This window comes from Streptomyces sp. NPDC055966, from assembly GCF_042269865.1.
In the GTDB taxonomy this organism is placed as follows: Bacteria; Actinomycetota; Actinomycetes; order Streptomycetales; family Streptomycetaceae; genus Streptomyces.
The window spans coordinates 230,686-344,755 of the sequence record NZ_JBHJYK010000007.1 but is presented as its reverse complement, the minus strand read 5'-3'; the positions used below and the strand labels follow the sequence as shown (position 1 = coordinate 344,755).

Annotated in this window: 97 protein-coding genes, 1 tRNA gene and 9 pseudogenes (1 of these 107 cut by a window edge); 62 read left to right on the top strand and 45 right to left on the bottom strand. The window is 70.2% G+C overall.

Going from position 1 to position 114,070, the window contains the following annotated elements; translation table 11 throughout:
- Both ACFC8N_RS17895 and ACFC8N_RS17890 read left to right on the top strand, forming a co-directional pair.
- On the top strand, positions 1–238 hold the final stretch of the coding sequence (locus ACFC8N_RS17895) for a GNAT family N-acetyltransferase (RefSeq protein ID WP_376288728.1). 332 nt of this gene lie to the left of the window's left edge; the window shows 238 of its 570 coding nt (coding positions 333–570); its start codon lies beyond the left edge, outside the window; the stop codon is at positions 236–238.
- Positions 239–523: 285 nt separating this feature from the next.
- The gene (locus ACFC8N_RS17890; protein ID WP_376288727.1) at positions 524–2,533 is read left to right on the top strand and encodes a DUF5107 domain-containing protein; all 2,010 of its coding nucleotides are present in this window, start codon (positions 524–526) and stop codon (positions 2,531–2,533) included.
- 9 nt (positions 2,534–2,542) lie between these two features.
- On the opposite strand, the gene ACFC8N_RS17885 is transcribed toward ACFC8N_RS17890, so the two are convergent.
- The gene (locus ACFC8N_RS17885; RefSeq protein WP_356030499.1) at positions 2,543–2,893 is read right to left on the bottom strand and encodes a VOC family protein; all 351 of its coding nucleotides are present in this window, start codon (positions 2,891–2,893) and stop codon (positions 2,543–2,545) included.
- Positions 2,894–3,055: 162 nt separating this feature from the next.
- Here ACFC8N_RS17885 and ACFC8N_RS17880 point away from each other — a divergent pair, with 162 nt between their 5' ends.
- Entirely contained in the window at positions 3,056–4,912 is a 1,857-nt protein-coding gene (locus ACFC8N_RS17880; protein ID WP_356030498.1) for a transketolase, read from the top strand.
- Positions 4,913–5,012: 100 nt separating this feature from the next.
- Positions 5,013–5,774, top strand: coding sequence for a GvpL/GvpF family gas vesicle protein (locus ACFC8N_RS17875; protein ID WP_376288726.1), 762 nt, complete (start codon positions 5,013–5,015; stop codon positions 5,772–5,774).
- 3 nt (positions 5,775–5,777) lie between these two features.
- Here the strand turns inward: ACFC8N_RS17875 and ACFC8N_RS17870 are convergent, their stop codons facing one another.
- On the bottom strand, positions 5,778–6,599 hold the full coding sequence (locus ACFC8N_RS17870; RefSeq protein WP_376288725.1) for a class I SAM-dependent methyltransferase: 822 nt from the start codon (positions 6,597–6,599) through the stop codon (positions 5,778–5,780).
- Between the two features lie 271 nt (positions 6,600–6,870).
- Here ACFC8N_RS17870 and ACFC8N_RS17865 point away from each other — a divergent pair, with 271 nt between their 5' ends.
- The 6 genes from ACFC8N_RS17865 to ACFC8N_RS17840 all read left to right on the top strand — a co-directional run bounded on the left by ACFC8N_RS17865 (position 6,871) and on the right by ACFC8N_RS17840 (position 13,789).
- Positions 6,871–7,527, top strand: coding sequence for a histidine phosphatase family protein (locus ACFC8N_RS17865; RefSeq protein ID WP_376288724.1), 657 nt, complete (start codon positions 6,871–6,873; stop codon positions 7,525–7,527).
- A 71-nt stretch (positions 7,528–7,598) separates the two neighbouring features.
- The gene (locus ACFC8N_RS17860; protein ID WP_376288723.1) at positions 7,599–9,218 is read left to right on the top strand and encodes an ABC-F family ATP-binding cassette domain-containing protein; all 1,620 of its coding nucleotides are present in this window, start codon (positions 7,599–7,601) and stop codon (positions 9,216–9,218) included.
- Positions 9,219–9,364: 146 nt separating this feature from the next.
- Positions 9,365–9,622: a DUF6158 family protein gene (locus ACFC8N_RS17855; protein ID WP_376288722.1), complete on the top strand. Its 258-nt coding sequence runs from the start codon at positions 9,365–9,367 to the stop codon at positions 9,620–9,622.
- Positions 9,623–10,136: 514 nt separating this feature from the next.
- Complete coding sequence (locus tag ACFC8N_RS17850) at positions 10,137–11,189, top strand: hypothetical protein (RefSeq protein ID WP_376288721.1); 1,053 nt, start codon at positions 10,137–10,139, stop codon at positions 11,187–11,189.
- Positions 11,190–11,357: 168 nt separating this feature from the next.
- Entirely contained in the window at positions 11,358–12,614 is a 1,257-nt protein-coding gene (locus ACFC8N_RS17845; RefSeq protein WP_376288720.1) for an aminotransferase class I/II-fold pyridoxal phosphate-dependent enzyme, read from the top strand.
- Positions 12,611–13,789 carry an MBL fold metallo-hydrolase gene (locus ACFC8N_RS17840; RefSeq protein ID WP_376288719.1) on the top strand — a complete coding sequence of 393 codons (1,179 nt, stop codon included), beginning with the start codon at positions 12,611–12,613 and terminating at the stop codon, positions 13,787–13,789. Before ACFC8N_RS17845 ends, ACFC8N_RS17840 begins: the two co-directional genes overlap by 4 nt.
- A 27-nt stretch (positions 13,790–13,816) precedes the next feature.
- Here the strand turns inward: ACFC8N_RS17840 and ACFC8N_RS17835 are convergent, their stop codons facing one another.
- Complete coding sequence (locus ACFC8N_RS17835) at positions 13,817–14,452, bottom strand: DedA family protein (RefSeq protein ID WP_376288787.1); 636 nt, start codon at positions 14,450–14,452, stop codon at positions 13,817–13,819.
- Positions 14,453–14,454: 2 nt separating this feature from the next.
- A complete protein-coding gene (locus tag ACFC8N_RS17830) occupies positions 14,455–15,228 on the bottom strand; it encodes an MBL fold metallo-hydrolase (protein ID WP_376288718.1) in 774 nt (257 codons plus the stop codon).
- Between the two features lie 86 nt (positions 15,229–15,314).
- Between ACFC8N_RS17830 and ACFC8N_RS17825 the strand changes: the two genes are divergently transcribed.
- The 4 genes from ACFC8N_RS17825 to dnaK all read left to right on the top strand — a co-directional run bounded on the left by ACFC8N_RS17825 (position 15,315) and on the right by dnaK (position 20,865).
- Complete coding sequence (locus ACFC8N_RS17825) at positions 15,315–15,746, top strand: hypothetical protein (protein WP_356030488.1); 432 nt, start codon at positions 15,315–15,317, stop codon at positions 15,744–15,746.
- A gap of 192 nt (positions 15,747–15,938) precedes the next feature.
- Positions 15,939–18,239, top strand: a complete 2,301-nt coding sequence (locus ACFC8N_RS17820; protein ID WP_376288786.1) for an alkaline phosphatase family protein — start codon at positions 15,939–15,941, stop codon at positions 18,237–18,239.
- A 157-nt stretch (positions 18,240–18,396) separates the two neighbouring features.
- Positions 18,397–18,822: an OsmC family protein gene (locus ACFC8N_RS17815; RefSeq protein WP_356030487.1), complete on the top strand. Its 426-nt coding sequence runs from the start codon at positions 18,397–18,399 to the stop codon at positions 18,820–18,822.
- Between the two features lie 174 nt (positions 18,823–18,996).
- The gene (gene dnaK, locus ACFC8N_RS17810) at positions 18,997–20,865 is read left to right on the top strand and encodes a molecular chaperone DnaK (RefSeq protein ID WP_376288717.1); all 1,869 of its coding nucleotides are present in this window, start codon (positions 18,997–18,999) and stop codon (positions 20,863–20,865) included.
- 186 nt (positions 20,866–21,051) lie between these two features.
- Here the strand turns inward: dnaK and ACFC8N_RS17805 are convergent, their stop codons facing one another.
- Together ACFC8N_RS17805 and ACFC8N_RS17800 are read right to left on the bottom strand one after the other, a co-directional pair.
- On the bottom strand, positions 21,052–21,915 hold the full coding sequence (locus ACFC8N_RS17805; protein ID WP_376288716.1) for a helix-turn-helix domain-containing protein: 864 nt from the start codon (positions 21,913–21,915) through the stop codon (positions 21,052–21,054).
- A gap of 150 nt (positions 21,916–22,065) precedes the next feature.
- Positions 22,066–22,932 (bottom strand): helix-turn-helix domain-containing protein, encoded by an 867-nt coding sequence (locus tag ACFC8N_RS17800; protein WP_376288715.1) that lies wholly within the window; start codon positions 22,930–22,932, stop codon positions 22,066–22,068.
- A gap of 31 nt (positions 22,933–22,963) precedes the next feature.
- Between ACFC8N_RS17800 and ACFC8N_RS17795 the strand changes: the two genes are divergently transcribed.
- The 3 genes from ACFC8N_RS17795 to ACFC8N_RS17785 are packed head-to-tail and all read left to right on the top strand — an operon-like array spanning position 22,964 to position 25,205.
- Positions 22,964–24,076, top strand: coding sequence for an ADP-ribosylglycohydrolase family protein (locus ACFC8N_RS17795; protein WP_376288714.1), 1,113 nt, complete (start codon positions 22,964–22,966; stop codon positions 24,074–24,076).
- A 47-nt stretch (positions 24,077–24,123) separates the two neighbouring features.
- Positions 24,124–24,429 carry a 4a-hydroxytetrahydrobiopterin dehydratase gene (locus ACFC8N_RS17790; RefSeq protein WP_376288713.1) on the top strand — a complete coding sequence of 102 codons (306 nt, stop codon included), beginning with the start codon at positions 24,124–24,126 and terminating at the stop codon, positions 24,427–24,429.
- A gap of 5 nt (positions 24,430–24,434) precedes the next feature.
- Positions 24,435–25,205, top strand: a complete 771-nt coding sequence (locus ACFC8N_RS17785) for a class I SAM-dependent methyltransferase (RefSeq protein ID WP_376288712.1) — start codon at positions 24,435–24,437, stop codon at positions 25,203–25,205.
- A gap of 98 nt (positions 25,206–25,303) precedes the next feature.
- Here the strand turns inward: ACFC8N_RS17785 and ACFC8N_RS17780 are convergent, their stop codons facing one another.
- Positions 25,304–28,234, bottom strand: a complete 2,931-nt coding sequence (locus ACFC8N_RS17780; protein WP_376288711.1) for a glycoside hydrolase family 48 protein — start codon at positions 28,232–28,234, stop codon at positions 25,304–25,306.
- A 276-nt stretch (positions 28,235–28,510) separates the two neighbouring features.
- On the opposite strand from ACFC8N_RS17780, the gene ACFC8N_RS17775 reads away from it, so the two are divergent.
- The 4 genes from ACFC8N_RS17775 (at position 28,511) to ACFC8N_RS17760 (ending at position 33,865) form a co-directional block, all read left to right on the top strand.
- Positions 28,511–29,974 carry a cellulase family glycosylhydrolase gene (locus tag ACFC8N_RS17775; protein ID WP_376288710.1) on the top strand — a complete coding sequence of 488 codons (1,464 nt, stop codon included), beginning with the start codon at positions 28,511–28,513 and terminating at the stop codon, positions 29,972–29,974.
- A gap of 30 nt (positions 29,975–30,004) precedes the next feature.
- A complete protein-coding gene (locus ACFC8N_RS17770) occupies positions 30,005–31,729 on the top strand; it encodes a glycoside hydrolase family 6 protein (RefSeq protein WP_376288709.1) in 1,725 nt (574 codons plus the stop codon).
- 358 nt (positions 31,730–32,087) lie between these two features.
- Positions 32,088–33,053 carry a class I SAM-dependent methyltransferase gene (locus tag ACFC8N_RS17765; RefSeq protein ID WP_376288708.1) on the top strand — a complete coding sequence of 322 codons (966 nt, stop codon included), beginning with the start codon at positions 32,088–32,090 and terminating at the stop codon, positions 33,051–33,053.
- A gap of 110 nt (positions 33,054–33,163) precedes the next feature.
- A complete protein-coding gene (locus ACFC8N_RS17760) occupies positions 33,164–33,865 on the top strand; it encodes an SDR family oxidoreductase (protein ID WP_362820460.1) in 702 nt (233 codons plus the stop codon).
- A gap of 13 nt (positions 33,866–33,878) precedes the next feature.
- Here the strand turns inward: ACFC8N_RS17760 and ACFC8N_RS17755 are convergent, their stop codons facing one another.
- Positions 33,879–34,586: a glycoside hydrolase family 75 protein gene (locus ACFC8N_RS17755; RefSeq protein ID WP_376288707.1), complete on the bottom strand. Its 708-nt coding sequence runs from the start codon at positions 34,584–34,586 to the stop codon at positions 33,879–33,881.
- 213 nt (positions 34,587–34,799) lie between these two features.
- Here ACFC8N_RS17755 and ACFC8N_RS17750 point away from each other — a divergent pair, with 213 nt between their 5' ends.
- Positions 34,800–35,414, top strand: coding sequence for a hypothetical protein (locus ACFC8N_RS17750; protein ID WP_356030474.1), 615 nt, complete (start codon positions 34,800–34,802; stop codon positions 35,412–35,414).
- Between the two features lie 219 nt (positions 35,415–35,633).
- Here ACFC8N_RS17750 and ACFC8N_RS17745 read toward each other — a convergent pair whose 3' ends face one another.
- Positions 35,634–36,473: an aldo/keto reductase gene (locus tag ACFC8N_RS17745; protein ID WP_362820458.1), complete on the bottom strand. Its 840-nt coding sequence runs from the start codon at positions 36,471–36,473 to the stop codon at positions 35,634–35,636.
- A gap of 326 nt (positions 36,474–36,799) precedes the next feature.
- On the opposite strand from ACFC8N_RS17745, the gene pqqA reads away from it, so the two are divergent.
- From pqqA to ACFC8N_RS17700, 9 genes are read left to right on the top strand one after another with little or no spacing between them, the layout of a single operon-like run.
- Complete coding sequence (pqqA, locus tag ACFC8N_RS17740) at positions 36,800–36,967, top strand: pyrroloquinoline quinone precursor peptide PqqA (protein ID WP_362820457.1); 168 nt, start codon at positions 36,800–36,802, stop codon at positions 36,965–36,967.
- On the top strand, positions 36,964–37,734 hold the full coding sequence (pqqC, locus tag ACFC8N_RS17735; protein WP_376288706.1) for a pyrroloquinoline-quinone synthase PqqC: 771 nt from the start codon (positions 36,964–36,966) through the stop codon (positions 37,732–37,734). Before pqqA ends, pqqC (ACFC8N_RS17735) begins: the two co-directional genes overlap by 4 nt.
- Entirely contained in the window at positions 37,731–38,042 is a 312-nt protein-coding gene (pqqD, locus tag ACFC8N_RS17730; protein WP_356030470.1) for a pyrroloquinoline quinone biosynthesis peptide chaperone PqqD, read from the top strand. Before pqqC (ACFC8N_RS17735) ends, pqqD begins: the two co-directional genes overlap by 4 nt.
- Positions 38,039–39,121: a pyrroloquinoline quinone biosynthesis protein PqqE gene (pqqE, locus tag ACFC8N_RS17725; RefSeq protein ID WP_376288705.1), complete on the top strand. Its 1,083-nt coding sequence runs from the start codon at positions 38,039–38,041 to the stop codon at positions 39,119–39,121. The genes pqqD and pqqE (ACFC8N_RS17725) overlap by 4 nt, the downstream gene beginning before the upstream one ends.
- Entirely contained in the window at positions 39,118–40,347 is a 1,230-nt protein-coding gene (locus ACFC8N_RS17720) for a glycoside hydrolase family 105 protein (RefSeq protein ID WP_376288704.1), read from the top strand. Before pqqE (ACFC8N_RS17725) ends, ACFC8N_RS17720 begins: the two co-directional genes overlap by 4 nt.
- Positions 40,344–41,141, top strand: coding sequence for a Tat pathway signal sequence domain protein (locus ACFC8N_RS17715; RefSeq protein ID WP_376288703.1), 798 nt, complete (start codon positions 40,344–40,346; stop codon positions 41,139–41,141). Before ACFC8N_RS17720 ends, ACFC8N_RS17715 begins: the two co-directional genes overlap by 4 nt.
- 12 nt (positions 41,142–41,153) lie before the next feature.
- A complete protein-coding gene (locus ACFC8N_RS17710; protein ID WP_376288702.1) occupies positions 41,154–44,414 on the top strand; it encodes a glycosyl hydrolase family 28 protein in 3,261 nt (1,086 codons plus the stop codon).
- The gene (locus ACFC8N_RS17705) at positions 44,411–46,666 is read left to right on the top strand and encodes an alpha-galactosidase (RefSeq protein WP_376288701.1); all 2,256 of its coding nucleotides are present in this window, start codon (positions 44,411–44,413) and stop codon (positions 46,664–46,666) included. Before ACFC8N_RS17710 ends, ACFC8N_RS17705 begins: the two co-directional genes overlap by 4 nt.
- A 23-nt stretch (positions 46,667–46,689) precedes the next feature.
- The gene (locus ACFC8N_RS17700; protein ID WP_376288700.1) at positions 46,690–48,720 is read left to right on the top strand and encodes a PQQ-dependent sugar dehydrogenase; all 2,031 of its coding nucleotides are present in this window, start codon (positions 46,690–46,692) and stop codon (positions 48,718–48,720) included.
- A gap of 27 nt (positions 48,721–48,747) precedes the next feature.
- Here the strand turns inward: ACFC8N_RS17700 and ACFC8N_RS17695 are convergent, their stop codons facing one another.
- Both ACFC8N_RS17695 and ACFC8N_RS17690 read right to left on the bottom strand, forming a co-directional pair.
- Complete coding sequence (locus ACFC8N_RS17695; RefSeq protein ID WP_356030456.1) at positions 48,748–50,574, bottom strand: AMP-dependent synthetase/ligase; 1,827 nt, start codon at positions 50,572–50,574, stop codon at positions 48,748–48,750.
- A gap of 479 nt (positions 50,575–51,053) precedes the next feature.
- Positions 51,054–52,541: an MFS transporter gene (locus ACFC8N_RS17690; RefSeq protein ID WP_376288699.1), complete on the bottom strand. Its 1,488-nt coding sequence runs from the start codon at positions 52,539–52,541 to the stop codon at positions 51,054–51,056.
- Between the two features lie 123 nt (positions 52,542–52,664).
- Between ACFC8N_RS17690 and ACFC8N_RS17685 the strand changes: the two genes are divergently transcribed.
- Positions 52,665–53,666 (top strand): Lrp/AsnC family transcriptional regulator, encoded by a 1,002-nt coding sequence (locus tag ACFC8N_RS17685; protein ID WP_376288698.1) that lies wholly within the window; start codon positions 52,665–52,667, stop codon positions 53,664–53,666.
- A gap of 64 nt (positions 53,667–53,730) precedes the next feature.
- On the opposite strand, the gene ACFC8N_RS17680 is transcribed toward ACFC8N_RS17685, so the two are convergent.
- Positions 53,731–54,600, bottom strand: coding sequence for a LysR substrate-binding domain-containing protein (locus ACFC8N_RS17680; protein WP_376288697.1), 870 nt, complete (start codon positions 54,598–54,600; stop codon positions 53,731–53,733).
- Between the two features lie 222 nt (positions 54,601–54,822).
- Here ACFC8N_RS17680 and ACFC8N_RS17675 point away from each other — a divergent pair, with 222 nt between their 5' ends.
- Complete coding sequence (locus ACFC8N_RS17675; RefSeq protein WP_376288785.1) at positions 54,823–55,842, top strand: bile acid:sodium symporter family protein; 1,020 nt, start codon at positions 54,823–54,825, stop codon at positions 55,840–55,842.
- Here ACFC8N_RS17675 and ACFC8N_RS17670 read toward each other — a convergent pair.
- Both ACFC8N_RS17670 and ACFC8N_RS17665 read right to left on the bottom strand, forming a co-directional pair.
- On the bottom strand, positions 55,792–57,669 hold the full coding sequence (locus ACFC8N_RS17670) for an exo-alpha-sialidase (RefSeq protein ID WP_376288696.1): 1,878 nt from the start codon (positions 57,667–57,669) through the stop codon (positions 55,792–55,794). The genes ACFC8N_RS17675 and ACFC8N_RS17670 overlap by 51 nt on opposite strands.
- Positions 57,670–57,820: 151 nt before the next feature.
- Entirely contained in the window at positions 57,821–58,738 is a 918-nt protein-coding gene (locus ACFC8N_RS17665) for a zinc-binding dehydrogenase (RefSeq protein ID WP_362820442.1), read from the bottom strand.
- 125 nt (positions 58,739–58,863) lie between these two features.
- Here ACFC8N_RS17665 and ACFC8N_RS17660 point away from each other — a divergent pair, with 125 nt between their 5' ends.
- The gene (locus ACFC8N_RS17660) at positions 58,864–59,301 is read left to right on the top strand and encodes a MarR family transcriptional regulator (RefSeq protein WP_356030450.1); all 438 of its coding nucleotides are present in this window, start codon (positions 58,864–58,866) and stop codon (positions 59,299–59,301) included.
- Between the two features lie 19 nt (positions 59,302–59,320).
- The gene (locus ACFC8N_RS17655) at positions 59,321–59,848 is read left to right on the top strand and encodes an isochorismatase family protein (RefSeq protein ID WP_362820441.1); all 528 of its coding nucleotides are present in this window, start codon (positions 59,321–59,323) and stop codon (positions 59,846–59,848) included.
- 18 nt (positions 59,849–59,866) lie between these two features.
- On the opposite strand, the gene ACFC8N_RS17650 is transcribed toward ACFC8N_RS17655, so the two are convergent.
- Complete coding sequence (locus ACFC8N_RS17650; RefSeq protein ID WP_376288695.1) at positions 59,867–60,586, bottom strand: SDR family oxidoreductase; 720 nt, start codon at positions 60,584–60,586, stop codon at positions 59,867–59,869.
- Positions 60,587–60,738: 152 nt separating this feature from the next.
- Between ACFC8N_RS17650 and ACFC8N_RS17645 the strand changes: the two genes are divergently transcribed.
- Entirely contained in the window at positions 60,739–61,560 is an 822-nt protein-coding gene (locus ACFC8N_RS17645) for a LysR family transcriptional regulator (RefSeq protein WP_376288694.1), read from the top strand.
- Between the two features lie 159 nt (positions 61,561–61,719).
- Here the strand turns inward: ACFC8N_RS17645 and ACFC8N_RS17640 are convergent, their stop codons facing one another.
- Positions 61,720–62,502 carry a TIGR03084 family metal-binding protein gene (locus ACFC8N_RS17640; protein ID WP_376288693.1) on the bottom strand — a complete coding sequence of 261 codons (783 nt, stop codon included), beginning with the start codon at positions 62,500–62,502 and terminating at the stop codon, positions 61,720–61,722.
- Between the two features lie 52 nt (positions 62,503–62,554).
- Between ACFC8N_RS17640 and ACFC8N_RS17635 the strand changes: the two genes are divergently transcribed.
- The gene (locus ACFC8N_RS17635; RefSeq protein WP_362820438.1) at positions 62,555–62,680 is read left to right on the top strand and encodes a hypothetical protein; all 126 of its coding nucleotides are present in this window, start codon (positions 62,555–62,557) and stop codon (positions 62,678–62,680) included.
- Positions 62,681–62,777: 97 nt separating this feature from the next.
- On the opposite strand, the gene fdhD is transcribed toward ACFC8N_RS17635, so the two are convergent.
- Positions 62,778–63,626: a formate dehydrogenase accessory sulfurtransferase FdhD gene (gene fdhD / locus ACFC8N_RS17630; protein ID WP_376288692.1), complete on the bottom strand. Its 849-nt coding sequence runs from the start codon at positions 63,624–63,626 to the stop codon at positions 62,778–62,780.
- 7 nt (positions 63,627–63,633) lie between these two features.
- Positions 63,634–64,026, bottom strand: a pseudogene (locus tag ACFC8N_RS17625) (4Fe-4S binding protein); the annotation flags it as partial.
- A gap of 306 nt (positions 64,027–64,332) precedes the next feature.
- On the opposite strand from ACFC8N_RS17625, the gene ACFC8N_RS17620 reads away from it, so the two are divergent.
- The 4 genes from ACFC8N_RS17620 (at position 64,333) to ACFC8N_RS17605 (ending at position 68,245) form a co-directional block, all read left to right on the top strand.
- Positions 64,333–66,450 (top strand): WD40 repeat domain-containing serine/threonine protein kinase, encoded by a 2,118-nt coding sequence (locus ACFC8N_RS17620; protein WP_376288691.1) that lies wholly within the window; start codon positions 64,333–64,335, stop codon positions 66,448–66,450.
- Between the two features lie 297 nt (positions 66,451–66,747).
- Complete coding sequence (locus ACFC8N_RS17615; RefSeq protein ID WP_376288690.1) at positions 66,748–67,443, top strand: hypothetical protein; 696 nt, start codon at positions 66,748–66,750, stop codon at positions 67,441–67,443.
- A gap of 59 nt (positions 67,444–67,502) precedes the next feature.
- Entirely contained in the window at positions 67,503–67,982 is a 480-nt protein-coding gene (gene haaN, locus ACFC8N_RS17610; protein WP_376288689.1) for a cyclophane-containing RiPP N-acetyltransferase HaaN, read from the top strand.
- The gene (locus ACFC8N_RS17605; protein WP_376288688.1) at positions 67,874–68,245 is read left to right on the top strand and encodes a DUF397 domain-containing protein; all 372 of its coding nucleotides are present in this window, start codon (positions 67,874–67,876) and stop codon (positions 68,243–68,245) included. Before haaN ends, ACFC8N_RS17605 begins: the two co-directional genes overlap by 109 nt.
- A gap of 140 nt (positions 68,246–68,385) precedes the next feature.
- Here the strand turns inward: ACFC8N_RS17605 and ACFC8N_RS17600 are convergent, their stop codons facing one another.
- From ACFC8N_RS17600 to ACFC8N_RS17590, 3 genes and pseudogenes are all read right to left on the bottom strand, one after another.
- A complete protein-coding gene (locus tag ACFC8N_RS17600; RefSeq protein WP_376288687.1) occupies positions 68,386–68,853 on the bottom strand; it encodes a hypothetical protein in 468 nt (155 codons plus the stop codon).
- A complete protein-coding gene (locus ACFC8N_RS17595; protein WP_376288792.1) occupies positions 68,853–69,290 on the bottom strand; it encodes a hypothetical protein in 438 nt (145 codons plus the stop codon). The genes ACFC8N_RS17600 and ACFC8N_RS17595 overlap by 1 nt, the downstream gene beginning before the upstream one ends.
- 80 nt (positions 69,291–69,370) lie before the next feature.
- A pseudogene (locus ACFC8N_RS17590) lies at positions 69,371–69,925 on the bottom strand (RHS repeat protein); the annotation flags it as partial.
- 243 nt (positions 69,926–70,168) lie between these two features.
- Between ACFC8N_RS17590 and ACFC8N_RS17585 the strand changes: the two are divergent.
- The 7 genes and pseudogenes from ACFC8N_RS17585 to ACFC8N_RS17555 form a co-directional block, all read left to right on the top strand.
- Positions 70,169–70,772, top strand: a pseudogene (locus ACFC8N_RS17585) (IS110 family transposase); the annotation flags it as partial.
- A gap of 665 nt (positions 70,773–71,437) precedes the next feature.
- Positions 71,438–73,180, top strand: coding sequence for a group II intron reverse transcriptase/maturase (gene ltrA / locus ACFC8N_RS17580; RefSeq protein ID WP_376288686.1), 1,743 nt, complete (start codon positions 71,438–71,440; stop codon positions 73,178–73,180).
- Between the two features lie 117 nt (positions 73,181–73,297).
- Positions 73,298–73,480, top strand: a pseudogene (locus tag ACFC8N_RS17575) (IS110 family transposase); the annotation flags it as partial.
- A gap of 197 nt (positions 73,481–73,677) precedes the next feature.
- Entirely contained in the window at positions 73,678–75,015 is a 1,338-nt protein-coding gene (locus tag ACFC8N_RS17570; RefSeq protein WP_376288685.1) for an OFA family MFS transporter, read from the top strand.
- Positions 74,990–75,118, top strand: a complete 129-nt coding sequence (locus ACFC8N_RS17565; RefSeq protein ID WP_256255804.1) for a hypothetical protein — start codon at positions 74,990–74,992, stop codon at positions 75,116–75,118. The genes ACFC8N_RS17570 and ACFC8N_RS17565 overlap by 26 nt, the downstream gene beginning before the upstream one ends.
- A gap of 153 nt (positions 75,119–75,271) precedes the next feature.
- Positions 75,272–76,219 carry a beta-ketoacyl-ACP synthase III gene (locus tag ACFC8N_RS17560; RefSeq protein ID WP_376288684.1) on the top strand — a complete coding sequence of 316 codons (948 nt, stop codon included), beginning with the start codon at positions 75,272–75,274 and terminating at the stop codon, positions 76,217–76,219.
- A 216-nt stretch (positions 76,220–76,435) separates the two neighbouring features.
- Positions 76,436–77,113, top strand: coding sequence for a GntR family transcriptional regulator (locus ACFC8N_RS17555; protein WP_376288784.1), 678 nt, complete (start codon positions 76,436–76,438; stop codon positions 77,111–77,113).
- 90 nt (positions 77,114–77,203) lie between these two features.
- On the opposite strand, the gene ACFC8N_RS17550 is transcribed toward ACFC8N_RS17555, so the two are convergent.
- The 3 genes and pseudogenes from ACFC8N_RS17550 to ACFC8N_RS17540 all read right to left on the bottom strand — a co-directional run.
- Positions 77,204–77,437 carry a hypothetical protein gene (locus tag ACFC8N_RS17550; protein WP_376288683.1) on the bottom strand — a complete coding sequence of 78 codons (234 nt, stop codon included), beginning with the start codon at positions 77,435–77,437 and terminating at the stop codon, positions 77,204–77,206.
- Positions 77,438–77,518: 81 nt separating this feature from the next.
- The gene (locus ACFC8N_RS17545) at positions 77,519–78,793 is read right to left on the bottom strand and encodes a low temperature requirement protein A (protein WP_376288682.1); all 1,275 of its coding nucleotides are present in this window, start codon (positions 78,791–78,793) and stop codon (positions 77,519–77,521) included.
- A 326-nt stretch (positions 78,794–79,119) separates the two neighbouring features.
- Positions 79,120–79,320, bottom strand: a pseudogene (locus tag ACFC8N_RS17540) (transposase); the annotation flags it as partial.
- A 425-nt stretch (positions 79,321–79,745) separates the two neighbouring features.
- On the opposite strand from ACFC8N_RS17540, the gene ACFC8N_RS17535 reads away from it, so the two are divergent.
- On the top strand, positions 79,746–81,476 hold the full coding sequence (locus tag ACFC8N_RS17535) for a PQQ-binding-like beta-propeller repeat protein (RefSeq protein ID WP_376288681.1): 1,731 nt from the start codon (positions 79,746–79,748) through the stop codon (positions 81,474–81,476).
- 60 nt (positions 81,477–81,536) lie between these two features.
- Here ACFC8N_RS17535 and pqqE (ACFC8N_RS17530) read toward each other — a convergent pair whose 3' ends face one another.
- Genes pqqE (ACFC8N_RS17530) through ACFC8N_RS17520 form a run of 3 tightly spaced genes read right to left on the bottom strand, consistent with a single transcriptional unit; the run spans position 81,537 to position 83,751 of the window.
- Complete coding sequence (pqqE, locus tag ACFC8N_RS17530) at positions 81,537–82,922, bottom strand: pyrroloquinoline quinone biosynthesis protein PqqE (RefSeq protein ID WP_376288680.1); 1,386 nt, start codon at positions 82,920–82,922, stop codon at positions 81,537–81,539.
- Positions 82,919–83,608 carry a pyrroloquinoline-quinone synthase PqqC gene (gene pqqC / locus ACFC8N_RS17525; protein ID WP_376288679.1) on the bottom strand — a complete coding sequence of 230 codons (690 nt, stop codon included), beginning with the start codon at positions 83,606–83,608 and terminating at the stop codon, positions 82,919–82,921. The genes pqqE (ACFC8N_RS17530) and pqqC (ACFC8N_RS17525) overlap by 4 nt, the downstream gene beginning before the upstream one ends.
- Positions 83,593–83,751, bottom strand: a complete 159-nt coding sequence (locus ACFC8N_RS17520) for a hypothetical protein (RefSeq protein WP_376288678.1) — start codon at positions 83,749–83,751, stop codon at positions 83,593–83,595. The genes pqqC (ACFC8N_RS17525) and ACFC8N_RS17520 overlap by 16 nt, the downstream gene beginning before the upstream one ends.
- Positions 83,752–83,959: 208 nt before the next feature.
- Between ACFC8N_RS17520 and ACFC8N_RS17515 the strand changes: the two are divergent.
- From ACFC8N_RS17515 to ACFC8N_RS17505, 3 genes and pseudogenes are all read left to right on the top strand, one after another.
- Positions 83,960–84,208, top strand: a pseudogene (locus ACFC8N_RS17515) (IS5/IS1182 family transposase); the annotation flags it as partial.
- Positions 84,209–85,175, top strand: a pseudogene (locus tag ACFC8N_RS17510) (aldehyde dehydrogenase family protein); the annotation flags it as partial.
- 177 nt (positions 85,176–85,352) lie between these two features.
- Positions 85,353–85,437, top strand: a tRNA-Leu gene (locus ACFC8N_RS17505).
- A gap of 505 nt (positions 85,438–85,942) precedes the next feature.
- Here ACFC8N_RS17505 and ACFC8N_RS17500 read toward each other — a convergent pair.
- The 6 genes from ACFC8N_RS17500 to ACFC8N_RS17475 all read right to left on the bottom strand — a co-directional run bounded on the left by ACFC8N_RS17500 (position 85,943) and on the right by ACFC8N_RS17475 (position 91,175).
- Positions 85,943–86,374, bottom strand: a complete 432-nt coding sequence (locus tag ACFC8N_RS17500; RefSeq protein ID WP_376288677.1) for an acyltransferase family protein — start codon at positions 86,372–86,374, stop codon at positions 85,943–85,945.
- A gap of 342 nt (positions 86,375–86,716) precedes the next feature.
- On the bottom strand, positions 86,717–87,514 hold the full coding sequence (locus ACFC8N_RS17495) for a class II aldolase/adducin family protein (RefSeq protein ID WP_376288783.1): 798 nt from the start codon (positions 87,512–87,514) through the stop codon (positions 86,717–86,719).
- Positions 87,515–87,618: 104 nt separating this feature from the next.
- Positions 87,619–88,497, bottom strand: coding sequence for an alpha/beta fold hydrolase (locus ACFC8N_RS17490; protein ID WP_376288676.1), 879 nt, complete (start codon positions 88,495–88,497; stop codon positions 87,619–87,621).
- Positions 88,494–89,096 (bottom strand): TetR/AcrR family transcriptional regulator, encoded by a 603-nt coding sequence (locus ACFC8N_RS17485; RefSeq protein WP_376288675.1) that lies wholly within the window; start codon positions 89,094–89,096, stop codon positions 88,494–88,496. Before ACFC8N_RS17485 ends, ACFC8N_RS17490 begins: the two co-directional genes overlap by 4 nt.
- A gap of 681 nt (positions 89,097–89,777) precedes the next feature.
- Positions 89,778–90,104, bottom strand: a complete 327-nt coding sequence (locus ACFC8N_RS17480) for a winged helix-turn-helix transcriptional regulator (RefSeq protein ID WP_376288674.1) — start codon at positions 90,102–90,104, stop codon at positions 89,778–89,780.
- A 240-nt stretch (positions 90,105–90,344) separates the two neighbouring features.
- Positions 90,345–91,175: an enoyl-CoA hydratase/isomerase family protein gene (locus ACFC8N_RS17475; protein WP_376288673.1), complete on the bottom strand. Its 831-nt coding sequence runs from the start codon at positions 91,173–91,175 to the stop codon at positions 90,345–90,347.
- A gap of 433 nt (positions 91,176–91,608) precedes the next feature.
- Here ACFC8N_RS17475 and ACFC8N_RS17470 point away from each other — a divergent pair, with 433 nt between their 5' ends.
- Positions 91,609–92,316: a maleylpyruvate isomerase family mycothiol-dependent enzyme gene (locus tag ACFC8N_RS17470; RefSeq protein ID WP_376288672.1), complete on the top strand. Its 708-nt coding sequence runs from the start codon at positions 91,609–91,611 to the stop codon at positions 92,314–92,316.
- 286 nt (positions 92,317–92,602) lie between these two features.
- On the top strand, positions 92,603–93,688 hold the full coding sequence (locus tag ACFC8N_RS17465; RefSeq protein WP_376288671.1) for an alpha/beta fold hydrolase: 1,086 nt from the start codon (positions 92,603–92,605) through the stop codon (positions 93,686–93,688).
- A 489-nt stretch (positions 93,689–94,177) separates the two neighbouring features.
- Here ACFC8N_RS17465 and ACFC8N_RS17460 read toward each other — a convergent pair whose 3' ends face one another.
- The 3 genes and pseudogenes from ACFC8N_RS17460 to ACFC8N_RS17450 form a co-directional block, all read right to left on the bottom strand.
- The gene (locus ACFC8N_RS17460; protein WP_362820423.1) at positions 94,178–94,495 is read right to left on the bottom strand and encodes a hypothetical protein; all 318 of its coding nucleotides are present in this window, start codon (positions 94,493–94,495) and stop codon (positions 94,178–94,180) included.
- A gap of 417 nt (positions 94,496–94,912) precedes the next feature.
- Positions 94,913–96,291: pseudogene (locus ACFC8N_RS17455) on the bottom strand (IS1380 family transposase).
- Complete coding sequence (locus ACFC8N_RS17450; protein ID WP_362820421.1) at positions 96,278–96,400, bottom strand: hypothetical protein; 123 nt, start codon at positions 96,398–96,400, stop codon at positions 96,278–96,280. Before ACFC8N_RS17450 ends, ACFC8N_RS17455 begins: the two are co-directional and overlap by 14 nt.
- A gap of 110 nt (positions 96,401–96,510) precedes the next feature.
- Between ACFC8N_RS17450 and ACFC8N_RS17445 the strand changes: the two genes are divergently transcribed.
- The 3 genes and pseudogenes from ACFC8N_RS17445 to ACFC8N_RS17435 all read left to right on the top strand — a co-directional run.
- Positions 96,511–97,353 carry an NmrA family NAD(P)-binding protein gene (locus ACFC8N_RS17445; protein ID WP_376288670.1) on the top strand — a complete coding sequence of 281 codons (843 nt, stop codon included), beginning with the start codon at positions 96,511–96,513 and terminating at the stop codon, positions 97,351–97,353.
- Positions 97,354–97,431: 78 nt separating this feature from the next.
- The gene (locus ACFC8N_RS17440) at positions 97,432–97,854 is read left to right on the top strand and encodes a VOC family protein (RefSeq protein ID WP_362820419.1); all 423 of its coding nucleotides are present in this window, start codon (positions 97,432–97,434) and stop codon (positions 97,852–97,854) included.
- 367 nt (positions 97,855–98,221) lie between these two features.
- Positions 98,222–98,687 (top strand): annotated as a pseudogene (locus tag ACFC8N_RS17435) (NAD(P)-dependent oxidoreductase); the annotation flags it as partial.
- A gap of 137 nt (positions 98,688–98,824) precedes the next feature.
- On the opposite strand, the gene ACFC8N_RS17430 reads toward ACFC8N_RS17435, so the two are convergent.
- The 4 genes from ACFC8N_RS17430 to ACFC8N_RS17415 form a co-directional block, all read right to left on the bottom strand.
- Positions 98,825–99,133: a putative quinol monooxygenase gene (locus tag ACFC8N_RS17430; RefSeq protein WP_362820418.1), complete on the bottom strand. Its 309-nt coding sequence runs from the start codon at positions 99,131–99,133 to the stop codon at positions 98,825–98,827.
- 178 nt (positions 99,134–99,311) lie between these two features.
- Positions 99,312–100,007 carry an SDR family oxidoreductase gene (locus ACFC8N_RS17425; RefSeq protein ID WP_362820417.1) on the bottom strand — a complete coding sequence of 232 codons (696 nt, stop codon included), beginning with the start codon at positions 100,005–100,007 and terminating at the stop codon, positions 99,312–99,314.
- 151 nt (positions 100,008–100,158) lie between these two features.
- Complete coding sequence (locus ACFC8N_RS17420; protein WP_376288669.1) at positions 100,159–101,082, bottom strand: MFS transporter; 924 nt, start codon at positions 101,080–101,082, stop codon at positions 100,159–100,161.
- A gap of 426 nt (positions 101,083–101,508) precedes the next feature.
- Positions 101,509–102,138, bottom strand: coding sequence for an isochorismatase family cysteine hydrolase (locus ACFC8N_RS17415; protein WP_376288668.1), 630 nt, complete (start codon positions 102,136–102,138; stop codon positions 101,509–101,511).
- A 166-nt stretch (positions 102,139–102,304) separates the two neighbouring features.
- Between ACFC8N_RS17415 and ACFC8N_RS17410 the strand changes: the two genes are divergently transcribed.
- On the top strand, positions 102,305–102,895 hold the full coding sequence (locus ACFC8N_RS17410) for a TetR/AcrR family transcriptional regulator (protein WP_362820413.1): 591 nt from the start codon (positions 102,305–102,307) through the stop codon (positions 102,893–102,895).
- A 364-nt stretch (positions 102,896–103,259) separates the two neighbouring features.
- A complete protein-coding gene (locus tag ACFC8N_RS17405) occupies positions 103,260–103,718 on the top strand; it encodes a helix-turn-helix domain-containing protein (protein ID WP_362820412.1) in 459 nt (152 codons plus the stop codon).
- A gap of 363 nt (positions 103,719–104,081) precedes the next feature.
- On the opposite strand, the gene ACFC8N_RS17400 is transcribed toward ACFC8N_RS17405, so the two are convergent.
- Genes ACFC8N_RS17400 through ACFC8N_RS17390 form a run of 3 tightly spaced genes read right to left on the bottom strand, consistent with a single transcriptional unit; the run spans position 104,082 to position 106,951 of the window.
- Positions 104,082–104,978, bottom strand: a complete 897-nt coding sequence (locus tag ACFC8N_RS17400; protein WP_376288667.1) for a bile acid:sodium symporter family protein — start codon at positions 104,976–104,978, stop codon at positions 104,082–104,084.
- Between the two features lie 15 nt (positions 104,979–104,993).
- Positions 104,994–105,758, bottom strand: a complete 765-nt coding sequence (locus ACFC8N_RS17395) for an enoyl-CoA hydratase/isomerase family protein (protein WP_376288666.1) — start codon at positions 105,756–105,758, stop codon at positions 104,994–104,996.
- Positions 105,755–106,951: a CaiB/BaiF CoA transferase family protein gene (locus tag ACFC8N_RS17390; RefSeq protein WP_376288665.1), complete on the bottom strand. Its 1,197-nt coding sequence runs from the start codon at positions 106,949–106,951 to the stop codon at positions 105,755–105,757. The genes ACFC8N_RS17395 and ACFC8N_RS17390 overlap by 4 nt, the downstream gene beginning before the upstream one ends.
- 100 nt (positions 106,952–107,051) lie before the next feature.
- On the opposite strand from ACFC8N_RS17390, the gene ACFC8N_RS17385 reads away from it, so the two are divergent.
- Positions 107,052–107,828 carry an IclR family transcriptional regulator gene (locus ACFC8N_RS17385; protein ID WP_376288664.1) on the top strand — a complete coding sequence of 259 codons (777 nt, stop codon included), beginning with the start codon at positions 107,052–107,054 and terminating at the stop codon, positions 107,826–107,828.
- 42 nt (positions 107,829–107,870) lie between these two features.
- On the top strand, positions 107,871–108,476 hold the full coding sequence (locus ACFC8N_RS17380; protein ID WP_376288782.1) for a thiamine pyrophosphate-dependent enzyme: 606 nt from the start codon (positions 107,871–107,873) through the stop codon (positions 108,474–108,476).
- A 370-nt stretch (positions 108,477–108,846) separates the two neighbouring features.
- Here the strand turns inward: ACFC8N_RS17380 and ACFC8N_RS17375 are convergent, their stop codons facing one another.
- Positions 108,847–110,937 (bottom strand): SpoIIE family protein phosphatase, encoded by a 2,091-nt coding sequence (locus ACFC8N_RS17375; RefSeq protein WP_376288663.1) that lies wholly within the window; start codon positions 110,935–110,937, stop codon positions 108,847–108,849.
- 557 nt (positions 110,938–111,494) lie between these two features.
- Complete coding sequence (locus tag ACFC8N_RS17370) at positions 111,495–112,655, bottom strand: lactate 2-monooxygenase (protein WP_376288662.1); 1,161 nt, start codon at positions 112,653–112,655, stop codon at positions 111,495–111,497.
- 96 nt (positions 112,656–112,751) lie between these two features.
- Between ACFC8N_RS17370 and ACFC8N_RS17365 the strand changes: the two genes are divergently transcribed.
- Complete coding sequence (locus ACFC8N_RS17365) at positions 112,752–113,801, top strand: Lrp/AsnC family transcriptional regulator (RefSeq protein ID WP_376288661.1); 1,050 nt, start codon at positions 112,752–112,754, stop codon at positions 113,799–113,801.
- Positions 113,802–114,070: the final 269 nt, after the last annotated feature.

Sequence of the window (114,070 nt, the reverse complement as noted above, 5' to 3'; positions counted from 1 at the left end):
CGCCGGGCGCGGCCTGATGCGCGAGGGTCTCGACCTGGTCATCGACTACGCCTTCGGTCCCCTCGGTCTGCACCGGCTGGAGATCAACGTGCAGCCCGAGAACACCGCCTCTGTCGCGCTGGCGCGCGGCGCCGGCTTCCGGCTGGAGGGCTTCTCGCCCGCCATGATCCACATCGACGGGGCCTGGCGCGACCACGAACGCTGGGCGCTGACCGTCGAGATACGGACCGGCAGCTGAGCGCCTCGGCGCGGTGAGGGGACCCGCCCTGCGCGGGCCGGTCGTGCTCGACGCCCCCTGCGACCTGGGCCTGCGCCCGCCCGCCCCGGCTGTCACGAACGTCGTGCCCCCGCGCCACGACGGGCGCGACCGGCAGGAGGGATGTACGGTTCTTCGGCGTCCGTGACCCCGAGGCGCCCGCCCTCGACGGCTTCCGGGTGCCCCCGGAAGCCGACGTGGTCGTGGCCGCCTTTGCGCAATCCTGACCGGCAGCTCCCCTGGGCAGTGGCTCGCCCTCCGGGTTCCATGGTGATCGTGACGAGGATCCGACGTGAGGTACTGACCCTGCCCGCCGCCGAGTTGGGCCCGGACAACCCCCTGCCCCCGCTGCACCCCCTCGACGAGGTCCACCGCATCGACGACCGCGACCGGGAGGGCATGCCCCGGGACATGGTTCGGCAACTCGGCCACGAGCCGCTCACCAGCCTGCTCCCGGTCCGTGTCCGCGACGGCTACGGCAGAGCCCGCACACCCCGCGCCCTGGACGCCCTGGTGATCGAGAACGACCGGCTGCGCGCCACCGTCCTGCCCGGCCTCGGCGGCCGCGTCGCCTCCCTCCTCCACCTGCCCACCGGACGCGAACTCCTCTACCGCAACCCGGTGTTCCAGCCCGCCGACTTCGCCCTCAACGGAGCCTGGTACTCCGGCGGCATCGAATGGAACATCGGCGCCACCGGCCACACCACCCTGTCCTGCGCCCCGCTGCACGCCGCCCGCGTCCCCGCCCCCGACGGCGGCGAGATGCTGCGCCTGTGGGAGTGGGAGCGGCTGCGCGACCTGCCCTTCCAGGTCGACCTGTGGCTGCCCGACGGCTCCGACTTCCTCTACGTCGGCGTCCGGATCCGCAACCCGCACGAGCACCCGGTGCCCGCCTACTGGTGGTCCAACATCGCGGTACCGGAGGACGTCCGCGTCCTCGCACCCGCCGACGAGGCCTGGCAATTCGGCTACGAACGCCGCCTGCGCCGCGTCCCGGTGCCCACGTACGACGGCATCGACCGCACCCGCCCCCTCGACAGCCCCTACGCCGCCGACTACTTCTACGACGTGCCGGACGCCCGGCGCCGCTGGATCGCCGCCCTCGACGCCGACGGGCACGGACTGGTGCAGACCTCCACCGACACCCTGCGCGGCCGCAAGCTCTTCGTGTGGGGCCACCTGCCCGGCGGCCGGCGCTGGCAGCAGTGGCTGACCGAACCCGGCACCGGCGGCTACTGCGAGATCCAGGCCGGCCTCGCCCGCACCCAGCTCGAACACGTCCGCCTTGAGGCGCAGAGCGAGGTGTCCTGGCTGGAGGCGTACGGCCCGCTCGACACGCCGGGTGCGGGGGAGTGGACCCGGGCGGTCCGGGGCGCCGAGGACCGGCTGGAGGCGGCCCTGCCCCGCGCCCGCGTCGAGCAGGCCTACGCCCGCTGGCTGCCGTGCGCCGACACCGAACCGGCCGCGATCCTGGCCGCCGGTTCCGGCTGGGGCGCCCTGGAGGTGCTGCACTCCGACGGGAAGCTGCCCGGCACCCCGTTCCCCGAGTCCACCCTGGGCGAGGCCCAGACACCCTGGCGGGAACTGCTGCGCACCGGCACGCTGCCCGAGCCGCACCGGGCAGGACCGCCCGGCGAGAGCCTCGTCGCCCCGCACTGGCGGGACATGCTGGAGACCGCGCCCGCCACCCCGCACACCGAGTACCACCTCGGAGTCGCCCAGTGGCACGCCGGCGACCACGCCCAGGCCGTCCGCAGCTGGGAACGCTCCCTGCGACGGGCGTCCTCCCGCTGGCCATCGCTGCGCTGCCTGGCCGTCGCCGACCAGGCGTCCGGCCACCACGAGCGGGCCGCCGCACGCTACGCGGACGCCTTCGACGACCTGTGCCGCGCCCTCCCCCACGGCCCGAAGGACACGGCACACACCCCGGGCGGCGACGGCGCCGGCGACGACGGCGGGATCTGGGCCGCCGCCCAGGCCGCGCTCGGCCGCGAGACCCTCGGGGCCCTGCTGCGGGTACGGCGCACGGCCGAGGCCCGCGCCGCGTGGGACCGGCTGCCGCCCGCCGTGCGCGAGCGCGGCCGCTTCCGCCTCCTTGAGGCCGAACTGCTGCTCGCCGAGGGCCGGCCCGAGGCGGCGCGGGCCGTCCTCGACGAGGACGTCGAGGTCGCCGACCTGCGCGAGGGCGAGGAGACGATCGGCCGGCTGTGGTCCCGGCTCACCGACGAGCCGCTGCCCGCCCGCCTCGACTTCCGGATGCGCCCGGACCAGCCGTAGCGAGGCGGCTCAGGCCCGCTGCTGGTCCACGTACTCGAAGACGGTCCCGTCCGGATGCATCACCAGCAGACTGCGCCCGGCCGGGCTCGGCAGCGGCCCGGCGAGGATCCGCGCGCCGAGACCGGTCAGCACCTCGTGCGCCTGCGCCACGTCCTGCACCGCGATGGTCGCCGTCACCTTCCGGAGAATCTCCAGCTCCGCCTGCGGCCCGCTCATCAGCAGAAAGGACCCGATCGCGGCGACCTGCACCCCACCGCGCGCGAACCGCTGGGCTCTGCCGCCCGCCAGCCGCTCGTAGAACGGGACCGCGGCTTCGAGGTCATCGACGCAGATGCGCAGTGTGGCGCCAAGAATCTCCATACGGACGAGCCTAGTTGGACTTCCCGGCCGACGGTGGCGCCGCCGGAGCCGGCCGCACACCGCCATGCCGTTCGGGTGACCCGCGGGACGTTTGAGTGCCGCGCTCACGGATACACGGGAAACCTCCCGTGAGCCGACCTGCACAACGATCCGTGGAGAACCATGAACACCGCCGAACTCGACGAACTCGCAGAACTCGCCGCGCAGTTGCGCGTCGACAGCGTACGCGCCTCCGCCGCCGCGGGCTCCGGGCACCCCACCTCCTCGATGTCCGCCGCCGACCTGATGGCCGTCCTGCTGGGGCAGCACCTGCGCTACGACTTCGAACGCCCCGAGCACCCCGCCAACGACCGCTTCGTCCTGTCCAAGGGCCACGCCTCACCCCTGCTGTACGCCGCCTACAAGGCGGCCGGCGCGGTCGAGGACGGCGAACTCCTCACGTTCCGCAAACTCGGCAGCCGGCTGGAGGGGCACCCCACGCCCCGGCGGCTGCCCTGGGTGGAGACGGCCACCGGCTCCCTCGGCCAGGGCCTGCCCGTCGGCGTCGGCATCGCCCTGTCCGGCAAACGCCTGGAGCGCACCGGCTACCGCGTGTGGGTGCTGTGCGGGGACAGCGAACTGGCGGAGGGCTCGGTGTGGGAGGCCGCCGAACACGCCGGGTACGAGCAGCTGGACAACCTGATCACGATCGTGGACGTCAACCGGCTCGGCCAGCGCGGCCCCACCCGGCACGGCCATGACCTCGACGCCTACGCCCGCCGCTTCAGGGCCTTCGGCTGGCACGCCGTCGAGACCGACGGCCACGACATCGAGAAGATCGACCAGGCCTACCGCGAGGCACTGGCCACCACCGGGCAGCCCGTCGTCGTCCTCGCCCGCACCCTCAAGGGCCGGGGAGTCGCCGCCGCCGAGGACCACGAGGGCCTGCACGGCAAGCCGCTGCCCCACCCCGAGGAGGCCGTCGCCGAACTCGGCGGACCGCGCCACGTCCACGTCCGCGTCGGCGAGCCGCCCGCCGCCGCCGCGCTGCGCGACCGCACCATCGAGGCGGTCCTGCTCCCGCGCTACGACGAGGGCGACGAGGTCGCCACCCGGGACGCCTTCGGCGCGGCCCTCGCCGCGCTCGGCACCGCCCGCGGCGACGTGGTCGCCCTGGACGGGGAGGTCGGCGACTCCACCCGCACCGAGGCCTTCGCCAAGGCCCACCCCGAGCGGTTCTTCGAGTGCTACATCGCCGAACAGCAGCTCGTCGCCTGCAGCGTCGGCATGGCCGCGCGCGGCTGGCTGCCGTACGCCTCCACGTTCGCCGCGTTCCTCACCCGCGCCCACGACTTCGTGCGCATGGCGTCCGTCAGCGGCGCCGGGATCAACCTGGTCGGCTCGCACGCCGGTGTCGCCATCGGGCAGGACGGGCCCTCCCAGATGGGCCTGGAGGACCTGGCGATGTTCCGCGGCGTGTACGGCTCGACGGTGCTCTACCCGTGCGACGCCAACCAGACCGCCCGCCTGGTCGCGGCCATGGCCGGCCTCGACGGCATCCGCTATCTGCGCACCTCGCGCGGCGCGACACCGGTGATCTACGGGCCCGGTGAGGAGTTCCCCGTCGGCGGCAGCAGGACGCTGCGCACCAGTGACGAGGACCGGGCTAGCGTGATCGCGGCCGGGGTCACCGTGCCCGAGGCGCTCGCGGCGGCCGACCGGCTCGCCGAGGACGGCATCCGGGTCCGGGTGATCGACCTGTACTCCGTCAAGCCCGTCGACACCGAGACCCTGCGCCGGGCCGCCGACGAGACCGGCTGCCTGCTCACCGTCGAGGACCATCACCCCGAGGGCGGCCTCGGCGACGCCGTCGCGGAGGCCTTCGCCGACGGCCGGCCCGTGCCCCGGCTGGTCCGGCTCGCGGTGCGCACCATGCCGGGCTCGGCCGCGCCCGACGAGCAGCTGAACGCGGCCGGCATCGACGCCGTGGGCATCGTGAACGCCGTGAAACTGCTGGTGGAGGAGAAGGCCGCGCGCTGAGCGGCGACACGGCAGGCCGGCGCCCGCGGCGGACCGCGCCGGCCTCTGTGGCGCGGGCGCGGCCGCAGGGTCAGTCTGGAGCTGGAGCAAAGGAGGGACCATGGCCGGACTGCGCTACGTCTATGCCGTCTGCCGCCCCTTCGACACGCCCCTTCAGTCCCAGCTGACGGGCGTCGCGGGCGCCCCGCCGGGCCTGCTGCGCCACCGCGGTCTGGTCGCGGTCGTCAGTACGGTGCCCGAGGCCGACTTCGGCGAGGAGGCCTTCCAGGCCCACCTGGAGGACCCGGTGTGGCTGGCGGCCACCGTCCGCGCGCACCGCGGTGTGATCGACGCGCTGGCCACGGTCACCACCCCGCTGCCGCTGCGGCTCGGGACCGTCTGCGAGGACGACAGCGTGGCGCGCACGCTGCTGGAGACCCACGAGGACTCCTTCCGCCGGGTCCTGGACCGGCTGGAGGGCCGGGTGGAGTGGGGCGTGAAGGTGTACACGGAGCCGACGGCCGCCCCCGGATCCGCCCGCGAGCCCGGTTCCGCCGCCGGCGCCGGTGTGCCTGCCGGGCCCGGCTTCGCCGCCGAGCCGGGGGAGGCCTTCGTCCGCACCCTGCACGAACGCCTCGCCGGGCGGGCGGAGGCCTGCCGCGTGCGCGTCCCGGCGTGCACCCCGCCGGGCCACGCGGCCCGGAACGTGCTCGACGCGGCCTATCTGGTGCCCCGGGTGCACTGCGAGGAGTTCGTGGAACTGGTGGACCGCACGCGGGCCGAGGAACCGGGAGTCCGGGTGGAACTCACCGGTCCCTGGGCCGCGTACTCCTTCACGGGCGAGGAGACCCGGTACTCCTTCACGGGCGAGGAACCCCGCTGACCTTCAGGCCTCCTTGCGGCACAGGATCTCCCCGTGCAGCACGCCGAACCAGCCGTCCTCCCGCCGGCCCCAGTCCCGCCATGCCTCGGACACCGCCCGCAGCCGCTCCTCGGTCGCGTGCCCGCCCTGCACGGCCCGCTCCGCGTAGGAGGAGGCCACGGTGCGGTCCGCCCACAGCCCGCTCCACCAGGCCCGCTCCTCGGGCGTGGCGAACGTCCAGGTGGCGGACGTCGCGGTGATGTCCCGCAGCCCGGCGGCCCGCGCCCACGCCAGCAGCCGGCGCCCGGCGTCCGGCTCGCCGCCGTTGGCCCGGGCCACCCGCTCGTACAGATCCAGCCAGTCGTCCAGGCCGGGCACCGCCGGGTACCAGGTCATCGCCGCGTAGTCCGCGTCGCGTACCGCGATGAACCCGCCCGGCTTCGTCACCCGGCGCATCTCGCGCAGCGCCTGCACCGGGTCGCCGACGTGCTGGAGCACCTGGTGGGCGTGGACCACGCAGAACGTGTCGTCCGGATAGTCCAGGGCGTGGACGTCGGCGACCGCGAAGTCCACGTTGGCCAGCCCGCGCGCCTGAGCGGTGGCCCGGGCCTGCTCCAGGATGCCGGGCGCGTGGTCGACGCCGGTGACATGACCGTCGGGGACCAGCTCCGCCAGGTCCGCGGTGATGGTCCCGGGACCGCAGCCGATGTCCAGGATCTTCATGTGCGGCTTCAGCGAACCGAGCAGATACGCCGCGGAGTTGGCGGCGGTCCGCCAGGTGTGCGAACGCAGCACCGACGCGTGGTGCCCGTGCGTGTAGACGGCCGTCTCCCGTGCTCTCGGCATAGCGGTTCCCCTTCACCTCTGGTCCGGCGGTGGTCCGACGGTGGTACGGATCACCGTACGCGCGCAGGCCGAATAATGAGACCGTCGTTTTGCATCATGGACTGACGGTGCGTCAGAGAATGGGTGCGCGGACGCTGCCGCGCAAGGGCCGCGCGACGGCGGGCGCGGGCCCGGCGGACCGGCCCCCGCCCGCGTCCGGATACCCTGAGGTGCCCGCTTCCGTGTGTGCGTCCGCGCCGGGCGCATGACCGGCGCGAAGGGAGAGCCCCGCATGCGTCTGCTCCTCGTCCGCCATGGCGAGACCCCGTCCAACGTGGACCACCTCCTGGACACAGCCGTGCCCGGACCGGGACTCACCCCGCTCGGCGAGGCACAGGCCGCCGCCCTTCCCGAGGCGCTCGCCGGCGAGCACATCGACGCCCTCTACGTCTCCACCCTGCTGCGCGCCCAGCTGACGGCGGCCCCGCTGGCCGCCGCCCGGGGCCTCGAAACCATCGTCCGCGACGGCATCCGCGAGGTGTCCGCCGGCGACCTGGAGATGCTGCCCGGCGAGTCCACCGAGGGCCGGGAGTACATGCGCACCATCTTCGCGTGGGCGGCCGGCGACACCACCCGGCGCATCCCCGGCGGGGAGAGCGGCGAGGCGGCCCTCGCCCGGTACGACGCCGTCGTCGCCGAGGCCGCGGCCGGCGGCGCCGGCACCGCCGCCCTCGTCAGCCACGGCGCCGCGATCCGCCTGTGGACCGCCGCCCGCGCCGACAACGTCGACGTCGCCTTCGCCGCCGCCCGCCCCCTCCACAACACCGGCGTGATCGTCCTGGAGGGAACCCCGGCCGACGGCTGGAAGACGATCTCCTGGCAGGGCGCCGCGGTGGAACCGGCCGGAGAGCCCGGCCCGACGGGAGAACCCCTCGACGCGGCCCGATGACCGCCCCGGCACCGAACGCCGCCCGATAAGCGTTTGCCCTGTTCACCGCCCACCCCGCACAATGCCAGGTCATGGGACATCTGGAAGCCGCACACCTCGAGTACCACCTCCCCGACGGGAGGACCCTCCTCGGGGACGTGTCCTTCCGCGTCGGCGAAGGCTCCGCCGTCGCCCTGGTCGGCCCGAACGGCGCCGGCAAGACCACCCTGCTGCGGCTGATCTCCGGCGAGCTGAAACCCCACGGCGGCACCGTCACCGTCACCGGCGGCCTCGGCGTCATGCGCCAGTTCGTGGGCTCCGTACGCGACGAGACGACCGTACGCGACCTGCTCGTCTCCGTCGCCCCGCCCCGCATCCGCGAAGCGGCCAAGGCCGTCGACGACGCCGAGCACGCGATCATGACCGTCGACGACGAAACCGCCCAGCTCGCCTACGCCCAGGCCCTCGCCGACTGGGCCGAGGCCCGCGGCTACGAGGCCGAGACCCTGTGGGACGTGTGCACCACCGCCGCGCTCGGCATGCCCTACGACACGGCCCAGTGGCGGCAGGTGCGCACCCTCTCCGGCGGCGAGCAGAAGCGCCTCGTCCTCGAAGCCCTGCTGCGCGGCACCGACGAGGTCCTCCTGCTGGACGAGCCCGACAACTACCTCGACGTACCCGGCAAACGCTGGCTTGAGGAGCAGCTGAAGCAGACCCGCAAGACGGTCCTGTTCGTCTCCCACGACCGCGAACTCCTCGCCCGCGCCGCCGAGAAGATCATCTCCGTCGAACCGGGCCCGGCCGGCGCCGACGCCTGGGTGCACGGCGCCGGCTTCGCCACCTACCACGACGCCCGCCGCGAACGCTTCGCCCGCTTCGAGGAACTGCGCCGCCGCTGGGACGAGAAACACGCCCAGCTCAAGAAGCTCGTGCTGAGCCTCCGCCAGGCGGCCACCGTCTCCCACGAGCTGGCCTCCCGCTACGCCGCCGCACAGACCCGACTGCGCAAGTTCGAGGAGGCCGGCCCGCCCCCGGAGCCGCCCCGCGAACAGGACATCACCATGCGCCTCAAGGGCGGCCGCACCGGTGTAAGGGCCGTCACCTGCAAGGGACTTGAACTGACGGGCCTGATGAAACCCTTCGACCTGGAGGTCTTCTACGGCGAACGGGTCGCGGTCCTCGGCTCCAACGGCTCCGGCAAGTCCCACTTCCTGCGCCTCCTCGCCGGCGACGACGTGGCGCACACGGGGGAGTGGAAACTCGGCGCACGCGTCGTCCCCGGCCACTTCGCCCAGACCCACGCCCACCCCGAACTCCACGGCCGCACCCTCCTCGACATCCTGTGGAAGGAACACGCCCAGGACCGGGGCCCGGCCATGTCCCGGCTGCGCCGCTACGAGCTGACCCAGCAGGCCGAGCAGGCCTTCGACCGGCTCTCCGGCGGCCAGCAGGCCCGCTTCCAGATCCTCCTGCTGGAGCTCGCCGGCGCCACCGCGCTGCTCCTCGACGAGCCCACCGACAACCTCGACCTGGAATCGGCCGAGGCCCTCCAGGAAGGCATGGAGGCCTTCGACGGCACGGTCCTCGCCGTCACCCACGACCGCTGGTTCGCCCGCTCCTTCGACCGCTACCTCGTCTTCGGCACCGACGGCCGCGTCCGCGAGACCCCGGAACCCGTCTGGGACGAACGCCGCGTCGAACGCGCCCGCTGACCCCCCCGCACCCCGCGCCCCCGGGCCTTCGCAGGCTCAGGGCGCGGGATCTTCGTATGGTGGATGGCAGGAACCCCGGCCTCCCGGGATCCTCCCGGCAGCACGCTCGGGGCCGGGACCACGGACACGACGAGCGGGGCACCACCATGACCGGAGTCGACCCCAGCCGACTGGACGACCAGCAGCTCATGAAAGAGCTGGAGACGATCCACCGCACGCGCCACGACACCCTGCTGTACGGCTCCAACGACGCGCTGCGCGCCCACAACGAGCGCATGGCGCAGCTGGAGGGCGAGTACCTGCGCCGCAACCCGCGCCGCCTCGTCAGCGCGGGCCGCACCCGCGAGGGCGCCCGCGACCGCTGCTGCGGCGAGACCACGACCCCGCGCACCGCCGGCGCCTGACCGCCACCCCGCGCCCACACCCCGCGCCCACACCCGGGGCCGCCCCTGCCCGGCCTTCGCCTCCACCTGCCCGCGCCGGAACCCTGCCGCGCCGGTCGCCGACCGCGCCGTACCGCGCCGCGCGGTGCCGTACCGGACACCGCCGCACCCCTCCCGCGCGCCCGGCCGCTCCCTCGCCCCGCGACCGCAGGCCCGCGGCACGGCAGAGCCTCCTCGCCGGGCCCCGGCAGGGACACCGGCGCCGGCCGTCCGCCCCTGCCGGCCGCCGACCGCGCCCTACCACCACGTGTCCGCCCCCGCACCGCCCCGAACAGGCGCCGCGCCCCCGTCACCCGGCTGGGCGTCCCCGTCCCGCGAATGGGGTCCGGCGACGCGCGGTCCGGCGCGGCACGGGCTGTGATGGCAACCAGGGCACACCCCGTGCCCCCGGCCCCGTGCCCGTGGCGCCGTCCGGCAGCGCCCGCCGTACACGCGGGTCCGCCGATCCGCCGCAGCCCGTCGAGGAGCCCGTCCCATGCGCCGCACCGCCCGTGCCCTGTCCGTCGCCCTCGCCGCCGGTGCCGCCCTGTTCCTGCCCGGCCCCACCGCCACCGCCGCCCCGGCCGGCCCCCTCCCCACCGTCGTCGCCGCGAACTGCGACACCACGACCGGCACCTCGCCCGGCAACGCCACCGGCCCTCCTCCGCCCGGCAACGCGACCGGCCCCATGACGGGCCCGATGACCGGCGGCGGGACCGGTGGGGGGTCCGGCGGCGGGACCGGCTCTATGTCCGGCGCCGCGACCGGCCCCACGACCGGTGGCGCGACCGGCTCTTTGTCCGGCGCCGCGACCGGTCCTTTGTCCGGCGGCGCCACCGGCCCTCCGGCCGGCGGCGTGACCGGCCCAATGTCCGGTGGCGCGACCGGCTCTTTGTCCGGCGGTGTGACCGGCCCCTTGCCCGGCTCCGCCACCGACCCCTTGTCCGGTGGCGCGACCGGCCCGTCGTTCGGCGCCGGCGCTGCGGCCGGCCCTCTGCCCGACCCCGCCAGTGACCCGCTGCCCGGCGCAATCGAGGCCCCGGCCCAGCTCTTCCCCGAAACCAAACCCTGCGCCGACAGCGGCGGCACCCAGTGCCGGCCCGGGGACGCCTCCTGCCGGGAGAGCACCGGCTGCCGGGACGGCGAGTCCTGCGCCGACCGCACCCCGTGCCGCGACACCGCACCGTGCCAGAGCGGCGGACGCGACTGCCTCACCAGCGGGAGCGGAAGCGCGAGCGGGAGGGGAGGCGTCACCGGAAGCGGCGCCTGCTCCGACACGGACACCCACACCCATACCTGCACCGAGCCCAGCGACCCCCGGCACGACTCCCCGCACGCCGCCCCGTCGCACGGCACCCCGTCCCGCGACGGCGACGACTGCGCCCCGGCCGGCGTGCAGCACGGTGTCGAGGCCGGGCAGGGCGGCAGCTTCACCGGCTCCGTCCCCGCCCTCGTCGCCGGCGGCGTCCTCATCGCCGCCGCCTGCGCCGGGGCCGGCCACCGGCTCCACGGCCACCGGCGCGCGGTGGGCCGCCCCACCGGAGGATGACCGGGGCAACGCCCGCACCGCTCACAGGCGCCCGCCCGCCGGGTACACCCACCGGAGACCGGCCCCCCTCCCGCGCCGGCCGCCGTACCCCGCGACCCCGGACAGCGGACTGCACAGCAGCCCACGACGAGCCCACGACGACCCATCACGGACTGCGCGGAGGCGGACATGCGGCGGACGGACCCCGAGGGCCACGGCCCCGTCCGCTACGGCCCGCCCCTGCCCGGCGACGGCCTGCCCGTCCTCCCCGAACTCATCGCCGTACTCGCCGCCGCCGCCCGCCGCACCGACGCCCAGCCCGTCGGCGGCGCCCCCGGCCTCCTCGAAGCGGCCTGCGGCTACTGGACCCGGCGCGGCCTGCCCACCGTCCCCGACCAGGTCGCCGCCGGCCCCGGCGCCCCCGCCCTGCTCCTCGCCCTCACCGCCGCGCTCGCCTCGGACGGCGCCGACGTCCTCGTACCCCGCCCCTGCGCCGCCTGGTGGGCGCCCTACGCGCGGATCCTCGGCCGGCCCGTCTACCACGTGCCCACCCCCGCCGAGAGCGGCGGCGTCCCCGACCCCTACGCCCTGCTGGAGACCGTCCGCCGGGTCCGCACCGAGGGCGGCGACCCCCGGCTGCTCGTGCTGTCCGTCGCCGACGACCCCACCGCCACCGTCGCCGCCCCCGAACTCCTCCACGAGACCGTCGAAGCCGCCACCTCCGAAGGCCTGCACATGGTCAGCGACGAGACCTGGCGCGACACCCTGCACGACCCCCACGACACCGTCCTGCTCAGCCCCGCCGAGATGCGCCCCGACCGGGTCACCGTCGTCACCGACCTCGCCGGCTCGCTGCTGCCCCCCGGCTGGCCCGCCGCCGTCGCCCGCTTCCCCGCGACCGGACCCGGACTCCACCTCCACGCGCGCGTGCTCGACATCCTCACCGCACTCGGCGCCCGCGTCGCCGCCCCCGTCGCCGCCGCGGCCGGCTACGCCCTCGACGAACCCCCGCCCGTCACCGAGCGCCGCGAGCACACCGTACGACTCCACGCGCGCGTGGCCGCCGCCGCGCACGCCGCGCTCGTCGCCGCCGGTGCCCTCGCCCGCCCCCCGCAGGCCGGCCGCCACCTCTACGCCGACCTCGGCCCCCTGCGCGCACCCCTCGCCGCCCAAGGAGTAGGCGACGCCCAGGAGTTGGAGGACTTCCTCACCACCCGCCTCGGCATGCCTGCACCCGGCGGCCACCGCTTCGGCGACGACCTCGCCGCCCTGCGCGTACGCCTCGCCACCGGCCCCCTGCTCGGCACCACCGACGACGAACGCGCGGAATGCCTCACGTCCCCCACACCGTTGGAACTGCCGCACGTGCACCGCGCGTTGATCTCCTTGACATCGCTCCTCGACGATCTCCGCGACGAAGCCCAGCGACGGGAGTCTCCTCGATGACGCAGCAGACGCAGCAGACTCAGCAGACGCACGGACCCGGATCGCCCACGACGACCTCGCCCACGCCCCCCGCGCCTGCCGCGTCTCCCGCGGCACCTCCGGCCACGACCGCCGTCACCGTGGCCGCACCGACACCCCTCGCCCCCTCCGTCCCGCCCCTCGCCGAGCCCCGCCCCCTGGGCGAACACCGCGTGTGGCCACGGACGTTCCACGACCGGCTCACCGCCCCGCTTCCCGGCCTCAGAGCGATGGCCCGCTTCGCCCGCGAAGGCGCCGTGCGCCCCGGCACCGAAGGCCTCGCCGACCGCCCCCTGCTCCCCGTCGAACCCGGCCCGCTGCCCCGCCCCGACACCCACGCCCTCGCCGTCACCTGGGCCGGACACGCCAGCTGGATCGTCCGCATCGGCGGCCTGACCGTCCTCACCGACCCCGTCTGGTCCCGCCGTATCTTCGGCACCCCCGCCCGCATCACCCCCGTCGGCGTCCCCTGGGACAACCTGCCCCGCATCGACGCCGTCGTCATCAGCCACAACCACTACGACCACCTCGACGCCCCCACCCTGCGCCGACTCCCGCGCACCACACCGCTGTTCGTCCCCGCCGGACTCGCCCGCTGGTTCAGGCGCCGCCGCTTCACCCACGTCACCGAACTCGACTGGTGGGAGGGCGCCGAACTGGCCGGAGTCCGCTTCGACTTCGTCCCCGCCCACCACTGGTCCAAGCGCACCCTCACCGACACCTGCCGCAGCCTGTGGGGCGGCTGGATCCTCACCGGCGCCGACGGCCGGCGCCTCTACTTCGCCGGCGACACCGGCTACGGCCACTGGTTCTCCCGCATCGGCCGCCGCTACCCCGGCGTCGACCTCGCCCTCATGCCCATCGGCGCCTACGACCCCCGCTGGTGGCTCAGCGACGTCCACTGCGACCCCGAGGAAGCCGTCGAGGCCACCCTCGACCTCGGTGCCCCCCGCATGGCACCCATGCACTGGGGCACCTTCGTCCTCTCCGCCGAACCGGTCCTCGAACCGCTCACGAGAGTGCGGGTGGCCTGGGAAAGAGCGGGACTGGAGAGGGAAGACCTGTGGGATCTGCCGATCGGCGCCTCAAAGGTGCTGCATCACAACGCCCCGACAGCGGCACGGGGAACTGCGCGAGAAACCACGACAAACCCGTAGCCCGAAGACGACCGCACCACGACAGCGCTACCGAAACCGCCGCACCACACTCGGCACCCCACTGACCACCACCGTCAGCGCCACCGCCACCACAACCCCCTCCCAGGGCTCACTGAACAACGAACCCCCCAGGATCCCGATGACTTGATACGTCGCTGTCCACGCCAGACACGCCGCCACATTCCCCCGGCCGAACCGCCCGAGCGGCCAATCAGCCATCAGACAAGCCAACATCACCGGAATCCGACCGGCTGGCACCAGCCGGGACAACACCAGCACCGCAACACCGTGCCCGGCCAGCCTCCCCCTCGCCGAAGCCAGCGCGGCGTCCGGCGCCCGCGACCGGATCGCCTCCAGCCACCGCGACCCGCCCCGCGACCGCATCCCACGCCGCCCCAGCCAGTACAACGCCCCGTCCCCCAGGAACGCCGCCGACGACGCCGTCACGAACACCAGCGCCAACGAGAACGGCGCCGTCTGATGGAACGCCACCACCGCCGCCGAACTCACGAGCGCCCCCGTCGGCACCACCGGCACCAGCGCCCCGATCAACACCAGCAGGAACAGCGACGGATACCCGATAGCCTGCTGCGTCGACTCTGGCGGAACCACCGGTACCGCAGGCGCCGACGCGGCCGCCCACACCCCGGCGGACACCGGCAGGCTCACCGCGCGACCTCCAGCCGCACACTCTCCCCGTGCCCCAGCCTGCACACCACCACCTGCGGCGCCACCACCCCCGCCAACCGCACGAACTCGTCCCCCGGCGCGGAGAACTCGTGCGGCCGCACCGCATCCATCCCGATCGGCCAGTACGTCCCGTAGTGCACCGGAACCGCCAGCCGCGGCGCCAGCCGGGCCAGCGCCCGCGCCGCCCGCCCCGCATCCAGATGCCCCTCACCCAGGAACGGCCCCCAGCCGCCCACCGGCAGCAACGCCACGTCCACCGCCCCGACCCATTCCGCCATCGCGTCGAACAACCCCGTGTCCCCCGCGAAGTACGTCCGCGCCTCCCCCTCCACGACATACCCCAGCGCGGGCGCACGACGCGGCCCCACCGGCAACCGCCGCCCGTCGTGCGCCGCGGGCACCACCCGGATCCGCACCTCACCGACGCACACCTCGTCCCCCGGCACCACCTCGGTCACCCGCAACTGCCGCAGCCGGCGCAACACCGGCACCGCCCGCGGCGCACCCCGGGGCACGAGCAGGCGCGTACCTGGCGCGAGCGACGCCAGCGAGGGCACATGCAGATGATCGGCGTGCAGATGGGACACGAGCACCACGTCCGCGCGCCGGGCCCCGGCCGGCGGTACGTCCCCCCGGCGCCGCCGCAGATGCGCGAGCCGGCGCGCGAACAGAGGATCGGTCAGCACCCGTGTGCGCGCATCCTCGATCGTGCAGGTCGCGTGACCCCACCAGGTGATCTCCACCGGCACCTTCTTCCGCCTCCTTCACGCGACTCCCCGAAGCCTACGGGCAGGAGTAGGGTCGGCGGCGAAACCCGGAGGTGAGGGGGGACGCCATGGGACAACCGCAGGCCGCCTCCGGCATGCCCGCGCCCGTACGGGTCACCGCCATCGCCAGCCTGACCCCGCTGGAGGAACTGGAGGCCGACCCCTTCCTCGTCGACGCCCGCAGCCAGCACGCCATGTGCGCCCGCTGGGCCGCCGAGCACGGATACGTCGTCGCCCGCGAACTCCTCGTCGGCGGCCTGCGCTTCGACCACTGCGCCCTGTGGGACGGCGTCCGCCCCGGCATCGACGTGTTCGTCGCCCCCAGCCTGCGCGTCCTGCGCCGAGCCCTGTCCTCCGTCGAGGCCTTCACCGCCGAATGCGCCCGGCGCGGAGTGCGCGTGGAGACGGCCGACCGCGCCGAACCGGCCTACGACGCCCAGATGAAGGCCCGCGTTCACCGCCGGCTGTCCATGCCGACCGCCGGCTACGACGGCCGCTGAGCCGTTGCCGAGCCGCACAGCCACAGGCCGGCGCCCCCGGACCGGTATGACAAGGTGGAGCGGGGCCCGGCCGTCGAGCGGGCCGGGACGTGGGGTGGACAGGGCGTGCGTGGCGTACGAGGCGTTCCGTGGCGGCGGGTCGCCGGTCAGATCGGACGGAGCACCACCGTATGGGCGGCCTCCACCCTCACCATGCTGGCCCTCGCCGCCCTCCTGCCCGACTTCCAACTCCAGTCCGCCGACGGCGACAGCGCCACCCGGATCGCCATCACCGCCGCCTGCGGCGCCGGCGCCTTCGGCGTCCTGTCGGCCGTCGTCTGGCCACTCCTGGTCCGGCTCCTGCTCCTCGTCCCCGCCCTCTTCCTCGGCCTGCTCGTCTTCGTCCTCAACGGCTCCCTGCTGCTGCTCGCCCTGCGCATCAACCCCTCCGGCCGGGGCGCGGCCGCCCCGGAGACCGCGGTCATCGTGGCCGCCGTGATGTCCGCCGTCGCCTCGGCCACCGGCGCGGCCCTCGCCGTACGCGACGACGAGGCCTACCGCCGCCGCCTGCACCGCCTCGCCGCCCGCCGCCGCAGATCCGACCCACCCTGCCCCACCACCCCCGGTCTGGTCTTCGTCCAACTCGACGGCGTCGGCCACGACGTCCTGACGGCGGCGGTCGGCAAGGGGCTGATGCCGACGGTGGCCGGGTGGCTGGCGACGGGCGACAGCGCGCCGTCGACGGTTGACGTGTCGGCAGTCGACGGTGTGCAGTCGACGGTGGATGCGTCGGGGGTCGACGGTATGCAATCGACGGTCGACGCGCGGCTGGTCGACCGTATGCATGCGACGGTCGACGCGCGGCCGGTCGACGGTATACGGTCCACGGTCGACCGTCGCCCTGTCGACGGCGGACAGGAGACAGCCGACGGTCGAACGTCGACAGTCGACGGTCGATCGCATACACCCACAGCCGCAGCCCCACCTCCACCGCCAGCCACCCACCGCCTCACCCCCTGGCGCACCGACTGGTCCAGCCAGACCGGCGCCAGCCAGCTCGGCATTCTCCACGGCAGCACCTTCGACGTGCCGGCGTTCCGCTGGTACGAGAAGGACCGCGGCGAGGTGATGGTGTGCAACCGGCCGACGAGCGCCGCCGAGCTGCAGCGCCGCGCCGCCGTGCACACCGGCGACGGCGGACTGCTCACCATCGACGGCGCCAGCCGCGGCAACCTCTTCAGCGGCGGCGCCGGCGAGCAGGCCCTCGTCCTGTCCATCGCCGCCCGCCGACGGGGCAGGGAGAACCGGTCTCGCGCCGGTTACTTCGCCTACTTCTCCGACCCCGCCAACGCCGTACGCACCGCCCTGTCCTTCGGCGCCGAAGTCGCCCGCGAGGTCGGCCAGTCCGTCCGGGCCCGGCTGCGCGGACAGCGTCCCCGGGTCGGCCGCGGCGGCCTCTACCCCCTCGTGCGGGCCTTCGCCACCGTCGTCGAGCGGGACGTCGTCGTCGCCGCGGTGATGGGCGACATGCTCGCCGGGCGCACCGCCGTCTACGCCGACCTGGTCGCCTACGACGAGGTCGCCCACCACTCCGGCCCGCACAGCCGGGACGCCGAGAAGGTGCTGCAACGCCTCGACCGCGCCCTCGCCCTGCTCCAGCGGGTCGCCGAACACGCCCCCCGCCCCTACCGCCTCGTCGTCCTCTCCGACCACGGCCAGAGCCCCGGTGAGACCTTCCACGGCCGCTACGGCCTCACCCTCGGCGACCTCGTCCGCGCCGGCTGCGGACTGCCCGTGCCGCGCCGCGCGGGACGTACCCGCAGCGGCGCCGAGGCCCGGGCCGCCGTGCGGGCCGCGCTGCGCCGGCCGGTGGAGGAGACGGGCGAGCAGCACCGTCCCGCCCGCACCCTCCGGGCGGGCGGACCCCCCGATCGCCCCGCCCCCGGCTCCGAGCCGATCGTGCTGGCCTCCGGCAACCTCGGCCTGATCTCCTTCCCGGACGTGCACCACCGCATGACCCGGGAGGAGATCGACGCCCGCCACCCTGCCCTGCTCACCACCCTCGCCCACCACCCCGGCATCGGCTTCCTGCTGGTGCGCAGCGCGGAGCACGGCGGTGTGGTGCTGGGCGCGCACGGCGCCGAGGTCCCGCTGGCCGACCTGGACGACGCGTCCGGGCCGCTGTCCGGCTTCGGGCCCGGCGCCGCCGACGCCGTCCGGCGCACCCACTCCTTCCCGCACACCGCCGACATCATGGTGAACTCCGCGTACGACCCGGCCGGCGGCGAGGTGCTCGCCTTCGAGGAGCAGATCGGCTCCCACGGCGGCCTCGGCGGCGCCCAGTCCCGCCCGTTCCTGCTCTCCCCGCTCGACCTGTCCGCACCGGCCGCGGACCGTGAGGAACTCGTCGGCGCCGAGCAGGTGCACCACGTACTGCGCCGCTGGCTGCGCGAGCTGAACGGCCCCGAGGTCCCGCTCACCACCGTCACCGAGGAGGAGGAACAGGCGGCCTGAACACCGCGCAAGGCCCGGCGGAACGCACCGTCACCTTCCGTTCACCACGTGTGGGCCGGTCTTCGGCATGCGGCGGGCCCGGATGTGATCGGATGGGGACACGGAACCCGGAAACGGCACCCGGAAACGGGACCGACCACCCGCGAAAGGAACCACCGTGGCCACCACGCGTACCGCGCACACCGTCTGGGAGGGCGAGCTGCTCACGGGCAGCGGCACCGTCACCTTCGACTCCTCCGGCATCGGCTCGCAGCCGGTGTCGTGGCCGTCGCGCGCCGAGCAGGCGAACGGCAAAACCAGCCCCGAGGAGCTGATCGCCGCCGCCCACTCCAGCTGCTTCTCCATGGCCCTCTCGCACGGCCTGACCGGCGCCGGCACCCCGCCCACCCGCCTGGAGACCAAGGCCGACGTGACCTTCCAGCCGGGCGAGGGCATCACCGGCATCCACCTCTGGGTGCGCGGCGAGGTCCCCGGCCTCGACGAGGAGGGCTTCGCCTCGGCCGCCGAGGACGCCAAGAAGAACTGCCCGGTCAGCCAGGCTCTGGCCGGTACGACCATCACGCTCTCGGCCGAGCTGGCCTGACGCCCCCGCGCCGTCCGGTGCCGCGTCCCGTCCCGGGGGCGCGGCACCGCCGTTCCCGCAGACCGAGCGCGTCCGGGGTCCGCCATCCGGTATCCCGCCATTGACACCGCCGTACGCACGTCATGTGCTGGGAGTGCCGAAGGACGCCCTGGCGCGAGCGGAAGGGGACGGATCATGGCACGTGCGGTCGGGATCGATCTCGGGACGACGAACTCGGTGGTGGCCGTTCTGGAGGGCGGCGAGCCCACCGTCGTCACCAACGCGGAGGGCGCGCGGACCACGCCGTCGGTGGTGGCGTTCGCGAAGAACGGGGAGGTGCTGGTCGGCGAGGTCGCCAAACGGCAGGCCGTGACGAACGTGGAGCGCACCGCCCGCTCGGTGAAACGGCACATGGGCGACGCCGCCTGGCGCTTCCCGGACAGCGGTACGGTCGACGGTTCCCGGCTGCGCGCGCAGGAGCTGTCGGCGCGGGTGCTGCAGAAACTGAAGCGGGACGCGGAGGCCTACCTCGGCGAGGACGTCTCGGACGCGGTGATCACCGTGCCCGCGTACTTCGACGACGCCCAGCGCCAGGCCACCAAGGAGGCCGGGGAGATCGCCGGCCTGAAGGTGCTCAGGATCATCAACGAGCCCACCGCGGCCGCCCTCGCCTACGGCCTGGACCGGGGCGAGGAGCAGACGGTCCTGGTCTTCGACCTCGGCGGCGGCACCTTCGACGTGTCCCTGCTGGAGATCGGCGACGGCGTCATCGAGGTGAAGGCCACCAACGGTGACACGCACCTCGGCGGCGACGACTGGGACCAGCGGATCGTCGATCATCTGACGAAGCGGTTCAAGGCCGGGCACGGCATCGACCTGGGCGCCGACAAGATGGCCGTGCAGCGGCTGCGGGAGGCCGCCGAGAAGGCCAAGATCGAACTGTCGTCGTCCTCCGAGACCACGGTCAACCTGCCCTACATCACCGCCTCCGCCGCGGGCCCGCTGCACCTGGAGGAGAAACTGACGCGGGCCCAGTTCCAGGAGCTCACCGCGGACCTGCTCGACCGCTGCAAGCAGCCCTTCCATCAGGCGGTGCAGGACGCGGGCATCGAGCTGTCCGCGATCGACCACGTCATCCTCGTCGGCGGCTCGACCCGGATGCCCGCCGTCACCGACCTCGTGCGCGAACTCACCGGCAAGGACCCGCACAAGGGCGTCAACCCCGACGAGGTCGTCGCCGTCGGCGCCGCCCTCCAGGCGGGCGTGCTGCGCGGTGACGTCAAGGACGTCCTCCTCCTCGACGTCACCCCGCTCTCCCTCGGCATCGAGACCAAGGGCGGCATCATGACCAGGCTGATCGAGCGCAACACCACGATCCCGACGCGCCGTTCGGAGATCTTCACCACCGCCACCGACAACCAGCCCTCGGTCGGCATCCAGGTCTACCAGGGCGAACGCGAGATCGCCGCCTACAACAAGAAGCTCGGCGTCTTCGACCTCACCGGACTGCCGCCCGCCCCGCGCGGCGTCCCGCAGATCGAGGTGGCCTTCGACATCGACGCCAACGGGATCATGCACGTCTCCGCCAAGGACCTCGCCACCGGCCGCGAGCAGAAGATGACCGTCACCGGCGGCTCCGCCCTGCCCAAGGACGACATCGACCGCATGATGCGCGAGGCGGAGCAGTACGCCGAGGAGGACCGCCGGCGCCGGGAGGCCGCCGAGACCCGCAACCAGGCCGAACAACTCGTCTACCAGACCGAGAAGTTCCTCCACGACAACGAGGACCGCATCCCCGCCGACACCAGGTCGCAGGTCCAGGAAGCGGCCACGGAACTCAAGGGCCTCCTGGACCGGAACGCGGACACCGGCGAACTGCGCACCGGCGTCGAGAAACTCGCCACCGTCAGCCAGAAGATGGGCCAGGCCATGTACGCGAACACCTCCGCCGGCACCGGCGAACCGGGCCCGGCCACGGAACAGGAGACTCCCGCCGGTGAGGAAGGCGTGGTGGACGCGGAGATCGTGGACGAGGACAGGGACACCAAGGGGGGCGCGGCCTGACTCCTCAGCCGCCCTCGGCCCCGGCGCTCCGGGTGGGCCGGCTGCCGGGGAGCACCGGCACGTCCGCCACGAGACGTGTCCTCGGCCGGAGCGTGAACAGGTATACGAGCAACAGGATCCCGCAGGGGGCGGTCCGTACGGGATGTCACAGGTCCCGTACGGGATGCCGCAGGTCCCGGACGCGGGTCACAGGGCCTCGCGGAACTCCCGCAGCAGGGTCTGTGTGCGCTGCGCCGACGCGGCCCGGACCGTCATGTGGTCCAGCACCTCCAGATGTGCGGCCACCTCGCGACGGGAGTCCAGGTACAGCGCGCCGGTCAGATACTCGGTGAACACCATGTCCGGCAACTCCGGCTCGGCGAACCGGAACAGCGTGAACGGAGCGTACGTCCCCGGGTGCGGGCCCGCCGAGAACTCGGCGATCTGCAGCGTGACCCGGTCCCGCCCGGCGAACTCCAGGAGCTTGTCCAGCTGGTCGCGCATCACCTCGCCGCGCATGCTCACCGGGCGGCGCAGCACCGTCTCGTCCATGATCACCCACAGGTGGGGCGGGTCGTTCCGCTCCAGCAGCCGCTGTCGCTCCAGGCGCAGCGACACATGCCGTTCCACGGTGTGCGGCGAGGTCTGCCCGACCGTGCCGGCTTCCATCACCGCGCGTGCGTACTCCTCGGTCTGGAGCAGGCCGGGTACGAAGTGCGGCTCGTAGGAGCGGATGATCCGGGCGGCGCCCTCCAGGCTGACGTACATGCTGAACCAGTCCGGCAGCACGTCGTGGAACCGCTGCCACCAGCCCGGCTGGTTCGCCTCCTCGGCCAGCCGCACGAACGCGGCCGCCTCCTCCTCGGGCACCCCGTAGGTCTCCAGCAGTACCTGCACGTAGGGGATCTTCAGGGCGACGTCGGCCATCTCCATGCGCCGTACGGTCGCCGACGCCACCCGCAGGACTCGGGCGGCCTCGTCCCGGGTGAGGGCCGCCGCCTCGCGCAGCTCCTGCAACCGCTTGCCGAGCACCACCTGGCCCACGGTGGGCGCAGCCCGCCGCTCACTCACGCCACGCCTCCCCTACGCGCCGAAGTACGCGGGCAGTCTGCCACGTGATCGCCTCTCGCACACGGGTCCGAGGGCATCAAGATGGCCGACGAACGCCGGGGCAGCGGGGGAGAAGCGTGGTAGGGGCAGGCAGGGGACTGGTATGGGCGGTCAACCGGCCATCGTGTGCAGGTACTTGGCGGTGGCCGGATCCGCGGGCAGGAACGTCTCGATGGCGAGTTCGGCGACCGTGACGTCCATCGGCGTGTTGAAGGTGGAGATCGACGACACGAACGACAGGATCCGGCCGTCGTGCTCGATACGCAACGGCAGCGCGAAGTACGCGACCGGGTCCGCCGGTTCACCGTCCCCGCCGTCTTCGACGTCGCCCCGCGCGCTCTCGGGCACCGGGTAGCCCGCCACCTCCTCGTACAGGGCGCGCAGCCGCTCCGAGCGCTGCAGGGCGATCTGCCGCTCCATCTGCTCCAGCAGATGCCCGCGCCAGGCACGCAGGTTGCGGATGCGCGGCGCCAGCCCCTGGGGGTGCAGGGTCAGCCGCATCGCGTTCGGCGCCGGTGCCAGCAGCTTCTCCGGCACCCCGTCCAGCAGCATCGCGATGCCCCGGTTCGCGGCCACGACCGTGTAGCAGGCGTCGACCACCAGCGCGGGGTAGGGCTCGTAGCACTGGATGAGGTGTTCCAGGCCGGCCCGCAGCGCGTCCAGCGCCGGGTCGTCCAGCGGGGTCTCCGGGTAGTGCGGGGCGTAACCGGCCGCCAGCAGCAGGGAGTTGCGCTCGCGCACCGGCACGTCCAGATGCTCGGCGAGTCGCAGCACCATCTCCTCGCTCGGCCGCGACCGGCCGGTCTCGACGAAACTGATGTGCCGCGCCGACGAGTCGGCGCGCAGCGCCAGCTCCAGCTGCGAGACCCGGCGCCGCTCCCGCCAGGCGCGCAGCAGCGGGCCGACGCCCTTGTCGGCGGCGGTGACGGCGACGGGGGCGGTGGCGGACGCGGAAGGACCGGAAGCGACAATGGTCATACGTCCGACCGTAGTCGAGGAGCTGCTTCAGTTGAGCACGAACGAGCTGTGGCACACGACGTGGCGGTCCCCGTCCCTCCAGGCCGCGGCCGTCCACCGGGCCAGGGTGCGCGGCTGCCTCCTCGGCGGTGCGCTCGGTGACGCCCTCGGCTACCCCGTGGAGTTCTCCTCACTGGACCGCATCCGCGCCGCGCACGGTCCGCGCGGCGTCACCGGCCTCGTACCCGGCGCGCACGGAGCGGTCGGGCTGATCAGCGACGACACCCAGATGACCCTGTTCACCGTCGAGGCCCTGATCCAGGCGCACGCACGGCAGCGCGACAAGGGCATCGGCGGCGCCTGGCCACTGCTGCTGCGCCAGGCCTACGAGCGCTGGCTGGAGACCCAGTCCAAGCCCGGCCCCGACCAGCCCGTGCCGCAGCAGCCCGGCACACCGCCGCCCGCCGGACTGGTCGGCGAGGCCTGGCTGTACTCCCGCCGCGCGCCCGGGAACGCCTGCCTGTCCGGCGTCGCCCAGATGTACGCGCCCGACCCCGCGCTCCCGCTCGACGGCACACCGGGCCAGGTCAACCCCGACTCCAAGGGCTGCGGCACGGTCATGCGCTCGGCCCCCTTCGGCCTCGCGGCCCCCGCCGACGCGGCCTTCGCCATGGCGGCGCGCGGCGCCCAGATCACCCACGGCCACCCCACCGGCTACTACGCGGCCGGCGCGCTCGCCGCGATCGTCGCGCACCTGCTCGCCGGGGACTCGCTGGAAGGAGCGGTGCTGCGCACACTGCGGCTGCTGGAGCGGCACCGCGGCCACACGGAGACCACGGCCGCCCTGCGCGCCGCCCTCGACCTCGCCGACGACGGGGCACCGACCGCCGAGAAGACCGAGTCCCTCGGCGCGGGCTGGGTCGCCGAGGAGGCCCTCGCCATCGGCGTGTACTGCGCGCTCGCCGAGCCCGACGTCGAGCGGGCGCTGCTGCTCGCCGTCAACCACTCGGGCGACAGCGACTCCACCGGCTCGATCTGCGGCAACCTCCTCGGCGCGCTGCACGGCGACACCGGTCTGCCGCACGACTGGGTCGCCCGGGTGGAGGGCCGCCACCGGATCGCGGCCCTCGCCGACGACCTGGCGGCGGAGTGCGCACGGGCCTGACGTGGCAGGCTGAACGAGAACCGCCGACGCGAAGGGAGCCGAACGCCATGGCCGTTCAACCGCTGTCCCAGAAGGAGATCGAGGACCGGCTCGCGGAGCTGCCCGGCTGGTCGCTGGACGGGGACAAGCTCGCCCGCTCCTACCGGCTCGGGTCGCACGTCGCGGCGGCGGCGCTGGTCATGCACATCGCCGCGGTCCAGGACGAGCTGGACCACCACTCCGACCTCACTCTCGGCTACCACACCGTCTCCCTCACCGTGCACACACACAGCGCGGGCGGCGCCGTCACCGAGAAGGACTTCGCACTCGCCCGCAGGGTGGAGGACATCGCCCCAGGTCACGGCGCACACTGAGAAACGTGCTCGACTACGACAAGGAAGCCGACGCGTACGACGCGTCCCGCGGCGGCGAGGCCCGTGCCCACGCCGCCGCCGAAACGGTGCTCGGTCTGATCCCCGAGGGGCCGGGCCGGCTCCTCGACGTGGCCTGCGGCACCGGCATCCTCACCCGCCGGCTGGCCGCCGACCGCCCCGCATTGCGGGTGACCGGCGCCGACCTCACCGCCGAGATGGTCCGCAAGGCCGGGGCGAGACTCCCGGGCGCCGTCGTCCGCGCCGACAGCCGCCGCCTGCCCTTCCCCACCGGCACCTTCGACGCGGTCACCAGCGTCTGGCTGCTGCACCTGCTGGACGACGCCGGGGACGTCCGCGCGATCGTGGCCGAGTGCGCCCGCGTGCTGCGGCCCGGCGGGGTCTACGTCACCACCGTCGACAAGGCCGACGCGCACGACGTCGGCAGCGACATCGACACCGTCCTCGCCGGCCGCCCGCGCCGCCCCGCCCAGGACGCCGCCGCCACCGTCACCGCGCACGCCGTCCGGCACGGACTGGAGCCCGCCGGCGCGGGCGTGTTCCGCGGCGCCGGCCAGGGCCGCAGCCCGCGCACCACCATCGCCGACCTGCGCCGTGGCTGGTTCACCCAGCTGCCGCCGGGCGAGCCGCGCACCGAGCGGTTCGCCGCGCGCCTCGCCCGCCTCCCTGACCAGGACCGTCCCCGCCCGGACCCGGTGTTCGCCGTGCGGGCGTACCGCAAACCGGCGGCGTCGGCGGGGGAGGGCGTCCGGGCATGACGGAATGGCCGGGCGGCCCCCTGTGCGGGAGGGACCGCCCGGCCGTCGTCGCCCCCGTCTCCTGCGACGGGGCCGTGCACGCGGAGCGCCGGCGAGGACTATTCGAGGAGCTCCGCGTACGAGCCCATGGCCAGGGCGATGTCCGCCTCGGCCCAGAACCGGTGATAGGTGAACGTGGGCGCGGCGCCGCCCTTGAGGTAGGCCTCGATCTTCGACCAGGCCGGGTCGTTCTTGTAGAAGGACCGCAGCGAGGTGAAGGTGGCCGAGGAGTTGATCGCGTCGCCGTTCGGCATGGTGCCGCTCCAGCCGCTCGGCACGTACACGCTGTCGCCGAACCGGCTGTAGTCGGCGCGGGTCTCGGGGACGGCGATGCCGAGGCTGTCCTGGTCGTTGTTCCACATGCCGTCCAGCAGCGCCTTCGCCGTCGACTTGGCCGTCGCGTCACCGGACTTGGCGCCGTAGTACGTCAGCGTCTTCGCGTACGCCGCCGCCACGCCGACGTCGTCGGTGTAGTCGGCGACGGTGACGTGAAGGGAGCTGTTGGCGCCGGGACTCGACGGGTTCCAGGTGTCCGGCTGGCCGGACCACTGGAGGGTCGAGGGGATCCGGTAGGTGCCGTCGGGGTTGATCGTGGTCTGGGACAGCGCCCACTTCACCCACTTGTCGAGGACCGCCTTCGCGGCGGCGTTGCCCGTCTGCTGGTAGTACTCGGCGACCCGCTCCATCGACCACGCCTGGAAGCCGAACCACTGGTTGGACGGCGGGTCGTGGTAGACCGGCTCCCAGTCGTAGTACATGCCGTAGAAGGTCGGCGTGCCGGCCGGCGGGCTCGCGTACCGGCCCTGCCAGCTGTTGGTCGCGCCGCCCGCGATCGCGCCCTCGGACGACTGGAGCCACCGGTAGAACTCCAGCTGCCGCTGGAGCGACTTTCCCCAGTCCGAGGCGCCCGTCGCCGATTTGGGCTCCAGGTTCGGGTAACTGCTCAGCGCGTAGGCGGCCAGGGGGTTCTGGTAGCCGCCGTGGACATGGCTGGAGCCGATCCGCCAGGCCCAGCCCGCACTGGGGTCGGTGGCGCCGCCCCAGGCGTAGTACCAGGACAGCAGATAGTGCGAGGCGTCCTTGCCGGTGCCGGCCGCGCAGGTCGAGGGCCCCACACAGGTGCCGATCTTCTTGAAGTACTTGTCGTACATCGCGTACCGCAGGTAGTCGCCCATCTTCGCGGCCTTGGCGACCGTCGCGGACACCTCACCGCCCTTACCCTGCGCCTTGGCCCACACGTCCGCCCAGTACGCCGCCTGCACCGCGCGGGCGTCCGCGTCCGGGGCGTCGGTGTACTTCCACTGCTTCGCGTAGGAGTTGTCGCCGGTGAACAGGTCCAGGTAGCCGTTCTTTCCGCCGTACTTGAAGGCGTCGCAGGTCGGCTGTGGGACCGTCTCCCAGACCGACTCCTGCGGCCCGCGCTGGAAGGTGTTCAGATACGACGGCCCGCTCGCCGTCGGGCCGCCCTCGCAGGTGCCGCCGGGTGTGTCGCCGTAGCCGTAGACGTTGTCGACGTCCTCGATCCAGTGCATACCGTATACATCGTCCGTACCGTATGCAGTCTTCAGTTCACCGGCGATCGGATCCGATCCCACGGACACCGACGTGTCCAGCTTCGCCGGATACTGGTCCGGAGTGTCCTCCTCGGGCGCGTACGTCGCCGGCTTGGAGGCGTTGTAGAAGGAGTTCGCCGGCTGGTCGGCGTGCGTGGGGATCATGTACTTCTCCATGAGCGTCCACGCGCCGTTGAACTTCGACCAGTCACCGGTGACCTTGCCGTACATCGCCTGGAGCCAGAGCAGGTAGCTCCAGGCCTCCGACGTGGTCTCGTGGCCGTAGTCCGGGGCCTCGACGATCAGTGTCTCCACCGAGTGGTACGGGATGCCCTGAGGAGAGAAGTAACCGTTTGCGGGATCGGTGATCTTCCCGTACAGATCCAGGAAGCGCGCGTCGTACGTCTTCGCCGCCGCCAGTTCCGTCACGGTGACCGTGGCCCCCGCGTGGCCGTTCGCCGAGGCGGTGAAGGTCGCGGATCCGGTGCCGGAGGAGTCCGCCGAGACGGTGACCGGCTGAGCGGTGTCCCAGTTCGACGGCGTGAACGTCAGGGAGGAGCCTCCGCTCACGGACAGGCCGGTGTTGCCGCCCGTGCGGGCCACGCTCACCGTCACGTCCGTGCCCGGCTGCGTCGACAGCTTCACCCCGAACGTCCCCGACGTGCCCTGCTGGACGCCGAGTTGGGACGGCGAGGCCACCACGGAGGGTCCTGAGGCGACAGTAACGCCGACCGGCGTGGACTCGGCCGAGGCGCCCGTGCTGTCGTACGCCTTCGCCACCAGCGAATGACTGCCCACGGGCAGATCGGAGACGGACAGCGTGAACGGCGCGCTCGTGTCCGTCCCCAGGAGCGTGGTGTCGTCGTAGAACTCCACCTTGTCGATCGTCGCGCCGTCGGCGGCCGCCGCGGTCGCGGCCAGCGGGATCGCGTCCCCTCGCGTGTACACCGCGCCCGCGCTCGGGCTGGTCAGCACCGTGACCGGCGGCTGGTGCGCACCGGCGCAGGTCGTGCCGTTGACCGAGAAGGAGGTGGGGGCGGTGTTGGTGCCGCTGTAGGTGAACTGCGCGCCGGTGGTGACGGCGGCGCCTGCGGCGATGGCGGCGTTGTACGACGCGCTCTGCACGGAAACCGTCCCGCCGGACTGGGACCAGGTGCCGTTCCAGCCGTTCGTCAGCTTCTGATCGCCGGAGTAGGCGTACGACAGCGTCCAGCCGTCGATCGGGTCGGTGCCGCGGTTGGTGATCGTGAGGGCGGCGGTGAAGCCGGAACCCCAGTCGTTGGTCGTGTAGTCGACGCTGCACCGCACGGACGCCGCGTGCGCGGTCGTCGCGCCGGCGGCGAGCATCGACAGGGGCAGGGCGAACGCGGCCGCCACGGCGGTCCACCACCGCCGCACGGCTCTGTTTCTGCGTCTGGGTCTGCGTCCGGGATCCATGTGCTGGTTCCTCCTTTGGCGACTCGCGACATGCGGCTTGCGGCTCGGGAAGAAGTCAAGGCTTGAACCAGTGGGAGCGCTCCCATAGTGGGGACGACCCTGTGAACGGTCAAGGTGCTCGAAGAGTCGAAAAGATTCGACGGAAAGCCTTGAGGAAAAGTCAGCAACTCCCCTGGGCATCATGGCCAGTTGGCGCTACCTTCCATCGCACCAGTGGGAGCGGTTCCTGTCAGTCGACGCGCCGGTCACGGCGCGCGCCACTGCAAGGAGTCGCTCATGCGACACCCCCCGCGTTCAGTACTTTTAGCCGCCGCCGGGGCGACCGCGCTCATCGCGAGCGCCGTCGCCCCGGCCCTGTCGGCCCAGGGAGCCACACCCGCGTGCACGGTGGAGTACACGGTCACCAACCAGTGGGCGGGCGGCTTCCAGGGCTCCGTGAAAGTCACCAACAACCAAGCAGCGCTGGGCAGTTGGCGGATGTCCTTCGACTTCGCCGACGGCCAGAAGGTCACCCAGGGCTGGAACGCCGCATGGTCCCAGTCCGGCACCACCGTGACCGCGGCGAGCGAGACCTGGAACGCCTCCCTCGGCACCGGCGCCAGCGTCACCGCCGGCTTCCTCGCCGACTGGTCGGGCGGCAACACCGCACCCACGGCGTTCACGCTCAACGGTACGACCTGCAACGTCGATCCCGAGCCGCCGACCTCGCCGCCGCCCACGACCGGCACGGCACCCGCCCTCCATGTCTCCGGCACCGAGTTGGAGGACGCCTCCGGTGCGACCCACCGGCTGCTCGGCGTCAACCGCTCCGGCGGCGAGTTCATGTGCGTGCAGGGCCGCGGCATCTGGGACGGCCCGGTGGACGACGCCGCGATCAAGGCGATCGCCGACTGGAAGGCCGACGCCGTCCGCATCCCGCTCAACGAGGAATGCTGGCTCGGTCTTTCGAACATCAAGCCCGAGTACGGCGGCGCCAACTACATCAACGCCGTCAAGGACCTGGTGGCCCGCGTCGAGGCCCACGGCATGACCCCGATCCTCGACCTGCACTGGACCTACGGCCAGTACACCGGAAACTCCGCCGGCTGCTCCGACGTCCACGCCACCTGCCAGAAGCCCATGCCCGACGCGCAGTACAGCCCGCCGTTCTGGGCATCGGTGGCGAGCACCTTCAAGGACGACCCGGCACCCGTGTACGACCTGTTCAACGAGCCGTACCCGGACCGGGCGACCACCAGCACGACCGACGCCTGGAAGTGCTGGCGGGACGGCGGGAGCTGCCCCGGGATCCCGTACGCGGTCGCCGGTATGCAGGATCTCGTCGACAGTATCCGGAACGCCGGATCCACGAACGTCATCATGGCCGGCGGTCTGGCGTATGCGAACGACCTCAGCCAGTGGACCGCATACAGACCACAGGATCCTGTAGGCAATCTCGCCGCCGCCTACCACGGCTACAACTTCAACACCTGCGCGAACGAGAGCTGCTGGAACTCCACCCTCGCCCCGGTCGCGGCCCAGGTGCCGCTGGTCGCCGGGGAGATCGGTGAGAACACCTGCGCGCACGGCTTCACCGACCAGGTCATGAAGTGGTTCGACGACCGGAACCTGTCCTATCTGGGCTGGGCCTGGAACACCTGGGACTGCTCCTCGGGGCCGTCCCTGATCTCCGCCTACGACGGCACACCCACCGCCTACGGCATCGGACTGCGCGACCACCTGCGCGCCCTCAACCCGTAACACCCACCACGGAAGAAGGAACCCGCACACATGAGTCGTACCAGAACACCGTTACTCGCCGCCCTGGCGCTGGTCGCCGGCGCCTCCGGGACGGCACTCACCACCACCACCGCGGCCCACGCCGCGGCCGACGCGATCCCCTGCACCGTCGCCTACACGGTGCAGAACCAGTGGGACACCGGCTTCACCGCCGCCGTGACCGTCACCAACAACGTGGCGACCAAGTCGAGTTGGGCGGTGAAATGGTCGTACGCTGGTGACCAGAAGGTCACCAGCGGCTGGAACGCGCAGATCAGCCAGAGCGGCAGCGACGTCACCGCCACCAACGAGAGCTACAACGGCACACTCGCCACCGGCTCCTCGATCAGCTTCGGCTTCAACGGCACCTACAGCGGCACCGACACCTTGCCCACCACCTTCACCCTCGACGGCGTCACCTGCAACGTCGACGACGGCACCGGCGGGGGAGGCGGCACGGGCGGCGGCACCGGCGGCAGCGGCACCCGCGTCGACAACCCGTACGACGGCGCCAAGGTGTACGTGAACCCGGAGTGGTCGGCCAAGGCGGCCGCCGAGCCAGGCGGCACCCGCGTCTCCAACGAGCCGACCGGCGTCTGGCTCGACCACATCGCCGCGATCAACGGCGACAACGGCGGCATGAGCCTGCGCGACCACCTCGACGCCGCCCTCGCACAGAAGGGCAGCGGCCAGGAGGTCGTCCAACTGGTCGTCTACGACCTGCCCGGCCGCGACTGCTCCGCCCTCGCCTCCAACGGCGAACTCGGCCCGGACGACATCGGAAAGTACGAGAGCCAGTTCATCGACCCGATCGCCGCGATCCTCGCCGACCCCAAGTACGCCTCGCTGCGGATCGTCACCACGATCGAGCTCGACTCGCTGCCCAACCTCGTCACCAACACCGGCAGCCGCGCGACCGCCACACCCCAGTGCGACACCATGCTCGCCAACGGCAACTACGTGAAGGGCGTCGGCTACGCCCTCGCCAAGCTCGGCGCCATCCCGAACGTCTACAACTACCTCGACGCCGGCCACCACGGCTGGCTCGGCTGGGACGACAACTTCGCCGCCGCCGCGAACGTGTTCAAGCAGGCGGCCACCACCTCCGGCGCGACGGTCGACGATGTCCAGGGCTTCATCACCAACACCGCCAACTACAGCGCCCTGAAGGAGGACAACTTCGCGATCAACGACACCGTGAACGGCACCTCGGTCCGCCAGTCCAAGTGGGTCGACTGGAACCGGTACGCCGACGAGCTGTCCTTCGCCCAGGCCTTCCGCACCGAGCTGGTCTCGGTCGGGTTCAACTCGAACATCGGCATGCTGATCGACACCTCCCGCAACGGCTGGGGCGGCTCCGCCCGCCCGACCGGACCGGGCCCGAGGACCAGCGTCGACGCCTACGTCGACGGCGGCCGCTACGACCGCCGCATCCACGTCGGCAACTGGTGCAACCAGGCCGGAGCCGGCCTCGGCGAGCGCCCGCAGGCGAGCCCGGCCCCCGGGATCGACGCCTACGTGTGGATGAAGCCCCCGGGGGAGTCCGACGGCTCCAGCACCGCCATCCCGAACAATGAGGGCAAGGGCTTCGACCGGATGTGCGACCCGACGTACACGGGCAACGCCCGCAACAACAACAACATGTCGGGCGCGCTGCCGAACGCGCCGCTGTCCGGACACTGGTTCTCCGCCGAGTTCCAGCAGCTGATGCAGAACGCCTACCCGCCGCTGCCGTAACCGGTCGCGTAACAGCTGCCGTAACCGGTCTCTTCTCACCGGCGCGGTGAACGTCCGCCGGGGTCCCACCGTCTACGGGCGGCCGAGACCCCGGCGGATCGCCGTCTCCACCGGGGAGTACGCCCCTCCGCCCCTCCAGTGCGCACGGCGCCGCCGGAATCGGCGGCGGCTGTGCCCGGTTCGTCGTCCACGAGACCCCACGGTGCCGCCGCGGCCATCGCCCTGTGCCCCGCACACCCGGCTTCTTTCGGCGCCGCTGTGCCGTATCGGCAATCTTTTTGCGGCACTGGCAACAGGACTGGCCTCCTCGCGGGGCGGCGTCGCAGGCTGGCCGCATCCGAAGGAGAGGCTGAACACCATGGCACAGGAGCACCACAAACATCAGGAGCACGGCGGGCAGCACCAGCACGACGGGCATCAGGGGCAGCACACCCACGGAGGTCACGCGGCTCACGGGGGCCACGCGGGCCACGCCCACGGCGGCGACATCGACTGGGCCGCGATGGCGGCCCATCTGGAGACGGAGGCCGAGGTGGCCGCCCCGGCGTACGAGAGCGCCCTGGCCTGGCTGGGCGAGGAGGTGACGGAGCCCGGTCTGATCGTGGACGCGGGCAGTGGCCCCGGGGTGATCGCCTGCCTGTTCGCGCGGGAGTTCCCCGGCGCCCGGGTGGTCGCCGCCGACGGCTCGGCCCCGTTGCTGGAGCGCGCCCGCGCCCGCGCCGCCCGCGAGGGGGTAGCCGACCGATTCGACACCCTGGTCGGCGAACTCCCGGACGTACTGGGCGAGTTGGAGTATCCGGTGGACCTGCTGTGGGCCAGCCGCAGCCTGCACCACCTCGGCGACCAGAAGGCCGCACTCGCCGCGTTCGGCGCGCGGCTCGCTCCCGGCGGCGCACTGGCCATTCTGGAGGGCGGTCTGGCTCCCCGCTTTCTGCCCCGCGACCTCGGCTTCGGCCGCCCCGGACTCCAGACCCGCCTCGACGCCCTCCAGGAGGACCGCTTCGCCGAGATGCGCGCCGAACTCCCCGGCGCGGTCGCCGATACCGAGGACTGGCCCGCCCTGCTGACCGCCGCCGGCCTGAAGCACACCGGTACCCGCAGCTTCCTGCTCGACCTGCCCGCCCCCCTCCCCGAGAAGGCCCGCACCTTCGTGGTCACCATGCTGTCCCGCGCCCGGGACCTCCATGCCGAGGCCCTGGACGCCGAGGACCGCGCCACCCTCGACCGGCTCCTCGACCCCGCCGACCCGGGCAGCGTCCAACGCCGCCCCGACGTGTTCGTCCTCGCGGCCCACACGGTGCACCGGGCGGTACGGCCGGCGTAGGCGGGGGGTGCGCCGGAAAGCGGCGGATTCCCACTCGGATGCGGGAAGTTGACTTCGAGCGCGCTCCACGTGATGGACTCCCTCGCGTCACCGACATACAGGGGGAACCCGTGAACGACTCTCCGGTCGCACTCATCACCGGCGGCGCCACCGGCATCGGCGCCGCCGTCGCCCGGCAGCTGCTGGCCGCCGGACACCGCGTCACCGTCACCGGTCGTACGGAATCCCGGCTGCGGGACTTCGCCGACGAGCTCGGCCGGCCTGAGGAACTGCAGACAATCGCCGGTAATGCGTCGACATTCGACGATATACAGAATGCTGTCGACCGTACGCTCAAGGCATACGGTCGACTGGATACCGTCGTCGCCAACGCCGGCTTCGCCACCCACGACTCCGTCGCCGACGGCGACCCGGCCGGCTGGACCGAGATGGTCCTCACCAACGTCCTCGGCCCGGCCCTGCTCATCCGCGCCTCGGTCGAGGCGCTGAAGGAGAGCCGCGGGCGGATCGTCCTCATCGGCAGCGTCGCCGGGTTCGTGAACACTCCCGGCAATCTCTACGGCGCCACCAAGTGGGCGGTCACCGGGCTCGCCGAGAACACCCGGCGCCAGGTCACGGAGTTCGGGATCGGGGTGACGCTGGTCGCCCCCGGCCGGGTGGAGACCCCGTTCTGGGACGGCCTCGGCAGCCTGCCCCCGGGGCAGCTCCTGACCGCCGACCAGATCGCCGACTCGGTCGTCTGGGCGATCCGGCAGCCGGCCGGGGTCGACGTCAACACCGTGGTCGTACGCCCGCTGGGGCAGCCCAACTGACGTATGCGGCACGTCAGTTGTTGGCGAGGAACTGCTTGGCCAGCTGGTCCCCGAGTGAGACGGCCGCGCTGTGGCTCTCGATGGGGGAGACCTTGGAGTTCTTGAACAGGATGTAGGTCACGCCGGAGTCGGCCCCGCCGGTCTTCGGGTCGGGGTCGATGCCGAGTGCCTTGGCGGTGGCGTACGAGGCCTCGCCGATGATCTTCGTGGGGCCGGTGTCGCCGACGACGGCGTACTCCACCTTGTTGTCGTAGATGACGGCGACCACGCCGCCGCCCTTGATGCCGGCGCTGGAGTAGTTCCAGATACTGCTGGAGCTGGGCACCACGATGTAGGGGAGCGACTCCGCCGTCAGGGGCTTGCCGTCGGACTGGTGGAAGGCGGTGTCGTTCTGGTACCAGGGGTCGCGGTTCTTGTTGCAGTTGGTGGTGGTCTGGCCGTCGCAGTCGATGTCCATGTCGGCCTTCCAGAACACCGCGCCGTTCTTGCCGCACACGGGGACGGTGGCCGACGTCTCCTCGTCCGTCTTGTACTTGCCGTTCGATATCTGCGAACAGGACGTCACCTTGGCGAGCAGGTCGGCCGCGCTGACCGAGCCCTCCTGGGCGGACGTGGGCGCGGTCCTCGCTGACGGGACGGCGGACGCGTGCGCGGGGAGCACACCCGCGGCGAGCAGGGCGGCCCCGGAGGCCGCGGTGAGGGTCAGCGTTCGAAAGCGCACTGTGGGGGACCCTTCTGTTAGGAAAGTTTCCTTACCGGGTGCCGTACACCGTGGCCCCATCCGCATGTCCCCGTCAACCCTCGGGTTGCGAACTCCCGAAACCTGTGCGTATTGCGGTGATTTGCGCTCACGGCAAGACTGAGGAGACCGCTTTGTACTCTTATGTCTGCCGCCGTCGGCCCGGCACGGTCACGGCTCCGGGAGGTGGGACGCATGTTGTTCGTCCGCACGGTGTACGCGACCGGCAATCCGGCACAGCTGGGCACGGCCATCCGGACCCTGAACACGCAGGGGCACGATCTGCTGGAGGAACGCCCAGGTTTCCTGGGTGCGGGCGTCTTCGTCGACCGGGGTCTCGGCACCCTGTTCTCGGTCAGCTGGTGGGAGTCGGCCGAGGCGCGTGACCACAGCGACGCGGTGATGCGCGAGCGGCGCCCGGCGCTGCTGCATCCCTTCGCCGGGACCGTCGCGGTCGAGAACTACGAGGCCACGGTCTTCCCTGTCGGACACCGGCCGCTCACCGGCGGCGGCATGCGGCTGACCCGGCTGGAGTTCGCGCCGGCGGACGCGGACCTGGTCTTCGACACCTTCCACGCGGGAGTGCTGCCCCGGCTGGAGGTGTTGCCCGGATTCGCCGGGGCCGCGCTCTTCCTGGACCGCGTGCGCGGCCGGGGCCTGGTCGGGGTGCTCTTCGCCGACCGTGCCGCACTGGACGGGTCCCGGGCCGGGCAGGCACTCATCCGGCACGAGAGCGTGGTCAAGGCGCACGTCGACGTCGTCGCCCTGGAGGAGTTCGAGATCGTCCACGCGGACGTGCGGACCGACTGAACGACGGGGCGCACGGTCCCGGGAACGGCGTACGGGAGCGGCTCACGGGAGCGGCTCACGGGAACGGTCCACGACCGCGGGCGAGGTGGCCGCGGCGGTCGCGGACGGCGGGTGGACGGCGTACGGCCGCCCGTCCCGCCGGTGGGCGGGGCGGACGGCCGTGGTGTGCGCGGCGTTGTCCGGCGGGCCGGAGCCCGCTGTCGGTCCGGGCGAAGCGGCTCAGCCCACGTAGTCGAAGGTGGCCGGGTCAGGGCCGATGCGCCGGTCCTCGTTGAGCGCGCTGATCGCCGCGAGGTCCTCGTCGTCCAGGCTGAAGTCGAAGACCTCGATGTTCTCCTTGATCCGGGACGGCGTCACGGACTTCGGGATCACGATGGTGCCCAGCTGGACGTGCCAGCGCAGCACGACCTGGGCGGGGGTGCGGCCGTGCTTTTGCGCGATCGCGACGATCGCCGGCACCTCCAGCAGTCCCTTGCCCTGGCCGAGCGGCGACCAGGCCTCGGTCGCGATGCCCTGCTCCGCGTGGAACGCGCGGGCGGCGTGCTGCTGGAGGTGCGGGTGCAGCTCGATCTGGTTGACCGCCGGGATGACGGAGGTCTCGGCGATCAGCCGCTCCAGGTGCTCGGGAAGGAAGTTGGACACGCCGATGGCGCGCACGCGCTTGTCGGCGTAGAGCTTTTCGAGCGCCCGGTAGGTGTCGACGTAGGTGTCGCGGGACGGCAGCGGCCAGTGGATCAGGTACAGGTCCACGTGGTCGAGGCCCAGCTTCGCCAGCGAGGTGTCGAACGCGCGGAGCGTGGCGTCGTACCCCTGGTCGGCGTTCCAGAGCTTGGTGGTGACGAAGAGTTCCTCGCGGGGGACGCCGGAGGCGGCGAGGGCCTTGCCGGTGCCCTCCTCGTTGCCGTAGATCGCGGCGGTGTCGATGCTGCGGTACCCGGCCGCGAGCGCCGTGGTGACGGCCCGCTCGGCATCGTCGTCCGGCACCTGCCAGACGCCGAAGCCCAGCTGGGGCATCTCGATGCCGTTGTTGAGGATGATCGGGGGGACCTTGCTGCTCACGAGCCTCGTGATCCTTCGGTTGTCGACAGGTGGTACGTCCATCGTCAACGATCAACGGCCGTGCCGCATTCCTGACCGCGGAATCCGGCGAAACTGACCGGCGAGTCAGCGTCTGCGACGGAGATTGGCCGGAAACGCATCCGACGTTTTCGGTCCGGACCATTGACCGCGGCGCATCGTCCCGCGACTCTGTATCGCGCCAGCGGACGTGTCGATGAACCCGGTGCATGTACGTGAACCTGCCCTGACCTGGCCGTCGACTCCGCCCTGCCCTCAGTGGCCTTCCCTGATGAGTTCCCCCACCTCGGGAAAGCGAGTACGCACCCATGAACGAGAGCCCTTCCCTGTCCCTCCGGACGGACCTCCTCACCCCGCAGACATCGGATGAAAAGGTCTGGCGAAGCCCTGGTTACCGTGTGGTGGAGACCGCGCTGGAGGTGACCGCCTACGCGCTCGCCGACCGCCGCGCGCCCGAGCCGCCCCCGGCCGCATGACCGCGGCGGCACCGGAACCCGACGGCCGCGCCCCCTGGCCGGCCGCCGAGTTCACCGAGCGGCTGCGCGCGGTCACCAGGGCGCGCTACCACGACCGGCACCCCTTCAATCAGCGGATGCACCGCGGCGAACTGACCCCCGCCGAACTGCGCCGCTGGATCGCCGCCCGCTTCCACTACCAGCGGCACATCCCCGTCAAGGACGCGCTGATCCTCGCCGCTCTGGAGCGGCCCGAGGACCGCCGCGCCTGGCTGCGCCGCATCCACGACCAGGACGGTACCGACAGTGCGGGGGGCGGTATCGAGCGCTGGCTGCGACTCGGCGAGGCGGCCGGGCTCGACCGCGAGGAACTTCTCGACGCGTCCCGGGTGCCGCCCGGAGTGCGGTTCGCGGTGGAGGCATACGTCGACTTCTGCCGGCGGCGCCCGGTGCTCGACGCCGTCGCCGCCTCCCTGACCGAGCTGTCCGCCCCGGACCTGATGCGCACCCGCACCGCCGCTTTCGAACGCCACTACCCGTGGATCGACCCGGCGGGCCTCGCCTACTTCCGCACCCGCGTCACCCAGGGCGCCCGCGACGCCGAACAGGCCCTCGCCCTGGTCCTGGCCCGCGCCCGCACCCCGGACGAGCAGCAACGGGCCGTCTCCGCCCTGGAGTTCAAGTGCGAGGTGCTGTGGGCGCTGCTGGACGCGGTGGACGTGACGGGCATGGCGGGCGCGACGGGTACGGCGGACTCGTCGGCTTCGGCGGACAGGTGCGGGGCATGACGCCCGTGCCGGTGTCGCCCGTTCCGGAGTCGCCCGCGCCGGTGTCGCCCATCGCGCCCTGGCGGCCGGTCCTTGCCCGGGGAGTGCTGCTGCGGCGCGACCGGGTGCGGGGCGCGGATCTGTTGCTGCTGCCGGAGCGGGTGGTGGTGCTCGACGGCGGCGCGGGCGAGGTACTGCGGCTGTGCGACGGCGTCCGGAACGTGGACACCGTCGTCGCCGAACTGACGGCACGTCATCCGGACGCACCCGTCGCCGCCGAAGTCCCCGTGTTCCTCGACCGGTTACGGAAGGAGGGCTGGCTCGGATGACCGCCGCGGCCCCTCCCTGGGCCCTGCTCGCCGAACTCACCCACGCCTGTCCGCTGCGCTGCGGCTATTGCTCGAATCCCATCGAACTGGTCGGCCGGTCAGCAGAGTTGACCACCGGGCAGTGGTCGGAGGTGTTCCGGCAGGCGGGTGCCCTCGGAGTCGTCCACACCCATCTGTCCGGCGGTGAACCGCTGCTCCGGCGCGACCTGCCGGACCTGGTGTCCGCCGCGGACGGCGCCGGCCTCTACACCCAGCTCGTCACGAGCGGCGTGGGACTCGGCGAGCGGCGGCTGGCCGCACTGACCCGGGCCGGGCTGCGCAGCGTGCAGCTGTCGGTGCAGCACGCGGATCCCGTGGCCGCCGAACGCGTCGCGGGGGCACGGTCGTTCGCGGCCAAGGAGCGTGCCGCCCGCCTGGTGCGCGAGGCCGGGCTTCCCCTGGGCCTGAACGTCGTTCTCCACCACGGCAACCTGGACGCTCTCGACGACCTGGTGCGGCTCGCCGTCGACTGGGGCGCCGACCGGATCGAGCTGGCCAACACCCAGTACCACGGCTGGGCGGCCCGCAACCGCACCGCCCTGCTGCCGACGCCCGCCCAGACCGAGCGTGCCCGCACCCGTGTTGCCCGCTGGCGTGAACGGCTGGGAGACACGCTGGAGTTGGTGTGGGTCGCCGCCGATCTCGTGGACGCCACCGCGAAACCCTGCATGGGCGGCTGGGGAGCCGTCTCCCTGACCGTCTCTCCGGACGGCACGGTGCTGCCCTGCCCGGCCGCCGGCGCCCTGCCCGGACTTGACCCGCCGAACGTGAAGGACCGTGAACTGGCCTGGATCTGGCGGGAGTCGAAGGCCTTCAACGCCTTCCGGGGCGAGGCCTGGATGCCCGAACCGTGCCGAGGCTGCGCCCTGCGCACGGTCGACCACGGCGGCTGCCGCTGCCAGGCCCACGCCCTGACCGGCGATCCCGCCCGCGCCGACCCCGCCTGCCGGCACGCCCCGGACCACCCCCTCGTCCACGCCCTGGTGCACGGCCCCGCCGCGCACCGGAGCGCGTACGCCTACCGAGAAGGAGGATCATGAGACGCCGACGCCTGCGCGCGGCGCTGAGCACCGCCGCGCTCGCCACGGCCGCCCTCGCGGTGCTGCCCGCCGCCGTCCCCCCGGCGGCCGCCGCTCCGCCCACCACCGCCCCCTCCCTCCGTGCCGCCGTCCCCTCCTCCCGTCCGGCCGCGGCCCGCGACTGGTCCACGGCCGTCGTCGACTCCACCATGGCGCGCTACACCCCGCAGACCATCGGCGGCTGGTCGTACCCGGTGGGCCTGTACCTCTACGGCCAGTACCTCGTCTACCGGCGCACCCACGACCCCCGCCTGCTGTCGTACATCCAGGCCTACGTCGACCGGTTCGTGAGCGCCGACGGTGGCATCGGCCAGTCGTTCGACAGCCTGGACAGCATGCAGGCGGGCCGGCTGCTGGTGATCCTGCACCACGAGACCGGCCAGGACCGCTATCGCAAGGCCGCCCAGAAGATCCGCGACCGCCTGAACACCTATCCGCGCACCTCCGACGGCGGCTTCTGGCACGCCGACACCAGCAGCCGGGCCCACCAACTCTGGGCGGACGGCGCCTACATGGTGAACCCGTTCCTGGTCGAGTACGGCCAGGAGTTCCATGACGGCGCGTACACGAACGGCGAGGCCGCGCGGCAGCTGTACGTCTACGGCCATCACCTCCAGGTCGCAAGCGGCCTGCTCCGGCACGCCTACGACGAGTCGAGGTCGGCGAGCTGGGCCGATCCGGCCACCGGACTCGCCCCCGAGCACTGGTGCCGGGCCGTCGGCTGGTACGCCATGGCGACGGTGAACGTCCTGGACGCGATCCCCGCGAACCAGCAGTACCGCCCCCAACTGCTCAGCATTTTCCGTACGTTGGCCTCCGCCCTGGAGAAGTACCAGGACCCGGCGTCCGGGCGATGGTTCCAGGTGATCGACAAAGGGGACCGGCCGGACAACTGGACCGAGACGTCCTGCTCCAGCATGTTCGCCTACGCCCTCGACCGAGGCGCCCAACAGGGATATTTGGACGGGCACTTCAGGTCCGTGGCCCGGCGCGGCTACCAGGGAGTGCTGGCCCGGCTGTCGCTCGGTACGGACGGCCGTACCGCCCTGTCCGACATCTCCGTCGGCACCAACGTCGGCGACTATGCCTACTATGCCGCCCGTCCTCGGGCCGTCAACGACTTCCACGGGCTCGGCGCCTTCCTGATCATGAACGAGCAACTGCGTGAGGACGGTGGTATGTCATGAGCACGTCCAGGAGGGTCGTGTTGGGTGCCGCGCTCGGCGGTGCCGCGGCGGCCGCGACCGGACTGCCGCCCGGCCTGCCCGCAACCGTGGCCCATGCCGCCTCCTGGCAGTTGAAGTGGTCGCCGTCGGCGCGCACCGACGGACTCGGCGCCTTCGAGACCGTCGAGGACGACCGCGCCCACTCCCACCCGGCCGGCCACCCGCACATCTTCGCCACCGGCGACAACTGGCGCTTCAACATCCACACCGTCGACCGCGACACCTCCACCGACCGCCAGCGCCAGGAGGCCACCGGCCTGCGCACCGGCCCGGACAGCTACCTGAAGTGGACCGAGGGCCAGACCTGGCGGATCACCTACTCGATGTACATCCCCAGCACCCTCAAGGCGACCACCACCTTCACGCACATCATGCAGATGAAGCAGCCCGGCAGCGGCACCTCGCCGATCGTCGTGCAGTCGCTGCGCCGCACGAACGGCACGCAGACCATCGAACTCCGGCTCGCCACCGACGACATCCTCGTCGGCAGCACCGGCCTCGACCCGCTGCACGACACGTGGACCGACGTCGACTTCCAGATCAAGGTCGGCAACGGCACGGCCGGTTCCGTCCGCTGGATCCTCAAGAGCGGCTCCACGACGGTCATCGACAGGACGAAGTCCGGCGTCGACACGTTCCTCGCCGACCGGGTGCGCCCCAAGTGGGGCATCTACCGCTCCCTCGGCGACACCTCGGGCTCCCTGGAGGACACCTACCTCCTGCTCACGAACCTGCGCGGCTACCAACTCTCCTAGAGGAGCGGTCCGTTGACACCCCATCCCGCCGGGCCCGGCCACGCCAGAAGGGCGGCGGCGATCCTCCTCGCCGCCCTCGCCGTGGTCCTCGGCCTTACCCACCCCGCCGCCCTCGCGGCCCCGCAGCCCGCAGCCCCCCGCCCCGCGGCCGTGTACGACGTACGCGCCTTCGGCGCCAAGGGCGACGGCAGCGCCAACGACACCCCCGCCGTCGACAAGGCCGTCACCGCCGCGGCCGCGGCCGGCGGCGGCACCGTCCGCTTCCCGGCCGGCACCTACCGGTCCGAGAACACCATCCATATGAAGAGCCATGTGACGCTCCAGCTCGACAAGGGCGCCACCCTCCAGGGCTCCTCGGCGGGCACCTACGACCCGCCCGAGGCCAACCCGAACGACAAGTACCAGGACTTCGGGCACAGCCACTTCCACGACGCGATGATCTATGGCGACAAGCTCACCGACATCGGCTTCACCGGCGACGGCGTCATCGACGGCGCGGGCCACCTGATCACCGGCAACCCCCAGTCCGGCCAGGCCGACAAGATCCTCTCCCTGACCCGCTGTGACGGACTGCGCCTCGGCGACGGCCTCACACTGCGCCGCGGCGGCCACTTCGCCGCCCTGATCAACGGCTGCACGAACGTCGTCTCCGACCGGCTGACCATCGACACCGCGAGCGACCGTGACGGCTGGAACGTCATCTCCACCACGAACGTGACGATCACGGGCGCACACATCTCCGCCAACGACGACGCCCTCGTCTTCAAGAGCGACTACGCCCTCGGCGCCAAGCTCCCCAACGGCCATGTGCGAGTGAGCGGTTCGGTGCTCTCGGCGCGCTGCTGCAACGCCCTGATGTTCGGCTCGGAGACCTGCGGCGACTTCTCGGACTACCAGTTCGAGAAGATCCGCATCGAGGGCGCCGACAAGTCCGGCCTCGGCATGGTCTCCATGGACGGCGCGAAGATCTCCGACGTCCACTACCGCGACATCACCATGACCGACGTCCACTCCCCGATCATGGAGAAGATCGGCACACGAAAACGGTGCGGTGGCAGCCCCGGTGTCGGCTCGATCAGCGATGTCACGTACGACAACATCACCGCCACCGGCAACACTCCCTCGTTCAGCCCGACCCTGTGGGGCGAGAACGGCCACCGGATCACCGGGGTCACCTTCACCAACGTCAACGTCACGGTCCCGGGCGGCAACGGCACCATGTCGACGGGCGTGCCGAGCAACGACCCGGGTGACTACAACCCGAAGAGCATCGGGACCCGGCCGGCATACGGCTGGTACCTGCACAATGTCGACGATATACAGTTCACCGACAGCAGTGTGCGGTATACCGCCGACGACGGCCGCCCCGCCGTCATCGCGAACGCGGCGAGCGGTGTCCGGCTGACCCGCTTCACCGCCCAGAAGGGCAGCAGATCACCGCACGACATCGGCCTCCAGAACGTCACGGGCTACTGCCTGGCCGACAGTCACTCCACCACCGGCGCCGCCTTGCGCGTCTCGGCGAGCGGATCGAGCCAGGACTGCGGCACACCCGCCCGCCCGCTGGACCTGGAGAACCCCCGCCAGGCCTTCCTGCGCGCCTCCGTCGGCGGCCTCTTCCTGCACTGGGGACTGCGCACCGCCCCCGCCCACACAGACTGCGCCGCCTGGGAGAAGGACGTCATCGCCGGCGGCTGGACGCCGGACTACTGGGTGAACGAAGCCAGAAAACTGCATACGCAATACCTCGTACTGGCGACCTTCCACAGCCGGCTCGGCTACGCCCGCCCCTGGCCCTCGAAGATCCCCGGCTCCTGCTCCACCAAGCGGGACTTCCTCGGTGAACTCATCACGGCCGCCAAGGCCAAGGGCATGAAGGTCATCCTCTACATGACCGACGACCCGCAGTGGCACGGCGACGGCGGCCACGAATGGCTCGACTCCGCCGCCTACTCCGCCTACAAGGGCAAGCAGGTCGACCTGACCACCCGCGACGGCTTCGGCGAGTTCTCGTACGACAACTTCTTCGAGGTCATGGACCGCTACCCGGACCTCGGCGGCTTCTGGATCGACAACGACAACGACTACTGGCTGAGCCACAACCTCTACCAGCAGATCTACCAGAAGCGCCCCAACTACACCCTCAGCAACAACAACGAAGACACGCCGATCATGGACATGATCAGCAATGAGCAGAAGACGGGAATGACGCCTGCGTACGATTACCCGCAGGCTGTATACACCGCCCAACCCCGCCTCACGGAGGCCGACTTCAAGCTGCCGTCCACCGGCGCCTGGTGGTACGACGGCACCGACCCCACCGTCGACCGCGGACTCACCCTCGGCCGCCTCGTCTCCAACGCCGGATCCTCCGTCAAGGCACTCATGGCCGAGACCGCCCAGGTCAACGGCAGATTCCCGGCGAACCAGGCCGCCTTCAACACCTTCGCCAACGCCTACCTCGACCCGATCTGGGAGTCCCTGCACGGCACCGAGGGCGGCGGCTACATGTACGGCGGCCTCGCACCCGGCAACTGGAACGACGGCGCCCACGGCGTCACCACCATCGCCAAGGACGACCCGAACCGCCAGTACATCCACGTCCTGACCCCGCCCAGCACCTCCACCCTGCGCATCCGCGACAACGGCTACCGCATCGCCTCGGTCACCAACCTCCGCACCGGCAAAGCCGTCGCGTGGTCGCAGTCCGACGGCACGCTCACCCTCACCGGCCTCGGCGGCTGGGACCCGTACGACACCGTCCTCAAGGTGATCACCGCGGGCCGCCAGGGCATCGCGACCGGCACCACCGTCACCGCGAGCACCTCCGCGAGCGGCCACCCCGCCTCCGCCGCCGGCGACGGCAACTACCTCACCTACTGGGACAACGACACGACCCTGCCCGTCACCCTCACCTTCGACCTCCACTCGGCCCAAAAGGTCCGCTACCTCGGGCTCAACCAGCGCGAGGACTCCGTCGCCTACGCCCGCTCCGCCACCGAACAGTCGGCGCGCATCAAGGCGTACAAGGTGTACCTGAGCAGCGACGGCACCCACTGGGGCAGCGCCGTGACCACCGGCCAACTCCCCAGCGCCCGCGGCGTGCAGAGCATCGACCTGCCCGCCGGCACCGCCCGCTACGTCCGCATCGAGGTCGACTCCACCTGGGCCGCCGCCACCGACACCACCCATTACCGGCAGCTGCGGATCGACGAGGCCTGGATCGGCACCTCCTACGCCACCCCCGCCGTGAACAGGGGACGACGCCCATGACCCGCTTCAGAGCACTCACAACGGTGGCGGCCGGACTGCTCATCGCCGCCGCCGTACCGCTCACGGGAGCCGCCCACCCCGCGGCCGCCTCCGACAACGGCCAGTCGGTCCGGCCCGCCATGGGCTGGAGCAGCTGGAGCTTCGTACGCCGTCATCCCACCGAGGCCACGATCGAGGCCCAGGCCGACGCCCTGGCCTCCTCGGGCCTCGCCCGGCACGGCTTCGTTCAGGTCAACCTCGACGACTTCTGGCAGAAGTGCGACAGCAACGGATTCACCGTCGACGGGTACGGCCGCTGGAGCGCCGACCCCGCCACGTTCCCGCACGGCATCAAGGCCGTCGCCGACCATGTGCACGCGAAGGGCCTGAAGTTCGGCTTCTACGTCACCCCCGGCATCGCCAAGAACGCCGTCCTGAAGAACACCCCCGTCGAAGGCACGCCGTACCACGCCAAGGACATCGCCGATACCTCGACGACCGAGAAGAACTACAACTGCAAGAACATGTACGCCCTCGACTACACCAAGCCGGGCGCGCAGGAGTTCGTGAACTCCTGGGCCCGGCAGTTCGCCTCGTGGGGCGTGGACTACCTGAAGATCGACGGCGTGGGCAGCCAGGACATCCCCGACGTCCAGGCCTGGGACAAGGCCCTGCGCGCCACCGGCCGCCCCATCACCTTCGCCCTGTCCAACAACCTCCCCATCGACCACGCCGGCACCTGGCGCACCCTCGCCAACAGCTGGCGCACCCAGGGCGACGTCGAGTGCTACTGCGGCCCGGGCCCGAACGGCAGCGGCTACCCCCTCACCGACTGGACCCACGTCGCGCGCCGCTTCGACTCGGCCGCCGCCTGGCAGCCCTACGCCGGCCCCGGCGGCTGGAACGACCTCGACTCCCTGGAGATCGGCAACGGCGACCGGGCCGGACTCACCGCCGACCAGCGCCGCTCCCAGTTCACCCTGTGGTCGATGGCGGCGGCCCCGCTGCTGCTCGGCACCGACCTCACCCACCTCGACCCGGTCGACAAGGCCATGCTCACCAACGACCGGCTGATCGGCGTCGACCAGGACGGCGTCGCCGCGAAACGCGTGGTCGACAGCGGCTCCCAGCAGGTCTGGAGCAAACGCGAGAGCGACGGCTCCTACGCGGTCGCCCTGTTCAACACCGCCACTTCCGGCTCCGCCACCGTCTCGGTGGACTGGTCCCGGATCGGCTTCACCGGCTCCGGCGACGTCACCGACCTGTGGTCCGGCGCCCACCCGGGGACCATCACCGGCTCCTACAGCGCGACCCTGCGACCGGGGGAGACCCGCCTGATCCGGGTACGGCCCACGGGCTCGGCCCGGCCGGCCGCCACCGCAGCCGCACCTGGCATGGCCGTCGCCCCGTACGAGTACCTGGGCTGGGGGAATCCGCCCGACCCGACGAAGGTGATGTCGGCTACCGGCGTGAAGTGGTTCACGCTCGCGTTCGTCCTGTCCGACGGCACCTGCAACCCGAAGTGGGACGGCAGTCGACCGTTGACCGGAGGCAGTGATCAGTCGACGGTCGACCGTATACGGTCCGCAGGCGGCGATGTCATCGTCTCCGTCGGCGGCTGGAGCGGCGCGAAGTTGGGCGAGAAGTGTGCGAGCGCCGGGGCGCTGGCGACTGCATACCAAAAACTGATCACTGCATACCGTCTGCACGCGATCGACATCGACATCGAGAACACCGAGTGGTCGAACGCCACCGTACGCCAGCGTGTCATCGACGCCCTGAAGACGGTGAAGGCGAACAACCCCGGCCTGAAGACGGTCATCACCTTCGGCACCGCCACGACCGGCCCCGACGCCACCGGCGTCGACATGATCCAGCGGGCCGCCAGGTCGGGCCTGCAGAACGACGTCTGGTGCATCATGCCGTTCGACTTCGGCGGCGGCACCACGACCATGGGCACCCTCACCACCCGGGCCATGGACGGCCTCAAGGCCCGCGTCAAAGCCGCCTACGGCTACGACGACGCCACCGCCTACGCCCACATCGGTCTGTCGTCCATGAACGGAAAGACCGACGACTCCGGCGAGCTCGTCCGCACCGCCGACTTCCGCACCATGCTCGCCTACGCCCAACAGCACCACATCGCCCGCCTGACCTACTGGTCCGCCAACCGCGACCGCCCCTGCGGCCCGGGCACCGACGGCGACGCGTGCAGCGGCGTGTCGCAGCAGCCGTACGACTACCTCAAGATCTTCACCCGGTACACGGGCTGAAGGAAACAAGGGGACCAACAGCCATGACCATCAGGAGAGTTCTGTCCTACGGCCTGGCCGCGGTACTCGCGCTGCCACTGGCCGCACTGAGCCAGGGCACCGCCCTCGCCGCCACCGACTTCCAGGCCGAGGACGCCCTGATCTCCCAGGGCACCGTCGCCACCAACCACACCGGCTACACCGGAACCGGCTTCGTCGACTACACCAACGTCAAGGGCTCCTCCGTGGAGTTCACCGTCTCCGCGGCCACCGCAGGCCCCGCGTCACTCACCCTGCGGTACGCCAACGGCACCCCGACCGACCGGCCGATGGACCTCTCCGTCAACGGCACCGTCGCGGCACCCGCCGTCTCCTTCCCGGCCACCACCGACTGGAACACCTGGGCCGCCAAGACCGTGAACGTCCAGCTGAAGGCGGGCACCAACACGATCCGCGCGACCGCCACCACCGACAACGGAGGCCCCAACCTCGACAGCCTGAGCCTCGCAGCCGCCACCGACACCCAGCCCCCCACCCGCCCCGGGCAGCCCTCCTGCTCGGATATCGGCGAGGACCGGCTCACCCTGTCCTGGGGCGCCTCGACGGACGACACGGGCGTCGCGGCGTACGACCTCTACGAGCACGGCAACAAGATCGGCGAAGCACCGGGCAGCACCACGACGCACACGCTCACCGGGCTCACCCCGAACACCACCTACGACCTCACGGTCATCGCCCGGGACGCGGCCGGCAACACCTCGCCCGCCAGCCCGGTCGTCGACTGCACGACGAAGCCCAGCTCCGACACCACACCGCCGACCGCACCCGGTACATTGCAGACAGTCGACATCACATCGAATACCGTCGACCTCACCTGGGGCGCCTCGACCGACGACCACGCCGTCACCGCCTACGACATCCGCAGCGGGTCGACCGTCTACCAGACCGTCACCACCGGCACCTCCACCACCCTCACCGGGCTCGCCTGCAACAGCCCCTACACCCTCGACGTCGTCGCCCGCGACGCCGCCGGCAACGTCTCACCGCCGAGCAACACCGTCTCCTTCACGACCAAGGCCTGCGCCACCGACGGCGGTGTCCCGTCGTCCATCGCCACCCTCTCCAGCGGCTGGACCATCCCCTGGGGCACCTACTGGATGCCCGACGGCAAGACCGCCCTCGTCACCGAGCGGGACGACTTCCGGGTCTGGAAGGTCACCAAGGACGGTACGAGGACCCAGGTCGGCACCGTACCGAACGCCGTCACCACCAACGGCGAGGGCGGCCTGCTCGGCGTCGCCGTCGACCCCAAGTGGGCCACGAACCACTACGTCTACTTCATGCACACCGCAGCCGAGGGCAACCGGGTCGTCCGCATGACCTACGACGGCAGCACCCTCACCGGCTACAAGATCCTGCTCCAGGGCATCAAGAAGAACCGCTACCACAACGGCGGCCGCCTCGCCTTCGGCCCCGACGGCTATCTCTACGTCTCCACCGGCGAGGCCCAGCAGCCCGATCTCGCCCAGGACAAGAACTCCCTCAACGGCAAGATCCTGCGCATGACCACCGACGGAAAACCGGCCCCCGGCAACCCGTTCGGCAACTACGTCTACAGCTACGGCCACCGCAACCCGCAGGGCCTCGCCTTCGACCGCAACGGCCGCCTGTGGGAAGCCGAGTTCGGCAACAGCTCCAAGGACGAACTCAACCTCATCAAGCCCGGCGCGAACTACGGCTGGCCCACCTGCGAAGGCACCTGCAGCGTCCCCGGCATGACCAACCCCAAGGCCACCTGGAACGTCTCCGAGGCCTCGCCCAGCGGCATCGCCGTCGTCCGCAACGTCATCTACATGGCGTCCCTGCGCGGCGAACGCCTGTGGCGCATCCCCATCAACGGCGACACCGAGAATGTCGGCACACCCACCGCGTACTACGTCGGCTCCTACGGCCGGCTGCGCACGGTCACCAAGGTGCCCGGCGCCGACGAGCTGTGGCTGTCCACCACCAACTGCGACAACAACGGCAACGCCCCCGACGGCTCCGACAAGATCTTCCGCGTGACGATCAAGTGAGCCTGAAGCCGACGAGTTGACGTACCGTCAGGTCCGGTAGAGGGCCTCGACCTCGTTGTCGTACACCTTCTCGATCGCCTTCCGCTTCAGCTTCAACGACGGCGTGAGCAGGCCGTGTTCCTCGGTGAACGGCTGCGCCAGGATGCGGAAGGTACGGATCGACTCGGCCTGGGAGACGAGGGTGTTGGCGGCCACCACCGCCCGCCGCACCTCCGTCTCCAGGTCCGCGTCGCGCACCAGCTGCGCCGGAGTCAGCCTCGGCTTGCCGCGCATCTGGAGCCAGTGCTCGACGGCCTCCTGGTCGAGGGTGACCAGGGCGGCGATGTACGGCCGGTCGTTGCCGACCACGATGCACTGGTTCACCAGCGGATGCTCGCGGACCCGCTCCTCCAGCACCCCGGGCGAGACGCTCTTGCCGCCGGAGGTCACCAGGATCTCCTTCTTGCGGCCGGTGATGGTCAGATAGCCGTCCTCGTCCAGCGAGCCGAGGTCACCGGTGGCCAGCCAGCCCTCGTGCAGGGTCTCATCGGTGGCCTTCGGGTTGTTCAGGTAGCCCTGGAAGACGTTGCCGCCGTGCAGCCAGATCTCCCCGTCGTCCGCGATGTGCACGGTCATCCCGGGGATGGCCTGGCCGACCGTGCCGTAACGGGTGCGCTCGGGCGGGTTGGCCGTCGCCGCGGCCGTCGACTCGGTCAGGCCGTAGCCCTCGTAGATCTGCACGCCCGCGCCCGCGAAGAACAGCCCCAGGCGCCGGTCCATCCCCGAACCGCCGGACATCGCGTTGCGGATCCGGCCGCCCATCGCCGCGCGGACCTTGCCGTAGACGACCTTGTCGAAGAACTGGTGCTGCATGCGCAGTCCCGCCGACGGCCCGGGCCCGATGCCCCATGCCTTCGCCTCCACGGCCTCCGCGTACTTCACCGCGATGTCGACCGCCTTCTCGAACGGCCCCGACCTTCCCTCCTTCTCCGCCTTGCGGCGTGCGGAGTTGAACACCTTCTCGAAGATGTACGGCACCGCCAGGATGAACGTCGGCCTGAACGCGGCCAGATCGGGCAGCAGCGCGGCGGCGTGCAGTTGCGGCTGGTGCCCGAAGCGGACCTTGCCGCGGATCGCGGCGACCTCCACCATCCGCCCGAAGACATGCGCGAGCGGCAGGAACAGCAGGGTGGAGGCCTCGTCGTCCCTCTTGGTGTGGAACACCGGCTGCCACCGCTGGATCATCGTGTCCGCCTCGAACATGAAGTTCCCGTGCGAGAGCACACAGCCCTTCGGGCGGCCCGTGGTGCCGGAGGTGTAGATGATCGTGGCGACCGAGTCGGGCGTGACGGCCTGCCGGTGGCGGTGCACCGTCTCGTCGTCCAGGTGCGCGCCGGCGTCGTACAGCTCCTGCACACAGCCCGAGTCCAGCTGCCACAGCTGGCGCAGCTGCGGGAGACGGTCGATGACGGTGGCGATGGTCATCGCGTGGTCCTCGTGCTCCACGATCGCCGCGGACACCTCGGCGTCGTAGAGCATCCAGAAGCACTGCTCGGCCGAGGAGGTGGGGTAGACGGGCACCACCTGGGCGCCGATCGTCCACAGTGCGAAGTCGAACAGGGTCCACTCGTAACGGGTACGGGACATGATCGCGACGCGCTCGCCGAAGCGGATGCCGCGCGCGAGCAGGCCCTTGGCGAGGGCCATGACCTCGTCGCGGAACTCGGCAGCGGTCACATCGCGCCACTGCCCGTCGGGATCCTTGCGGCCGAGGGCGATATGCGTCGGGTCGCTCTGGGCATGCTCGAAGACGACGTCGGCCAGACCGCCCACGGGCGGCGCCGACGCCAACGGCGGGTTGGTGAACTCGCGCAAAACCTCGCTCCCCGATCCTCGCTGTTGGTCACGCCCGTGATGCTCGGCACAGCGCGGTGAAAGCTACCCCACGGCGTGACCGGGCGGGAGGGGGTAGTTAACCGCGCAAACCTCACGTTTTTCGTGGGAGGTGACCGGAAAATGCCCTCACATGGGGAAGGGCCGGACACGATACTGACGGGTCAGTAAGTTTCGGTGCCGTAATCTCCACCGAATCTGTACGGGCTAATTACGGGCCGTACCATCCTGGTCACGGCATACAGTGCCCTGCTCACGGCATGCAGTGTCCTGCTCATCGCATACGACATCACGTTCGCCGTTCACCTCCCCACACATATCGCACACCGAATACTGCATATTGCATACGCGCGACCTCGCGCGGCGAGGGCGGCCCCGGAGTCATGCTCCCGGGACCGCCCCCGCCCTGCACGCGTCGGAGCAGCCGTCCGCCCGCCTTCGTCAGCAGTCGGCCGCTGTTGTCAGCGGTGCGCCGCCACCGCCTCCCGCGACACGGTGCCGGACTCCCTGGGCGGGATCGGCCGGCCCGCCCGTACGAGCAGCAGCACCAGGGCGGCCACGACCGTCCCCGCGAGGCCGACGACCAGCAGCGCGCCGTTCAGGCCCGAGGCGAACGCGGTGCGCAGCGTGTGCTCGGCGAAGTGGCCACGCAGGGCCCCGGCGGCGCCGCCGGCCAGGGCGTGGGCCGCCCCGTTCGGCAGGGTGCCGGTCATCCGCGAGGTGAGGACCGTGCCGAAGACGGCCACGCCGAGCGCGTAGCCGAGCTGGCGCACCGTGTTCACCGCACCGCCCGCCATGCCGGCCCGCTCCTGCGGTACCGCCGCCAGCGCCGCCCCGGCCACGGTCGGCGCGACGAACCCGGTGCCGACGCCGACCAGCACGAATCCCGGCACCAGCGCCGTCCAGTCCGAGCCCGCGTCCAGCACCGCCTGGCACAGGGTGCCCGCGGCGATCAGCAGCAGTCCGCCGCCGACCGTCAGCCAGGCCGGCACCCCGTGCAGCAGCCGCCCCACCAGTACGGCGACCACCATCGACACCACCGTCATCGGCAGCAGCGTCAGCCCGCCGCGCACCGGCGTCAGCCCCAGCAGGGTCTGCATCCACAGCGACAGGTACGGGATCCCGGCGAACGCCACCCCGTTGAAGGCGAACGATCCCAGCATCACGCCGACGAAGGCCGGCCGGCGCAGCAGTGACAGATCCAGCAGTGGATGCGCCACCCGCCGCTCCACCAGCACGAACACCACCAACGCCAGTGCGGCCACCGCGAACGCCGTCAGTGTCGCGGACGCCGTCCAGCCGTCCTCGCCGGCGCGCACCACGGCATACGTCGCACCGCCCGCGAACAGCGCGAAGGAGGCCGTACCCGCCCAGTCGACGCGCATCCCGCGCGGCCCGCGAGACTCGGGCACCACCCGCAGCATCAGCCATACGGCCGCCACGCTCACGGGCAGGTTCACGAAGAAGATCCACCGCCAGCCCGGTCCCTCGGTGATCAGTCCGCCCAGCACCGGCCCGACCGCCGCGGCCCCGCCGCTGACCGCGCCCCACACCCCGAGCGCCGCCGAGCGCTGCCGTCCTTGGTAGACGGAGCCGAGCAGGGGCAGCGTCGTCGCGAACATCGCCGCGCCGCCGATGCCCTGCACCGCCCGCGCCGCCACCAGCGCTCCCGGCCCCGACGCCAGCCCGCACAGCAGGCTGGCCAGCGCGAACAGCACCACACCCGTCACATGTACCCGGCGCCGCCCCATGATGTCGGCCGCCGCTCCCATGCCGAGCAGCAGCGCGGCCAGCGCGAGCGCGTACCCGTCGACGACCCATTGCAGATCGCCCAGCGAAGCGCGCAGTGAGCCGGCCATGTCCGGCAGCGCGACCACCACGATCGTCACATCCAGCAGCAGCATGAACGTGCCCAGGCACACGGCCGTGAGCGTCCCCCAGCTCCGCATGCTCCACTCCCCGTATCGTTCCCGTCGTCTTCCTGTCGTTCCGTACGATGACCGGGGCGGGGCCGATCGGACCGCTCTGTACGCCTCGTGCGACGAAATCCGACGGGGGATCGCGTGCCGGAGATGGAATCCGACGTTCTCGACGTTCTCGACCTGCGCCTGCTGTCCGCGCTGGAGGTGGACGGCCGGGCTCCCTTCAGCCGGATCGGCACGGTGCTCGGCGTCTCCGACCAGACCGTCGCCCGCCGCTACCGCAGGCTCGTCGCGACCGGCGGCGTGCGCGTTGTCGCCCTGCGGGATGCCTACCGGCTCGGTCAGGACCAGTGGATGCTGCGCGTGCGCTGTGCCCCCGACAGCGCCCTGGCCATCGGTGAGGCCCTCGCCAAGCGACCGGACACCTTCTGGATCGGTCTCGCCTCGGGCGGCACCGAGGTGATCCTCCTGACCCGGCCGCACCGCCCCGGCGACCATGACGACCTGCTGCTCGGCAAACTGCCGCGCACCCCGCGCGTGCTCGAGATCCGTGCCCACCAGCTCCTGCACCGCTTCTACGGCGGTGTCGACGGCTGGCTCCGCAAGTTCGGCGCGCTCACCGAGGACGAGATCGCCGCGCTGCGGGCCGATCCCGGCTGCGTATCCGATTCGGGTCCCGGCTCCGGACCGCCGTCCGGTCCGGCCCGCCTCGAACCCGACGACGAGCCGCTGCTGGCCGTACTGGAACGTGACGGCCGTGCCACGTACCCCGAACTCCAGCGCGCGACCGGCCGCTCGGATTCCTCCGTCAAACGGCGGCTGACGGCGCTGCTGGCCTCCGGCGCGATCTATCTCGACGTCGAGTACCCGCCGCGGATCTTCGGCTACCCGGTCTCCGCCCTGTTGTGGATCACCGCGGTCCCGGCCGCCCTGTCCGCGGTCGGCCGGGCCCTGGCCGCCCACGGTCCGATCGCCCACGTCTCGGCGACGGCCGGCTCCTCCAACCTTGTCGCCAGCGTCGTGGCCCGCAGCACGGCCGACCTGTACGACTACCTCAGCGGCCCGCTCGGCCGCCTGGAGGGCGTGCAGCACGTGGAGACGACGCCGTTCCTGCGCCGGGTGAAGCATCTGACGTATCCGGTGGCCGGCTGAATCCACCGGAGGCGGGACGGTATCCGGCCGGCGGCGGTGGACGGTGGCTTTCGCCGCGGTCTGCTCAGTCGCCGCGTCGCCGGAGCCGTTCGCCGCCCGCCAGGACGGCAGTGGCCAGGGCGTTCGCTGCGTTCTCCGCCGCGCCGTGGCGGCGGCCGTGGAGGAGGACGAAGTCGGTCTTGCCGAGGTCCGGCAGTCCGGAGCGGTCCGGGAGGCGGAACAGGCCGGGCGGGATCAGGCGCCGGGAGTGCGCCATGACGCCGAGGCCGGCGCGGGCGGCCGCGATGAGGCCGTTGAGGCTGCCGCTGGTGCACACGATCCGCCACGCCCGGCCCTCGCGCTCCAGCGCCTCCAGCGCACGGGCCCGGGTGATGCCGGGCGGGGGGTACACGATGAGCGGGACGGGCCGGTCGGCGTCCAGGCGCAGCCGCTCGGCGCCGATCCACACCAGGTCGTCGCGCCACACCAGTTCGCCGCGGGGGTCTTCAGGGCGGCGCTTGGCGAGCACCAGGTCCAGTTTTCCGGCGGCCAGCTGCTCGTGCAGGGTGCCGGACAGCTCGACGGTCAGTTCGAGGTCGACCTCGGGGTGGTCGTAGCGGAAGCTCTCCAGGATTTCCGGGAGCCGGGTGAGCACGAAGTCCTCCGAGGCGCCGAACCGCAGCCGGCCGCGCACCCGGGTGCCGGTGAAGAACGCCGTCGCCTGCTCGTGTACCTGGAGGATCCGCCGGGCGAAGCCCAGCATCGCCTCGCCGTCCTCGGTCAGCTCCACCGAATGGGTGTCCCGGGTGAACAGCTGCCGTCCGGTCGCGTCCTCCAGGCGGCGGACGTGCTGGCTGACCGTGGACTGGCGCAGCCCGAGCCGACGCGCGGCCTGCGTGAAGCTCAGGGTCTGGGCCACGGCGAGGAAGGTGCGCAGCTGTGCTGGGTCGTACACGGCACCAGATTAGCCGGTTATCGCAAAATGTGATGGCAGTCAGAGTGGTGTACGGGATTCCCGATCGGCATGGCCCGGGGGAGCATGGAGGGGCTCTTGCGGGCCCGAACGAACAAAGACACTCAGCGATACCTGCTGACCGACCGACGACAACTTCAGTCCCCACACGCACACAACAGAGCACATCGGAGCACCGTGACACGCCTGCGCCGGCCGAGCTGGATGCCGATCGACCCGTACATCGTCCTGCTGCTGGGGACTGTTGGCCTTGCCGCGCTCCTGCCGGCCCGGGGGACCGCCGCCGATGTCGCCTCGGGCGCGTCGACGGCCGCGATCGCCTTCCTCTTCTTCCTCTACGGCGCCCGGCTGTCGACCCGGGAGGCGATGGACGGCCTGCGCCACTGGCGGCTGCATGTCACCGTGCTGCTCTGCACGTTCGTGCTCTTCCCGGTGTTCGGGCTCGCCGCGCGGATGCTGGTGCCGACGCTGCTGACCCATCCGCTCTACCAGGGTCTGCTGTTCCTGACGCTGGTGCCGTCCACGATCCAGTCGTCCATCGCGTTCACCTCGATCGCCCGCGGCAACGTGCCCGCGGCGATCTGCGCGGGCTCCTTCTCCTCCCTCGCCGGCATACTGATCACCCCGCTGCTGGCGGCGGCGCTCCTCGGCAACAGCGGCGGCGGGTTCTCCGCCGACTCACTGGTGAAGATCGTGCTCCAGCTGCTGGTGCCGTTCCTCGCCGGGCAGATGCTGCGCCGCTGGATCGGCGGCTTCATCGCGCGGCACAAGAAGGTCCTCGGCCTGGTCGACCGCGGCTCCATCCTGCTCGTCGTCTACACCGCCTTCAGCGAGGGCATGACCCAGGGCATCTGGCACCAGGTCAGCCCCGCGCGGCTCGGTGGCCTCGTCGTCGTGGAAGCCGTCCTGCTGGCCGCGATGCTGCTGCTGACCTGGTACGGGGGCAAGGCGTTCGGCTTCGGCCGGGCGGACCGGATCGCCATCCAGTTCGCCGGGTCGAAGAAGTCCCTCGCCTCCGGGCTGCCCATGGCGAGCGTCCTGTTCGGCGCCCACGCCTCCCTCGCCGTGCTGCCGCTGATGCTCTTCCACCAGATGCAGCTGATGGTGTGCGCGGTCATCGCCAAGCGCCGTGCCCGCGATCCGGAGGAGGTTCTGGACGCGGCGCCCGGGGCGTCAGCGGCCCACGTGGTCCAGGGGCAGCCACAGGACCGTGTCCTTCGCTGACCGCAGCGCCATCGGGTCCGACAGCTCCTGGTCGGTGAGCGCCCGGTCCCATACGTGCACCTCGTCGATGGCGCCGGTGAAGAAGGCGCGGCTGTCCATGCGCTGCGCGATGTGCACGCCGAAAGGGGAGTTACGGCTGACCGACCCCGGGATGTCGGCTACGGACGACTGCATACCGTCGACCGACAGCATCAGCCGGCCGCCGCCCCGCCGGAGCACCACGTGATGCCAGCGGCCGTCGTTGTATGCAGTATTCGTGCGAACGTATGCAGTCTGCGGAGCCGCCGCGCCGTGCCGTACGGTGATCAGGCCCTGGACCCGGTTGTTCGCCGGCTCGGCGCGCAGCCACACCTGGGGTTGCGTGGTGCCGGTCCCGCCCATCCACAGCAGCGGCTGCTCACCGGTGGTGGCCGTGTACCGGAACCACAGCGACGCCGTGAAGTCCTTCGTGCCGAGCGGCAGCCGGCTGCTGTACGGCAGACGTACGGCCGCGTCGGTGCCGTTGAACTCCAGCGCGCCGCCGAACACTCCCTGCGTTCGCCGCGCGCCGCCGAGCACCGCGGCCGGGCGGGCGTGCGGGGCCAAGTCGGCAGTGACCGGGTCGGGGCCGCGGCGCGGGGCGAGCCAGTTCTCGGTGAAGCGGGCGAAGCGGATCTCGTCGCGCGAGTCCACCGCGCCGCCCTCGTAGACCAGGCCGATCGTGTCCCCGGCGATGCGCACCAGGTCGGAGTAGCCGGACCAGTCCGTGGTGACGACCGTGCCGCGGTCCACGCTGTCCCAGGTGCGGCCGCCGTCGTAGGAGGAGCGGATCATCATCGTGCGGCGCCGGTCGGGGTCGGCGGGGCAGGCGAGCAGCAGGCGGTCGCCGTGCCGCAGCAGCGAGCCCTGCACCATCGGTGCGTACAGGTCCGGCAGGTCGCGGAATGGAGCGGTGAAGCTGGAGCCACCGTCGTGGCTGACGGCCTGGGTGCGGTGGCCGAGGTCGGTGCCGTCCTGCTCCCGGCCGCTGACCAGGACGGAGCCGTCGCCGAGTTCGGCGAGGGCGAGTTCGGAGGGCTTCTGCCGGAAGGTGCCGTCCTCGGCGATGGGCCAGGAGTCCTGGGCGCCGATCCGCCAGTGGCCGCCGTGGTCGTCGCTGACGATCAGCGCCGCGTGGTTGGCGGTGATCCGGGTGCCGTCCCAGGACTCGGCGTTGACCCCGAAGACCAGCCGTCCGGCGTACCGTCCGTGCGTGAGCTGGATGCCGTGCGCCGGCCCGGTCGCGTACCAGGAGTTCCAGGCGGCGGGCAGGATCTCCGGGCTCAGGTCGCGCGGTACGGACCAGGTCAGGCCGTTGTCGTCGCTGTACTGGAGGTGCGGGGTGCGGTCGCACGGCGCGGTGCAGCTGGCGCTGTCCGTACGGCCTGTGTTGTACGTCTCCGCGAGCCAGATGCGGCCGGTGGTGCGGTCCACGATCGGCGCCGGGTTGCCGTGGGTGTCGCCGTGGCCCTTGTTGACCACCTGGAGTGGGCCCCAGGTGCGGCCGCCGTCGGTGGAGCGTTTGAGGACGATGTCGATGTCGGTGGCGTCCCCGCAGTTGGGGACCCGTCCCTCGGCGAGCGCCAGCAGTGTGCCGTCGACGGCCTTGACGACCGTCGGGATGCGGAAGCAGGCGTAGCCGGGGTCCTGGGACGCCTTGAACAGGACCTGCTGTGTGAACTGGGGTGTCTTATCCACGGGTTGGGCCTGTGCGGGGTGGGGTGTGGCGAGTGGCGCCACTAGCAGCGCCGCCGTCGTGCATACGAGGGCGAGTGCGGATCTGAGACGGGCGCGAAGACCTGACGGCATGGTGCGACCTGCCCTTCATCGGTCGGACATCTGGACATTCGGACATCCGATGTCCAACGTGCGCACCGATGACGGTAGTTGGGGCCAAGGCGCCCCACAAGCAGCGTGCAGTGCACGGAGTGCGCCGAGGCCTCAACGAGTACGCCGAGCCTCACGGCCGCAGGACGACCTTGCCGAGGTTGGCGCGCGTCTCGATCGCCTCGTGCGCCTTCGCCGCGTCCTCCAGGGCGAACTCGCCGTGCACGGCGGGCGTCACGGCGCCCTCGGTGAACAGCCGCCACAGCTCCCGGCGCCACTGCTCGTACAGTTCCGGCCGGCCGCGGGCGATCAGGGCCATCTGGAAGCCGATCACCGACTTGGCGCCGACCAGCAGGTCGTAGGCCTGGATTGTGCCGCCGCCCGAGCTGTAGGCGACCAGGCGGCCGTGCGGGGCGAGGGCGGCGAGCGCCGGGGTGAGCAGATCACCGCCGACCGCATCCAGTATGCAATCGACCGGATCCCCCCAACTGTCGTCCGCATATTGGATACAGTCGTCCGCGCCCAGCGCCCGCACGAAGCCGGCCTTCGCCGGATCGGACACCGCGCCCACCACCCGTCCCACGCCCCGCGCCCGCGCCAGCTGCACGGCGAGGTGCCCGACGCCGCTCGCCGCCGCCGTGACGAGGACCGCCTCGCCCGGTGCGGGCCGCGCCGCCTCCAGCGCTCCGAACGCCACCAGGCCGCTGCGCACCAGCGCGACCGCGTCCACGGCGCTCGCGTCGTCCGGTACCGGCGAGGCCATGGCCTCGTGCAGCAGGGCGAAGTCCGCGTACCCGTGGCCGAAGCACAGGCCGGTCACTCGCTCGCCCGGCTGGAAACGCCTCACGCCCTCGCCGACCGCCACCACCTCACCGGCGAGCTCGCCGCCCAGTGCGATGGGTTCGGCGGCCTCGGTGACCTTGCGGACGATGGGCAGCGTGACACCGACCGCCTCGCAGCGCACCAGCAGCTCCCCGGGGCCGGGCTCGGGGACGGGGGCCTCCTCCAGGAACAGCGGGCCGCCGGCGGAGTCGTAGCGAACGCGACGCATCAGCACCTCCATGGCCGGGCGGACCCGGCGCATCGGTCGTTGGGAAAACCCATGAAATCGTTGGGAGTCCCAACGGTAACCGGTCTTCGTTGGGAAGTCCAACGTTTTCTGGCTAGGCTGCCGTCATGGCCGAAGCTCCCCTGCCCGCGATCCGCTCCCTGCCCAGCTGGCTCCTCGGCCGGGCCGCCGCCCGGGGCCGTGCCCTGGTCGCCGAGGCCCTCGCGGCCGAGGGCATGAAGATGTGGCACCACGTGGTCCTCTCCGCCGTCCGCGACCTCGCCCCGGTCGCCCAGGCCGACCTCGGCCGCAGTGTCGGCCTCGATCCCAAGGACCTGGTCGGCGTCCTCAACGACCTCCAGTCCGCGGGCCACGTCGTCCGCGCCCCCGACCCCCGGGACCGGCGCAAGAACGCCGTGTCCCTCACCGGCGAGGGTGCCCGCCTCCTCGAACGCTGCGAGAAGGCGGCCCGCGAGGCAAACGACGATCTGCTGGCCCCGCTCTCGGCCGCCGAACGCGATCAGTTCATGGGCCTGTTGATCCGGATTTCCGGCACGGATGGCTGACGGCGGGTAACGTTCCGTCATGACCGCAGCTCCCGTACTCGATCCGCAGCGCACCGCCCTGATCCTCATCGACCTGATGGATCGCATCGTCGCGCTGCCCCTGGAACCCCGCACCGGCACCCATGTGCTCGCCACCGCCGAGCAGTTGGCGCACAGATTCCGCGGCGCCGGAGCGCCCGTCGTGCTCGTCCGGGTAGAACGCCCCTCGGCCGCCGAACAGCCGCCCGGCAGCGACCTGGTGGCCGGACTCGTCCGCGACGGCGACCTGGAGGTGGTCAAGCGCACCCTGGGCGCCTTCCAGGGCACAGGACTGCACGAGCGGCTGCAGGAACGAGGCGTCACCACGCTGGTGTTCGGCGGCATCGCCACCAACCTCGGCGTCGAGTCCACCGCTCGCGCCGCCGCGGACCTCGGGTACGGCCTCGTCTTCGTGGAGGACGCCATGGCCGCCTTCACCGCCGCCGAACACGAGGCGTCCGTCCGGCTCGACTTCCCCCGGCTCGGGACGGTCGTGACCGCCGACGGCGTCCGCCTCGCCGCCGGCTGACGGGTGACGTGTGACGGCTCAGACCAGCGTGCCGCCGCCGTCCACCACCACCACCGACCCGGTGCTGTAAACCCCGCGCATCAGATACAGGTACGCCTCTGTCACGTCCGCCGGCTCGCCGACCCGTCCCACCGGCAGCGACTCGGCGGACGACCGGAACAGCCCCTCCCGGACGTCCTCCGGCAACTCCCGCCACAGTTCGGTGCGCACCACCCCGGGCGAGACCGCGTTGACCCGCACCGGTGCCAGCTCCACGGCCAGCGCCCGGGTCAGCGACTCCATCGCCCCGCACAGCGCCGACGCGGCACTCGAACCGGGTACCGGCCGGCGCCCCGCCGTCCCCGTCGTCAGCACCACCGACCCGCCCGGGCGGATCGAGGCGGCGGCGTGCTTCACCGCCGTGTACGCCCCCCACAGCCGTGTGTCCATGAACTGTCGGGCCCGTTCGACCGTCGTCTCGGCCAGGCTCTCCAGCAGCAGCGCCTCACCCGCCGTGTACACCAGATGATCGAACACCCCGACCTCCTGGAAGAAGCCGCGCACCGCGTCCTCGTCCGTCGCGTCCAGGACCCTCCCCCCGGCCCCCTCGGGCAGCAGCTTCAGCGCCGCGTCCACACTCTCCGGCCGGCGCGAGGCGACCACCACCTCCGCGCCCTCCCGCGCCGCCCCCTCGGCGACCGCGAGCCCGATACCCGACGTACCCCCGATGACGACCACACGCTGTCCCCGCAGATCCATGGGAAATCCCTCTCCATACCGATGTTCCATCCCGATCGGACGACTCCAGCCTGCGCTCCTACGAGGGTGTACGTCCAAGTCCTCTTTCGCCCGCGGCGATACCCTGAAGGCATCACCACAGGTGCGCGAGCGTGCCGACGAGAGGGGCGGTCATGGACCTGGATCTGCGCAAGGTCCGCTACTTCGCCGCGGTCGCCGAACTGCTCCACTTCGGCCGCGCAGCCGAGCGGCTGCACATCGCCCAGCCGGTGCTGAGCCGGCAGATCCGGGCCTTGGAGAAGGACTTGGGGGTCGAGCTGTTCGTACGCCACAGCCATGGCGTGATGTTGACCGATGCCGGGCGCCAACTTGTTGAGGAAGCACATCAGTTGCTGGCTGCGGCCGACGGCGCGCGGCGCCGGGTAGGCCGGGCCGCGGGCGGGCCCCGCCGCTTCGTCGTCGGCTTCCGCGCCGGCATCGTCGTCACCCAGGCCCTGCGTGCCTTCCGGGCCGCGCACCCGGACGTCGAGACCAGCGCACGCCGCATCGAATGGGACGACCAGGAACGGCTCGTCCTCGACGGCACCCTCGACATCGCCTATGTACGCGCTCCGTTGCGCGAGGAGGGTCTCGAACTGCGGCTCCTTTACACCGAGTCCCGCGTGGCGATGCTCCCGGCCGGACACCGCCTCGGCGGTAAGCCGGAGCTGTCCCTGGCCGACCTCGACGGCGAGACATGGCTGACCTACGCGCTTCCCGGGCCGGGCGACATGCCCGTACGCACCGTCGAGGAGAAGTTCGAGTGCGTGGCCGCCGGCAGCGGCATCACGCTCGTCCCGCACTCGATCGCCGAGCAGTACTCCCGCCCGGACATCAGCTACGTACCGGTCGTCGACGCCGAACCGGACCAGGTGCTGCTGGCCTGGGCGGCCGGCCGTACCTCGCCCCTGATCACCGGGTTCGCCGAGGCCGCGGCGACGGCGGGGTGCGGCTGAGAGCCTGTCGGGTGGCCAGCTGATCACGCCGAGCATGGGCCGCTGACGGCCCCGGAGTTGTCGCACCGGCACACACCGCGTGATCGGGACCGCCGCCGTGTCCGGAGGGCAGATCGCAACCGTCACGCGTCTCGCGTGACACAGGCACCCCGAAAGCTCTCAGAGGAAGACGCGCGCCACCTCCAGCCACTTCCGGGCGTCCTCGCCGGTCGCCGTCATGTTGGTCTCGGACCAGGGGCGACGCCGGGTGACACACAGGCAGAAGTCGATGGCGCCGCCCTGTACCCGTTGCGCGGCAGCTTCGGGGCCCCACACCCAGGTCCGTCCGTCAGGTGCTGTCAGCTCGACGCGGAAGGGGTCCGCCGGCTCAGGCAGTCCGACGGCGGCGAAGGACAGCGCCCGCCCCAACACCCCCAGCGACGCCACGTGCTTCAGTCGATCCGTCGGGCGGCGTGCCCCGCCCACAGCATCGAAGACGTCCTGCCCGTGTGCCCAGGTTTCCATCAGACGAAGGGGCGCCATCAGGGCCGGGGTCACCATCGACATGTACCAGGGGAATGCGTGGTCCCATGGCGTGTCGCGCAGTGCCGCCGCCAGTTCCGTTCGACCGGCCCGCCACTCCTCCAGAAGTACCGACCGGGGCTTGGCCGCTCCCGCGGCGGCGGCCTTGTCCGCATACCCGCTGCCTTCGGCTTCCGCCCGCCCGAGCTCGGCGCCGAACGCGTCCGGAGTGCGTAAGGCGCTGACTGCGTTCGCGTCCGCCCACGCGAGGTGGGCTATCTGGTGGGCGACCGTCCAGCCCGGTGCCGGTGTCGGTATGGACCAGTCGTCCACTGCCCTGACCAGGGCGTCGAGCTCGTCACTCTCAGCCACCAGCGCGGACAGGACACCGGCGTCATCTGCATCGGGGACGGCGAGGTTGTAGTTCAACATGTGCGCCATGGTGCAAATCCTTCCCGACCAACGGCGGAGACGAAGTGTGCTCTCCCAGGCCATGACCAAGGTCGCGATGATCCGCCTGATGCCCGTCCGGCTGGACGGGCAGTCATCGCGGTGGAGCCATGAATCCCACCGCAAGACCGCGCGAACCAAGACCGCCGAAGACCTCATCATGGCGTAACCAACCGGCCACCCGACACGCTCTGAGGCGGGGCCCAGCGGCGCAGGGGGCGCTCCCCGCCGGCGGGGCCCCGCCGCCGTGCCGCGGGGAGTCGGCCTCAGCCCTGGGCGTCCGCCTCCTGCAGGGCGATGCGGTCCTCTCCCGCGTACACGTTCATCGAGCTGCCCCGCAGGAAACCCACCAGGGTCAGCCCCGTCTCGGCGGCCAGGTCCACCGCGAGCGAGGACGGCGCCGACACCGCCGCCAGCACTGGGATGCCCGCCATCACTGCCTTCTGCGCCAGCTCGAACGAGGCCCGTCCGGACACGAGCAGGATCGTCCGTGACAGGGGCAGGTCGCCGTTCTGGAGCGCCCGTCCGACCAGCTTGTCCACGGCGTTGTGGCGGCCCACGTCCTCCCGTATGTCCAGCAACTCGCCGTCCTCGGTGAACAGGGCCGCCGCGTGCAGGCCCCCGGTCCGGTCGAACACCCGCTGGGCCGCCCGCAGACGGTCGGGGAGGCTCGCCAGCAGCTCGGGGGTGACCCGGACCGGGGGAGTGTCGGCGATAGGGAAACGCGCGGTGGTGCGGACGGCGTCCAGGCTGGCCTTGCCGCACAGGCCGCACGAGGAGGAGGTGTAGACGTTCCGTTCGAGGGTGAAGTCCGGCAATGTCACGTCCGGGGTGGTCCGCACGTCCACGACGTTGTAGGTGTTGGAGCCGTCTGCAGTCGCCCCCGCGCAGTAGACGATGTTCTGTAGATCGTGTGCAGTAGCCAGTACACCTTCGCTCACCAGGAATCCTGCCGCCAGTGCGAAGTCGTCGCCCGGCGTGCGCATGGTGATCGCGAGGGGCTTTCCGTTGAGCCGGATCTCCAGGGGTTCCTCGGCGACGAGTGTGTCCGGCCGGGTGGAGACCGCCCCATCCCGGATGCGGAGCACCTTGCGTCGTTCCGTGACTCGTCCCATGTCCTGATCAGCCCCGGTTCTGTACGTGCTGGTAGCCGCAACGGCCCTTGATGCAGAGATGGCCGTGGGTCACCGGATTGTCGTGCGGTGACGTGACCTTCACGATCTCATTGTCCTGCACATGGAGGGTGAGGGTGCAGCCCACTCCGCAGTACGCGCACACCGTGGACGTCTCGGTCTGCCGTGTCTCGTCCCAGGTGCCGGCCGCCCGCATGTCGAACTCGGTACGCGGCGCGAGGGCGCCGCGCGGGCACACCCCGACGCAGTTCCCGCAGTACACACAGGCCGAGTCGGTCAGCGGGGCATCGTGCTCGACGGCGATCCGCGCGTCGAAACCGCACCCGGCGACCGCGATCGCGAAGCTGTTCTGCCACTGGTCGCCGCAGGCGTCGACGCTGCGTCGCCGACCTCGAAACCCGCATTGCCGATGGGCGCAGCTCTCCTTGAGTGGTCGTGACCACCCGGCGAGTGTGAGGACGTGGTGAGAGCGGAGACATTGGGTGCATATGGGTTCGCGCCGGCATGGTAGCCATTACGCGTCGAAGTTGCCGTTCCAGACCAGGGTGGGGAGTTTGACGAGGGCCTCGGCTCCGGTGACGTCCATACGGTTTTTGACCGGCGCTGGCCGGGGACCGTGGTACAGGTGATCGTCACACTGCACAATGGCCTCTGCAACGCGGGCAGTTGAGTACGGCAGGGGGGAATCGTGCGGGCGGGGGACCATCTCTCCGGTAGGTACAGGCTGGACGTGCGGCTCGGGCACGGTGGCATGGGCGAGGTGTGGCGAGCATTCGACACCGAGCTCGGCCGCCCGGTCGCGGTGAAGGTGCTGCTGCAGTTCCACGCGACGCATGAGGAGCTACAGCGGTTTCGGCGCGAGGCGTCGATCGGCGCCCGGCTCAAGCATCCCGGTATCACGGTCGTGTACGACGTCGGGCAGCACGAGAACCGGCAGTTCATCGTCATGGAGCTGCTGGAAGGGATGGACCTTTCCCAGCTCCTGGCCCGCTCGCCCGGCGGTCTGCCGGTCGCCGAGGCGGTCGGTCTCGCGCTTCAGACCGCAGAGGCGCTGGCCGCCGCGCACGGCGGAAAAGTGGTGCACCGCGACCTCAAGCCTGGCAACCTCTTCCTGCAGGACGACGGCCGGATCAAGATCTGCGACTTCGGGATCGCCCGGGCCGCGGACACCACCGGCAGTATCACGGTCACCGACCGGCTGATCGGCACTCCGGCCTACATGGCGCCGGAGCAATGGCGCGGCGAGCACGTCGACGCGAAGTGCGACCAGTACGCACTCGGCTGCGTGCTGCACGCGCTACTCGCTGGCACCCCGCCGTTCCCCGCCTCCGAGCAACCCTGGGTTTTGATGCACCGGCACCTGGAGGAAACACCGCCCGCTTTGCACACGCTACGAAACGACGTGTCGGCGGAGATCGTCGAGCTGGTTACTGCGCTCCTGGCCAAGCACCCGGACGCTCGGCCGGACGCAGCCAGCACCGTCCAGCGCCTGCACTCGATCCAGCGGCATGCGCCTGGACCGCACTCGACCTCCACCCGGGATGCAACGCCATCCAGCCGTGGCCCCGCACCAGCATCAGAGGACCCGGCCACACCGGTCACCGCCACCGCGCCCAACCACGACACCGCGCCCGCCCCCACCCAGCCCACCGTCTCGCCACCCGCGCCCGCAGCCCTTCGCCACCGCCCACGCCGCCGCACCCTCATCCTCGGCTCACTGGCCACGGCGTCGGCCGGGACACTCGCCGCACTGGGACTGACACTCGCCGACAGCGCAGGCACCCCCAAGAAAGGCGGCAGCCCAAGCCCGGGCCCGAGCCGGCACCCGGCCAGTAGCCCCGGCAGCCCGGTGACGCTCCGAGGCGGCGGCAATGCCGTCGTGCGTTCAGTGGCGTTCAGCCCGGACGGCAACACCCTGGCCAGCGCCGACGACGACGGCGAGGCCAGGCTGTGGAACGTGGCCACCAAAACGTTGGCCAAGACCTTCACGCACAAGCCCGTGAACCCATGGCCTAAATCACTCGCTCAGGTCACCGCTTTCAACCCCGCCTTCTCGACGGCCTTGTCCGTGGCGTTCAGCCCGGACGGGGCCAGATTGGCCGTCGGCAACGGTGACGGGACGGTCAGCGTGTGGAACGTTGCCACCGGCGCCGAAACCACGCTCCCATACCTCGATCCTGTCGAGTGGAATGGCTCCGTCGCTTACGTGGCGTTCCATCCGAGCGGCGGGATGCTGGCAGCCAGCTACGACGCCCCTGCCTTCAGGTTGTGGAATCTGTCCACCCGGACCGCCGGCACACCGCTGACCACCGGCGATACCTCTTGGATCTCAACTCTGGCGTTCAGCCCTTCTGGCACCGTCCTGGCGACCAGTTCCGGCAACGGCAACCCCGGGAACACCACCAGCGACGGACGGCTTCAACTGTGGGACGTCCCCTCCCGCTCGAACATCGCCACTCTCGCCCGGACCAATTCCACCTTGCATTCCCTGGCATTCAGCTCCGACGGGAAGAGGCTGGCGAACCTTCGCTCCGACGGGACACTCACGCTCTGGGACGTCGCAGCCCGCAGGAGCACGGCCACCCTCGCCGGCCCCGGCTCCGAGATAACGTGCATCGCGCCCGGCCCAGGCACCCTCCTCGCCAGCGGAACCAAAGACGGCGCTGTCAATGTGTGGAACACCGCCAACAGCGGGAGCACCGCTGCCGTCACCACCGACACCACAAGCAACTGCATCGCCTTTAGCCCGGACGGCAAGACCTTAGCCAGCGGGGGCACGAACCTCACGATGTGGACGATGACGTAAGGGAGGGTCCCCGGCATTGCCCACACGATCCAATATCTCGACACCGTCGTGCTCGCCCGGGCACCGTGGCGGTCGAGGATGACAGCATCGCTCGCCGGGCTGCCGTGGACGACCTTCACCCCGTCGTCGACATCGACGGGAACTGCCATGCTGTCGACCGCAGCTGGCCGCAAGCCACCGTCCTGGCCAATGCAGCCTGATCCTGCCGCGGGCCAATGGAACCCCCGCCACCAGGCAGCCGCGGCTCGGGCACGAGGCCATTCGAACCACCACGGGCGATCCACCTCGGCCTCCACCGTGCGCGGCCTCGAACTCCTGCGGTCCCGGCCGCACCTGTTCGCCGGACTGCTCGCCGTCGTGGACCTGGCCAACGACCCGGTCGAGGTCCACGACTACCTGGCCTCCTTCGAGCCCCCGGTGATCGACTTCGGCTTCCCGCACGGGACCCACGACGATCCACCCCACTGCAACGACCCCGGCGTGCCCGAGTACGGGCTCTGGATGAGCAGCGTCTACGACGCCTGGCTGAACCGCCCGGACCACCAGCACAGCGTCCGGATGCTGGAGGACATCGTCGCGCTGAGCTCGGGCGTGCGCAGCTCGGTGGAGACGCTCGGGCTGGCTCCACCCACCAGTGTCGTGATCGAGTCCGACGGCAGCATCGAGGGCGTGGACACCCTCCGCTCCGTCGAGGAGGGCGCCACCCGCCTCGGGCTCGACGTCTTCGACGACTCCTTCGACGCGGCTCTCCGCCACCCCAAGCTCCAGCACCGCCAGCAGGAGGGTACGGCCGCACTCGCCGCGGAGTGCCGGAGCTGTCCCCTGGTGGCGGTGTGCGGCGGCGGTTACCTGCCGCACCGCTTCAGCACGGACCGTGGGTACCGCAACCCGTCCGTCTACTGCGCGGACCTGGCGTATCTCATTCGGCACGTCCAGGGTTCTCTACAGCGGCACGGCTGGGCGCTGGATGCTGCCGCGCCAGCCGCCTCCTAGCCGCACCGCCGCCCACCTGAGGCCCGAGGTTCACCCCGAATGAGAGGAGCTGCACGCCGATGACCGTGACGATCCGGCCGGCCGAGAAGAACGACGTCCGACAGCTGGCCGCACTGATCGAGGAGATCGAGCGCTTCTACGGCACCACGGATGCCGACATCCAGCCGCTCGACGAGCGCCAGGCACAGGTCGAGGAGGCGCTCTTCGGGTCGCCGCCACTGGCTTCCGCCCTGGTGGTCGAGGACGAGGCAGGAGACATCGTGGGCCTCGCTGCGTACTCGTTCCTCTGGCCGAGCGCCGGTGCCACCCACTCCCTCTTCCTCAAGGAGCTGTACGTCCGTGACACCCTGCGTCGGCAGGGCATCGGCGCCCAGCTGATGAGCGAACTCCGTGACCTAGCTACGGCACGCCCCGGTTGCACCCGCCTGGAATGGATGACGGACCGGGTGAACTCGGATGCGCGCACCTTCTACCGATCGCTCGGGTTCGAGGAGGACAACGAGAAGATCGTCTACCGGATCGGCACGAGCACGACATGAATCCCGGAAGAGCATCGATGAGGTCTCAGCACACGCCACGGAGTGCCTGGTGCAGGAGCTCGAACAGCGGGAACGAGGACTCGTACTGCGTCGAGGTAGCCGACTTCTCCAACGGGATCGGCATCTGGGACTCCAAGAACCCCCACGGGCCCGTGTTGCTCTTCGACATGTCCGACTGGTCAGGCTTCGTCGCAGCCGTCAGGGTGGGAGACCTCGGCTCCTTGTTCAAGCCGCGTGGGCAGCGAGCATGGTCACGCGATTGAACGAGGTGTCGACACCGATGCAATTGAGGAGGCGGGCGTCACCCTGCAGAAAGCCGCACAGGCTGTCCACCAAATGTGACGACCGAGAGGTGGATCATCATGCCTTGATCAGTGGCTTCCGGGTCAATGCTTGACGAACTTCATGGCCGCCACCGGATCAGGGCAGGCATGGCAGCGTGGTCGGTGCCTTCCATCGTCACGATGACTTCTCGGCCCGTCGCCGTTCCCAGCCAGGTCACGAAGGCGCGAACGGGTGCGAAGGTCGCCTTGTCGACCACGTCGGAGGGATCGAAGGTGAACTCGATCTCTTCAATGTCGAAGAAATAGCAGGTGAACCACACGCCGTCGATGTCGATGGCCAGGCTCGCCGATTCCTCCGGGTCCTGCTCAAGCCGGGACCATACGCCAGAGGCGTCCAAGGCACCGCTCTCCGTGGTGCCGGAGTGCGTCCAAGTAAGGACATGATTCCCCGGGACCGCGGGCAGCCCGTCGAACATGCGCCGCCAGTCCTCGATCGTGGTGTCGAGGACGCTGACGTCCCGCAGTGCTCCATCTGCGACGAAGTCCTCTGCTCGGTATGCCGGTTCGGTCTCGTGCTGTCCCGCCATCACAGAAATCCCTCGAAAGTGAGCTGGCCCCCACGCCAACTCCAGCGGGCGCCCCAGCCTCCGGGGACTCTGAAGTCGCGGGTGATGCCCACGTATTGAGACGACGCCGAGGTGTTGACCTTTTCGACCACATTCGGGTCGGTGAGTATGTCCTGGATCATCTCATTGCCGATCTCGGTCCGCTCACTGTTGGTGAGCTTGCCGAAATTGTAAATATCGGCATGGGCTTGCCCCCGTTTAGCCAGATTGTTCGGGCTCGGGTCGCCGTGTTTCTGCAGTGCCCTACCGGCCGGTGAGAGCTGGCCCTTCCTGGGGCCGGTGGCCGCCTGGGACAAGTCGTCAAGGCCATAGTTACAGGGGGAGAGACCGAGGGGGTCGATCCAGGTGAGCGGAGTGCGCACATAGCCGCGGTGATTGTCGGCCGGCACCAGTCCCAACGGGTCCGCGCTGAGGTACCGGGCCTCCCGGGGTCGTAGTAGCGGTGCAGGTTGTAGTGCAGCCCCGTCTCGTCGTCGGCATACTGCCCCGGGAAGCGCAACGGGCAGTCGACGGGCCCGGCGCCGTCGTCCGGGACAGGGAAGCGCGTGCCCCACAGGGTGGTGCGGCGCTGCCAGAGCAGGTCTCCCGACGCGGACACCAGTTCCATCGGGGTACCGACAGGGTCCGTGACCACGGCGTGGAAGCGAGCGGTGCGCTCGGGGTTCGTCTCCTCGGCCAGCCGCGCCAGGAACGACGCGTTCGACCGTGTAGCCGACGGCTCGTGGCCGGTCTGGGCCACCGGGCGAGGGGTGCCCGGCTTGTAGTCCCAGGTCAGCACTCGGCCGTCAGCTGCGGTCTGCTCGGCCAGAAGAGTGTCGTCCCAGCTGAACTCCGTACGGTCGTGCTCCGAGCCGTCCTCGGCCACCCGGTGCTTCGAGATGCGCCGGCCGAGCGGGTCGTAGGCGTAGCGCCAGCGGTCGCCGTCCGGGGTGACCACCTCCGTCAGGAGATCCTCTGCGTTCCAGACGTAGGTCCACGTGCGGCTCTGGCCGTTCAGAAGCTGGCGGGTTCTGCGGACCAGGCGACCCTGCACGTCGTGCTCGTAGGCGGTCCCGCTCGCCGAGCGGACGAGGGTGCCGACGAACTCGTGCTCGCCGGGCTCGTCGTGGGCGGGCGCGATGGCGTCTCAGCCGATCGGATGGCTCAGAGAACATGGCCGCCAGGAGCCCCGCGACGACTCGACCGCCAATTGGGGTGCCCGGCTTGATCGCTCTGTAGGACTACGTCGGCGAGGTCGTCTGCGGGATGGAGTGACGACGAGCTGACGGAGGTGGCCGTGCCCCAGATCTGGGCCGGGATGGACATCGGTAAGGAGCATCATCACTAATGTGGTGATCAACGAGCGGGGCGAGCGGCTGCTGTCCCGCCGAGTCCTGAATGACGAGGCGGCCCTGCTGGAACTGATTCGCGACGTCCTGGACATCGACCAGGAAGTGCTGTGGGCGGTGGACGTCAATCACGGCGGTGCTGCGCTGCTGATCGGTCTGCTGCTCAACCACGGCCAGCCCATGGCCTACCTCACTGGCCTGACCGTGCACCGCGCGTCCGGCACCTACCGCGGTGAGGGCAAGACCGACGCCAAGGATGCCTTCGTCATCGCCGACCAGGCCCGCATGCGCCGCGACCTGGGCCTGCTGCGGCCCGGCGACGAGATAGCCGTCGACCTGCGCATCCTCACCACCCGCCGCACCGGCCTCGCAGGCGACCGCACCCGCCAGATCAACCGGCTCCGCGCCCAACTGCTGGAGTTCTTCCCCGCGTTGGAACGCGCGCTGGACCTCACCAACAAGGGCCCCGTCATTCTCCCGACGGGATACCAGACACCGACCGCCATCCACCGCGCCGGCGCGAAGCGTATCGAGACCTGGCTGCGTAATCGCGTGCGACACGAAGTCGCTTGAGATGAGTGGCGCTCACCACGAAAGGAGGATCAGCTGATGCTGAAGGAATAGCGCCCGGTCCAGTGCGTGAGGACTGTCCCCGCTTTGGCGTGCGCCACGGGTAACTGTGGGGTGCGAAGCCCAAGGTTCAGGGTCCAAGGGCTCCCGTTCCATCCGGGGGCTACAGGCTGGGGAAGACCGGACGGGTGAAGTACTTGAACCCTCGTTGACGTCTCGTCAGAAGCACGCCCGCAGATGGATAGCTCAAGCGGGTGATAGGGACAAGCTGCTGAAATGCGGCAGGTGCCGTCCAGGGGGCGGTTACTGGGCGGGAACGCACCACCGTCCCCGGGGCATAGAGGGCGCCCTCCCCGGTCGCGTCTCACTCAAGCGGAACGTGACAACCCCGATGGGGTCCAGGTGCTGAACCTGGCAGGCCGACCGTGAGGAAGGCTCCAACCCCCAGCGGGAGCAGGACGACCCGAGAAGCGAATGCCGGTAGCCGAAAGGCAGCAGGAAACCCGGACCGAGTACTGGCTCCTCCGCCAGCGGCCCGGCATAACTGGCCGGATAGGGGCAGGTGCCCTGACCCGAAAGGGTGCTGACGCGGGTCGGGTGAGTCCGTGAAGAACTACTGACCGCAAATTCCGGAACTGAGGGAAAAGTTGGACACCCAGACACAACTGCGTGAGGCTCAGGCCGAGTGCAGCGATGCAGTGGTGAACGGACCTGAGGGCCGAGGCTTCGACTGGGATGCCGTGAACTGGCGAATAGTCGAGGAGGACGTACGGAGGTTGAGGCAGCGGATCTTCTCGGCATCGGAAGCAGGGGACTTGAAGAAAGTCCGGAACCTGCAAAAGTTGATGCTCCGTTCCCGCAGCAATGCTCTGCTGAGTGTGCGGCGGGTAACGGAGGAGAACGCTGGCCGCAAGACAGCCGGGATCGACGGCAAAGTGGTAGTGGCGCCCGAAGAGAAGGCTGAACTGGCCAACTGGGTGCAACAACGCGCGATGCCGTGGTCACCCCGGCCCGTCAAGCGGGTGTACGTGCCCAAGAGCAACGGGCGCCGGCGCCCATTAGGAATTCCCGTGATCGCCGACAGATGCCTTCAGGCCCTGGCGGTCAATGCACTGGACCCCGAATGGGAAGCCTGGTTCGAGCCGAGATCCTATGGATTTCGTCCGGGCCGAGGCTGCCACGATGCCATCGTGGCCATCCACAGCACCGCGAACAAGAAGGAATCCACGCGGCTGTGGGTGCTCGACGCCGATCTCCAATCGGCATTCGATCGTCTTAGCCACGATCACATCCTAAGGTCCATTGGCAGTTTCCCCGCAAGGGAGCTGATATCCCAGTGGCTGAAGGCCGGAGTGATCGAAGACGGACGGTTCGCCCCAACCGAGGAGGGAACTCCACAAGGCGGGGTGATCAGCCCCTTGTTGATGAACGTTGCTCTGCACGGCATGGAAACGGCCGCCGGGGTCCGCTACCGGGAAACCAGTAGCGGAGCCGTCCATACATCACGGGATTCCCCGGTGTTGGTCAGGTACGCGGACGATCTCCTCGCCCTGTGCCACTCACGTGACCAGGCCGAGCAGGTCAAGTCACGGCTCGCTGAATGGCTGGCGCCCAGGGGTCTGGTCTTCAATGAGGACAAGACCCAGATCACGCACCTGGACAAGGGCGTGGACTTCCTGGGCTTCAACATCCGGCGCTTCCGCGGCAAGCTCCTGACCAAGCCGAGCAAAGATGCGTTGCGGCGGATCCGGAAACGGCTCTCCCGGGAGGTGGTAGCCCTTCGCGGGGCGAACGCCGACATGGTGATCAGCAAACTCAATCCGATCATCAAAGGGTGGGCCGCGTACTACCGGATCGGGGTGTCCAAGCAAGCGTTCAATGCTTTGGACAACCACATGTGGAAGCTGGTCTATAAGTGGGCCAGATTTTCACACCCGAACAAGTCGGCGCACTGGGTAAGCGCCCGGTACTTCGGCAGGTTCAACCGGTCCAGGCAAGACAGGTGGGTATTCGGCAGCCGGGAGACCGGTTACTACCTGCGTAAATTCTCCTCGACTCCGATCGTCCGGCATCGAATGGTTGCAGGGAGGGCGTCCCCGGATGACCCGTCTCTGATCGACTATTGGGCCAAGCGGCGTCGCCGCTCAAAGCCCCCGATCAGCACCGACTTGCTGCGGCTACTGCAAGCGCAGCATGGGCGGTGCCCGATCTGCCGGTGCCTCCTGCTGCACACCAACCACGAGCCACAGACCCCGCAAGCATGGGAGCAATGGCTCGGGGCCATCCGGAAGGCGATTCGTAAGTGCGCGATCACCTCTCCGGAGTCCAGCAGAGCGGATGGTCGCGCCGCACGCTACCTCGTACACACCCATTGCTCGCGGAGGCAATGAGCCAGCGACTCCAACTCCCCCGATGCCCTCGGGACTTGCTTGAGCCGGTTGCTTGGAAATCGAGCACGGCCGGTTCTTAGGGGGCGGGGACGCAGCAATGCGTCCCCGCTACCCGACAAGGTCCGAAGCGCCGCGGCTCTGGCCAATGCCGCCCTGGAGGCGGCACAGGCCCAGCACACCGCGCTGCCCGGCGAGACACTGGCCGCCGGCATGGCGGTCCGTCTTGCGAAGTCGGTGATGGCCCTCGACGAGGAGATCGCCGAACTCGATGCGCTCATCGAGGCCCGGTTTCGTGAGCATCGAACGCAACGACGCGCGGCGTCAGCCGTGGGCTTCACGTACGCACGTCGCGTGCGGGGGCCGGGCTCCTCGCCCGCCACCTACCGGTCGACGTCATGTCGACGGTCGACCGTTGGACGCATCCCGCATACCGTTCACCGCATACGGTCGACCGCACACCTTCTCAACTCCCGTCCCTGGCTCTACCGTCCGCGAGCATGAGCAGCCCCCCTCTCGCACCTCCGGGCTGGAGCCGCTGGCTCGTTCCGCCCGCCGCCCTCTCGGTCCATCTCTCCATCGGCCAGGCGTATGCCTGGAGCGTGTTCAAGCCGCCCCTCGAGTCCGCCCTGCATCTCGACGGCACCGAGAGCGCGCTGCCCTTCCAGCTGGCGATCGTGATGCTCGGGCTGTCGGCTGCGTTCGGCGGCACGCTCGTTGAGCGCAACGGGCCGCGCTGGGCGATGACGGTGGCCCTCGTCTGCTTCTCCTCCGGCTTCCTGATCTCCGCGCTCGGCGCCGAGACGAAGCAGTACTGGCTGATCGTCCTCGGTTACGGCTTCGTCGGCGGGATCGGACTCGGCATCGGCTACATCTCGCCCGTCTCCACTCTGATCAAGTGGTTCCCGGACCGGCCTGGCATGGCCACCGGCATCGCCATCATGGGCTTCGGCGGCGGCGCGCTGATCGCCTCGCCCTGGTCGGCGCAGATGCTCTCGTCCTTTGGCAGTGACAACGATGGCATCGCCCTCGCGTTTCTGGTGCACGGTCTGTCGTACGCCGTGTTCATGGCGCTCGGCGTGCTCCTCGTCCGGGTGCCCGGCGCGGGCACCCCGGTCGCGGGCGCGAGCGGACCGGGCGACGCCGGCGGTGTGCGGGTGTCGGCTCGCAGTGCGGTGCGCACGCCGCAGTTCTGGCTGTTGTGGGTGGTGCTGTGCACGAACGTGACCGCTGGCATCGGGATCCTGGAGAAGGCCGCTCCGATGATCACGGACTTCTTCGCGGACAGTTCCACCCCGGTCTCGGCTTCGGCGGCGGCCGGTTTCGTCGCGCTGCTGTCGGCGGCCAACATGGCGGGCCGGATCGGCTGGTCGTCGGCCTCCGACCGGATCGGCCGCAAGAACATTTACCGCGTCTACCTCGGTGTCGGCGCGTTGATGTACCTGCTCATCGCGTTGTTCGGGGATTCGGCGAAGCCGCTGTTCGTGCTGTGCGCGCTCGTCGTCCTCTCCTTCTACGGCGGCGGCTTCGCGACCGTGCCCGCGTATCTGAAGGATCTTTTCGGGACGTACCAGGTCGGCGCGATCCACGGCCGGCTGCTCACCGCCTGGTCCACTGCGGGCGTGCTCGGGCCGCTGATCGTCAACTGGATCGCCGACCGGCAGAAGGGGGCGGGCAAGCACGGTGCGTCGCTGTACACGCTGTCGTTCGGCATCATGATCGGCCTGCTCGTTATTGGGTTCGTCGCCAACGAATTCGTCCGTCCCGTCCATGTCCGTCACCACCATGTCCCCGCTCCGAGGGAGGCCGCGGATGACCAGCGACAGCAGCCCGCCTAGCCGACGGGGCCTGATCGTCCTCGCCTGGCTGTGGGTGGCGGTGCCCTTGGGTTATGGGGTGTACGAGCTCGTGCAGAAGGCGACGCAGCTGTTCACGGGCTGAGGGTCCGGGACGGATGCTCGGGTGTCCGAGGGTCTGAGGGAAGCCGACAACTCGAACGCCCGAATCCTGTGGCCTCACCTGCCGTCGTACCCGTGAGTCACTGTTCAGACTGGTGGATCCCGCTACCCGCACGGCATCAAGGGGATCTCCGTCATGAACGGCTCGCGCATCGCCGCCATCGGTCACTACCAGCCCGCCAGGGTGCTCACCAACGAGGACCTGGCGGGCATGGTCGACACGAGTGACGAGTGGATCCGCAGCCGGGTCGGTATCCGGACCCGGCACATCGCAGGCCCCGACGAACCGGTGGACGAGCTGGCCGCGCACGCCGCCGCCAAGGCCCTCGCCGCCGCGGGGCTGGCCCCCGGCGACATCGACCTGGTCCTGGTCGCCACCTCCACGGCGGTTGACCGTTCCCCGAACACCGCAGCCAGGGTCGCGGCCCGGCTCGGCATCCCGCAGCCGGCGGCGATGGACGTGAACGTGGTGTGCGCCGGGTTCACCCACGCGCTGGCCACCGCGGACCACGCCGTCCGGGCCGGCGCGGCCACCCGGGCGCTGGTCATCGGTGCCGAGAAGATGTCCGACGTCACCGACTGGACCGACCGCAGCACCTGCGTCCTGGTCGGCGACGGGGCGGGGGCCGCCGTGGTCGAGGCGTGCAGGCCGGGGGAGGGGCCGGGGATCGGGCCGGTGCTGTGGGGGTCGGTGCCGGAGATGGGGCACGCGGTGCGGATCGAGGGCACGCCGCCGCGATTCGCGCAGGAGGGGCAGAGCGTCTACCGCTGGGCTACCACGCGGCTGCCCGCCATCGCCCGCCAGGCCTGTGAGAAAGCCGGGGTCGCTCCGGAGGACCTCGCCGGGGTGGTCCTGCACCAGGCCAATCTGCGCATCATCGAGCCGCTCGCGGAGAAGCTCGGCGCCGTCAACGCGGTGATCGCCCGTGATGTCACCGAATCCGGCAACACCTCGGCGGCCAGCATCCCGCTAGCCCTGTCCAAGCTCGTCGAGCGGGGAGAGTTGAGCGGCGGCGATCCGGTGCTGCTGTTCGGCTTCGGCGGCAACCTGTCGTACGCCGGGCAGGTCGTACGCTGCCCGTGACCGGGTGCGGCGGGTGCGACAGGTAGGCCTGTGTGCGAGCGACCGGAAGGTGTATGCAGTGAGCAGGTGTATGCAGTGAGCGGGGGACTGTATGCAGTGGGCCGGAGACTGTATGCAACAAGCCTGGATTTTGTGCACCGTAGACTGTAGACAAAAGACAATCGATACTGAGCGTCCAGCGCCCACGCGCCAGGCCTGCCCAGGAGGGGGACCGTGATGTTCTCGACCGGACTGCCGCAGGGGAGCGTGCCCAAGCTGGATCGCCCGGGCCCCCTGCGCGAGCGCGTCTACGAGGCCCTGCTGGAGCTGATCACCACCCGCGCCCTGCAGCCCGGCCAGCATCTGGTCGAGAGCGAGCTGGCCGGGCATCTCGGGGTCTCCCGGCAGCCGGTCCGCGAGGCGTTGCAGCGGCTCAACACGGAGGGCTGGGTCGATCTGCGGCCCGCGCAGGGCGCGTTCGTGCACGAGCCCACCGAGGAGGAGGCCGACCAGCTGCTCACGGTCCGCACCCTGCTGGAGGCGGAGGCGGCCCGGCTGGCGGCCCTGAACTCCGACGCGAAGGGCGTCGAGGCCCTCTTCGAGATCGTGAAGGAGGGCCGGACGGCGGTCGCCAAGAACGACGTGACCCGTGCCGTGGCGCTGAACGCTGCTTTCCACGCCAAGGTCATGGAGCTGGCCGGCAACGTGGTCCTCGCCGAGCTCGCCGCGCAGGTCGACCGCAGGGTCCGCTGGTACTACACCCCCGTCGCCAAGATGCGCGGCGGCACCTCCTGGTCCGAGCACTCCGACCTCGTCTTCGCCATCAAGGAGCGGGACGAGGGGAAGGCCGGCCGGCTGATGCGCGAGCACACCGAGCACACCCGGCATTCGTACCACCACCGCAACGAGTCCTGAACCGGCCGCCGTAGCTCCCTGCGCCCGCCCCGCCCGTCACCGTTTTCACGGCTCCGCCAGGGCAACCAATACCGGCTGCGGGCGGAACCGTTACATCTGGTGGATCTCCACGGAGAACCCTTCTGCCAGGATGGAGTTCAGGTGGTGCGCATGCGCACCCAGCCATTGGCGAGCGCCTGAGAACTGTGCCGTCAGTTCGACGAGCACGTAGTTCTCGGAACCATCCGTCGACCCACCACAGACACAACAACGCAGGCGCTGGCTCACCACGCCCGTCCACTCCGGTCCGTCCCTGTCCGCTGGCACCGACTCATCAACATCCACGGGGCACATCGTTCCAGGCGCCCTGAAACAGTACCCATCCACTTTGACCAGCGAGATAGGGAACCCCCCGCTCGACGGCCGTCATTCCCCTGCGCCTGCCGTATCCCGAGACGGACCGGTGCCCGCGGTACGGGCGCACCAGCGGGCCTCAATCGACAGCATGGCGACCAACACGGCCACCAGCAACAGGAGTTCACCGTAGACGGGCATGCGGACGCCCGCCGCGGCGGTGGCCAGGGCCAGCGGGGCGGCGATGGCGCGATGGCGGACGGGACGCAGTCCGAGGGCCGTCCGGAACGCGGCGTCGCCCGCGAGGAACAGCGCCACCCCGCCCGCGAGTGCCAACGTGGGTCCCCAGTGCGGGTGTTGGGCGAGATGGCTGAGGGTCGTCTTGATGCCCGCTGACAGATAGGCGATGCCCAGCAGCATCGGCAGGAAGGCGTAGTAGTAGGCGTTCATCGCCAGCCGCCAGCGCGCGGGCGGCGATGTCGCCCGGAACGCGGCCTCGGCGGCCTCCTCGTCGCGCACGAAGTACGTCCACCACAGTGCGACCGACAGTGCGAGTGCCAGAAACGCACCCGTGAACAGGCCCGGGGTGAGCGGCAGATCGCCGATGCCGACCCCGATGGAGATGACGGATTCGCCGAAGGCGATGATCAGCAGCAGGCCGTGCCGTTCCACGAAGTGCGCCGGATCCAGGGCCCCGAGCTGCTCGCGCAGCACCGCCGTACCGCGTCCGTCCCTGCGACCAGGCCCGCGCTCGGCGACGAACGGCGTCACGAACTGCAAGGCGATCGCGAGCAGCCACAGTCCGTCCGCCGCGAGCCCGTCGACCAGCCCGGCGGCGGTCACCGACAGGGCCGCGAGCGCGTTGGTGACGCCGTACCAGATGGAGTCCCAGCCGTGGCTGCGGGTGTACAGGGCGGTGTGGACGGCGACCACGAGCAGGAAACCGGCACCGAAGACCACACCGGTGTCCTGGAACACGCGCGGGATGGCGAGCGCGCACACCAGGAACGCGGCCATACCGCACATGAGGAGCAGCCGCCGCGACGGCCGGTCGGGCGGCACCTGGTTGGTGAGGTAGGCGTAGGCGCCGTACATCCAGAACAGCACGACCATGATCAGTGCCACCCGGCCGGCCGTGGCGAACGACAGGTCGTGCGCGAGCAGCACGGTCAGCTGGGTGAGCGTGAAGACGAAGACCAGGTCGAAGAAGAGTTCCAGGGTGGTGACGCGGCGCCCGGTCTCCCCGGCCTCACCGGTCTCCCCGGCCTCCCCGGTCTCCTTGGTTTCCTCGGCCCGCCCGCTCTCCTCGGGCTGCCCGGCCGTCGTGGCCGACGGCGTGGTGTGCATGCGGTGTTCCCCCTCCGGTGATCGGTGTGCAGATCGTAGAGGGGGAGCCACCACGGGTTCCGCTCAGGCGCGGGAATCGTTCAGGCGGGGATACCGGACAGGTACGCCCTTACAGGGGCGGGGTGACGCGTCTCTGAGTGGCTCTCTGTGGCTCTCGGGGCAAGATTCGTGCTCGGGGGGCGTCGAGTTCGGCGCTCCTGACCCCCGTCGCACCTCGTCTCGGGCCTGCCCTGGTGATCGTCGGGCGTCCGAAAGGAATGAATCGAGCCGCCCCGGCAGGCCATTTCGGACTAGATCATCTGCTTTCCATGTTCCCGTATTTGAGTGTCGTACATCGCGCCATGCCCGCGCCGATGCTCGGCCGTCAGCGTGAGGTCCACCAGCGTGGTCACCGGACCGTCCGCTCACAGCAACGCGTCCGCCAGCTCGAACAACGTGTCCCCGCGCAGGGTCAGGCAGTCGGAGAAGTTGTCCCGAAAGCGTGACGCCACCGCGAACTCTTCCCGCCGGACGCCAGGTTGCAACAGACCCGTTCCTCCACGGCGTTCGTGCTGGTCAGGTGTCTCTTCGGTCGGAGCGAAGGACCAGACGGAGGCCGTGTCCACGTACGGAATCTCCGAACGAGTGATCACGTTCGAGGCATCGTTCGAGGTCAGGCATATGGGAGATCGAGGCGGGACGTCGTTGGTATTCAGGCGTGAACCAGGTCCAGCGCCTTCTTCAGGTTGTACTCGGCGATGCCCGCCATGAACGTAGCCTCAGGTGCCCGGCTCGGCTTCGAGCGCCGCGGAGTTGAGGACCCTGCCGGTGTCATCGCCCCGTGTCTGTTGCTCCCTGGGAATGAATCCCTCGTCGCGCCGAGAGCTGTTTGCCTGATCGCCTGAGTGTGCGTCATGACAATCGGCGTCGGACGAGTTGAGCGGCCACGCGACCCGAAACCAGGGCGGAGCACATGACACGACTCACGTCACCGACGAACCAACGAACCGGGGCAGGAGGAAGAGGAAAGGGCAGATGGCGGCTGCTGCGGCTGAGGAGCGCCGCAGCGGCGAGCCTGCTGCTGCTCGGGCTCGCCTCCCAGGCACAGGCCATCGACTCCACCGTCTCGCTGAACAACAGGCGCACGGGGTGGGACGCGAACGAGCCGGCCCTGTCGCCGGCCCAGGTGTCCTCGTCGGGCTTCGGACAGCGCTGGTCCACCGCGGTGAACGGCGCGGTGGAGGCCCAGCCGCTGGTCACCGGCAAGCACGTGGTCGTCGCCACTGAGAACAACTACGTCTACGGCATCGACGCCGTCACCGGGCAGACGAACTGGACTCGTCAGCTCGGCCCGGCCTGGCCCACCTCGGCGGTCAAGGCCGGCTGCGTCGGCCCCGCGGCGTACAACGGGATCACCTCCACCCCGGTGTACGACCCGTCGTCCAACACCGTCTACCTCACCAGCAAGGTCAATGACGGCGCGGATGTGCAGCACCCGCACTGGTACTTCCACGCGTTGAACGCCTCCACCGGCGCCGAGCGCGCGGGCTGGCCGGTGCGGATCCAGGGCACGCCGACCAACAGCCCCGGCCACCCGTTCAACGCGTTCACCTCCTTGCAGCGTGCGGGTCTGCTGCTGCTGAACGGCTCGGTGTACGCGGCCTTCGCCTCCCACTGTGACACCGGTCCGTACGTCGGTCAGGTGGTCGGGGTGAAGACCAGCAGCCGTAGCCTGACCTTGTGGTCCGACGAGGCCGGCTCCGACAAGCAGCAGGCCGGTATCTGGCAGAGCGGCGGCGGCCTGGTCTCGGACGGCTCCGGTCGGATCTTCCTCACCACCGGCAACGGCGGCGGCACGGGCTCCTCGCCGAGTCCCGGCCCGGGCAACAAGCCGCCCGGCCACTTCGGCGAGTCGGTGGTCCGGCTCGGCGTGAACAGCAATGGCAGTCTCTCGGCGCGGGACTTCTTCAGCCCGGCCAACAACCGGACGCTGGACAGCAACGACACCGACCTCGGCTCGGGCGGGCCGGTCGCGCTGCCCGACGGCTTCGGTACCGCCGCGCACCCGCACCTGCTGGTACAGGTCGGCAAGGACGGCCGGGTCTTCTTGCTGGACCGGGACAACCTGGGTGGCATGGGCCAGGGACCGAACGGCACGGACAAACCGGTGAGCGTGGCCGGACCCTTCGAGGGCGTCTGGGGTCACCCCGCCTTCTGGGGCGGTGGTGGAGGCTACGTGTACACCGTGGCTACCAAGATCGGCAACGCCCGTTCGCCGCTGCGCGCGCTGAAGTTCGGGGTGAACAGTTCCGGCATTCCGACCCTGACCAGCGTGGGCACCAGCAACGAGGGCTTCGGTTATGGCTCCGGTTCTCCCGTGGTCACCTCCAACGGAACGTCCAGCGGTTCTGCGCTGGTCTGGGCGGTCTGGTCCGGCTCCGGCGGCGGCGCCGGTGGTGCACTGCGGGTCTATGACGCGGTGCCCGTGAACGGTGTCATGCATCTGCGCCGCTCCTTCCCGATCGGTACGACGTACGGCTTCGTGGTTCCCGCCATTAGCGGCGGCCGGGTCTATGTGGGGACCGGGGACGGCCACCTGGTGGCCTTCGGCACCGCGGACCCGCCCGCTGCCGGCCCGATTCTGCCGTCCTCCGGCCCGACTCCGCCCTCGTCCGGCCCGACAGGCGGGTGCCGCTGTGAGTAGGTCGGCCAGGCACGGATCCTGAGCCTTCGCCGCGCTCGAATCCCGGCTCCCGGACGCGACTCAGCGGAAGCGTCTGGGGGCCGGGGTGTCGGCCGGGATCGGGTCGGTGACCAGGTGATGGTGCGGCGAGAGGGGGCAGGCCGGGTCGGTGGCGGCCGGATCGCCGGTGAACTGGAAGGCCTGGCAGCGGCAGCCGCCGTGGTCCACCTCGCGCAGTGCGCAGCTGCGACACGGCTCCGGCATCCAGGCGGTGCCCCGGAACCGGTTGAAGGCGGGCGAGTCATGCCAGATCGCCGCCAGATCCCCGGTGACCGCGCTGGGCACCGGCAGACCAGGCAGCTGAGCGGCGGCGAGGCAGGGCAGCACGTCTCCATTGGGCGCGACCACCAGCTGACGCTCTCCCCAGCCGTTCATGCACGGCTTCACCTCGCCGGCGTGGTGATCGGCGGCGACGAGCACGATCTCGGCCCGCTCGATGTGGCGTTCCCGGGCCGCGGCGACGTCCCGCTCGGCCTGCCGGACCTGTTCCTCGCTTGGCGCGAGGTGGGCGCGGTTGCGCCAGGCCCAGCCGTAGTACTGGGTGTGCGCGAGTTCGACCCGGTCGGCGCCCAGCGCTACCGCCTGGTCGGAGAGGTCGCCGAGCCGCGCCAGATTGCTCCGGTGCAGCACGGCGTTGATGGTCAGCGGCAGTCCGGCGTCGGTGAACTGCCGTGCCGCGGCGAGTTTCCGGTCATGTGCGGTGAGCCCGGCGACGGCGTCGGCGCGGCTCGCGTCGGCGTCCTGGAGTGACAGTTGCACATGGTCGAGGCCCGCGTTGGCGAGTTCGGCGGCCCGCCCGGCGGCCAGCGGGATGCCGCTGGTGACCAGGTTGGTGTAGAGACCCAGCCGACGGGCCCGGTCGACGAGGACCGTCAGATCGCGACGCAGCAGCGGTTCGCCGCCGGTGAGGTGGACCTGGAGCACGCCCAGGTCCCGCGCCTGGCCGAGGAGGCGCAGCCAACGCTCCGTTTCCAGCTCGTCACGGTAGCGGGACAGTTCGACCGGGTTGGCGCAGTAGAGGCACTGGAGCGGGCAGCGGTAGGTGAGTTCGGCGATCAGGCCGAGCGGCGCGGGCGCGTGTACGGCGGTGCCGGACGGGCCGGCGGCGGCGACGGGGCGGGCGGGTGCGCCGGTGCCGTCCAGGGCGAGCAGCCGCCGTTCGGCGAGATCGGCGAGCAGTGCGTCCACCTGTTCGCCGTCCACCCCGTCGTACTCGTCGCGGAGCCGGGCGGTGATCGCTCGCGCGTCCCGGCGTCCGTCGCAGTGCCGGAGTACGGTGGCCGCGCTGTCGTTGAGCATCAGCACGCCCTCGGGGTAGACCAGCGCGGCCTGGTTCCGGACCGGGTCGTGCACCAGCCGCACCCCTTTGCGCAGGCCGGGGACCACGGCGGGGCCAGCGGTGCTCACCGGGCGGCCCCGTAGTCGACCGCGTCCAGCATGGCGTGCAGGACCTCGCACTTGAAGGCCAGGGCGGCGATAGCGGCCTGCTGCTGCTCGGCGGTGACACAGTGGTCCAGGACGAGCTCAAGGGTGCGGGCGCTGTCCTTTCGGGCGACCGGGATGCGGCGCTCGAAGTAGGCGTAGCCGGCCCGGTCGATCCACTCGTAGTGCCGCCGCCAGGCGGTGACGCGGGCAGCCATGTGGTCCGGCGAGAACATCTCGGTGAGCGCCGCTGCCACACCTTCGGTCCACGGTCTGGTCCGGCAGAAGTGCAGGTAGCCGTCGACGGCGAAGCGCACCCCACGGGCGACGTGCCGCTCGTCGAGAACCTCCGCGCGGTCCAGGCCGACCGCCTCGGCGAGCACCAGCCAGTCGGCCAGCCCGCCCTCGGTGTCGCTTGTGCCGTCCTGCTGGCCGAGCCGCTCGACCCAGACCCGGCGGACCTCCGGCAGCGGGCAGTTGGCGATGATCGCGGCGTTCTTGCGGGTGAGGCAGAGCTGGTAGTACCAGCGGTTGGCGACCCAGCGCCGCAACTCCGGCGGCGTGCAGTCGCCGGAGTGCAGGCGCTGGTGGAACGGATGGCTGTCCCAGTACCGTCCGCGCAGGTCGTACAGCCTGGCGGCGAACCGCTCGCGGGTCAGCGCTTGCGCCATGGGGCGGTCTGTCCGGCGTAGGCGGTGACCTCGGCGCCGGTGCGGTGGCATTCCACCACCGGGGCCGACCAAGCGGGTTTGGCTGCGGCCCGCCGGACCGGGGGCGCCGTAGGGGTGGGGCGCTGTGTGCGGGTGGCGGTCACAGGTGCCTCCTTGGTGAGCGGGGCGGGAGCGGACCCGCGGGACTGCCGGTGCGGCACGCGTCCTTACGGCAGGACGCTACGAGCCCTCCCGCCCGGCCGCCGGTTGAGCACCCCCGAACGGGTGACGGCCCTCCATCCCGGGCGCCCACTGAGTGCTAGGGGTGCGCGGCGACCGCCTGCCAGATCCGTTCCGGCAGCAGCACCGCTGCTGCGGGACTGGACCGAGGCCGGGGTATGGCCCCGCCTCCATGCGGCCCTGCTCGTCGAGCTGCGACGGGCCGGGCTGCTGGAGATGGACGACTGCGCGATCGACGGCTCGCACGTGAGGGCGCTGAAGAGGGGGGCTCACACCGGACCGTCGCCGGTCGACCGCAGCCGCCCCGGCAGGGGGCATCATGCGATCGTCGACCGCCACGGTACTCCGCTCGCCGTGTCGCTGACCGGCGGGAACCGGCACGGCGGCGTGGCCTGCTCACGCTCGCCTCGGCGCTGGCCGCCCGCGAAGGCGTGTCCCTCACCCTGGTCGGCGGCAGCGGCCGGGAGCTGAGCCAGGCGCTGGTGCGGGCGCCGGAGATCGGCTGCGTGTCCTTCGTCGGCGGCCGCGACACCGGTGCCGCCGTCGCCACCGCCGTCGCCGACCTCGGCAAACGGCACATCCTGGAGCAGGAGGGCCTGAACACCTGGGGCATCTGGGACTTCTCCGGCTGGGACCGGCTCGGCACCGTGATCCCCAAGCTCTTCGACTACGGAAAACAGCGCTGTACCGCTTACCCGCGTTTCGTCGTCCAGCGCTCCCTCTTCGACGCGTTCCTCGCCAGCTATCTCCCGGCGGTCCGAGCCGTACGTGTCGGCCACCCCCTCGCTGTGGCGGCCCCCGCCGGCCCGCTCCCGGACCTCGACTTCGGCCCCCTGATCCACGCGGCCAAGGCCAAGGAACTCACCGACCAGGTAGCGGAGGCCGTGGACCGGGGCGCCGTACCGCTGCACCGGGGCTGGCCGGACCCGGCGCGGTTCCTGCCCGGGCAGGACGCGACGGCGTACGTCCACCCGGTGGCTCTCCTCAATCCGCCGCCCTCGTCCCGCTGCACCACGCGGAACCCTTCGGGCCGGTCGACACGATCGTCCTCGTCGACACCGAGGCCGAACTGCTGGCCGCCATGAACGCGTCCAACGGGGCGCTGGTTGCCACCCTCGCCACGGACGACCGGACCGTCTACGACCGGCTCGCGCCGCAGATCCGCGCCTTCAAGACCGGGCACGGCGTGCCCCGCTCCCGGAGCGACCGCGACGAACTGTTCGGCGGCTTCGGTGCCTCGTGGCGCGGCTCCTTCGTCGGCGGCGATCTCCTGGTGCGTGCCGTCACCCGAGGGCCGGCGGGGGAGCGGCCGCCCGGGAACTTCCCGAAGTACCAGCTCATGCCCTGATTCATTGCACCATGTACACAGGATCTCGCATTCTGTATACCGCCGGCGATCCCGGCGGCCCGGCCGGCCCGGGCCGCCGCCCAGGGCACGGATACGCAGGTGAAAGGCACTCCGAAACCTTGGTATTGTTGTCCATGTCGCCGCGGGGAACGATCCCGGCAAGGCGGCAGACACCTAGTCCGGGTGGCGGAATGGCAGACGCGCTAGCTTGAGGTGCTAGTGCCCTTTATCGGGCGTGGGGGTTCAAGTCCCCCCTCGGACACAACGATTGACGATATGATGACGAGGGCCTCGATCTTACGGTCGCGGTCCTCGTTGCGTGTTCGTAGCTGATTGTGATGCCCAGGGCGTCGTAGAGCGGACCTTTCTTCTCGACGGCGGCGATCTGGATGCGCTGTGCAATATCTCCAAGACTCTCAGTGATCTCCCGGATCTGTCGCGCGTCGAGCGGGGATTGCTTCTTCCGGGGGACGGTGGGGTGCGCGTCGAGCTTCTTCTGCGGTGCGCCGCGTCCTTGTCCCGCTGGGCCGCGTTGATCCACTGGGTGACGACGGCGGGGTCGGCTCCCGCGTCGAGGGCTGACTGGTAGCGCGCGAGGCGCCGCTCGCACTCCTTGATCGCCTGGCGTGCTTGGGCCTGCTCGGGGGTCTGGGGCTCTGCGGTGCTTGCTGCGGCGCTTGCGTGGGTGAGCGCTTCGATGGTGGCGGAGAGCCGGTCGGGGGCGAAGGCCCGGGCGATCCACTGATCCAGGGCCTGGTAGACGATGTCTACCTGCGGGAGGCGCGACCCGGCTGACCGCCGCCGCCAGTGACCCCTGTCTGACCTGCTACGGAACCAAGATCAATCTCACCGATACTGGCTGTTCGGTTGGTCCAAGGCCGGTAGAAGCGCCGCAACGACAGCGAGCCGGTCCGCCCGGCCTCCCGGAGCAGGCCCGAGGTGATGACGAAACCGGAGATGACGAAGAACACGTCGACTCCGACGTAGCCGCTGGCAATGAACGGGATTCCGGCGTGCGCGAGTACGACGAGCGTGACGGCCAGCCCGCGCAGCCCCTGGATGTCGTGCCGGACGGAAGGATTCGTCGGACGGCCGCCAGGCGATGCGCTCGCATCGCGGCCGCGCCGTGGCGACCCCTTGGCCTGCAGGTCGGGCTCACTGTCCCGCAGCAGGCGGGAGGCCGTGGAGTTGTGCGTCATGCCCTTGGACTGTCCGCCGGGCGGAGGGTGTCCCTGCGATGCGGAACACGGATCCATGCCGATGAGACGGGCCGGAACTTGACGGGGCGTGCGGACAGGCACGGGATGCTCGGGAGCGTGGGCCCGGCCTGTGGGGTCGGCCCCACACTCCCCGACAGGGGGCAGGCATTGCGTGTCAGAGCCGCGTTCACACGTACGGCGACACCAGCTTCAGCCATGACGCTACAGCAACCGCCACGTGCCCTCGACGGTGCAGGCGACGTGGAACAGCCGGCCGATCAACGTCTTGACCCGCGCCCGGTCGGTTCTGGCCAGGCTGGCCGGTCTTGCTCGGTCGGAGCCTCAGTCGAACAGGTCCGGCGAGGAGGCGATGATCTGGTCCCACAGCGGACGGAACTGGAACCAGCCCGCGAGGGGCCCGCCGATCTGTGTGCGGACCTGCTCCGCGGTCTCCCGGTCGATCTCGTCGGGGGTGCCGGCGGCCATGGCCAGGAGTTGCGCCTGGCACGACCGTTCCATCGTGATGAACCACCACGCGGCGGCGGCAACGGACTGACCGACGGTCAGCAGGCCGTGGTTCTTCAGGATGACGGCCTTCGCCGAGCCGAGTGCCTCGCCGATGCGGCGCCCCTCGTCGGCATCGCTCACGACTCCGCGATAGTCGGCGTAGAGGCCTTGGTCCTCGAAGAAGGCGCAGGCGTCCTGGGTCAGTGGTGCCAGCGGGATTCCGAGTGCTGAGAACGCCTTGCCGTGGAGGGAGTGCGCGTGTGCGGCGGCGACGGCGTCGGGGCGGGCCTTGTGGACCTCGGCGTGGATGCAGAAGGCAGCACGGTTCACCGGGCGCTTGCCGTGCAGCAGATTGCCTTCATGGTCGACACGGACCAGGTCGGAGACCTTGATCTGATGGAAACTCATCCCGAACGGGTTGACCCAGAACGTGTCGGGGAACTCGGGGTCACGGGCAGTGATGTGCCCGGCGACCCCCTCGGAGAAGCCCAGCTTGCCGAAAACCCGGAAGGCGGCGGCGAGTTCCTGCTTGCGTACTTCGCGCTCCTCTTCGACCGAAAGCCCCGTGGGCGGGAGCGGGAGATCGAAGTCGTCGGGGATCGGGCCGACGTTGGCCCGGATCAGGTCGAGCATCTCGGGGGCGTGGCGCTGCTGCGTGATCGTCATGGTCTTCGTTCCTTTCGATGTGTGGAGACGTGGTCAAGCCGTGAGCGCGGTCACAGGGATCCGTGCGGAGTTCAGCCGTTTCCTGCCGTGGCGAGGATCAGTGACGCGACGCGTTGCGGCGCCTCCAGCGGGGGCCAGTGTCCGACGTCCGCAAGGGCGTGGAGTGTCGCGTTCGGCATGCGTTCGGCGATCCGCTCGGCGATGTGGGCGCCCGCGACGGGGTCGCGCAGGCCCCAGATGAAGGTCTTGGGCAGATCGCTGATCTCCATGGCTTCCACCCATCGGTCGCGGTGGGCAGTCCGGTCGGTGATGTAGTGGATCAGCCGGTGGGAGTTCAGGTGGCCGTCACCGTGGCTCATGCTCTTCCACATCGCGGCTGCGTCGGCGCTTGGGTCGTAGTGCTCGGCGAATGTCGGTGAGAGGGCGGTGGCCATGAGTTCGCCGGTCAGTGCTGCGCTGAGCTGGGGGCCGGTTTCCGGGTCGAGCAGCGCCGTCTGGGCCGCTTCCGGTCGGTGGAGTTCGGGGTAGATGCCGCCGTTCAGCAGCGTCAGGCTCGTGATCCGACTCCTCAATGACCCGTCGGCACTGCGCGCGAGCAGCTCCTGCGCCACGGTGGCCCCGTAGTCGTGCGCCACCAGATGCGTCGAGGTCACCGCCTCGTGCTGCCACAACGCGACCACCACGTCGGCCTGCTCGTGGATCGAGTAGTCGTGATCGGCCGGCTTCTCGCTCGCGCCGAAGCCGAGGAAGTCCGGTATGAGGAGGGTGTGGCGAGCGGCGAGAACAGGTACCGCCTGGGCCCAGTCATGTGACGAACTGGGGAATCCGTGGAGCAGGGTCATCACGGGGCCGCTGCCGATGCGGCGGACGAACACCTGGCGGGGGACTCCGGCGACGGCGAGCGGGACCAGTTCCCCTTCGGACCACCATTGCTCGATACTGGCCGTCATCGGAGCCCTCCGAACAGTGCGGGCAGGAACCGGCGCTCCAACTCGCCGTGCGGGAGCGCTGCCGGTTCCACCAGGCTTTGTGCGAGTCCGCCTTCCCGGACGGCGACGACGAGGCGCAGCAGCATGTCGAGATCCGTCTCGGTCACGTTGCTTGGTGTGGTCGCGAGGAGTGGTGCGAGCAGCTCCGCGATTGCCGCCCGGATCGCAGCGTCGTGGCGGGCGAGGGCTTTGGCCGCCTCGGGGTTGCGGATGGCGTGGAGCGTGAACTCGGTGGAGATGAGGAACCAGGTTCGGGTCTCCTCGTCCACGACGCTCGCCAGCTCGATGAACGTGGCGACCGGTTGCTCGGAGACGACGGCTTGGTCCACCGCCTCACCGAGCTGTTTGAGGACGATCTCGGAGCGTCGAGTGAACAGCGCAAGGAAGAGTTCGTCCTTGGATCCGTAGTTCGAATAAAACGCGCCGGTCGTGTAGCCGGCCCGTGCGCACAGCTCCGCGATCGAGACACCGTGAAACCCGCACTCGGCGAAGGCCTGCTCGGCTGCGTCGAGCAGGCGCTCGTTCGTCTCCCGTCGTCTCTTGGTCACGCGTTGTGTCATGCATCCCACCTGTTCGCGTCAAGGCGCTCGACGCTGCCGGATAGTGCTCCCTATCGGATAGGGACTCCTATCCGATAGGGAGCACTATCCAATGAGGGTGGCGGTGGCGCAAGGCCCTCGACGGCAGTGTTCGCGGCCGAGGACGCTCTTCGAACCGAGCAGGCTGCATCGGGCCAGGTAGTCCGCCTGTCGGCGCAACCGGTCACGGTGAGGGCGTGTTCGGGCGCTGTCACGTGTCGGTTGTGTGGATGTCTGACGGTGCGTCGAGGCGTGGTGCGGCCGGGTTCCGACTCGCTGCTCAGGCTGTGGTGGGCCGACCAACCGCGCCGATGATGTGCTCCCAGATCGCGAAGCGGATGTTCATCTCGGCTCGGCGATCGGGGGGGGCGGTCATCAGGTGACGGCGGGGCTGGACGTGCGGGGAGATGCCGTTCAACGCGGACAGGAACCTCTTGGCCCGCCCAGCGGGCGGAGCGGAGGCCCTTCGTCGCGCGTTCACGCTGCATGGTCTTTTTAGTCGCAGTACCTGCTGTTCCGACGCGGATTTGCCGATTCGCCCGCACGGTCAACGTGATCGGGAGTGTCAACACCGGCAGAAGGGGAACGGTCAGCCACGCTGAATGCTCACCATGTCGAGATCCGCGAGGGGGGATCTCATGACCATTGGTGTCGGAGATGAGGTCAATGTGCACGGAGAGGCCGGACGAGCGTCGGCGGCGTAGGACGGTGGGTCCGGATGGACGTGGGCAGTGGCGCTCCCCTCACTGGCAGGACGGCAAGGACGATGAGCAGCTCCTCGCCGACTGGTGTGAGGTGGTATCTGATGCGGCTTCTGATGCCGGGCTCCTGGTAGGTCTGCTTTCGCAGGACTCCAGCGTCCACCAGCTTCTTCAAGCGGGTGGTGAGGAGGTTGGATGCGACTCCCAGTGCCGACTGGATTTCGGTGAAACGGTGTCTTCTACTGAAGATCTCGCGGATGATCAGCAGGCTCCAGCGCTCGCCGAGCACTTGCGAACTGCGTTGTACGGAGCACCACGGTTCGTCGGATGCCGTACCTTCCTCCCTTCTCGTCGGCCGACCGGACCCCAGGTCGGACGCTGCCCAGGGTTCGGCCGGGACTGGTTACGGCGATCTCGGAGAGGCGCTGTCCGGGCTGTGGTTTCCACGTCGCCTGGCGTGCTCACTCATGCCGGACTTCGCCGGCTTCGGTGAGGGCCGGGTCCCGCTCTGGGCGCTGTGTTGCAGGTGTCAGTTTCGGTTGCTCTCTGCGACCTGCTTGCCGAGGTCGAGTTCGATGCCGTCCGGCTTCTGCAGGCCTCCTTCGAAGAGGCGCCGGACGCGGTGTTCGTTCACGGGCCGCCCTACCGTTTGGAAGTAGGCGGACAGGGCGGATCCGAACTCTTCGTCCGGAATCCGGGCGCTCTCGTCGATGAGGGCCTTGGTTCCGGCTACGGCGACCTTGTCGAACCCTGCGATACGGCGGGCGAAGGCATCGACGAAATCGTCCAGCTCGCCCTCGGGGAGGACGCGATTGACGTAGCCGTATTCTGCCGCCAGTTCCGCTGGGAAGTCGTCGGCCCCGAGCAGGATCTCCATCGCGCGGTCTCGGCCCACCAGCCTGGCCAGGTGCCCCGTCGCGTTTCCGCCGGGCACGGCCCCGACACCGACCTCGAACTGCCCCAGGATCGCGCGGTGTCCGGCGAAACGGATGTCCGTTGCCAGCACGAACTCACTTCCCGCTCCCCGGGCGCGTCCCTTGATCGCGGAGATCGTGACGGCCGGAACCCTGCCGAGGCGGATGAAGTTGTCCGCGTAGGGGTGGAGTCCTGTGGGGCCGGGCTTCATGGCGGCTATGCGCGACTTATCCGCCAGGAAGTCGAAGTGCGCCATGAAGAAGTCGGGGTTGTCGCTGTCGAAGACGACCACGGTCAGGTCAGGCGCCTGCTCGATGCGGTCCACCAGCGCGCCGAGCTGCTCGATGGTGTCCACGTCCATGAGGTTGATCGGGCCGTTGGAGAAGGTCACCTTCCAGTAGGACGGCGATGCTTCGGCCACGTGGAACTGCTGTGCGTTTGTCATGCGTCGCAACGTAGCTGACTATAATTTTAAAAGTCAACCATGGTGGACGAAGGGTCGCCACCGATCGACTGTGCTTGGCTGCGGCGGAGATCTGGCACCCCGTGCGGCTTGGCGCTGGTCCTGCCGGTCGCAGGCTGCGGGCACGGCTGGCCGGTGTCGAAGTAGCGGAACGAAACCTCGGTCGGGCCGAACGGGGGAGTCGGAGGTTGCCCTTCGTGTCCGTCACCGAGCTCGCCGGGAAGGTCTGACTTGCAAAACACTAGCCTGCTGTGCATGCTTCCTACCGGCCCCAGGGGCGGTGTTCACCCGATCGCTTCCTGAAGCAGGTCTCGTTCCCTGGCGGCCGAGGCAACCGCCGTCATCAGGTCCCGCCTTACCGGAGGTCACCTTGAATCAGCCCCCCGCTCCGCTGCCTCTCGCTACCGGCACGTATTTGGCCACCCTGCGTAAGGAGGCGGCGGCACTAGAGCAGCTGCTGCGCATCGCGGACCCGGCCACCCCGGTGGCCACCTGTGGCAGTTGGAGCATGCACGACCTGGGCATCCATCTGGGCCAGGCATCCCGCTTCGCGGCGGCCCTGCTGCAGACCGGGCAGTTGCCCGGCGAGCAGTTCGCCCCGCCGGCCGGGCAGGAGATCGCCGACTGGTACGCCGGGGGCGCGGCCGCAATCCTGGCCACCCTGGAGGAGACCGACCCCACCACACCGGCCTGGGCGTTCGGCTTCGAAGACGCGGTGGCGGCGCTCTGGTTCCGCCGCTTTGCCCAGGACACGGCGGTCCACCTGGTCGATGCCCAGCTGGCCACCGGCGCCGACGTGCACGTCGATCCGCTGATCGCCGCCGATGGCATCGACGAGGTGTTCGCCGTGATGGTTCCCAGGGTCTGGCGCAGCGGCGAGCAGAAGCCGCTGCCGGCACCCGTGGCGCTTCACACCACCGACACCGGACACAGCTGGCTGATCCAGCCCGGCGACATGCCGCAGACCCTGCCGGTGGACTCGGGGCCCGCAGCGGCCACGGTGAAGGCTCCCGCAGCCGAGCTGCTACTCGCCCTGTGGAAGCGGCAGCCCGCAAACCCGGAATGGATCAGCGGTGACATCGCCGCGGCCAACGCCCTGCTGACGGCCACGTTGACACTCTGACCGGCCCTGCTCTTCCGTCGTCGGCACCCCCAGCTGTCCCGAGGCGGAACCGGAGCACGAAGCCGTGTGCGCAGAACCGCGCGACGATCCGCCGGACCGCGTCCGAGAACGGCGCCGACAGATCAAGACTCGTGGATTCCACAATTCTGTGCCCAACAAGTCCGGACCTGCGCCGTAATGCTGCTGTTTCCCGGCGCAAGGCGCATCGAGGGACGAACCGAGTGGACAGACACACCCGTCCTTCGGCGTCTCGCCTTTACATCCCAAACAACCAAAGAGGTCTACCGTGTTCGAAATACTGCCGCCGCACTCCCGGCGGAAATTCCTGGCCACCTCGGTCGCAGCGGCGGCCGCGGCGACCACAGCATCCCTCAGTGTGCTCCCCGCCCAGTCCGCTGCGGCAGCCGAGGCGGGATCCCGCCGCGGATGGCCGACAGGCAGCAGCGTGAACGGCTTCGGCAGCGTCTCGCAGGCGCCCCATCTCCCGGCCGGGTTCACCGACACCTTCACCAGCCGGTTCATCCAGGCCAACGGAATCCGCCAGCACGCGGTCATCGGCGGCCACGGACCGGCCCTGCTGCTCGTCCACGGCTGGCCCGAGACCTGGTACGCCTGGCGCCTGCTGATGCCCACCCTGGCCAAGGACTTCACCGTCATCGCCGTCGACCAGCGCGGCATCGGCCTGACCGACAAGCCCCAGGACGGCTACGACACCGCCACCCTCGCCGACGACCTGGCCGCCCTGATGGACGAGCTCGGCCACCAGCGCTTCGCCGTCGTCGGCCACGACACCGGAATGCCGATCGCCTACGCCCTGGCCGCCGACCACCCGGAGCGGGTCGACCGCCTGGTCGTCGCCGAGGCGCCCCTCCCGGGCATCAGCACCTCGCCGCCGGCCTTCGGCCCCGAGTGGCTCAACGACCGGATCTGGCACATTGGCTTCAACCGCCTCGCCACGATAAACGAGCTGCTCGTCAGAGGACGGGAAGGCATCTTCTTCGGCTTCGAGTTCGACATCAACGCTGCGAAGAAGCTGCCCGACTACGCCGTCGACTACTACATCAGCACCCTTGCCTCCGACCGCGACGCGCTGCGCGGCAGCTTCAGCTTCTACCGCGCGTTCGACACCACGCTTGCGCAGAACCTGGAACGCCAGAAGTCCGGCTTGCTCACCATGCCCGTCCTGGCAATCGGCGGAGCGCTCAGCATTGCCGACGGAGCCGGGGTCACCATGAAGGCTGCTGCACACGACGTGCAGACCGTGGTCATCCCCGACACCGGCCACTGGGTCGCCGAAGAGGCACCCGAGCAGATGCTGGCGGCGCTGACCCCGTTCCTGGTCCCCTACCGCGTAGCGCACACCGCCGCCTGATCCGGGGTAAGGACCGGTTCGGGCCTCTCTGCACATGACCCCGTCCAGCGGGGCCGAGCGCGGCGCGCCCTCGACCCGCTCGGCCCCACCAGCCACGTGCACTTCCCCGGCCCGGGCACCTCGACGTCCCGATCGCAACCGCGTGCGACCTGAACCCCAAGGCCTTCGTCCGTAACCAACTTCCAACCCGCAGCAGAGCAAGACACGTCTTAACCCTGCCCTTTCACAACGGCCGCACCGAGGGCGTCAACACCCGCACCAAGAAGATCACGAGGCAGATGCACGGCCGCGCTGGGTTCCCCCTCCTCCGCCACCGCATCCTGCTCCAATAGCCCTCGTCACCCACCGCTACCACCGACTACGAGCCAGAGCCCTTTACGTGACAGACATCCACCCCCGATACCACCGTCGGCATGAACGAGGGAACAACGCGCAGGAGCCCGCCGACATCTCTCTATTCGACGGGCTCTGCACACGGTTCCGGGTCGATCAGCCGGTCACTTCGACCCACATGTTGACGGCGCCGCCGCCCATGCCGCAGTCGAGGACGGAAGCCCATTCCTGACCGTTTTGGCGGCCACCCTCGGTGCCGGCGTAGGGGCCGCGCACGCCGTCGACGTTGGCGCAGTAGCCGTGGACTCGCCAGCGGCCGTTGTCGGAGTCGCACCAGCCGATGCCGGCGCCGTCGCTGCGGTTGTACGCGTGGCAGTTGGACGCGGCGCTGGCGCTGGGCGCCGCGAACAGCATGGCACCGGCAGCGATGACCATGGCGCTTGAGGCGAGGCCGAAGGAACGTATGCGGGACATGGTTGTCTCCGTGTTTATTGGGGGGTGGACTTGTGATCGGAATCCGGTCTTCCGTTAATCGAACGGACTCCACGCGAACTCGCCACTGAACTCGTATGCGAACAGCGACGGTTTGATCATACTCATGATCGCGATCAAGCTATCCGATTTTCGAACGGCTGCGAACTGCCGTTGCGCTTGCACACGGTTCGGTCAACTCCAGGGAAGGGACTTTCGGATCCTGTTGGAATTCGAGATTCCCCTTAGCCTGATCGTTCGTGAGTCCCCGTCAGCTTGCTGACGGGGACTCTGTGTCTGTGTGGTGGGGTCTTTTCGGGGGTGGGGCAGGTTGAGGGCCCGGTTGTCGCGTCGGGTGGGCGCCGGGTTCCACTTCGCCGGTGTGGTGGTGCGGGTTGTCGGGACGGTTGAAGTGGCTGGTCAGCCGGGGTTCGGGAGGCTGTGGAGCCTGCCGATGGCGTGGGTGATGATGTCGGTCCAGGGCCATCGGGCGGTGACGCGGAGCCAGTGGCGGCGGCCGGTGTTCACGAGCTGCGCGGCGGCGGAGAACAGGCGCAGGCGGAGCTTCTTCGGTTCCCAGCCGCGGGTTTGGCCGGTCAGGGCGAGCATCGGCATCCAGGCGAGGAGGTCGAGTGCGAGGGAGATGATCTCCAGCCAGATCTGGTTCTGGGCGGTGTCGTGCAGGGGCAGGTTGCGCAGGCCGGTGTCGCGGGCGCCTCGGATGCGGTCCTCGCAGCGGCCCCGTCTGCGGTGGCGCAGTTCGAGGTCGGCGAGCTGGCCGCCCGCGGTGTTGGTCGCGAAGCAGGTCAGCCGAAGTCCGTCGAGGTCGGTGAAGCGCAACTGGGCGCCGGGGTGCGGGCGTTCCTTTCTGACGATCAGCCGCATGCCCTTCGGCCAGGAGGAGAGGTCGGGCATGTCCGTAATCTCCGCGACCCAGGCGCCGGGCCGCTCGGTCCCTTCGGCGTCGTAGGCCGGCGTCCATGCCTTCTTCGGGATCCTCAGCACGGCCTGGTGGATTGCGTCGGTGATGGTCATTCCGACGGAATACGACAGCCACCGGCCCCGCCTGGAGAGCCAGTCGAGGAAGGCGTGGGTGCCGCCGGCGGAGTCGGTCCGGATCAGTGTCTGCCGTCCCCGCCGCAGGCGTTCGGGCAGTTGGGCCAGGGCGAGTTGGGGGTTTCGATGTGGTCGGCAGCGGTGTTGGAGCCCGCGTTGCCCGACCGCAGCAGGGCGGCCACCGGCTCCCCGGACCCGGATGGGCCGTGGTCGACGAACGCGACGAGCGGGTGATGGCCGAAGCTCTTCTTCCAGGTCGCGGTGGCGTCCTGCTTCTCGGAGTGGGCGAGCACCAGCACACCGTCGATGTCCACGATGACGCTGCCGTCGGCGGCCGGACTGCTCTCACCGGCCAGGTCCCAGACCCGCCCGCGTACTTGGGAACGTGCGCCCCGGATCGCGGCCAGGGCCTTCGGGCCGGACGCGGCGAGTGCATCGACGAGACGGGAGACCGTCGGATCAGAAGCCACCGGCCCGAACACCGAGGGGTCGGCCCGCAGCATGCCGACGTCGGCCAGGCAGTCTCCGCCGAATGCGACGGCCAGGGCCACATCCAGCAAGATCTTGCCCGGGTCGTGCACCGCCCGCGGTTTGCGCCACGGCGCCAGCGCCGCCGATATCGCAGTGTCCAAGCCGGACTTGCGGACCGTCTCGACCAGCAGCACCGACCCGGCCTGCGAGACCACCCCACGGCCGCCGCCCTCGACACCAACACGCGGATACGACCCGCTACGCTTCTTCACCCTGTGTCGAGCCGCCAAGATGCAGTCCCCACGGTGGTTCGGCGACCGTCCGCGCGAACACCGCGCCGGTGGCGCGCGCCCGCACCAGGTGGTCAGACAGCAGGTCCATGGGATCAGCTTGGCCAGTAGGAGTATCACGGTCAAGGCGCGAGAGCATCAAGTAAAGAATCGAGCGCAACGCGCATGGAGTGCCTTGCTCAGGACTTCTAGCGTGGAGTCATGAACAACGAAACACGCCCCACCGCACTCGTTCTGGGCGGCACCGGCCGGACTGGTTCGCTGCTGGCCGAGGGCCTCGCCCAGCGAGGGGTCGCTCCCCGTACCGCGGCACGCACCGGAGCGGACGTCCGGTTCGACTGGGACGACCCGGCCACCCACTCCGGCGCCCTGGCCGACGTCGACCGCCTGTACCTGGTGACACCTACCATGCGCGTCAGCTACGCCGACCAGGTCGGCGCCTTCCTGGACCTCGCCGAGGCGGCCGGCGTGCGCCACGTCACCTATCTGAGCGTCCACAACGCCGACCAGGCGCCGGCCGGGATCGACATCGCGGCCGTCGAGGCCGACCTGGCCTCCCGGCCCGGCATTACCCACACGGTCCTGCGCCCCGCATGGGTGATGCAGAACTTCGCCGACGACCACCTCCCGGTCATCGACGGAGTGATCACGGCCCCGAGCGCCGGCGGCAGGGAGGCCTTCGTCGACGCCTCCGACATCGCGGCGGTCGCGGCCCAGACGCTGCTCGACCCCGAAACCCACGCCGGCGCCACCTACTCGCTCACCGGCCCGCAGGCCCTCACCTTCCGCGAGGTCGCGGGCACTATCGCTGCCGTGAGTGGCCACCCCGTCGCCTACCACGACATCGACCAGGAGGCATGGATCTCCGGTGCGCTCGCCGCGGGCGTCCCCGCCGACTTCGCCGTGATCATGCGCTGGCTCACCGGCGCCATCATCGCGGGCAGCGGAGCCACGCCCACCGGCGACATCGAGAAGGTCACGGGGCGGCCGGCCACCACGTTCCGCGAGTTCGCCGAGCGTAACGCCCGCGTCTGGACCTCGTAAGGGGCCGGCGCCGCCCCGGTGGCACGAGAGACGAAGCAAGCCCGCTGACTGCGGGACACATCCGAAGGAGACACCACAATGATTGATCACGTGTACATCTCGGTGAGCGATCTCAAGCGCTCAAGCGCCTTCTATCTCGCGGCGCTCAAGCCGCTTGGGTGGAAAGAGATCGGTTCCTACGAATCGGACACTCCGGGTGTCCCCAGCCTCTTCGGACTCTGCGATCAAGTCTATGGATCGGGTAAAGCTGTCGGTGCCAGCATCTGGCTGCGTGAGCGGCAGCCAGGTGAGACCGGCCTCTACCTCGGCCTCGTCGCCGACAGTCCGGCCGAAGTAGACGCTGCGTATTCTGCCGCCCTGGCCGCTGGCGGCCAGGATGACGGTGGAGCGGGTCCGCGTCCGCACTTCGGCCCCGGATATTACGCCGCGAATGTCACTGACCTCGACGGCAACCGACTTGAGTTCGTCAACAAGACCGTCAATCCAAAGCGCCCAGCCTGACAGGTAGTTGCCTCCTCACCTTGTACGAGAAGTGCAGCCGGATGAAATGCGCCGACTTGCTCGACCTCCGGCTGCACTTCCGACTGCCCCAGCTGCGACGGCCACGCGAGTACGGCGAGATGCACATCCAGTCGGCCGGCCGTGTTGGTGACCGTGCGTAAGCGTGGCGCTGGAGAAGTGGCCGGGTGCGGCGTGGTCAGGCCGCCTGGCCACAGTCGTTCGCGCCGGGACCGTCGCCGTGCAGCGGGCTGAAGTCGACATCCAGGGACGGGTCGTACGCCTCGGGTGGGATGCCGAGTACGTGGGTGGAGTACTCGCCGAAGCGGCGGATGCGGTCGGTCAGGTAGGGCGAGATGTGGGCCAGATACTCACGCCGTTCGAGTGCGACGTGCTGAGGGTCGCACGAACCGCTCGAAGTGCACCGCTGGGCCCCGTTCAGGCCCTTGCGGACCTACCCGACCTGCTCCCACGCGCCGGCGCGGTGAACCTGGCCACGCCCCTCACGGACGCCACCATCCACCTTGTCGACGCCGCTTTCCTGGCACGCATGTGGAACGGCAGCCTGCTGGTGAACATCGCGCGCGGCCGCGTCGTCGACACCGAGGCGTTGCTCACCGAGCCGAAGCTGGACGGCTGCGTGCCGCGCTAGACGTCACCGACCCGAACCGGTGCCCGCAAGCCACCCGCTATGTCATGCTCCGGGGGCGCTCATCAGCCCCCACATGGGCAACAAGACCTCCGCCTTCCTGCCGAGAGTCAAGCGGCTGCTGTGCTCCCAGATTGGCCGCTTCGCCGACGGAGAGCCACTGGAGAACGTTGTAACGCAGCACTGAGCCACAGCCGGCGGGTGCCTCTGAATCTGGTGGAAGACTTGTTCTGGCCGTGTACGGGGAGGCCCATGCGGGGCCGCATGGAGTCTCGCGCCGGCATTGCATCGACACGCTGTTGTGACGGCTCAGACAGTGGATCGCTAGTGGATCACGCCCTTGTCGGGGTCGCCGAGGGGGACGCTTTGCACCGGCCAGATCTCGCTGGGTTGGGTCAGTAGGGGCTTGGTCGCGTCCCTGATCCGCTGGAGATTCGAGCTGGCCAGGTGCGTCTGGAAGTCCTCGGAGGTGAGCCAGTGCTCGACGATGAAGACGTCCTTGCCATCGGTGTGTAGTGCGAAGAGCTTGCATCCCGGTTCCTGATGGACCAGCGGGGCGAGCTCGCGGTACACGTCGAGCACCTCTTGGGTCTTGCCCGGCGCGGGGATCAGGCGGGCGATGACAACGGGCATACGTGCAAAACCTCTCGGGACGGTCTCCCGCTCCGTGAACGTGGGATTCGGGGTGAAGCCGTACTCCCATGATGCACCGCACCGGCCGCTACGCCACTGGTGGCGGCACGGTAGCGTGCCACAACCGTTGGCGCCGCCAACAGCCTTGATCATAGGTCGCTCATGAGTCAGCCGTCCGTCACCGGGTCGAGTACAGCGCGGCGATGTCGTTGGGCAGCGCGGACTTGATCTGGCGGCTGAATTCGTCGACGAGCACTTCCTCCTGGCCGGTGAGGAGTCCCCTGATCGCGGCTCGTGCGACCTCCTCGGGACTGATCTTGGGCTGGTCGACATTGGCGGACAGGTCGGTGTCGACATACCCGACGTGCACACCGAGCACGCGGGTGTCCTGCGAGCGCAGGGCCAACCGCATCGCGTTGGACAGCGACCACTGCGCTGCCTTGCTCGCTGCATATCCGGGCGCCTGCTCCAGGGCCAGCCAGGATGCGGCGGACAGCATGTTGATGACGGCGCCGCCGCCGTTGTGGGACAGCGTCGGAGCGAAGGCCTGGGTCACAGCCCAGGTGCCGAGGTAGTTGACCTCCAACTCGCGCCTGGCGTCGTCCAGCGACGCGGTGAGCGGCGACGCCGCGAAGGCGGTGCCGGCGTTGTTGACCAGGATGGAGAGGTCGCCGATCGCCTCGACCGCGGTGGCGATGGTGGCAGGGTCCGTGACGTCCAGTTGGATCGGCACCACCCCGGGATCGGTGATCTGTTCGGGGCGGCGTGCGGCGGCGTAGACCGTGGCGCCGTGCTCGGCGAGCACTCGGGCGAACGCCTGGCCGATCCCCCGGTTGGCGCCCGTCACCAAGGCGGCCTTGCCTTGAATCTGCATGTCTATGTCCTATCCGTTCGGTGTTGCACGTGGGCCGAGGTCTGGCGTCGGCGGTAGCAATTCCACCTGACTTTCATTCTTAAAGTCAAGGGCGCTTCCTGCGGTCCGGCGAGATGGTTGTCCAGCAGGCCGGCGTCCTTCGCCACGGGCTTCAGCCGCCCTTGCCGACAGGGCGGCCGACGGCGACACACGGGCCTGTTTCTACGGAGTTCTGCACCCCGGATGTGCGGCGTTGCCTGACGGAATGGACCGTCAGGGACAGCGCTCCGACGGCGAGGAAGGCCATCCCCTCCCAGGCCATCACTGTCCAGCCGTGTGCTTCGAGGAGCGCCAGGCCGATGCTGGAGCCGATCGCGCCGCTGGCGAACAAGGCGAAGACGTAGACGGTGTTGAGCCTGGCGCGTAGGGCGGCGGGCCCGGTGAAGATCCGGGTCTGGTTGGCTATCTGCGCACTGGTGGTGCCGTAGCCAAGCAGGTTGCAACCGATCACGAGGGCCACCACGGAGTCGCCGGCGAACAGGAAGACGACGAAGGCGATGCCGGCGGACGCCAAGCCGACGGTGTTGACGATGTCGGGGCCGTAGCGGTCGGTGAGCCGACCGGAGTAGCGGGCGGCCAGTGCGCCGGGCGCGCTGCCGAGACCGAAAAGGCCTGCCGCGGCCGGTCCGAGCTCGATGGGCTTCTGGGGCAGATGGAAGGCCAGCGTCGCCCAGAACGCGGAAAAGGCAGCGAATCCCGTCGCGCCGAGGACTGCGGACAGGCGCAGGGAAGCATGCCCGACGATGAGCCGCGGCAGGGATGCCAGCAGCTTCAGGTAGCCGATCCTGTCCTGGCCGCCGTGCGGGCTCTGTTCCGGCATGTACCGGGGCAGGACGAGCAAGAGCAGGGCGGTGGCGGCCGCGGCGGCGAAGTAGCCGGCGCGACACGTCCCGGTCGCTTCGGCGAGGGCCCCGGAGACGGTACGGGAGAGCAGTGCTCCCAGGGTCAGGCCGGTACCGACGGCTCCCAGGGCCCGGCCCGCCTGGCCGCGCGCGGCCATCGAGGAGACGGTCGGCATGATGAGCTGCGGGAGCACGGTGGTGACCGACAGGACTCAGCACCGCTATCGAGGGGGCCAGTGCTCCTGTGAGCAGCGCCAGTGCGGTGATGGCGAGCAGAACGCTCGAGATCCTGCGCAGTTGTGCGCGGTCGGCAAGAGGGACGATCACGACGATGCCCAGCGCGTAGCCGATCTGCCCCGTCGTGGCGACGATGCCCGCCGCAGCGGAGGGGACGCCCAGCCCCTGTGCGATTCATTCGAGAAGCGGCTGGGTGAAGTAGATGTTGGAGACGGTGATGGCGGTGGCGGTGGCGAAGACGGTGATGGTGCCGCGCTTCACGCCCGAGGTCGTGGACAGTGCGGTCATTGCGCCTCCTCGCACAGCCAGGAGGGCAGGGGCGGGCGTATCGGGAAGGCGAGGGGGGTCGGCTTCACCGGGCCGTCGCCTGGTCGGCATCAGGCTCACGACTGTGCGTCCTGGAACGCGGTGACGAGTTCTGCGGTGGTGACGATGGCATGAGCGTAGGTGGGGCCGGTCAGCTCGTGTGCGGCATGCATTCGTTCGGGGGAGAAGGCCGCTGTGGCATCCCGGACCAGCGTCACGTGGTAGCCGAGCTCCATGGCGAAACGGGCGGTGGCCTCGATGCAGGTTTCCGCCAGCAGGCCGACCACTGCCACGTGAGTGACGCCGTGCTGCTTGAGCTGCATGTCCAGGTCGGTGTTGGCGAACCCGCTCGAGCCCCAGTGCTCCTGGGCGACGACGTCGCCCGCCTGCGGCTGGAAGTCGGGGTGGAACTCCCCGCCCCAGGTCCCGCGGGCGAAGCTGTGCGACTTCTGAATCTTGCGCTGTGAGGGGTTCGGGTGGTCCCAGGTCTCGTAGTCGCCCGGCTGCCAGCGGCGGTGCGGGACGAACACCACGCGCATGCTGGCCTCACGGGCGGAGCCGACCACGGAATGCAGGTTGTCCAGCAGGCCGACCTCCTTCGCTACAGGCTCCACCCGCGGCCAGATCTTGCCGCCCTCGGAAAGGAAGTCGTTGTAGGGGTCGACCAGTAGAACGGCTGTGCGGCTGGGGTCGTAGGTCTCGGGCACGGCTTCTCCTCGAATGTGGATGATGAACAACATCTAGATTCAGGATTACTCGCATCATCCTCGTAGTCAAGTATCAGCAGCTCATAGTCAGGATTCACTTCATGTGTATGATGAACGTCATCCATCCGGTGGGCGGCAAGCCGCTCCCTCGAAAGGAAGACCCGACATGGGGCACTCGCAGAAGGAGAAGGCGGCGTCCCGCGAGCGGGTATTGCGTATCGCAGCCCGCAAGATCCGCGCGGAGGGCGTCACGCGCCCCGGCATCGCGGACCTGATGAAGGAGGCGGGGCTGACACACGGCGGCTTCTACAAACACTTCGCATCCCGGGACGACCTGATCTCCCAGGCTGCGGCCGTAGCCCTGGCCGAGGGCTCGGCGAAAATGGAGAGAGCCGCGCGGAAGAACGAACGAGAACCGAGGGCCGGTCTCATCGACGCCTACCTCGGGAAGCAGCACCGCGACGCGCCGGCCACCGGCTGCGCCCTGGTCACGCTCGGCGCCGCCGCCGGACGCGGCGACCAGCACTTCAAAGAGGCCTACGAGAAGCAGGTCCGCACGTACCTGGATCTGCTCGCCGGCCTCGGCGAAGACTCGGAGGAGGCCCAGGCCGAGGCGATGCTCACCCTCAGTGCCCTGGTCGGCGCCACGCTCATGTCCAGGGCCGTGGCCGACAAGAACCTCTCCGACGAACTGCTCGCGACAGTAGCCGGCCGACTCAAGAACGGCGGGTCACGGACCTCGTCCCCTGCCGTCTGACGCGTGTGCCGGCGGGCTTGCCCCGACGCGCGGTGTCGATGCCGTGCGCGTCACGAGCGGCGTTCCGTATGTGGTGAGGTGTCCCGCTCGGTGACGGCAGCGGGGCGCCCCCGGTCCCGTGGGGGAGGCGGCCGCCGGCCGCGTGGGCCGCGATCGCTGTGCGGGCGGAGCCGGACTCACCCTCCGCGTCGTCCCGCCGTCACGCCGGTCTCAGGCCAGTGGTTGTTCTGGACGCTCAAGCGGCACACTGGATAGTGATCCGATACTCAGGTATACAATTCGGTCATGCCATGCGGTCGCGTGGCATGCGTGAGGATCCGGCAGAGATGTGGAAGGTGGGGTGGCAGTGCCATCGACGAGGAAGGTGTCCGGTCCCACGGACGATTCGCCGGCCTGCTCCATCGAGCGCAGCCTGCAAGTGCTTGGCGAGCGTTGGACTCTGCTGGTCCTGCGCGACATCTTCGCTGGCAAGCACAGGTTCGCCGAAATCCAGTCATCCCTCGGCATCGCGCCGAACCTGCTCAGTGACAGGCTCAAGCTTCTCAGCGAGGCCGGTGTGTTGCGCACGCGGACGTACCAGGAGCCGGGCAGTCGGCATCGGCTGAGCTACCACCTGACTCCGGCTGGGCAGGAGCTGCAACTCGTGCTGGCGGCTCTCCAGCAGTGGGGCGACCACCACCGCCCTCGCCCGTCTGGACCCTCCTCTCTGCGGCGAATGCGTTCCACCGGTCAGGCCGTGCGGGTCGGGTTCGTCGACGACGACGGCCACGAGTTGCCCGCCGAAGGCGTGACGTTCGTGATGAATACGGGGCCCGGGGCCTGATGGCGTAGGACTTGGTTGCCCAATTCCGCCCGGCTGCAAGGTGGTTAGGGAATGATCTCTGTCGCGGCCGAGGTGCGGAACCCCGTTCTGCCGTTGTTCACGGTTGCGGCTTGGAAGCACTTGGGATCGGTGACTCCGCGCCGGCGGACCATGGCGCGGAGTTTCAACGTTCCAGCTGGCGCGCGCGGACCAGTGATGCGCGCCTTCCTCCGAACCGTCCCGTGTCGATCAGGTCCACAGACTGCCCGATGCGCCGGAAGCTCGCGGGCCGTGATCACCCGGTTCGGAGGCGAGTGGCGGTCCCTGATGCAGGAGAACACCACCGTTGCGCCGGACCACACCTCCACGGCCCTCACGCGGCGGTCAGGTGCTGCTCGCCGGTTCCATTACGGGCAGTGTGCGGGACCGCCGGGCGAGCAGGGAGGCTGCCACCGCCGCGGTGATGAAGGCGACAAGACTGTAGATCGCGGGTGTCACCGCGGCGGCCGGCATGTTCAGCAATGCGGGGCTGAGGGCGATGGTGACGGCGAGCGCACCGTTGTGGATGCCGATCTCCATCGACGAGGCGACTGCCTGGGGCCGCTCGACGCGGGCCAGGCGGGGAACCCAGTAGCCGATGACCAGGTTCAGGACGCTGAACGCCGCCGTGAGCGGAAGGACGGAGCCGAGGGACCGGCCCAGCTGCTCGGCGTTCTGCAGGATCGCACCGACGACGACCACCCCCAACACGATGAGCGAGACGATCCGTACCGTCTGGCCGAGAGTCCGCGCAAGGCCCGGGCGCAGGCGCCGCAGCGCCATTCCCAGAGCCACCGGCAGCACGACGGTGACGATCAGCGTGACGACGCCCTGCGGTTGCAGTCCGATGTTGTGGGCGTGGCCGACGTAGTGGCGGGTCACGCCCCACATGACGAGCGGCAGTGTGACGACGGAGATCAGTGAGTTGACCGCGGTGAGGGTGATGTTCAGCGCGATGTCACCGCGGGCGAGGTGGCTGTAGACGGCTGCGAGCGTTCCGCCGGGTGATGCGGCCAGGAGCAGCATCCCGACCGCGGTGTCGGGGTCGGCTGCGGTCAGGGCAAGCAGCGCCAGACAGAGCGCGGGCATCAACACCAGCTGGCAGGCCAGTGCCGTGCCCACTGCGCGCGGCGCACCGATCACGCGGGCGAAGTCGGCGAAGGTGAGAGAAAGACCCAGGCCGAGCATGATGACCGCCAGGGCGATCGGCAACAGCACGGTGGTCAGGACAGAGCTGTGCAACGTCACTCCTCAGGATCAGTGCCGGTGGTATTCGCCGACCGACCGGCCGAAGAAGGCACGCAATGCCTCCTTGTGGTCGTCCTTCATGAACAACTCGGCCAGCTCGTCGACCTGTCGCCGGTGCGCCTCGTCCCGGCTCATCTCCAGGGCGTCGTTCACGCACCGCTTGGTGGCCTCGACCGACAGGGGGGCGCGGGTCGCGATCCGCTCCGCCTTCGCCAGCGCTACGTGCATGAGCGCCTCGGGTGCGCATACCTCGGTGACCAGTCCCCAGGCCGCGGCCCGCTCGGCTCCGTAGCGCTCGCCGGTGAAGAGGATCTCCTTGGCCGGTCCGAGTCCCACTATCCTGGCGAGGCGCCAGAAGTTGGCCATCAGGCCCACGTTGACACCGGCCGCGACGAAGGACGCCTCGCTCGATGCGACACGAATGTCGCAGGCCAAAGCCAGCTCGAACCCGCCGCCGACGGCCGGGCCGTTGACCGCGGCGATCACCGGAGCGCGGAACCTCTCCAGGCCGTCGACGATCCGCTCGAAGTCCGCCACGAGAGCGGGCAGTTCGGTCCGGGTCATCCGCTGGTCCTGGGCCAGGTCCGCGCCTGCGGTGAACACACCTCCGGCCCCGGTGAGGACGACCGCACGAATCTCCGGCTCTTCCTCCAGCCGGTCGATGGCCGTCTTCAGGTGCGCCCGACTCTCCCATGAGAGCGTGTTGACGGGCGGGTTGCTGAGTGTGATCACCACGATGTGCGGGGTGTGGTGCCTCAGCTGGACTGCGCTCACTTCTCCTCCTTGGCCACGCCCGCGGCGAGCAGGGTCTCGATCTCGGATGGGCCGAAGCCGGCTTCGGTCAGCACGTCGGTGGTGTGCTCGCCCAGCAGCGGGGCCGGACGATCGATGACGGCCGGACTGCGGGAGAACTTGACGGGCACGCCGATGTGCTTCACCAACCCCGCCGTGGGGTGTTCGACCTCGACGAGCATCCGCCTGGCCCGGACCTGCGGGTCGGAATAGACCTGAGCGATGTCGTACACAGGTCCGGCGGGGATGCCGTGCGGCAGGAGGACGTCCATCCACTGCTCGGTGGTGTGCTGCAGGAACCTCTTCTGCAGTTCCTCGGTCAGCGACGGGCGGTTGGTCATGCGGGACATCGGATCGGCAAACCGCGGATCCGTCCCCAGCCCCGGCCATGCCAAGGCCTCCACGAGACGTTCCCACATCCGCTGATTGGGTGTGCCGACGGTCAGCCAGCCGTCCGCAGTCCGGAACGCCTCGTAGGGGGCCGCGAGTCGCATCTGCGAGCCGAGCGGGCCGGCTACCTGCCCGGTGGCGAACAGGACGGCGCTCTCCCAGACCATCAGGGAGATACCGGCCTCCAGCAGAGATGTGTCCACGTACTGTCCCTCGCCGGTACGCAGACGGTGGACATAGGCGGCGAGCACACCGTTGGCGGCCAGGAGCCCCGCGGTGAGGTCACAGATCGGCACGCCCGCCTTGACCAGCGCGCCACCGGGCTCCCCGGTGACGCTCATGATCCCGGACATGCCCTGGGCGACGAGGTCGTACCCGCCCCGGCCGGCCAGCGGGCCGTCCTGGCCGAATCCCGAGATCGAGCAGTAGACCAGCTGCGGGTTCCGTGTGGCGAGTCGGGGATAGTCGCAGCCGAGCCGCTCCATGGCGCCCGGCCTGAAGTTCTCGACGAGGACGTCGACTCCCGCACTGAGCCTGCGCAGCGCGGCGGCTCCCCGCTCGTCCCGCAAGTCCAGGGCGATCCCGCGCTTGTTCCGATTCACCGCCATGTATGCCGGCGACTGGCCGCCGGGGAAGTCGGCTCCCCAGCCACGTAGCTCGTCGCCGGCCGGACGTTCGACTTTGATCACATCGGCGCCCAGGTCGGCGAGGAGCGCCGCGCAATAGGCACCAGCCATCACTTGGCTGACGTCCAGAACCCGCACGCCGTCGAGGGGACCCGCCATCGCATCTCCTGAGGACTCGCCGTGAATTTGTGCCGCATTACGGCACGCCTGTGCTACTGTGCGACACAAAAGTAGGTGGGCAGTCAGGAGGCGTCAACGGATGCGTAGCGTTTTCACGACTTTCTCCGTGCTCGAAGCCCTCGCCGAGGCTCAGCCGGTCGGTGTGGGCGCACTGGCACGGGAGCTGGATCTGCCCAAGAGCACCGTGCAGCGGAGTCTGACCACGCTGGCCGAGGTGGGATGGATCCGCCCGCTGGACAGCAGCGGCCACACACGGTGGATACTGACGGCCAGGCCCCTGAAGTTGGCCGGGCACGTACTGCGCCACGAGCGCCTGCTCCGTGAGGCCGCAGCGCCCGCGATGGCGGACCTCGCCCGGCAGACCCGCGAAACGATCCACCTGACGATCGTGGACGGTGACAGCGTGATCCTGCTGGACAAGATCGACAGCACGCACACCGTCCGCAACGTCTCCTGGGTCGGCGGTCGCGCTCCCCTCCACGCGTCGGCCTCCGGGCTGGCGATCCTCGCCCACCTGCCGGCGGACGCGATCACCCGCCACTCGCTGACCAAGTACACCGGGCAGACCGTGACGGATGCCGAGGCGCTGGGTGCCACTCTCGCCACGGTCCGCAAGCGCGGTTACGCCATCAACACCGGGATGTGGCGCGACGATGTGAGCGCTGTCGCTGCGGCGATCCTGGATCCGACCGGGGTGCCGGCCGCATCCCTCAGCATCTCTGTGCCGACCTACCGGCTCTCCGACGAACTCCGCGATCAGTACGGCATCCTGGTCCGCGACGCCGCCGCGCGCGTAACGTCCCTGTGGGATGGGCAGGACCCCGAAAACAGTCCCATGGCGGAACGTGACGGCTGAGAGGGTGGGTCCACAGACGAGGCACGTCTCTCGGAGGCGCCGATACCGGCCCCTCCAACGCCGGCTACCTCCGGGCCGGGGACGTGCTCCTCCTCGACAACGGCACGTCGTACGCCCTCCTCGGCCTGCAGCTGCCACCGGACTGCACCTTCGTCGGATCGATCAACTGGGGGCTCGATCGGCTACTCGGTCGGTGCCCTGCTCGGCACGCTGACCGCAGCACCGGACCGTCGGCACCTGCTGTTCCTGGGTGACGGCTCGTTCCAGCTGACCGCGCAGGAGCTGTCGACCATCCTGCGGCACGACCGCAAGCCGGTGATCTTCCTGATCAACAACGGCGGATACACCATCGAACGCGGTTACCTCGGCAGAACCGAGCAGTACAACGACATCGCGACCTGGGCCTACGCGGATCTACCGAGGGTGCTCCGCCCGGACACCACGGCGCGGTCGTTCGTCGTCAAGACTCCCGCGGACCTGGCGGAGGCCCTCAGCGCGCCCAACGACACGCTGATCTTCATCGAGGCGGTCATGGATCCCTACGACGCTCCTGTCGCGGTCATGACCAGCAGCGACACTGGCGCGGACATCGACTACGGGCCTCGCGGCCCGCAGCACCGCGACAACGTACAGCTCAGGCCGGCCTGACTTTCCAGCGACGCGAAACTGCGGAGGCCAGTAGTTCAGCGGGGGTGACGGGAAGGGCATAAAAGGCCCCGACGATGTCGACCTGATTCTTGCCTTCGCAGGCGTCGAGGAGTTCGGTGACGACCTTGGCAAGCTCTGCGCGCGGGCCGTAGATGAATCTGGGACTGTGCGGGGGTCCGAACGGACCGTTGCTCGTCTCGTTCCTCAGCCACATGCCGTTCGCCAGGCTCCACACCTCGTAATAGGCCCGGGCCCAGGCTGGAGTAGCCGGTGACGGGTGGGCTTGGCGGGTGCGGGTAGCCCGGCATCTCAATGGCGCGGTCCGGGGGGAACTCCGGGCGGGCGCGGAGTGATGCGTGTCGTGACAAACCTATGCCCGCTGTTGGGGGCGGGCTGTGGTTGCGGGCGGGAGAGTCTGCTCGGCCCAGACCGTCTTGCCGTCGAGCGTGTAGCGGACACCCCAGTTCTGTGCGAGCTGGGCGATGATGAACAGGCCGCGCCCGCCTTCGTCGATGGTCTTCGCGTGGCGCAGCCGTGGTGCGAGGGCATTGCTGTCGTGGACCTCGCAGGTGAGTGTGCGGTCCTTGATGAGCTGCAACCGGACAGGCGGGGTGCCGTAGCGGACGGCGTTGGTGACCAGTTCGCTTACGATCATTTCGGTGGTGTAGGCGGTCTCCTCATCGACTCCCCAAAAGATGAGCTGGTGGCGGGCGTGGGTGCGGGCCGTGGCGACGGCTTTGGGGTCGTGGTCGAGATGCCACGTGGCGACCTGGTCGGCGGGGAACGGGTGGGTGCGGGCGAGGAGGAGGATGACGTCGCCGTGGGGGAAGTCGTTCCGCAGCCGGTAGAGCACGTCGTCGCACAGATCCTGAAGTGGCCGCTCAGGGTGGGCCAGCACCCGTTGGAGGGTGCCCGGAGACGGTGAGGTGTTCAGCAGGGACACGGTGTAGAAGGCGAGGACGCTGCCGTCGGCCACAGAGACGGTGGTGGCGGCGAAGGGGGGTCCCTCGGCAGTGCCCAGAGGAGGCCCGGCAGGCAGGTCGGGGATCTCGGTGGTCCCGTCGGGATGGGCGATGACAGGTGGAGGATGGCCGGCCAGGGCGATGGTGCAGGTCTGGGCGAGCGGGTCGTAGACCGCGTACGCGCAGCTTCCCGTGAGCGGCATGGGGTCGCCGGGTGGCAGGGCTGCGCGTTCCTGGGCCAGGCTGAGGGCGGTGTCGTTGAGGCGGGCGAGTAGTTCGTCGGGCTCCAGGTCGAGTGCGGCCAGGGAGTGGGTGGCGGTCCGTATCTGTCCCATGGTGGTGGCCGCGTGGATGCCTTGGCCGGCGACTTCGCCGACCACCAGTGCGGTGCGGGCGCCGGGCAGGGCGAAAGTGTCGAACCCGCCGCCTCCGCCCACCACGGCGGGCACGTGCAGGTGCGCGGTTTCAATGGTGGTCCGGGGCGCAGGGTGTGGAGGCAGCAGGTGGCGCTGGATCGTCAAGGCGATGGCGTGTTCGCGGGTGTAGCGGCGGGCGTTGTCGATGCACAGCGCGGTGTGAGCGGCCACTGCGAGGGCCAGGGTGACATCGTCCTCGTCGTAGACGTCGGCCTGGTCGGTGCGGTACAGGCTCAGCAGCCCGAGCACGGTTCCCCGCAGCGTCAAGGGTGCTGTGATGAGAAAGCGGGCACCGGATGCACGGATCGCCTCGGCGCGGGGCGGGTCGGCTGCCAGCCACGGCGCGTCGGGGTTCAGGGCGACGAGGCGGGGCTTGAGGTCGGTCAGCGTCTGTGCGTAAGGCGTCGGAAAGGGCAGAGCGCGCACGTCGCCCACCGGATGGGCCCCGATCTGCTCCTCGCCGCCGCGGTGGCCGTAGGCGGCACGGCGCAGGGGTACCGGTCCCAGAGGGCTCAGCGGAGGTTCCTCGCCACGCACCACTGCGTCCACGACTTCCACCACGGCGATGTCAGCGAGGTCCGGCACCACTGCCTGCACCAGTTCCTCACAAGTGGCCACCACGTCGAGGGTCTGTCCCACGTGCTCGCGCACGGAGCCGAGGACACGCAGGCGGGCGTCCACCCTTTCGCGTTCGGTGACATCGAGCATCTCCGTCAGCAGCCCCAAGATCCTCCCCTGCGAGTCCTCCAGGCGAGAGGCCGAGACGGAGAACAGGTACTCCGGCCCTGGCGCGCCGCTCTTCGGACGCACCCCCACCAGTCGCCCCTGTGCGGGCGCGCCGCTCTCCAGCACGCCGTGCAGCATCGCCTCGACCTCACCGGGTGCGGAAAGGTCATACACCTCGGTGACGTGTCGGCCCGTGATCTGTTCAGGGGGCACGGCGTGCAGAACCGGCCTGGTGAGGTTGATCCGTAGGATTCGCAGCTCCGTGTCCAGGATCAGCAGACCTGTAGGGGACTGGTGGAACAGCGCTTCCAGTACCGCGGCACCCTCGACGGGCGAGATGGCTTCGTCTTGCGCCATGGCAACCCACCTCCACCATCCAGCCTGCTCCTGGCGCCTGTGTGGCGCTCCCGCACATTGCGAGAGTTGTCGGACGTGCTGCCGCCGTTGCGGCCTCGGTCCGCTGTTGTCGAGCGCTCTGGCTCACCAGAGTGAAGGGAGGCGGGGCGTTGCCGGTCGGGTGCGACATCATCCAGCCGCAGAAGGCCCACGATCAGATGACGGCGGCTGGTCTCGACACGGACTGCCGAGTTGGGGTCGCACACCGGACGCACAGCCGGCGCGGGACGGCCCGCCTCCCACCCTCCGTGGTACTTATGGCGAGGCAGTGCCCTGCGCGCCTACGGGGTGGCGACGCTGCACCAGGCTCGTGCACAGCCGACAGCAGACGTTCTGGCGAGGGGTACGGGTCGGGTGCGGTTCGTGGTGGCGCTCGGTGCGAAGCCGGTACGCGACCTGGCACACCGGCTTTGTGCCCTGGCCCGAGCGTGATGTCGTCATGGTGTCGTGACGGCTGGCGGCGTCATCCGCCGCGGGCGGCCCTGCACGACCGCGGCGGGCCGTCCCCGGAAATCCTGTCAGCGGACGCGGCGGAGTGTGTCGGGCGTGAGGTCGGCGAGGGTGGGGTAGCCGTCGACGGCCATGACGAGATCGGCTTCGGCAAGCAGGGAGCGCAGCACATGGACGATGCCGTCCGCGCCGTCCAGGGCCAGGCCGTATGCGTAGGGCCGGCCGACGCCTACGGCTGTGGCACCCAGGGCGATGGCCTTGACGACGTCGGCTCCCGTGCGGATGCCCGAGTCGAACAGAACGGGCATGTCGTCGGCGGCCTCGACCACCTCCGGCAGGGCGTCGAGGGCCGGCAGGCCGCCGTTGGCTTGGCGTCCGCCGTGGTTGGAGCAGTAGATGCCGTCCACACCCGCGTCCCTGGCGCGGCGGGCGTCATCGGGGTGGCAGATGCCCTTGAGGATCAGCGGCAGGTCGGTGATCGAGCGCAGCCAGGGCAGGTCGTCCCAGGTGAGGGGGTTGCCGAAGATCCGCACCCACTCGGCGACCGCGGCCTGCGGGTCGTCCTCCGGGCTGTGGGCGAGCCGGGAGCGGAAGACCGGGTCGCTGGTGTAATTGGCCAGGCAATTTCCGCGCAGCTGAGGGAAATTGCTGACGGCCAGGTCGCGGGGACGCCAGCCGGTGATCCAGGTGTCCAGAGTGACCACGATGCCCTTGAACCCGGCCTTCTCGGCACGGTGGACCAGGCTTTCCGCCAGATCCCGGTCGGTGGGGGTGTAGAGCTGGAAGAAGCCGGGGGTGCCGCCGAACTCCGCGGTCACCTGTTCCATCGGGTCGACGGTCAGGGTGGAAGCGATCATCGGCACGCCGGTGCGGGCAGCGGCGCGGGCGGTGGCGAGATCGCCGTGGCCATCCTGGGCGCACAGCCCGATCACGCCGATCGGGGCCATGAAGAGCGGCGAGGGCAGGCGCATGCCGAACAGGTCGACCGACAGGTCCCGTTCCTTCGCACCGACCAGCATGCGCGGGATCAGACCCCATTGCTCGAAGGCGGTGACATTGGCCCGCTGGGTGTGCTCGTCCCCTGCGCCGCCGGCGACGTAGGACCGCACCGACGGGGTCATCGCGGCTTGGGCCGGCGGTTCAAGGTCGGCGTAGGTCATCGGCAGGCGTGGTACCACCCCGTGCAGACCGGCGAAGTAGATCTCGTTCTGATAGTCGGCGAACGCCATGATCCGGTCCTCCCGCTCCTGCCCGCCAGATGCGAGCTCATCGACCCACAGTGCGAGACTGGTCAGCAGGAAGAAGGAGAACGCAGGATTCTCGCCATGAGGCCGGTGCTGATGCAGGAAGATGGCAAGCTGCTGAGCGAGGACGACCTCGCGCTGATCCACGCGCTGCAACTCCGGCCGAGGGCCTCGTGGTCCGAGCTCGGCCGGGTCCTCGGGGTGGATCCGGTCACCGTCGCCCGTCGCTTCAACCGTCTCGCTGAGCACGGCATGGCCTGGGTCGGCTTGTCACCCGGCCCGCGCATGTTCGACCAGATGTGCCTCTCATTCGCCCAGATCGACTGTGCCCCCGGCGCGACCGCCTCCGTCGCCCAGGCCCTCAGCGGTCATCCGCACATGCTCACCATCGAACGCTCCGCCGGTGGGCACGACATCCTCGCCACCGTCGCCATCAGTGACCTTCCCGCGCTGTCCCGCTACACCCTCGACCTGCTCCCGCACGTTCCCGGCATCACCGCCGTCGACGTCCGGATCGTCACCCACATGTTCACCGAGGGCGGCCGATGGCGCATCGCGGCGCTCGCTCCCGACCAACGCGCGCAGCTCACCGCACCGGCCGCGCCCCAGCCGGCCCGGCACGGCGGCGGAGACATCACCGCCTTCGACCGCGCTCTTCTCGCCCGCCTGGCACACGATGGCCGCGCCTCCTACCAGGCCCTGTCCACCGACCTGGGCGTCAGCCTGTCCACCGCCAAGCGCCGCGTCGAGCAACTGACCCGGCTCGACGTCCTGCGTTTCCGTTGTGACTTCGCCCGCCCCCTCGGGGGCTGGCCCGTCGCCATCACCTTCTGGGCCAAGGTGCCGCCCGCCGACCTGCCCGCCGTCGGACACGCCCTGATCCGCCTGCCCGAAACACGCAACTGCGCCGCCGTCACCGGCCCCCACAACCTCATCGTGCAGGCCAGCCTGCACTCCGTGGACGACGCCCTGCGCCTGGAGACCCAGCTCGCCACCACCCACCCGGGCCTCGACATCGTCGACCGTGTGATCACCCTGCGCCACGACAAGCTCCTCGGGCGCCTGCTCGACCCCTACGGCCGCTCCACGGGCGTCGTCACGCCCGACATCTGGGCCGAACCACAGAACTGACGCCACGTCGTCGCAGAGGTCCGCCACACCGGACTCCACGCTCCCGTTCCGCGCCCTCTCCGACCGGACGCGGCGCCTGCCGTGCCCCCGAGGAGCAGCTGCCGGGGAACGCGGCGGCGGACCGCTCCGCGCCCTCGACTACGAATTCCTGTAGGCCGTGCCGGCGAATCGGGCCCCTTCGCACGTCATCATCGAAATCCGGTCCTGATCCGCATCGAGTCGCTGCGCGGCAATGCGCGGCGACGGACCGCATCGCATCGGAAGGCATG

Coding starts and splice junctions, on each gene's coding strand:
- ACFC8N_RS17635 (WP_362820438.1), top strand. CDS start 62,555: ATGACCAAGGTCGCGATGATCCGCCTGATGCCCGTCCGGCTGGACGGG.
- ACFC8N_RS17460 (WP_362820423.1), bottom strand. CDS start 94,495: ATGTCCCGCATACGTTCCTTCGGCCTCGCCTCAAGCGCCATGGTCATC.
- ACFC8N_RS17440 (WP_362820419.1), top strand. CDS start 97,432: ATGATTGATCACGTGTACATCTCGGTGAGCGATCTCAAGCGCTCAAGC.
- ACFC8N_RS17375 (WP_376288663.1), bottom strand. CDS start 110,937: ATGGCGCAAGACGAAGCCATCTCGCCCGTCGAGGGTGCCGCGGTACTG.
- ACFC8N_RS17425 (WP_362820417.1), bottom strand. CDS start 100,007: ATGCAGATTCAAGGCAAGGCCGCCTTGGTGACGGGCGCCAACCGGGGG.
- ACFC8N_RS17775 (WP_376288710.1), top strand. CDS start 28,511: ATGCGACACCCCCCGCGTTCAGTACTTTTAGCCGCCGCCGGGGCGACC.
- pqqC (WP_376288706.1), top strand. CDS start 36,964: ATGACCGCGGCGGCACCGGAACCCGACGGCCGCGCCCCCTGGCCGGCC.
- ACFC8N_RS17565 (WP_256255804.1), top strand. CDS start 74,990: ATGACCAGCGACAGCAGCCCGCCTAGCCGACGGGGCCTGATCGTCCTC.
- ACFC8N_RS17600 (WP_376288687.1), bottom strand. CDS start 68,853: ATGGCGGGACAGCACGAGACCGAACCGGCATACCGAGCAGAGGACTTC.
- ACFC8N_RS17655 (WP_362820441.1), top strand. CDS start 59,321: ATGACCGCAGCTCCCGTACTCGATCCGCAGCGCACCGCCCTGATCCTC.
- ACFC8N_RS17850 (WP_376288721.1), top strand. CDS start 10,137: ATGCGCCGCACCGCCCGTGCCCTGTCCGTCGCCCTCGCCGCCGGTGCC.
- ACFC8N_RS17715 (WP_376288703.1), top strand. CDS start 40,344: ATGAGCACGTCCAGGAGGGTCGTGTTGGGTGCCGCGCTCGGCGGTGCC.
- ACFC8N_RS17535 (WP_376288681.1), top strand. CDS start 79,746: ATGACACGACTCACGTCACCGACGAACCAACGAACCGGGGCAGGAGGA.
- ACFC8N_RS17410 (WP_362820413.1), top strand. CDS start 102,305: ATGGGGCACTCGCAGAAGGAGAAGGCGGCGTCCCGCGAGCGGGTATTG.
- pqqC (WP_376288679.1), bottom strand. CDS start 83,608: ATGGCGCAAGCGCTGACCCGCGAGCGGTTCGCCGCCAGGCTGTACGAC.
- ACFC8N_RS17660 (WP_356030450.1), top strand. CDS start 58,864: ATGGCCGAAGCTCCCCTGCCCGCGATCCGCTCCCTGCCCAGCTGGCTC.
- ACFC8N_RS17890 (WP_376288727.1), top strand. CDS start 524: ATGGTGATCGTGACGAGGATCCGACGTGAGGTACTGACCCTGCCCGCC.
- ACFC8N_RS17450 (WP_362820421.1), bottom strand. CDS start 96,400: ATGGACCTGCTGTCTGACCACCTGGTGCGGGCGCGCGCCACCGGCGCG.
- fdhD (WP_376288692.1), bottom strand. CDS start 63,626: ATGGGACGAGTCACGGAACGACGCAAGGTGCTCCGCATCCGGGATGGG.
- ACFC8N_RS17500 (WP_376288677.1), bottom strand. CDS start 86,374: ATGACGCACAACTCCACGGCCTCCCGCCTGCTGCGGGACAGTGAGCCC.
- ACFC8N_RS17475 (WP_376288673.1), bottom strand. CDS start 91,175: ATGACAAACGCACAGCAGTTCCACGTGGCCGAAGCATCGCCGTCCTAC.
- ACFC8N_RS17860 (WP_376288723.1), top strand. CDS start 7,599: ATGGGACATCTGGAAGCCGCACACCTCGAGTACCACCTCCCCGACGGG.
- ACFC8N_RS17605 (WP_376288688.1), top strand. CDS start 67,874: ATGGATGACGGACCGGGTGAACTCGGATGCGCGCACCTTCTACCGATC.
- ACFC8N_RS17670 (WP_376288696.1), bottom strand. CDS start 57,669: ATGCCGTCAGGTCTTCGCGCCCGTCTCAGATCCGCACTCGCCCTCGTA.
- pqqD (WP_356030470.1), top strand. CDS start 37,731: ATGACGCCCGTGCCGGTGTCGCCCGTTCCGGAGTCGCCCGCGCCGGTG.
- ACFC8N_RS17875 (WP_376288726.1), top strand. CDS start 5,013: ATGGCCGGACTGCGCTACGTCTATGCCGTCTGCCGCCCCTTCGACACG.
- pqqA (WP_362820457.1), top strand. CDS start 36,800: ATGAACGAGAGCCCTTCCCTGTCCCTCCGGACGGACCTCCTCACCCCG.
- ACFC8N_RS17370 (WP_376288662.1), bottom strand. CDS start 112,655: ATGGCGTTCGCCGACTATCAGAACGAGATCTACTTCGCCGGTCTGCAC.
- ACFC8N_RS17675 (WP_376288785.1), top strand. CDS start 54,823: ATGCCGATCGACCCGTACATCGTCCTGCTGCTGGGGACTGTTGGCCTT.
- ACFC8N_RS17750 (WP_356030474.1), top strand. CDS start 34,800: ATGTTGTTCGTCCGCACGGTGTACGCGACCGGCAATCCGGCACAGCTG.
- ACFC8N_RS17870 (WP_376288725.1), bottom strand. CDS start 6,599: ATGCCGAGAGCACGGGAGACGGCCGTCTACACGCACGGGCACCACGCG.
- ACFC8N_RS17720 (WP_376288704.1), top strand. CDS start 39,118: ATGAGACGCCGACGCCTGCGCGCGGCGCTGAGCACCGCCGCGCTCGCC.
- ACFC8N_RS17800 (WP_376288715.1), bottom strand. CDS start 22,932: ATGACCATTGTCGCTTCCGGTCCTTCCGCGTCCGCCACCGCCCCCGTC.
- haaN (WP_376288689.1), top strand. CDS start 67,503: ATGACCGTGACGATCCGGCCGGCCGAGAAGAACGACGTCCGACAGCTG.
- ACFC8N_RS17545 (WP_376288682.1), bottom strand. CDS start 78,793: ATGCACACCACGCCGTCGGCCACGACGGCCGGGCAGCCCGAGGAGAGC.
- ACFC8N_RS17855 (WP_376288722.1), top strand. CDS start 9,365: ATGACCGGAGTCGACCCCAGCCGACTGGACGACCAGCAGCTCATGAAA.
- ACFC8N_RS17645 (WP_376288694.1), top strand. CDS start 60,739: ATGGACCTGGATCTGCGCAAGGTCCGCTACTTCGCCGCGGTCGCCGAA.
- ACFC8N_RS17385 (WP_376288664.1), top strand. CDS start 107,052: ATGCGTAGCGTTTTCACGACTTTCTCCGTGCTCGAAGCCCTCGCCGAG.
- ACFC8N_RS17825 (WP_356030488.1), top strand. CDS start 15,315: ATGGGACAACCGCAGGCCGCCTCCGGCATGCCCGCGCCCGTACGGGTC.
- ACFC8N_RS17690 (WP_376288699.1), bottom strand. CDS start 52,541: ATGCGGAGCTGGGGGACGCTCACGGCCGTGTGCCTGGGCACGTTCATG.
- ACFC8N_RS17390 (WP_376288665.1), bottom strand. CDS start 106,951: ATGGCGGGTCCCCTCGACGGCGTGCGGGTTCTGGACGTCAGCCAAGTG.
- ACFC8N_RS17790 (WP_376288713.1), top strand. CDS start 24,124: ATGGCCGTTCAACCGCTGTCCCAGAAGGAGATCGAGGACCGGCTCGCG.
- ACFC8N_RS17765 (WP_376288708.1), top strand. CDS start 32,088: ATGGCACAGGAGCACCACAAACATCAGGAGCACGGCGGGCAGCACCAG.
- ACFC8N_RS17495 (WP_376288783.1), bottom strand. CDS start 87,514: ATGCTCGACCTGATCCGGGCCAACGTCGGCCCGATCCCCGACGACTTC.
- ACFC8N_RS17885 (WP_356030499.1), bottom strand. CDS start 2,893: ATGGAGATTCTTGGCGCCACACTGCGCATCTGCGTCGATGACCTCGAA.
- ACFC8N_RS17640 (WP_376288693.1), bottom strand. CDS start 62,502: ATGGCGCACATGTTGAACTACAACCTCGCCGTCCCCGATGCAGATGAC.
- ACFC8N_RS17485 (WP_376288675.1), bottom strand. CDS start 89,096: ATGACACAACGCGTGACCAAGAGACGACGGGAGACGAACGAGCGCCTG.
- ACFC8N_RS17780 (WP_376288711.1), bottom strand. CDS start 28,234: ATGGATCCCGGACGCAGACCCAGACGCAGAAACAGAGCCGTGCGGCGG.
- ACFC8N_RS17570 (WP_376288685.1), top strand. CDS start 73,678: ATGAGCAGCCCCCCTCTCGCACCTCCGGGCTGGAGCCGCTGGCTCGTT.
- ACFC8N_RS17430 (WP_362820418.1), bottom strand. CDS start 99,133: ATGCCCGTTGTCATCGCCCGCCTGATCCCCGCGCCGGGCAAGACCCAA.
- ACFC8N_RS17865 (WP_376288724.1), top strand. CDS start 6,871: ATGCGTCTGCTCCTCGTCCGCCATGGCGAGACCCCGTCCAACGTGGAC.
- pqqE (WP_376288705.1), top strand. CDS start 38,039: ATGACCGCCGCGGCCCCTCCCTGGGCCCTGCTCGCCGAACTCACCCAC.
- ACFC8N_RS17490 (WP_376288676.1), bottom strand. CDS start 88,497: ATGACGGCCAGTATCGAGCAATGGTGGTCCGAAGGGGAACTGGTCCCG.
- ACFC8N_RS17650 (WP_376288695.1), bottom strand. CDS start 60,586: ATGGATCTGCGGGGACAGCGTGTGGTCGTCATCGGGGGTACGTCGGGT.
- ACFC8N_RS17840 (WP_376288719.1), top strand. CDS start 12,611: ATGACGCAGCAGACGCAGCAGACTCAGCAGACGCACGGACCCGGATCG.
- ACFC8N_RS17845 (WP_376288720.1), top strand. CDS start 11,358: ATGCGGCGGACGGACCCCGAGGGCCACGGCCCCGTCCGCTACGGCCCG.
- dnaK (WP_376288717.1), top strand. CDS start 18,997: ATGGCACGTGCGGTCGGGATCGATCTCGGGACGACGAACTCGGTGGTG.
- ACFC8N_RS17685 (WP_376288698.1), top strand. CDS start 52,665: ATGGAATCCGACGTTCTCGACGTTCTCGACCTGCGCCTGCTGTCCGCG.
- ACFC8N_RS17365 (WP_376288661.1), top strand. CDS start 112,752: ATGAGGCCGGTGCTGATGCAGGAAGATGGCAAGCTGCTGAGCGAGGAC.
- ACFC8N_RS17820 (WP_376288786.1), top strand. CDS start 15,939: ATGCTGGCCCTCGCCGCCCTCCTGCCCGACTTCCAACTCCAGTCCGCC.
- ACFC8N_RS17445 (WP_376288670.1), top strand. CDS start 96,511: ATGAACAACGAAACACGCCCCACCGCACTCGTTCTGGGCGGCACCGGC.
- ACFC8N_RS17770 (WP_376288709.1), top strand. CDS start 30,005: ATGAGTCGTACCAGAACACCGTTACTCGCCGCCCTGGCGCTGGTCGCC.
- ACFC8N_RS17665 (WP_362820442.1), bottom strand. CDS start 58,738: ATGCGTCGCGTTCGCTACGACTCCGCCGGCGGCCCGCTGTTCCTGGAG.
- ACFC8N_RS17880 (WP_356030498.1), top strand. CDS start 3,056: ATGAACACCGCCGAACTCGACGAACTCGCAGAACTCGCCGCGCAGTTG.
- ACFC8N_RS17555 (WP_376288784.1), top strand. CDS start 76,436: ATGTTCTCGACCGGACTGCCGCAGGGGAGCGTGCCCAAGCTGGATCGC.
- ACFC8N_RS17560 (WP_376288684.1), top strand. CDS start 75,272: ATGAACGGCTCGCGCATCGCCGCCATCGGTCACTACCAGCCCGCCAGG.
- ACFC8N_RS17700 (WP_376288700.1), top strand. CDS start 46,690: ATGACCATCAGGAGAGTTCTGTCCTACGGCCTGGCCGCGGTACTCGCG.
- ACFC8N_RS17705 (WP_376288701.1), top strand. CDS start 44,411: ATGACCCGCTTCAGAGCACTCACAACGGTGGCGGCCGGACTGCTCATC.